General features: G+C 52.9%; 87 protein-coding genes, 7 tRNA genes and 2 pseudogenes (1 of these 96 cut by a window edge). 50 read left to right on the top strand and 46 right to left on the bottom strand.

Going from position 1 to position 115,343, the window contains the following annotated elements; genetic code table 11:
* The first annotated feature begins 113 nt into the window (after positions 1 to 113).
* A tRNA-Asp gene (locus HP572_RS14480) sits at positions 114 to 190 on the top strand.
* 123 nt (positions 191 to 313) lie between these two features.
* On the opposite strand, the gene nrdF is transcribed toward HP572_RS14480, so the two are convergent.
* The 7 genes from nrdF to HP572_RS14445 all read right to left on the bottom strand — a co-directional run bounded on the left by nrdF (position 314) and on the right by HP572_RS14445 (position 6,974).
* Positions 314 to 1,276 carry a class 1b ribonucleoside-diphosphate reductase subunit beta gene (nrdF, locus tag HP572_RS14475; protein ID WP_014916297.1) on the bottom strand — a complete coding sequence of 321 codons (963 nt, stop codon included), beginning with the start codon at positions 1,274 to 1,276 and terminating at the stop codon, positions 314 to 316.
* A 24-nt stretch (positions 1,277 to 1,300) separates the two neighbouring features.
* Entirely contained in the window at positions 1,301 to 3,382 is a 2,082-nt protein-coding gene (nrdE, locus tag HP572_RS14470; protein ID WP_230857195.1) for a class 1b ribonucleoside-diphosphate reductase subunit alpha, read from the bottom strand.
* 77 nt (positions 3,383 to 3,459) lie between these two features.
* Positions 3,460 to 3,867 carry a class Ib ribonucleoside-diphosphate reductase assembly flavoprotein NrdI gene (nrdI, locus tag HP572_RS14465; RefSeq protein ID WP_240583579.1) on the bottom strand — a complete coding sequence of 136 codons (408 nt, stop codon included), beginning with the start codon at positions 3,865 to 3,867 and terminating at the stop codon, positions 3,460 to 3,462.
* Positions 3,868 to 3,876: 9 nt separating this feature from the next.
* The gene (nrdH, locus tag HP572_RS14460) at positions 3,877 to 4,116 is read right to left on the bottom strand and encodes a glutaredoxin-like protein NrdH (protein ID WP_014916295.1); all 240 of its coding nucleotides are present in this window, start codon (positions 4,114 to 4,116) and stop codon (positions 3,877 to 3,879) included.
* 701 nt (positions 4,117 to 4,817) lie between these two features.
* Entirely contained in the window at positions 4,818 to 5,612 is a 795-nt protein-coding gene (gene speD, locus HP572_RS14455; protein WP_219681489.1) for an adenosylmethionine decarboxylase, read from the bottom strand.
* Between the two features lie 44 nt (positions 5,613 to 5,656).
* Positions 5,657 to 6,520 (bottom strand): polyamine aminopropyltransferase, encoded by an 864-nt coding sequence (gene speE / locus HP572_RS14450; RefSeq protein ID WP_240583578.1) that lies wholly within the window; start codon positions 6,518 to 6,520, stop codon positions 5,657 to 5,659.
* Positions 6,521 to 6,626: 106 nt separating this feature from the next.
* Positions 6,627 to 6,974, bottom strand: a complete 348-nt coding sequence (locus HP572_RS14445; RefSeq protein ID WP_011094845.1) for a YacC family pilotin-like protein — start codon at positions 6,972 to 6,974, stop codon at positions 6,627 to 6,629.
* A 418-nt stretch (positions 6,975 to 7,392) separates the two neighbouring features.
* Here HP572_RS14445 and HP572_RS14440 point away from each other — a divergent pair, with 418 nt between their 5' ends.
* On the top strand, positions 7,393 to 9,015 hold the full coding sequence (locus HP572_RS14440; RefSeq protein WP_240583577.1) for an iron ABC transporter permease: 1,623 nt from the start codon (positions 7,393 to 7,395) through the stop codon (positions 9,013 to 9,015).
* A 4-nt stretch (positions 9,016 to 9,019) separates the two neighbouring features.
* Positions 9,020 to 10,105, top strand: coding sequence for an ABC transporter ATP-binding protein (locus tag HP572_RS14435; RefSeq protein ID WP_240583576.1), 1,086 nt, complete (start codon positions 9,020 to 9,022; stop codon positions 10,103 to 10,105).
* Here the strand turns inward: HP572_RS14435 and HP572_RS14430 are convergent, their stop codons facing one another.
* The gene (locus HP572_RS14430) at positions 10,106 to 10,537 is read right to left on the bottom strand and encodes a GNAT family N-acetyltransferase (protein ID WP_240583575.1); all 432 of its coding nucleotides are present in this window, start codon (positions 10,535 to 10,537) and stop codon (positions 10,106 to 10,108) included.
* Between the two features lie 152 nt (positions 10,538 to 10,689).
* On the opposite strand from HP572_RS14430, the gene hpt reads away from it, so the two are divergent.
* Complete coding sequence (gene hpt / locus HP572_RS14425; RefSeq protein WP_172644812.1) at positions 10,690 to 11,223, top strand: hypoxanthine phosphoribosyltransferase; 534 nt, start codon at positions 10,690 to 10,692, stop codon at positions 11,221 to 11,223.
* A 59-nt stretch (positions 11,224 to 11,282) separates the two neighbouring features.
* Here hpt and can read toward each other — a convergent pair whose 3' ends face one another.
* Positions 11,283 to 11,924 carry a carbonate dehydratase gene (gene can, locus HP572_RS14420; RefSeq protein WP_010280785.1) on the bottom strand — a complete coding sequence of 214 codons (642 nt, stop codon included), beginning with the start codon at positions 11,922 to 11,924 and terminating at the stop codon, positions 11,283 to 11,285.
* Between the two features lie 137 nt (positions 11,925 to 12,061).
* Here can and HP572_RS14415 point away from each other — a divergent pair, with 137 nt between their 5' ends.
* Positions 12,062 to 13,000 carry an ABC transporter ATP-binding protein gene (locus HP572_RS14415; protein ID WP_010280781.1) on the top strand — a complete coding sequence of 313 codons (939 nt, stop codon included), beginning with the start codon at positions 12,062 to 12,064 and terminating at the stop codon, positions 12,998 to 13,000.
* Entirely contained in the window at positions 12,997 to 13,767 is a 771-nt protein-coding gene (locus HP572_RS14410; RefSeq protein ID WP_182814045.1) for an ABC transporter permease, read from the top strand. The genes HP572_RS14415 and HP572_RS14410 overlap by 4 nt, the downstream gene beginning before the upstream one ends.
* A gap of 206 nt (positions 13,768 to 13,973) precedes the next feature.
* On the opposite strand, the gene panD is transcribed toward HP572_RS14410, so the two are convergent.
* From panD to thpR, 9 genes are all read right to left on the bottom strand, one after another.
* The gene (gene panD / locus HP572_RS14405) at positions 13,974 to 14,354 is read right to left on the bottom strand and encodes an aspartate 1-decarboxylase (RefSeq protein WP_039551485.1); all 381 of its coding nucleotides are present in this window, start codon (positions 14,352 to 14,354) and stop codon (positions 13,974 to 13,976) included.
* A 17-nt stretch (positions 14,355 to 14,371) separates the two neighbouring features.
* Positions 14,372 to 15,226, bottom strand: a complete 855-nt coding sequence (gene panC / locus HP572_RS14400) for a pantoate--beta-alanine ligase (RefSeq protein WP_240583574.1) — start codon at positions 15,224 to 15,226, stop codon at positions 14,372 to 14,374.
* Positions 15,227 to 15,396: 170 nt separating this feature from the next.
* Complete coding sequence (gene panB, locus HP572_RS14395) at positions 15,397 to 16,194, bottom strand: 3-methyl-2-oxobutanoate hydroxymethyltransferase (protein ID WP_095995255.1); 798 nt, start codon at positions 16,192 to 16,194, stop codon at positions 15,397 to 15,399.
* A gap of 146 nt (positions 16,195 to 16,340) precedes the next feature.
* On the bottom strand, positions 16,341 to 16,832 hold the full coding sequence (gene folK, locus HP572_RS14390) for a 2-amino-4-hydroxy-6-hydroxymethyldihydropteridine diphosphokinase (protein WP_240583573.1): 492 nt from the start codon (positions 16,830 to 16,832) through the stop codon (positions 16,341 to 16,343).
* Positions 16,829 to 18,241, bottom strand: coding sequence for a polynucleotide adenylyltransferase PcnB (gene pcnB / locus HP572_RS14385; protein WP_240585761.1), 1,413 nt, complete (start codon positions 18,239 to 18,241; stop codon positions 16,829 to 16,831). Before pcnB ends, folK begins: the two co-directional genes overlap by 4 nt.
* A 139-nt stretch (positions 18,242 to 18,380) precedes the next feature.
* Positions 18,381 to 19,313: a tRNA glutamyl-Q(34) synthetase GluQRS gene (gluQRS, locus tag HP572_RS14380; protein ID WP_240583572.1), complete on the bottom strand. Its 933-nt coding sequence runs from the start codon at positions 19,311 to 19,313 to the stop codon at positions 18,381 to 18,383.
* A gap of 128 nt (positions 19,314 to 19,441) precedes the next feature.
* Entirely contained in the window at positions 19,442 to 19,897 is a 456-nt protein-coding gene (gene dksA / locus HP572_RS14375; protein WP_005969032.1) for an RNA polymerase-binding protein DksA, read from the bottom strand.
* Between the two features lie 268 nt (positions 19,898 to 20,165).
* On the bottom strand, positions 20,166 to 20,870 hold the full coding sequence (gene sfsA, locus HP572_RS14370; protein ID WP_240583571.1) for a DNA/RNA nuclease SfsA: 705 nt from the start codon (positions 20,868 to 20,870) through the stop codon (positions 20,166 to 20,168).
* A gap of 35 nt (positions 20,871 to 20,905) precedes the next feature.
* Complete coding sequence (thpR, locus tag HP572_RS14365; RefSeq protein ID WP_240583570.1) at positions 20,906 to 21,436, bottom strand: RNA 2',3'-cyclic phosphodiesterase; 531 nt, start codon at positions 21,434 to 21,436, stop codon at positions 20,906 to 20,908.
* Between the two features lie 92 nt (positions 21,437 to 21,528).
* On the opposite strand from thpR, the gene hrpB reads away from it, so the two are divergent.
* From hrpB to fhuB, 5 genes are all read left to right on the top strand, one after another.
* On the top strand, positions 21,529 to 23,991 hold the full coding sequence (gene hrpB / locus HP572_RS14360) for an ATP-dependent helicase HrpB (protein WP_240583569.1): 2,463 nt from the start codon (positions 21,529 to 21,531) through the stop codon (positions 23,989 to 23,991).
* A 102-nt stretch (positions 23,992 to 24,093) separates the two neighbouring features.
* Entirely contained in the window at positions 24,094 to 26,571 is a 2,478-nt protein-coding gene (gene mrcB / locus HP572_RS14355; protein WP_240583568.1) for a bifunctional glycosyl transferase/transpeptidase, read from the top strand.
* Positions 26,572 to 26,833: 262 nt separating this feature from the next.
* Positions 26,834 to 27,631 (top strand): Fe3+-hydroxamate ABC transporter ATP-binding protein FhuC, encoded by a 798-nt coding sequence (gene fhuC / locus HP572_RS14350; RefSeq protein WP_039486665.1) that lies wholly within the window; start codon positions 26,834 to 26,836, stop codon positions 27,629 to 27,631.
* A gap of 16 nt (positions 27,632 to 27,647) precedes the next feature.
* Positions 27,648 to 28,574 (top strand): Fe(3+)-hydroxamate ABC transporter substrate-binding protein FhuD, encoded by a 927-nt coding sequence (fhuD, locus tag HP572_RS14345; protein WP_240583567.1) that lies wholly within the window; start codon positions 27,648 to 27,650, stop codon positions 28,572 to 28,574.
* A complete protein-coding gene (gene fhuB, locus HP572_RS14340; protein ID WP_240583566.1) occupies positions 28,567 to 30,597 on the top strand; it encodes a Fe(3+)-hydroxamate ABC transporter permease FhuB in 2,031 nt (676 codons plus the stop codon). Before fhuD ends, fhuB begins: the two co-directional genes overlap by 8 nt.
* Positions 30,598 to 30,639: 42 nt before the next feature.
* Here fhuB and HP572_RS14335 read toward each other — a convergent pair whose 3' ends face one another.
* Positions 30,640 to 31,230: a LysE family translocator gene (locus HP572_RS14335; protein WP_240583565.1), complete on the bottom strand. Its 591-nt coding sequence runs from the start codon at positions 31,228 to 31,230 to the stop codon at positions 30,640 to 30,642.
* A 135-nt stretch (positions 31,231 to 31,365) separates the two neighbouring features.
* Here HP572_RS14335 and HP572_RS14330 point away from each other — a divergent pair, with 135 nt between their 5' ends.
* A complete protein-coding gene (locus HP572_RS14330) occupies positions 31,366 to 32,826 on the top strand; it encodes a PLP-dependent aminotransferase family protein (protein ID WP_240583564.1) in 1,461 nt (486 codons plus the stop codon).
* A gap of 27 nt (positions 32,827 to 32,853) precedes the next feature.
* On the opposite strand, the gene HP572_RS14325 is transcribed toward HP572_RS14330, so the two are convergent.
* Both HP572_RS14325 and hemL read right to left on the bottom strand, forming a co-directional pair.
* Positions 32,854 to 33,477: a glutathione S-transferase family protein gene (locus tag HP572_RS14325; RefSeq protein ID WP_240583563.1), complete on the bottom strand. Its 624-nt coding sequence runs from the start codon at positions 33,475 to 33,477 to the stop codon at positions 32,854 to 32,856.
* A gap of 159 nt (positions 33,478 to 33,636) precedes the next feature.
* Positions 33,637 to 34,917 (bottom strand): glutamate-1-semialdehyde 2,1-aminomutase, encoded by a 1,281-nt coding sequence (gene hemL / locus HP572_RS14320; RefSeq protein ID WP_193397716.1) that lies wholly within the window; start codon positions 34,915 to 34,917, stop codon positions 33,637 to 33,639.
* A gap of 392 nt (positions 34,918 to 35,309) precedes the next feature.
* Between hemL and erpA the strand changes: the two genes are divergently transcribed.
* Positions 35,310 to 35,657 carry an iron-sulfur cluster insertion protein ErpA gene (gene erpA / locus HP572_RS14315; protein ID WP_005969047.1) on the top strand — a complete coding sequence of 116 codons (348 nt, stop codon included), beginning with the start codon at positions 35,310 to 35,312 and terminating at the stop codon, positions 35,655 to 35,657.
* A gap of 331 nt (positions 35,658 to 35,988) precedes the next feature.
* Here erpA and HP572_RS14310 read toward each other — a convergent pair whose 3' ends face one another.
* From HP572_RS14310 to mtnN, 3 genes are all read right to left on the bottom strand, one after another.
* Positions 35,989 to 36,267 (bottom strand): hypothetical protein, encoded by a 279-nt coding sequence (locus tag HP572_RS14310; protein WP_205549354.1) that lies wholly within the window; start codon positions 36,265 to 36,267, stop codon positions 35,989 to 35,991.
* A gap of 238 nt (positions 36,268 to 36,505) precedes the next feature.
* Positions 36,506 to 37,336, bottom strand: coding sequence for a vitamin B12 ABC transporter substrate-binding protein BtuF (gene btuF / locus HP572_RS14305; RefSeq protein ID WP_240583562.1), 831 nt, complete (start codon positions 37,334 to 37,336; stop codon positions 36,506 to 36,508).
* A gap of 2 nt (positions 37,337 to 37,338) precedes the next feature.
* Positions 37,339 to 38,037 (bottom strand): 5'-methylthioadenosine/S-adenosylhomocysteine nucleosidase, encoded by a 699-nt coding sequence (mtnN, locus tag HP572_RS14300; protein WP_240583561.1) that lies wholly within the window; start codon positions 38,035 to 38,037, stop codon positions 37,339 to 37,341.
* A gap of 121 nt (positions 38,038 to 38,158) precedes the next feature.
* Here mtnN and dgt point away from each other — a divergent pair, with 121 nt between their 5' ends.
* The 8 genes and pseudogenes from dgt (at position 38,159) to HP572_RS23005 (ending at position 46,945) form a co-directional block, all read left to right on the top strand.
* Positions 38,159 to 39,670 (top strand): dGTPase, encoded by a 1,512-nt coding sequence (gene dgt, locus HP572_RS14295; RefSeq protein WP_240583560.1) that lies wholly within the window; start codon positions 38,159 to 38,161, stop codon positions 39,668 to 39,670.
* A 189-nt stretch (positions 39,671 to 39,859) separates the two neighbouring features.
* Entirely contained in the window at positions 39,860 to 41,308 is a 1,449-nt protein-coding gene (degP, locus tag HP572_RS14290; RefSeq protein WP_240583559.1) for a serine endoprotease DegP, read from the top strand.
* Between the two features lie 232 nt (positions 41,309 to 41,540).
* Positions 41,541 to 42,698, top strand: a complete 1,158-nt coding sequence (locus tag HP572_RS14285) for a CdaR family transcriptional regulator (RefSeq protein WP_039360836.1) — start codon at positions 41,541 to 41,543, stop codon at positions 42,696 to 42,698.
* Positions 42,699 to 43,095: 397 nt separating this feature from the next.
* Positions 43,096 to 44,100, top strand: coding sequence for a sulfate ABC transporter substrate-binding protein (locus tag HP572_RS14280; protein ID WP_370690984.1), 1,005 nt, complete (start codon positions 43,096 to 43,098; stop codon positions 44,098 to 44,100).
* Between the two features lie 156 nt (positions 44,101 to 44,256).
* Positions 44,257 to 45,069 carry a sulfate ABC transporter permease subunit CysT gene (gene cysT, locus HP572_RS14275; RefSeq protein ID WP_010280704.1) on the top strand — a complete coding sequence of 271 codons (813 nt, stop codon included), beginning with the start codon at positions 44,257 to 44,259 and terminating at the stop codon, positions 45,067 to 45,069.
* 12 nt (positions 45,070 to 45,081) lie between these two features.
* The gene (gene cysW, locus HP572_RS14270) at positions 45,082 to 45,963 is read left to right on the top strand and encodes a sulfate ABC transporter permease subunit CysW (protein ID WP_010280501.1); all 882 of its coding nucleotides are present in this window, start codon (positions 45,082 to 45,084) and stop codon (positions 45,961 to 45,963) included.
* A pseudogene (locus HP572_RS14265) lies at positions 45,953 to 46,819 on the top strand (sulfate/molybdate ABC transporter ATP-binding protein); the annotation flags it as partial. The gene cysW and the pseudogene HP572_RS14265, both read left to right, overlap by 11 nt.
* Positions 46,808 to 46,945, top strand: a complete 138-nt coding sequence (locus tag HP572_RS23005) for a hypothetical protein (protein ID WP_371745333.1) — start codon at positions 46,808 to 46,810, stop codon at positions 46,943 to 46,945. The pseudogene HP572_RS14265 and the gene HP572_RS23005, both read left to right, overlap by 12 nt.
* An 80-nt stretch (positions 46,946 to 47,025) precedes the next feature.
* On the opposite strand, the gene HP572_RS14260 is transcribed toward HP572_RS23005, so the two are convergent.
* The 4 genes from HP572_RS14260 to HP572_RS14245 all read right to left on the bottom strand — a co-directional run bounded on the left by HP572_RS14260 (position 47,026) and on the right by HP572_RS14245 (position 51,657).
* Complete coding sequence (locus HP572_RS14260) at positions 47,026 to 47,460, bottom strand: DoxX family protein (RefSeq protein ID WP_095700287.1); 435 nt, start codon at positions 47,458 to 47,460, stop codon at positions 47,026 to 47,028.
* Between the two features lie 286 nt (positions 47,461 to 47,746).
* Complete coding sequence (locus tag HP572_RS14255) at positions 47,747 to 50,020, bottom strand: TonB-dependent receptor (protein ID WP_240583558.1); 2,274 nt, start codon at positions 50,018 to 50,020, stop codon at positions 47,747 to 47,749.
* Positions 50,021 to 50,050: 30 nt separating this feature from the next.
* Positions 50,051 to 51,274, bottom strand: a complete 1,224-nt coding sequence (locus HP572_RS14250) for an MFS transporter (protein ID WP_240583557.1) — start codon at positions 51,272 to 51,274, stop codon at positions 50,051 to 50,053.
* Positions 51,274 to 51,657: a hypothetical protein gene (locus HP572_RS14245; protein WP_240583556.1), complete on the bottom strand. Its 384-nt coding sequence runs from the start codon at positions 51,655 to 51,657 to the stop codon at positions 51,274 to 51,276. The genes HP572_RS14250 and HP572_RS14245 overlap by 1 nt, the downstream gene beginning before the upstream one ends.
* A gap of 149 nt (positions 51,658 to 51,806) precedes the next feature.
* On the opposite strand from HP572_RS14245, the gene HP572_RS14240 reads away from it, so the two are divergent.
* Entirely contained in the window at positions 51,807 to 52,760 is a 954-nt protein-coding gene (locus tag HP572_RS14240) for an AraC family transcriptional regulator (protein ID WP_240583555.1), read from the top strand.
* 216 nt (positions 52,761 to 52,976) lie between these two features.
* Here the strand turns inward: HP572_RS14240 and HP572_RS14235 are convergent.
* The 4 genes from HP572_RS14235 to HP572_RS14220 all read right to left on the bottom strand — a co-directional run bounded on the left by HP572_RS14235 (position 52,977) and on the right by HP572_RS14220 (position 53,400).
* Positions 52,977 to 53,052, bottom strand: a tRNA-Lys gene (locus tag HP572_RS14235).
* A 7-nt stretch (positions 53,053 to 53,059) separates the two neighbouring features.
* Positions 53,060 to 53,135 (bottom strand) — tRNA-Val (locus HP572_RS14230).
* 54 nt (positions 53,136 to 53,189) lie between these two features.
* Positions 53,190 to 53,265 (bottom strand) — tRNA-Val (locus HP572_RS14225).
* Between the two features lie 59 nt (positions 53,266 to 53,324).
* A tRNA-Val gene (locus HP572_RS14220) sits at positions 53,325 to 53,400 on the bottom strand.
* 291 nt (positions 53,401 to 53,691) lie between these two features.
* On the opposite strand from HP572_RS14220, the gene gltX reads away from it, so the two are divergent.
* Entirely contained in the window at positions 53,692 to 55,107 is a 1,416-nt protein-coding gene (gene gltX, locus HP572_RS14215) for a glutamate--tRNA ligase (protein ID WP_240583554.1), read from the top strand.
* Between the two features lie 69 nt (positions 55,108 to 55,176).
* Here gltX and HP572_RS14210 read toward each other — a convergent pair whose 3' ends face one another.
* The gene (locus tag HP572_RS14210; protein ID WP_240583553.1) at positions 55,177 to 56,046 is read right to left on the bottom strand and encodes an alpha/beta hydrolase; all 870 of its coding nucleotides are present in this window, start codon (positions 56,044 to 56,046) and stop codon (positions 55,177 to 55,179) included.
* A gap of 265 nt (positions 56,047 to 56,311) precedes the next feature.
* On the opposite strand from HP572_RS14210, the gene HP572_RS14205 reads away from it, so the two are divergent.
* Together HP572_RS14205 and HP572_RS14200 are read left to right on the top strand one after the other, a co-directional pair.
* Positions 56,312 to 56,387 (top strand) — tRNA-Ala (locus HP572_RS14205).
* A 47-nt stretch (positions 56,388 to 56,434) separates the two neighbouring features.
* Positions 56,435 to 56,510 (top strand) — tRNA-Ala (locus HP572_RS14200).
* 187 nt (positions 56,511 to 56,697) lie between these two features.
* On the opposite strand, the gene ung is transcribed toward HP572_RS14200, so the two are convergent.
* Positions 56,698 to 57,384, bottom strand: coding sequence for a uracil-DNA glycosylase (ung, locus tag HP572_RS14195; RefSeq protein ID WP_240585760.1), 687 nt, complete (start codon positions 57,382 to 57,384; stop codon positions 56,698 to 56,700).
* 375 nt (positions 57,385 to 57,759) lie between these two features.
* On the opposite strand from ung, the gene grcA reads away from it, so the two are divergent.
* On the top strand, positions 57,760 to 58,143 hold the full coding sequence (gene grcA, locus HP572_RS14190; protein ID WP_048257768.1) for an autonomous glycyl radical cofactor GrcA: 384 nt from the start codon (positions 57,760 to 57,762) through the stop codon (positions 58,141 to 58,143).
* A gap of 208 nt (positions 58,144 to 58,351) precedes the next feature.
* On the opposite strand, the gene srmB is transcribed toward grcA, so the two are convergent.
* On the bottom strand, positions 58,352 to 59,677 hold the full coding sequence (srmB, locus tag HP572_RS14185) for an ATP-dependent RNA helicase SrmB (protein WP_240583552.1): 1,326 nt from the start codon (positions 59,675 to 59,677) through the stop codon (positions 58,352 to 58,354).
* A gap of 134 nt (positions 59,678 to 59,811) precedes the next feature.
* Here srmB and HP572_RS14180 point away from each other — a divergent pair, with 134 nt between their 5' ends.
* Positions 59,812 to 60,558, top strand: coding sequence for a tRNA1(Val) (adenine(37)-N6)-methyltransferase (locus HP572_RS14180; protein ID WP_240583551.1), 747 nt, complete (start codon positions 59,812 to 59,814; stop codon positions 60,556 to 60,558).
* Between the two features lie 57 nt (positions 60,559 to 60,615).
* Here HP572_RS14180 and nadB read toward each other — a convergent pair whose 3' ends face one another.
* A complete protein-coding gene (gene nadB / locus HP572_RS14175; protein WP_240583550.1) occupies positions 60,616 to 62,217 on the bottom strand; it encodes an L-aspartate oxidase in 1,602 nt (533 codons plus the stop codon).
* A 408-nt stretch (positions 62,218 to 62,625) separates the two neighbouring features.
* Here nadB and rpoE point away from each other — a divergent pair, with 408 nt between their 5' ends.
* From rpoE to rseC, 4 genes are read left to right on the top strand one after another with little or no spacing between them, the layout of a single operon-like run.
* The gene (rpoE, locus tag HP572_RS14170) at positions 62,626 to 63,201 is read left to right on the top strand and encodes an RNA polymerase sigma factor RpoE (protein ID WP_005973561.1); all 576 of its coding nucleotides are present in this window, start codon (positions 62,626 to 62,628) and stop codon (positions 63,199 to 63,201) included.
* Positions 63,202 to 63,260: 59 nt separating this feature from the next.
* The gene (gene rseA, locus HP572_RS14165; protein WP_205549324.1) at positions 63,261 to 63,908 is read left to right on the top strand and encodes an anti-sigma-E factor RseA; all 648 of its coding nucleotides are present in this window, start codon (positions 63,261 to 63,263) and stop codon (positions 63,906 to 63,908) included.
* Positions 63,908 to 64,870 carry a sigma-E factor regulatory protein RseB gene (gene rseB, locus HP572_RS14160; RefSeq protein ID WP_240583549.1) on the top strand — a complete coding sequence of 321 codons (963 nt, stop codon included), beginning with the start codon at positions 63,908 to 63,910 and terminating at the stop codon, positions 64,868 to 64,870. The genes rseA and rseB overlap by 1 nt, the downstream gene beginning before the upstream one ends.
* A complete protein-coding gene (rseC, locus tag HP572_RS14155; protein ID WP_010302503.1) occupies positions 64,867 to 65,319 on the top strand; it encodes a SoxR-reducing system protein RseC in 453 nt (150 codons plus the stop codon). The genes rseB and rseC overlap by 4 nt, the downstream gene beginning before the upstream one ends.
* A 93-nt stretch (positions 65,320 to 65,412) precedes the next feature.
* On the opposite strand, the gene HP572_RS14150 is transcribed toward rseC, so the two are convergent.
* Complete coding sequence (locus HP572_RS14150) at positions 65,413 to 65,625, bottom strand: hypothetical protein (RefSeq protein ID WP_039284410.1); 213 nt, start codon at positions 65,623 to 65,625, stop codon at positions 65,413 to 65,415.
* Between HP572_RS14150 and lepA the strand changes: the two genes are divergently transcribed.
* From lepA to acpS, 7 genes are all read left to right on the top strand, one after another.
* On the top strand, positions 65,617 to 67,416 hold the full coding sequence (gene lepA / locus HP572_RS14145) for a translation elongation factor 4 (protein ID WP_010280468.1): 1,800 nt from the start codon (positions 65,617 to 65,619) through the stop codon (positions 67,414 to 67,416). The genes HP572_RS14150 and lepA overlap by 9 nt on opposite strands.
* A gap of 16 nt (positions 67,417 to 67,432) precedes the next feature.
* Positions 67,433 to 68,398, top strand: coding sequence for a signal peptidase I (gene lepB / locus HP572_RS14140; protein ID WP_205549320.1), 966 nt, complete (start codon positions 67,433 to 67,435; stop codon positions 68,396 to 68,398).
* Between the two features lie 307 nt (positions 68,399 to 68,705).
* On the top strand, positions 68,706 to 69,386 hold the full coding sequence (gene rnc / locus HP572_RS14135) for a ribonuclease III (RefSeq protein WP_010280465.1): 681 nt from the start codon (positions 68,706 to 68,708) through the stop codon (positions 69,384 to 69,386).
* Positions 69,387 to 69,419: 33 nt separating this feature from the next.
* The gene (gene era, locus HP572_RS14130; protein WP_240585759.1) at positions 69,420 to 70,289 is read left to right on the top strand and encodes a GTPase Era; all 870 of its coding nucleotides are present in this window, start codon (positions 69,420 to 69,422) and stop codon (positions 70,287 to 70,289) included.
* Between the two features lie 11 nt (positions 70,290 to 70,300).
* Positions 70,301 to 71,038, top strand: a complete 738-nt coding sequence (recO, locus tag HP572_RS14125; protein ID WP_240583548.1) for a DNA repair protein RecO — start codon at positions 70,301 to 70,303, stop codon at positions 71,036 to 71,038.
* Between the two features lie 80 nt (positions 71,039 to 71,118).
* Positions 71,119 to 71,850, top strand: coding sequence for a pyridoxine 5'-phosphate synthase (pdxJ, locus tag HP572_RS14120; protein ID WP_205549316.1), 732 nt, complete (start codon positions 71,119 to 71,121; stop codon positions 71,848 to 71,850).
* Positions 71,850 to 72,230, top strand: a complete 381-nt coding sequence (gene acpS, locus HP572_RS14115) for a holo-ACP synthase (RefSeq protein WP_010280454.1) — start codon at positions 71,850 to 71,852, stop codon at positions 72,228 to 72,230. The genes pdxJ and acpS overlap by 1 nt, the downstream gene beginning before the upstream one ends.
* Before the next feature lie 18 nt (positions 72,231 to 72,248).
* Here acpS and HP572_RS14110 read toward each other — a convergent pair.
* Positions 72,249 to 72,510, bottom strand: a pseudogene (locus tag HP572_RS14110) (YfhL family 4Fe-4S dicluster ferredoxin).
* 470 nt (positions 72,511 to 72,980) lie between these two features.
* On the opposite strand from HP572_RS14110, the gene pdeH reads away from it, so the two are divergent.
* Entirely contained in the window at positions 72,981 to 73,772 is a 792-nt protein-coding gene (gene pdeH / locus HP572_RS14105) for a cyclic-guanylate-specific phosphodiesterase (RefSeq protein WP_139294560.1), read from the top strand.
* A gap of 787 nt (positions 73,773 to 74,559) precedes the next feature.
* The gene (locus HP572_RS14100) at positions 74,560 to 76,074 is read left to right on the top strand and encodes a bifunctional diguanylate cyclase/phosphodiesterase (RefSeq protein ID WP_119874238.1); all 1,515 of its coding nucleotides are present in this window, start codon (positions 74,560 to 74,562) and stop codon (positions 76,072 to 76,074) included.
* 41 nt (positions 76,075 to 76,115) lie between these two features.
* On the opposite strand, the gene HP572_RS14095 is transcribed toward HP572_RS14100, so the two are convergent.
* From HP572_RS14095 to HP572_RS14085, 3 genes are all read right to left on the bottom strand, one after another.
* On the bottom strand, positions 76,116 to 77,477 hold the full coding sequence (locus HP572_RS14095; RefSeq protein ID WP_240583547.1) for an HlyD family type I secretion periplasmic adaptor subunit: 1,362 nt from the start codon (positions 77,475 to 77,477) through the stop codon (positions 76,116 to 76,118).
* The gene (locus tag HP572_RS14090) at positions 77,464 to 79,716 is read right to left on the bottom strand and encodes a type I secretion system permease/ATPase (protein ID WP_205549312.1); all 2,253 of its coding nucleotides are present in this window, start codon (positions 79,714 to 79,716) and stop codon (positions 77,464 to 77,466) included. Before HP572_RS14090 ends, HP572_RS14095 begins: the two co-directional genes overlap by 14 nt.
* Positions 79,717 to 79,794: 78 nt before the next feature.
* Entirely contained in the window at positions 79,795 to 81,147 is a 1,353-nt protein-coding gene (locus tag HP572_RS14085; RefSeq protein ID WP_240583546.1) for a TolC family outer membrane protein, read from the bottom strand.
* A 382-nt stretch (positions 81,148 to 81,529) separates the two neighbouring features.
* Here HP572_RS14085 and HP572_RS14080 point away from each other — a divergent pair, with 382 nt between their 5' ends.
* Positions 81,530 to 96,505 (top strand): Ig-like domain-containing protein, encoded by a 14,976-nt coding sequence (locus HP572_RS14080; protein WP_371745275.1) that lies wholly within the window; start codon positions 81,530 to 81,532, stop codon positions 96,503 to 96,505.
* Between the two features lie 59 nt (positions 96,506 to 96,564).
* Positions 96,565 to 96,909, top strand: coding sequence for a hypothetical protein (locus HP572_RS14075; RefSeq protein ID WP_014916239.1), 345 nt, complete (start codon positions 96,565 to 96,567; stop codon positions 96,907 to 96,909).
* A gap of 116 nt (positions 96,910 to 97,025) precedes the next feature.
* Here HP572_RS14075 and lapD read toward each other — a convergent pair whose 3' ends face one another.
* Both lapD and lapG read right to left on the bottom strand, forming a co-directional pair.
* Positions 97,026 to 98,978: a cyclic di-GMP receptor LapD gene (gene lapD, locus HP572_RS14070; protein ID WP_240583545.1), complete on the bottom strand. Its 1,953-nt coding sequence runs from the start codon at positions 98,976 to 98,978 to the stop codon at positions 97,026 to 97,028.
* Between the two features lie 9 nt (positions 98,979 to 98,987).
* On the bottom strand, positions 98,988 to 99,677 hold the full coding sequence (gene lapG / locus HP572_RS14065; RefSeq protein ID WP_205550220.1) for a cysteine protease LapG: 690 nt from the start codon (positions 99,675 to 99,677) through the stop codon (positions 98,988 to 98,990).
* 278 nt (positions 99,678 to 99,955) lie between these two features.
* Between lapG and murQ the strand changes: the two genes are divergently transcribed.
* The 3 genes from murQ to tadA all read left to right on the top strand — a co-directional run bounded on the left by murQ (position 99,956) and on the right by tadA (position 102,152).
* Positions 99,956 to 100,882 carry an N-acetylmuramic acid 6-phosphate etherase gene (murQ, locus tag HP572_RS14060; protein ID WP_240583544.1) on the top strand — a complete coding sequence of 309 codons (927 nt, stop codon included), beginning with the start codon at positions 99,956 to 99,958 and terminating at the stop codon, positions 100,880 to 100,882.
* Between the two features lie 32 nt (positions 100,883 to 100,914).
* Entirely contained in the window at positions 100,915 to 101,553 is a 639-nt protein-coding gene (yfhb, locus tag HP572_RS14055; RefSeq protein WP_010301173.1) for a phosphatidylglycerophosphatase C, read from the top strand.
* 113 nt (positions 101,554 to 101,666) lie between these two features.
* Positions 101,667 to 102,152 carry a tRNA adenosine(34) deaminase TadA gene (gene tadA, locus HP572_RS14050; protein ID WP_240583543.1) on the top strand — a complete coding sequence of 162 codons (486 nt, stop codon included), beginning with the start codon at positions 101,667 to 101,669 and terminating at the stop codon, positions 102,150 to 102,152.
* Positions 102,153 to 102,191: 39 nt separating this feature from the next.
* Here the strand turns inward: tadA and mltF are convergent, their stop codons facing one another.
* Positions 102,192 to 103,700: a membrane-bound lytic murein transglycosylase MltF gene (gene mltF / locus HP572_RS14045; protein WP_240583542.1), complete on the bottom strand. Its 1,509-nt coding sequence runs from the start codon at positions 103,698 to 103,700 to the stop codon at positions 102,192 to 102,194.
* Between the two features lie 216 nt (positions 103,701 to 103,916).
* On the opposite strand from mltF, the gene purL reads away from it, so the two are divergent.
* The 5 genes from purL to glnB all read left to right on the top strand — a co-directional run bounded on the left by purL (position 103,917) and on the right by glnB (position 112,596).
* A complete protein-coding gene (gene purL, locus HP572_RS14040; protein ID WP_240583541.1) occupies positions 103,917 to 107,801 on the top strand; it encodes a phosphoribosylformylglycinamidine synthase in 3,885 nt (1,294 codons plus the stop codon).
* 708 nt (positions 107,802 to 108,509) lie between these two features.
* The gene (locus HP572_RS14035) at positions 108,510 to 109,946 is read left to right on the top strand and encodes a HAMP domain-containing sensor histidine kinase (RefSeq protein WP_039503231.1); all 1,437 of its coding nucleotides are present in this window, start codon (positions 108,510 to 108,512) and stop codon (positions 109,944 to 109,946) included.
* An 18-nt stretch (positions 109,947 to 109,964) separates the two neighbouring features.
* Entirely contained in the window at positions 109,965 to 110,816 is an 852-nt protein-coding gene (gene qseG, locus HP572_RS14030; RefSeq protein WP_240583540.1) for a two-component system QseEF-associated lipoprotein QseG, read from the top strand.
* The gene (gene glrR / locus HP572_RS14025) at positions 110,813 to 112,150 is read left to right on the top strand and encodes a two-component system response regulator GlrR (RefSeq protein WP_010280116.1); all 1,338 of its coding nucleotides are present in this window, start codon (positions 110,813 to 110,815) and stop codon (positions 112,148 to 112,150) included. The genes qseG and glrR overlap by 4 nt, the downstream gene beginning before the upstream one ends.
* 107 nt (positions 112,151 to 112,257) lie before the next feature.
* The gene (gene glnB, locus HP572_RS14020) at positions 112,258 to 112,596 is read left to right on the top strand and encodes a nitrogen regulatory protein P-II (RefSeq protein WP_005970202.1); all 339 of its coding nucleotides are present in this window, start codon (positions 112,258 to 112,260) and stop codon (positions 112,594 to 112,596) included.
* An 83-nt stretch (positions 112,597 to 112,679) separates the two neighbouring features.
* Here the strand turns inward: glnB and pemA are convergent, their stop codons facing one another.
* On the bottom strand, positions 112,680 to 113,786 hold the full coding sequence (pemA, locus tag HP572_RS14015) for a pectinesterase PemA (protein ID WP_371745274.1): 1,107 nt from the start codon (positions 113,784 to 113,786) through the stop codon (positions 112,680 to 112,682).
* A gap of 72 nt (positions 113,787 to 113,858) precedes the next feature.
* A protein-coding gene (gene paeY / locus HP572_RS14010) for a pectin acetylesterase PaeY (protein WP_240583539.1) crosses the window boundary here: on the bottom strand, positions 113,859 to 115,343 show its 3' portion. Its footprint extends 198 nt past the window's final position; only the last 1,485 of its 1,683 coding nucleotides appear in the window; the start codon falls outside the window, past its right edge; its stop codon occupies positions 113,859 to 113,861.

Raw genomic sequence — 115,343 nt, 5'->3', positions numbered from 1 at the left:
GAGAGAATAATCAGTAAGATGAAATTATAAGCAAACAGAAACGGTTAGTTATAAAAAGCATTGACGTAATAGTGCCGTCATCTTAGTATTCATCCCGCTCAGTGAGCACGAGTGGAGCGGTAGTTCAGTTGGTTAGAATACCTGCCTGTCACGCAGGGGGTCGCGGGTTCGAGCCCCGTCCGTTCCGCCACTTATATGAAAGCCCTGAATCAGAAATGGTTCAGGGTTTTTTCATTTCTGGATTTATCGAAAAAAGACTGTAGAGAAGCGTTTGGGGAAAAATGCGACCACCCGAAAAGCAGCGGCCGTTTTTTTAGAAGTCCCAGTCTTCGTCTTCAGTATTGACGGCTTTACCGATCACATAAGATGAACCCGAGCCAGAGAAGAAGTCGTGGTTCTCATCCGCGTTTGGCGATAGCGCTGAGAGAATCGCGGGATTCACATCCGTCATGCTGGCGGGGAACAGCGCTTCATAACCCAGATTCATCAGCGCTTTGTTCGCGTTGTAGTGGAGGAATTTCTTCACATCCTCCGTCCAGCCGACGCCGTCATAGAGTTCCTGCGTATATAACACCTCATTGTCATACAAATCCTGTAGCAGATCGTAGGCAAAATTTTTCACCTGTTGCTGACGAGCGGAATCGACCTTCGCTAACCCGCGCTGGAATTTGTAGCCAATATAGTAGCCGTGTACCGCTTCGTCGCGAATGATAAGCCGGATCAAATCCGCCGTGTTGGTCAGCTTGGCACGGCTTGACCAGTACATCGGCAGGTAGAACCCCGAGTAGAACAGGAACGACTCCAGAAACACGCTGGCGACTTTCTTCATCAGCGGATCGTCACTGCGATAGTGCGACAGAATAATGTCGGACTTTTTCTGTAGCGCCGTATTCTCTTCGCTCCAGCGATACGCATCATCGACTTCGCTGGTTAGACACAGCGTCGAGAAAATAGAGCTGTACGAACGAGCATGCACCGCTTCCATAAAGCTGATGTTAGACAGCACGGCTTCTTCATGCGGCGTCACTGCATCGGGCATGAGTGTTGGTGCGCCTAGCGTATTTTGGATGGTATCTAACAGCGTTAGTCCAGTGAAGACGCGGATCGTCAACTGACGCTCGCGGGCGTTCAGCGTACTCCACGACGGAATATCGTTAGAAAGTGGCACCTTTTCCGGCAGCCAGAAGTTAGACGTCAGCCGGTTCCAGACTTCCAAATCTTTGTCGTCTTCAATTTTGTTCCAGTTAATCGCCTGGACGCGAGTGAGTGCGGTCATGCTTCGATTTCCTTCCGCGATGGCTTAGAGCGCACAGGACACACAGCCCTGAACTTCGGTGCCTTCCAGCGCCATCTGCCGTATGCGAATGTAATAAATAGTCTTAATGCCTTTGGTCCAGGCGTAGATCTGCGCTTTATTGATGTCGCGCGTGGTAGCGGTATCGCGGAAAAACAGCGTCAGCGACAGCCCCTGATCGACGTGCTGCGTCGCGGCGGCATAGGTGTCTATAATCTTCTGCGGCCCAATCTCATAGGCATCCTGGTAATACTCCAGATTGTCATTGTTCATATAAGGGGCAGGGTAGTAGACGCGACCAATCTTGCCCTCTTTACGAATTTCGATACGTGACACAATCGGGTGGATGCTGGACGTCGAGTGGTTGATATATGAAATCGAACCGGTCGGCGGAACCGCCTGCAGGTTCTGGTTGTAAATACCGTGCGCCATCACGGATTCTCGCAGTGCCGCCCAGTCCTGCTGAGTAGGAATGTGGATGCCTGCCTGTTCAAACAGCTCACGTGCGCGTGTTGTTGTGGGTTCCCATATTTGCTCGATGTACTTATCAAAATACTCACCCGTAGCGTATTTTGAGAGTTCAAAGCCTGAGAAGCGCTGGTTCCGCTCTATCGCTAACGCATTCGATGCCCGAATTGCGTGGAAAGCGACGGTATAGAAATAAATGTTAGTGAAATCGACGGCTTCTTCTGTGCCGTAAAAAATACGTTCTTTCGCCAGATAGCCGTGCAGGTTCATCTGACCTAAACCAATCGCATGTGATTGGTCGTTGCCTTTTTCAATGGACGGCACTGAGCTGATGTGGCTCATATCGGAAACGGCGGTCAATGCACGGATTGCCATTTCAACTGTCTGGCCAAAATCGGGCGAGGCCATCGCGTTGGCAATATTCATCGATCCGAGGTTACAGGAGATGTCTTTACCGATGTGGCTGTAGCCAAGATCGTCGTCGTACAGGCTGGCCTCGTTGACCTGCAAAATCTCAGAGCACAGGTTACTCATATTGATACGGCCGTGAATCGGGTTCGCGCGATTCACCGTATCCTCAAACATCATGTAGGGATAACCGGACTCGAACTGGATCTCAGCGAGGATCTGGAAGAATTCGCGCGCCTTAATTTGGGATTTACGGATGCGCTTGTCGTTGACCATCTCATGGTATTTTTCGGTGACGCTAATTTCTGACAGCGGCACGCCATACACCTGCTCGACGTCATAAGGTGAGAACAGGTACATCACCTGATTATTCTTCGCCAACTGGAACGTGATATCGGGGATGACCACACCTAAAGACAGCGTCTTGATGCGGATTTTCTCATCGGCATTTTCCCGCTTGGTATCCAGAAAACGCAGAATATCTGGGTGGTGTGCATTGAGGTACACCGCTCCAGCACCCTGGCGTGCACCAAGTTGGTTGGCGTAGGAGAACGCATCTTCCAGCATTTTCATGATAGGGATAATGCCGGACGACTGGTTTTCAATACGTTTGATTGGCGCACCGGTTTCGCGGATGTTACTGAGCATGAAGGCCACGCCGCCGCCGCGTTTTGACAGCTGAAGCGCGGAGTTAATTGCTCGACCAATCGACTCCATATTGTCTTCAATGCGCAGCAGGAAGCAGGAAACAAGTTCGCCGCGCTGCTTTTTACCACAGTTGAGGAATGTGGGGGTGGCGGGCTGGAAGCGTCCGCTGATGATTTCATCGACCAGCGCGCTAGCGAGTGCCGTGTCCCCTTTAGCGAGAGTCAACGCCACAAGGCAGACGCGATCTTCGTAGCGCTCCAGATAGCGCTTGCCGTCAAAGGTTTTTAACGTATAGCCGGTGTAGTATTTGAACGCACCCAGAAAGGTTTGAAAGCGGAACTTGTGAGCGTAGGCCTGCTGGAAAAGACTCTTGATGAAATCGAACTGATATTGATCCAGCACTTCTGCTTCGTAGTAGCCTTCTTCCACCAGATAACGCAGCTTTTCTTCCAGATTGTGGAAGAACACGGTGTTCTGGTTTACATGCTGTAGGAAATAACGGCGCGCCGCGAGCTTATCCATCTCGAACTGGATATTCCCCTCTGCGTCGTAGAGGTTGAGCATTGCGTTCAGCGCATGGTAGTCGAGTGTATGGTAATCGAGTGAGTGGGCATCTGCGTCGGCCTTAGTTGCCTTTGCACTCACGTGGTCTGTTGTTGCCAAAATTCAGTTACTCCCTTACGCACGTTTGCAACGTCTTCTGCCGTGCCGAGCAATTCAAAGCGGTACAGGTAAGGCACCTGACATTTCTGCGCAATGATGTCGCCAGCGATGCAATACGCTGCACCAAAATTGGTATTGCCTGCGGCAATCACGCCGCGCAGGTAAGCGCGATTATGCGGATCGTTGAGAAAGATGATGACCTGACGCGGCACAGCCCCTTTCGTGCTGCCTCCGCCATAGCTGGGGACAACCAGAATATAGGGGCGATCAACTTTCAATGCAGGCTGTTCTGTCGCTATCGGAATTCTCAGGGCTGGCAAGTCAACCCTGGAAATGAAGCGATGCGTGTTTTCCGACTGGCTGGAGAAATAGACCAGCGGGTTCATATTGCCCCCTTACTGCAATTGCAGGGCGGCGTTCAGAGTACTGATCTTATCCGGGCGGAAGCCGCTCCAATGATCGTCGGCCGTCATCACGACGGGTACCTGTTGATAGCCCAACGCTCTTACCTGCTGCAACGCCTGTTCATCTTCAGTTAAGTCCACCAGTTGATAGTTAATTCCTTGCTTGTCCAGCGCACGGCATGTGGCGTTACATTGAACACAATCTGGCTTAGTGAAAATAGTAATACGCATGATTCGTATTTACCCTTTGGCGTGAAAGAAGTATGTCGGAGCGGCTATCTTCAGGGCATGTGTACCCGAACCGATCCACTGGGTAGCGACTCGTTACGCGAGTGCCACACAAAGAATACTAGATGTGGGTGTTTTAAATTTCAACCACACAAGATATATGATTTTTAGTTGGCCTTATACCAATTGACGCAAACCCAGATGCAGCAAGGCTGGGAGAGAATGCAAGTAAAAAATGCAGAAAGAAATAAATGTGACGCGCATCATTTTTGACGAAATAGTGTGCGACGAAATGAAGGGTAATGTGGGAAAGACAAAAGCCAACATGACTAATCCAGCTTTCCTTTGGTAAAAGGTGGCTTCTTAGTAACGCTTTTTTATGCTGGCTAAGAGACAATTTCGTGCGCAATGAAACCGGCATTTTCATGCTACTTCATAGCACGCGCCCGACGCAGGGCGCTCAGTCGCCGCCGCCCTGCGAACCCAGGCTTCCGGCTAAATTATGCCGCTACGCGGTTCCATCGGTGCCCATGCCCGCTTTTCGAGCCGCCAGCGACATGCTCCCGGCATGGCGCTGGCTTTCGCGACGTCCTGTCGCTCACTCGGCGGTCAAGCGTACCGCTGCATAATTTTCACGCCGGATAACGGCAAAATCCTTGATGCCCTTATATTTGTGACTAAGAGATACACCCTATATGTATTGATTACAGGACGGGCAGGTTTCTACCGTAATAGATTTCCTGCATTTCGTGATACAGCAGATCGGTGATTCTTTTCCGTTCGGTAGCGCTGAGTTCTTCAGGGCTGACGTTGAACAGATAGTGTTTCAGGTCGAAGTCTTTCAATAGCATCTTGGTATGGAAGATATTTTCCTGATACACGTTCACGTCCATCATGTGATAGAGCGCTTTCATATCCTCGGACATGAAGTTCTGAACCGAATTGATCTGGTGATCGATGAAATGCTTTATGCCGTTGACATCACGGGTAAATCCTCGCACGCGATAGTCGATGGTCACAATATCGGATTCAAGCTGGTGGATGAGGTAATTCAGCGCTTTCAGCGGCGAAATTACGCCACAGGTAGACACTTCGATATCTGCGCGGAAGGTACAAAGCCCGCCTTCTGGGTGACTTTCCGGATAGGTATGAACGCAGATATGGCTTTTATCCAAATGCGCAACAACGGAATGGGGCAGCGGCCCAGGATGTTCAGAGGTATCGACATCCCGTGGATCGATGGGTTCTTCGCTGACCAGAATGGTCACGCTAGCACCTTGTGGGTCGTAGTCCTGACGCGCGATGTTAAGGACGTTGGCACCGATAATTGAGCAGGTTTCAGTGAGGATTTCTGTTAAACGGTTAGCGTTATATTGTTCGTCGATATAGGCGATATAACCATCGCGATCGTCGGCCGTTTTGGTGTAACAGATATCGTAGATACAAAAACTCAGGCTTTTCGTTAGGTTGTTAAAGCCGTGTAGCTTCAGCTTGTGCAATTTACGTCACCCCCTTGTGGCTGTGTGATTCCCTAAGTGATGGATTATTGCGCATCTTGTAACGCGCTCAACAGATACTGTGGCAGGGCAAAGCTGCCGATGTGAACATCAGGCGTGTAATAGCGACAGGCGATAGCGGATTGCGCAAAACGCTGGCGCAGCGTGGTGGCGTCTATCTGGCGCAGCGCAGGGTTATTGCTGGCCCAGGCGAACGTCATAATGCCGCCGTAATAAGTCGGGATCGCTGCCTGATAAAAGCTGACATCCTTGAAATAGTGGCCGAGTTTTTTATGGCTGCCGACGGCTTCATCCTGTTGCAGGAAACACACGCCATTCTGCGCGACGAAAATCCCGCCTTCGTTCAGGCAACGAGCGCAGCCCTGATAGAAATCGGAGGTGAACAGGCTTTCACCGGGGCCGATAGGGTCGGTGCAATCGGAAATAATGACGTCAAATTTTTCGCTGCACTGTCTGACGAAGTTAACGCCGTCATCAATCACCAGATTAAAACGCGGGTCGTCATAGCTACCGGCGCTGTGATTGGGCAGGTACTGGCGACAAAACTCCACCACGCCTGCATCGATTTCTACCATCGTGATATGTTCGACGCCGCGGTGTCGGCTGACTTCCCGCAGCATACCGCCATCACCGCCACCGATAATCAGTACGCGTTTGGCGCTGCCGTGTGACAGAAGGGGAACATGGGTGAGCATTTCGTGATAGATGAATTCATCGCGCTCGGTGGTTTGTACTACGCCGTCAAGCGCCATCACGCGACCTAATGCGTCGTTTTCAAAGATGATGAGATCTTGATGATCGGTCTTCTCGTGATACAGCACGCGATCAACCGAAAAGTACTGGCCAAAGTTGGCATGCAGGGTTTCATACCAAATTTCTTTCTGGGACATGTTAGAGCTTCCTCCGCGATAACAGCCATGAAAATTGGCGCGCCATCATAGCCGACTCTTTTGCCGCTTGCACGGTCAAATTTCAGTCAGCGCGGAGGAGGGGGAACTACTGTGCGTAGGAGAGTAGACCCAGTGAGTTACGTGCCAGAGACTGGCATTTCTTCGGCGTTGGGATAGCGATTTTACTCAGATCGCGATAGCTGTCTTCACCCATCGCCGTCATATCGTAAGCGTTGTAATTGCTGAGATCCCAGCGATTTTGCTGAGCAAAGGCGACCAGTGTCCGACGAATCTGTTCATTCGGCAGATCTTGATAGCCACAGTGGTTTTTCAGATAAACAAAGATCGCGGTCAGATCGGCCAGATCTTCCGCTTCAAATTCATTCAGCGCCTTGCTGGCGGAAGAGAAGCTCATCAGGCTTAGCAGGAGCAGAGCCAGCGCAGAGTTTTTCATGGTTGAACCTGTTCCAAATGTTGTCAGATGACGTTATCACAGATATCCCATGCGGTTCCAAGTTTTCTTACGGGAAACATCTGATATCCCCGTCATTCTTCAAGCTGCATGTGCGTTGGCTTTCCTCGCTCCCCCCAGTCACTTACTTATGTAAGCTCCTGGGGATTCGCTGTGTCGCCGCCTGCCTGCAACTCGAATTATTTAGGGGCTGCGATAAAAAACGAATGGCGAAAAGGTGGAAAACCAATAATCGCAATCTATTGAAATGGTTGGTTTTTATTTTAGTGACGGTCGGCGATGGAAATCGCCTCGGGTTAATCGCAGGATTAAAGCCCATTTATCGCTGTTTGATACGATGACGCCACCGTCAGCCTCTGTTATTAATAACAGCGATCTCACCTAATACAGTTTTTATTCTATGATCTCCGGTGTCTGGCGCGTCAGTAGTTGGTTGTTGGCGGGACTGTTGCTGCTTCCTTTAGCAACGGTTTTTTATCAGGCTTTTTTTGCCGATGGGATGGGGTTTAGCCAACTGTGGCAAATCGGGTTACCTACCTACCTGATACATTCAGCGGTCATCGTGATTGGCACGCTTTTCTTCAGTTTGCTGTTTGGGTTGCCTTCCGCCTGGTTTATCGCCATGTACCGCTTTCCTGGTCATCGCGTACTGCAATGGGCGCTTTGCCTGCCGCTCGCGATGCCCGCATTTCTACTCGCCTACCTTTATACCGATGTGTTACGGCACCTATCCCGATTGTTGCAGGAAGGCGGGCTGCAGATAGCCTCGTCGTGGGGGGAATTCCACATAGCTGGGCTACCCGTTTCGCTGGGCTGCATAAGTCTGGTGCTGGCACTGGTGCTCTATCCCTATATTTACCTGTTAGTGCGTGAAGCGCTGGTGAAACAGCCCGCCAGCTTGATTCATTCGGCACGTTTACTGAATCAGACGCGCGCTCAGGTATTCCGTCGCTTATGTTTGCCTATTGCACTGCCTGCGATTGCCTGCGGTGGCGCGCTAGTGGTAGTCGAGACGCTGGGCGATTATGGCGCGGCGTCTTATCTTGATACCCCAACCATGACAACACAGGTGCTGGATATCTGGCAGAAACAGGGCGATCTCGGCGCTGCAGCACGCGTTGGCGTGTTGATTTTGCCCGCGATCTTCCTCTTGATGTTTCTGGTTAATTTCTGGCGTCGCAAGCAGAGAATTTATCAGGCTCAAGCGAATGCTTCTCGGGTGGTTCCGCCTGTGTTGAGCGGGTGGCGCAGCAAGGCGGTTCGCAGTTACTGCTGGGGAATCGTTTGTCTGTCGTTTCTGTTCCCGGTGCTATATCTACTCTTTCTGGCGCTTCGACACATGATGTCGGTGTGGGATATGGCGTTTCTCCACGCGGTAACGAATAGCCTGTTATCGTCCGCCATCGCGACCATCATCATTACGCTAATGGCGCTGTCGTTTATCTTCTACACGCGCACGGCGGGGATATTTGCCAATCAGACGCCGGTTCGGCTAGTCAGCCTGAGTTTTGCTTTGCCCGGCGCGGTACTGGCTGTCGGACTGTTTACCTTGCTGTCGCTGGTGGACAGCGGAATTAATCTATTTGCCAACGCGGCGGGGTTACCTCCCGCGGATGCTTTGCTGGCGGGATCGCTGTTTATTCTCATCCTCGCCTATAGCGTTAAATTTGGGCGCCTGATGCTGGATAGCCTTGAGCGCAGCATGGAAGGCATTCCGCGATCGCTGGACAGTGCGAGTCTTGTTCTGGGCGCTTCTCCCCTCAGCCGCTGGTCGCGCGTGCATATTCCGCTGTTGCGCCGCAGCCTGTTCATCGGGGCGCTGCTGATTTTTACGGAAAGTATGAAAGAGCTGAATGTTTCGCTACTGCTACGCCCTTTCGGGATAGATACGTTGGCAACGTATGTTTTCCGCTTTACGGCGGATGAGCAGATTGCGTCATTTGCCTTTCCTGCGCTGGTGCTGGTAGCGGTAGGGCTAATCCCGGTTTTCTGGCTGAATCGCGCACTGAATATAAAAGGATAATGACATGGCCGCGCCGATAGATATTCTGAGCGTTCAGGCGGTAAGTTGTACGTTGCAGCAGTCTCCCGTGCTGGAGAACATCTCATTTGCCGTGCGTGATGATGAGACGATCTGCCTGTTGGGGCGAAACGGCTGTGGTAAAACGGCACTATTACAGGTGATTGCTGGCCTGCTGCCGATTACTCAGGGCAAGATCTTTCTGGAAGGTGAACCTGTCAGCTCGCCGCAAGAGTACGTCCTGCCCGAACTGCGTCAGGTTGGCCTGATTTTTCAGGACTACGCGCTCTTTCCGCATCTGACAGTGGAAGGCAACATTGCGTTTGGTTTATATGGCCGCCCGGAAAGTGAGGTGAAGCCAATCTGTGCGGAGATGCTGACGCTCTTGCAGCTGGATGATGTCGCTGCGCGGTATCCACACGAGCTATCCAATGAACAGCAGCAGCGTTTGGCGATTGCCCGTGCGCTGGCCTGTGAACCTAAACTGCTGTTGTTGGATGAACCTTTCCCAGGTCTGGACAGCCAGACCCGCTACCGCCTGATCACCGAATTGCGACAGGTTCTCAAACAGCGTCATGTCGCGGCAGTTTTCGCTACGCATAGCCGAGAGGAAGCCTTTGCCTGCGCTGACCATCTGATTCTGTTGGATGAAGGGAAAATTATGCAACAGGGCTATCCATCCGAGCTGTACCATCGCCCGAATAGCCGCTTTGTCGCTGATTTTATGGGGAATACGAACTATTTGCCTGTGAAAATTATGAGCGACCATCAATGGCAAAGCCCATTGGGCGATCATCAGGCGACACATCCACTCAATCAGCCGATGGATTCACAATGCGACTGGATGGTGCGCCCGGCAGACGTAGCATTGGCGCTCGATCCCGATGGCCCGGCGTCGATCGAAGATCGGCTGTTTATGGGCACATCAAATTTGTATCGGGTGAAGATGGGAGAACTGCTGCTGCTGGTGCAGACCGGCAACTGGTTTGAACCGGGACAGCAGGTGCGTTTAAGCATTAAGACGGATCCGCCGGTCCTGTATCCTGCTTTACCCGCCGTCAGCAGTGCGGCTGACGGCTCTGAAAAGCAATGATTATGCCTCGTGCAGGTCTGCTGCTGGCATAAGCCAGGTGCTATTGTGTTTTTCAAACCCTAATTTCGGGTAGTAATCCACCGCCAGCGGCGCGGCCAGCAAAATAATTTTGCAGCCTTTTTCAAGCTGCTGAGCGGTTTGTTGAATCAGCTTCTTACCTATTCCTACATGCTGACAGTCTTCTGACACCGCCAGATCGGACAGATAACAGCAAAAATGAAAATCCGTCACGCTGCGTGCGATCCCAACCAGCGTCTCCCCTTGCCAGGCGGAAACCAGCAGGTTGGCGTGCTTAAGCATACCTGCAATCGCCACCTCATTATCCAGCGGGCGGCGCGGCCCCAATGAGGTTTTCGCCAACAGTTCAACGAACTGCTGGCTGGAAAGCGGGGCGTTCACTTTGTAGCAAACATCCACTGGTGGTGTGCTCATGGTGTCTCCTTCATGGTGTGGTTTCTGATATACTTCGCGCGCTTGGGCATCGCCCAGACTGATTTACACATCAGCATTGGCGCATCATCGATAATGAGTCTGTCATTCTGCCGATGGTGCTGAATACCTTACTTCAAAGAGTTATCAGTATGATGAAACATACCGTGGAAGTCATGATTTCTGAGCAGGAAGTGATGGCGCGGGTTACCGAACTGGGGCAACAGATCAGCGAACACTACCGTGATAGCGGCAGCGATATGGTGCTGGTGGGGCTATTGCGCGGATCGTTTATCTTTATGGCCGATTTATGTCGGGCGATTGATGTCCCTCACGAAGTGGATTTCATGACGGCATCCAGCTATGGCAGCGGTATGAACAGTACGCGCGATGTTAAGATCCTGAAAGATCTGGATGAAGATATTCGCGGCAAAGACGTGTTGATCGTTGAAGATATTATCGACTCGGGCAACACGCTGAGCAAAGTGCGGGAAATTCTGCAACTGCGTGAGCCAAAATCGCTGGCTATCTGTACGCTGCTGGACAAACCAGAGCGCCGTGAAGTGGCGGTGAAAGTCGAGTGGGTTGGGTTCTCGATCCCTGATGAGTTCGTTGTGGGTTACGGCATCGACTATGCCCAGCACTATCGCCATTTACCTTACGTCGGCAAGGTGGTTCCACAGGAATAGCGTATCAGATAAGGCCGATGCCGTGAGCGACGCCCAGCGAGTGGGCGTCAGACAGCGTATCAAGGCAGAGAGGAAATCGCGCGGCGATAACGCTGTTCCAGCGTCTCCCGGTTGGTTGCGGTCACTTCCAGATCGCGCAGACGGCCATCCTGAATACCGTAAACCCAACCGTGGATAGTGACTTTCTGCCCACGCTTCCAGGCGGACTGCATGATGGTTGAGTGGCCGAGGTTATAAACCTGCTCGACAACGTTGATTTCACAGAGCGTATTCAGCCGCTGTTCGGGAGGCAATTCCCCCAGCAGCGAACTATGCTTGTACCACAAATCACGGATATGCAGCAGCCAGTTGTTAATCAAACCCAATTCTGGGTTTTCCACCGCAGCCTGAACACCGCCGCAGCCGTAGTGGCCGCAGATAATGATATGTTCGACTTCGAGAACTTCGACGGCATATTGCACGACAGACAGGCAATTGAGGTCGGTGTGAATAACCAGATTGGCAACGTTGCGGTGAACAAACAGTTCACCAGGCTCAAGGCTGGTCAGACTTTCCGCAGGTACGCGACTGTCCGAGCATCCAATCCATAGAAAACGGGGACGTTGTGCCTGCGCCAGACGTTCAAAATAGCCAGGATCCTCTTCCACCATCGTTTTAGACCAAAGCTGGTTATTGGCGATGAGCGTTTCAATTTCTTTCATGAAAGTAAATGACCTGTAACAAACAAGGGGCAGTGAGGAGTAATATAAGGCAACATGCGTCGTTTGAAAAACGATAGTTTATCTCCGTCATACTTCAAATCTGTAGAATTCACTGATAATAAGGCAATCCATTTCTTATGACATATGCACTGGAACTGGCGCAACTAACCAAAACCTATTCGGGAGGCGTCCAGGCGCTACGGGGGATCGACCTGAACGTGGAAGCGGGGGATTTTTATGCGCTTCTGGGGCCAAATGGCGCGGGAAAATCGACCACGATTGGGATTATTAGCTCGCTGGTGAATAAAACGGCCGGTAAAGTTCGCGTCTTCGGCTATGACCTTGAGCTGGACAAAGTGAATGCGAAACGCCAACTGGGGTTGGTCCCACAGGAATTTAACTTCAATCCTTTCGAAACGGTATTACAGATCGTGGTGAATCAGGCCGGCTATTATGGCGTGAAACGCCAGGATGCATTGCAGCGTGCCGAAAAATACCTGAAACAGCTCGATCTGTGGGAGAAACGCAACGAAAAAGCGATGATGTTGTCCGGCGGGATGAAGCGTCGTCTGATGATTGCGCGTGCGTTAATGCACGAGCCTAAGCTGTTGATTCTTGATGAACCGACCGCAGGCGTGGATATCGAATTGCGTCGTTCTATGTGGGGCTTTTTGAAGGAGCTGAACGCGCAGGGCACCACGATTATCCTGACGACGCACTATCTGGAAGAAGCGGAAATGCTGTGCCGCAACATCGGGATCATCCAGCGGGGAGAGCTGGTGGAGAACACCTCGATGAAGCAGCTGCTTGCTCAGCTGAAGTCCGAAACGTTTATTTTCGATCTGGCGGCGAAAAGCCCGCTGCCACAGCTTGAAGGCTATGCGTTCCGCCTGATGGATACGTCAACGCTGGAAGTGGATGTGATGCGTGAGCAAGGCCTGAATGCATTATTCAGCCAGCTAAGCGCGCAGGGGATAACGATATTAAGTATGCGTAATAAAGCGAACCGGTTGGAAGAGCTGTTTGTCACATTGGTTAATGGGGACGGGGCGAACGGTAAGGGAGAAAAGGCATGATGCATTTGTATTGGGTAGCGCTACAGAGTATTTGGGTGAAAGAAGTCACTCGATTTGGGCGTATCTGGATTCAGACGCTGGTGCCGCCAGTGATCACCATGACGCTGTATTTCATTATTTTCGGCAACCTGATCGGCTCACGTATTGGTGATATGCACGGTTTCACCTACATGCAATTTATCGTGCCGGGCCTGATCATGATGGCGGTCATTACCAACGCCTATGCCAACGTCGCTTCTTCCTTTTTCAGCGCCAAGTTTCAGCGAAATATTGAAGAACTGTTGGTCGCGCCTGTGCCGACTCACGTGATCATTGCGGGTTATGTTGGTGGGGGGATTGCGCGTGGTCTGTGCGTAGGCGTTCTGGTGACGGCCGTATCACTGTTCTTCGTCCCGCTGCATGTTCATGCTTGGTGGATCATTGTTCTGACGCTCTTGCTGACGGCGACGCTGTTCTCGCTGGCGGGCTTATTGAATGCGGTCTTTGCAAAAACCTTTGATGATATCAGCCTGATTCCGACGTTTGTGTTAACGCCGCTGACCTATCTGGGTGGGGTGTTTTACTCGCTGACGCTGCTGCCCCCGTTCTGGCAGGCCGTTTCCAAGTTGAACCCGGTGGTGTACATGATTAGCGGCTTCCGCTACGGCTTCCTCGGGATTCAGGATGTACCGCTGCTGTTCACGATGTCGGTGCTGATTGCCTTTATCGTGGCGTTTTATCTGCTGGTCTGGTGGCTGATTGAACGCGGTCGCGGGCTGCGGACGTAGTGTGTCAATTCTGCAAATGAAAAGGCGGTGGTAACACCATGTCTGCCTTTTTGCAGACTGATCTAAGAAGTGAAAACGGTAGTAATGGAATAGAAGAGTAAAGCGTCCGCGCCAGGGATGGCGCGGCTCGAGCTTACAAGGACGTACTTGCAGCGTCTTTACGATCTATCCATTACTACCGCTCGATTCCGCCAGAAACTTGTCGATCAAGCAACCTGAACCGGAATCGCTTTTGCCTGACGTTGCAGCTCGTTATCGCCAGAGAAATAGGCAACCTTCGGGCTGTGGCTTCTGGCCTGTTCGTCGGACATCTGCACATAGGAGCAGATAATCAGTTTGTCGCCCACGCTGGCACGGCGAGCGGCAGCGCCGTTCACAGAGATAATGCGTGAGCCTCTTTCGCCCGCAATAGCGTAGGTAGAGAAACGCTGACCGTTATCAACGTTGTAGATATCAATCGCTTCGTATTCCAGAATGCCTGCGGCATCCATAAAATCCTGATCGATGGCGCAAGAGCCTTCATAATGCAAGTCAGCCTGAGTTACTTTGACCCGGTGCAGCTTGCCTTGCAGCATGGTACGTATCATCGCTTTGTTACCTCGGTTCATACAGTCAAATCGACCTGGTGGTTATCAATCAATCTGGCCTTGCCTAACCAGGCAGCCATCAAAATCACTGCACGCGTGCTGGCCGCGCTCAGCGGTTGCAGCGTATCTGCATCGCGGATAAACAGTTCATCAGGCGTAAAGCCCGCTTCACGCAGCGTGTCTGCCGCCTTTTCCAGCAAGGTGTCTATCTGGCGATCGCCGTTGTCCAACTGTGTCGCCATGTCCATCATCACCTGATGAACATACGGCGCCTGCTGGCGTTCTTCCGCACTGAGATAACCGTTGCGTGAACTCAATGCCAAACCGTCTTTGGCACGCACGGTAGGGACACCAATAATATCAATGTCATAGCCCATATCGCGGACAAGCTGCCGAATCAGCGCTAGCTGCTGGTAATCTTTCTCGCCGAAGCAGGCGACATCCGGCTGTACCATATTGAACAACTTACTGACGATGGTCGCAACGCCCCGAAAATGGCCGGGACGGCTGGCACCTTCCAACATGGAAGACAGGCCGGGCACATCGACAAACGTTTGCGACTCCAGTCCATTGGGGTATATCACATCCGGGCTCGGTGCGAAAACCAGATCGGCACCGCGGCGATTCAATTTCTCGCAGTCTTCCTGCAACGTCCGGGGGTAGCGGGCTAAATCATCTGGCCGCTCAAACTGCATAGGATTGACAAAAACGCTGACAATAACGATATCGGCACGCGCTCTGGCTTCATCGACCAGCGTCATGTGCCCGTCATGCAAATTACCCATGGTGGGAACTAAAGCAATGCGTTTCCCTTCCTGACGCCAGCGACGAACCTCGCGGCGCAGCAGCAGAGGGGTTTCGATAATTAACACACTCGTACTCCTAAAAAATATACCCGTCATACTTCAAGCTGCATGTGCGTTGGCTACGTTCACTCACCCGAATCACTTACTCAAGTAAGCTCATCGGGATTCTTTCTCTTGCCGCCTTCCTGCAACTCGAATTATCTAGGGTATAGCCCGATTAACGGAATGCTCGTTTTTTAATGAAATGAATGTTCTTCGGCCGGGTAAATACCCTGTTCGACTTCTTGTGCATACAAACGCACTGCCGCGCGGATATCACCACCGCTTGGCGCCAGAAAATTCTTGGCAAACTTAGGCGTGTTGTCACCGGTAATGCCGAAAGCATCATGCATGACGAGAATCTGCCCGTCGGTCACGTTGCCTGCGCCAATACCGATTACCGGAATCGATAGCGCGTCTGTTACGCGCTTGGCCAGCGCGACAGGCACGCATTCCAGCACGAGCAGCTGCGCACCCGCTTCTTCAAGCGCGAGGGCATCGGCCAACAGCTGATTGGCATCGCTTTCGCTCCGGCCCTGAATTTTATAGCCGCCGAAGATGTTAACGGACTGCGGCGTCAGACCCAGATGACCGCAAACCGGCACGGCGCGTTCGGTCAGCATTTTTACCGTCGGGGCAAGCCAACTTCCGCCTTCCAGTTTCACCATATTTGCGCCTGCGCGCATCAGTTCTGCGGCCTGGCTGAACGTTTGTTCCGGCGTGGCATAGGTCATAAAAGGCATATCGGAGAGAACCAGCGCCAGCGGTGCGCCGCGGCGGACACACTGCGTGTGGTAAACGATATCGTGTGTGGTCACGGGCAATGTGGAATCGTGACCCTGCACGGTCATTCCCAGTGAGTCACCTACCAGCATCACGCGGATGCCTTGCTCGAAAAATAAGCGAGAGAAACTGGCGTCGTAAGCGGTAATCGTAGCGAATTTTCGCTGATCTTGTTTCCATTGGCGCAAGTGGGAGATAGTCGTCGGTTTCATGACGGTCTTCCTATGTCAATAGGGCGAAGAATTGAGGGGGACATTCTAATGTAAGCCGACGTGTAGCGATATATCCGTCGCGCTTCAAGTTACAGATGGGGGGATTATTAGTGGCCGAATGTTCCGGTCGGCTTCTCGTCATCCCACTACGTATTATCCCATAGGGCCAGACCGTTGCGGTCGACATGGGTTAACCGCTGGGCGAGTGTTTCGCCGTCGGGGAATGCCAGTTCAGGAGCGATTTCTGCGAGCGGGTAGAGCATGAATTCACGATTCTTCATGTCGTAATGCGGCACGGTCAGACGTTCAGTCTGGATGATGACATCGCCAAACAGCAGAATGTCCAGATCCAACGTGCGCGGGCCCCAGCGATGTTCCTTGCGTTCGCGACCTTGTTCCAGTTCGATAGCCTGTGTGTAATCCAGCAGCGATTCGGCCGCTAATGCGGTTTCCAGTTCAACGACGGCGTTGAGGTAGTCTGGTTGATCTTGCGGGCCAAGCGGACGGCTACGATAAAATGAGGAGCAGCAAACGACGCGAGTGTGTGGAATCGCGTCCAGCGCAGACAAGGCCGCGCGCACCTGTTGCAAAGGCTGGGCAAGATTGCTGCCCAGCGCCAGATACACACGGATCGTCATGCTTGATCTCTGCGTGCCGTTGTCGGTTTACGCGGTCGACGAGGGCGGGAACGACGGTGTGGTGTCGGGCCGTCATCCAGCGATTTCAGCATGTTTTGCTGACGCGGCGGTGCGGCAACCTGGAATTCTCCCCACCACTGAGCCAGACGCAGCAGCTCCTGATGATTTTCGATTTCGGCACGCAGGCAAAGCAGGTCATACGCGGCGCGGAATTTAGGGTGTTCCATCAGCTTATAAGCGCGTTTACCCTGACGACGAGACAGACGCGTTTGCAACTGCCAAATATCACGAACTAAAGACGTAATGCGCTTAGGAATTGCCAGAGAACGGCACTGTTCATCCAGTACATCGTTCATCGCCAGCGAGAAGGCATCGAAGTAAGCCAGACCGCTTTCCTGAGCCAGCTTTTGTGCATGCTCAACCAGCGGATACCACAGCATGGCGGAAAACAAAAACGCCGGATTGACTCGCATGTCATTTTGCAGACGCTGATCGGTATTTTTCAGCACCTGTGCAACCATGCGCTCCAATGCGGAATCGCCGTTTGGTGTGAAGTAGCGACTCAGCAGCGGGAAAAGCGGCTGGAATAGCTGGTATTCACACAGCATTTTATAGGTTGGATAGCCATAGCCTGACTGAAGCAGTTTCAGTGACTCTTCAAACATACGCGCCGCAGGAATATCGTGCAGCAATGAGGCCAGACGAGGAATCGGCTCTGCGGTTTCCGGGCTTACCGTCATGTTCAACTTGGCGGCGAAACGGACGGCGCGCAGCATACGTACCGGGTCTTCACGGTAGCGTGTTTCGGGATCGCCAATCATACGGATGATGCCCTGACGCAGATCGTTCAGGCCATCGGTATAGTCACGTACGCTGAAATCAGAAATGCTGTAGTAGAGGCTGTTGATCGAGAAATCGCGGCGTTGGGCGTCTTCTTCAACGGAACCAAAAATATTGTCGCGTAACAGCATGCCGCTTTGGGCCTGCTGAGAGGAATTTTTGACTTCTTGCTGTTCCTGATGCTGTTCGTGGTGACCACGGAACGTGGCAACTTCAATCACCTCGGGCCCGAACATGATGTGGGCGAGACGGAAACGACGCCCGACCAAACGACAGTTGCGGAATAACTTGCGCACCTGATCGGGTGTGGCGTTAGTGGTGATATCAAAATCTTTCGGCTTTTTGCCCAGCAGCAGGTCGCGTACGCCGCCGCCAACCAGATAAGCCTCGTAGCCCGCTTTGTTCAGGCGATAAAGTACTTTCAGCGCGTTATCGCTGATATCGCTGCGTGAAATAGTATGTTGGTCACGCGGGATCACCGTCAGATGCTGGCGCGGTTCCTCTGATTCGACCATTTCGTTCTCACGATTCAGTACCTTACGACAAAAATTAGCAACTCGGGAAAAGATAATACACCTCGATAGTGATGGATAAATCAACGGCACAGCAAAAAATTCCTGGGAAACGTTTTTGACGTCGACCCAGCGACGGCCTGCAAATGTGACGGCCAAAGAGAGTGCGTCACTAAAAATAGCGGCTAATCATAGCTCACCAATGCCCCTTTGAGAATGCCGATGTGATCGCGGACGGGTTTATTGCCGCCTGTAACGGAACAACATCAAGGGACCAGTGCGCGACAGACCAGGCCAGAAGTGCGGAAAGCGTCATCTCCTGACCGTTCTCCGGTAGCGGTTGATTCAAAAATTGCAGTGCAGCCAGCAGCACGGGACGCGGATCGCTATTCGGTAGTGCTGGTGCATGATTCTGCTTGGAAAGCTTATTTCCTTCGGTGTTCAGCACCAGCGGCAGATGAACGTAGGTAGGGATCGCGTAGCCCAACTGCTGATAGAGCGAAATTTGCCGCACTGTCGGCTCGATCAGATCGGCACCGCGCACGATCTCCGTAATCCCCTGATCGTTATCGTCGATCACGACGGCCAGATTATAGGCAAACAGCCCATCGCGGCGGTGGATAATAAAATCTTCCTGCGCGAGTGCCGTGTCGGCATACAGCTCGCCACGCAATTTATCGTGAAAGTGAAATACCGGCGTTGTCTGGCGCAGGCGTAGCGCGGCGTTATCGGAGGGCAGGTTACGCGTCCGGCAAAAACCGTCATAGTGCCCGCCTAGCTGCTGAATACGGCTACGCGTACAGGTGCAGTAGTAGCTCATGCCCTGCTGGTGAAGCTGCTGAAGGGTCTCGCGGTAACGCGCATGCCGCTGTGACTGGTACATCACCTCGCCGTCCCAATACAGACCGTAATGTTCTAATTGTGCAAGGATGCGGGAGGCTGCGCCGGGAATTTCCCGTGGCGGGTCGATGTCTTCAATGCGTACCAGCCAGCGCCCTTGTTGGGAACGGGCTTGCAGATAACTACCGAGTGCGGCGATCAGTGAGCCAAAATGCAGGTCACCAGAAGGAGAGGGGGCAAAACGCCCGACATAACGATGCGTTTCGGTGAAGCCAGTTGTTCCAGACATAAGAGGTTGATGCTATCTCGTCAGCGTTTTATCCAGACAGAAGATAGAGTGATGAACATCATTCATCAGCGATAGCGTTCCTGGAGTCGGCCCCCGCGACGGGCAGGAGCCGATTCTGGACAGGAAAATTAGCCTGCCATTTGCTTTTCGCGTATCTCTGCCAACGTTTTGCAGTCGATACACAGATCGGCGGTCGGGCGTGCTTCCAGACGGCGGATGCCAATCTCTACGCCACAGGATTCACAGAATCCGAAATCCTCATCTTCGATTTTCACCAGCGTTTTGGCGATTTTCTTGATCAGCTTGCGCTCACGGTCACGGTTACGCAGTTCGAGACTGAACTCTTCTTCCTGCGCTGCGCGATCCACGGGATCGGGGAAATTAGCGGCTTCATCGCGCATGTGCGATACCGTACGATCCACTTCATCCATGAGTTGGTTGCGCCATGCTTCAAGAATACGCTTGAAATGAGCCAGCTGAGCGTCGTTCATATACTCTTCGCCCGGCTTCTCCTGGTACGGCTCTACTCCGGCAATTGCGAGAATGCTCAGAGAAGATGTCTTACGGTTTTGCCCTTCTTGCATGTTGCTTCTCCTACATAACACGACACGCATAATACCCTTTTATGCAGTGAAATTGCGGCGTTGTTGGCCGTAACTTCAGCTATCTGGGTATATCGGCCCCCAAAGGGGGGAAAAAACAGGCCGCTATAAATAGCAGATGAAGATGGGGTTGGCAATGCTTCCTGACACCGGCCTGATAAAGTGTGAGGAACAACCTGCTTACATTAAATAATAAACAACGTGTTACGCCTTTAGTAGTACGTTCGGCGTGTTATGCAATGCTTGTACGTCATCCCAACAACGGTAGCTTATGCGTCAATGTAATACCGTCAGGGCATAATGTGGAGCCGTAACATAAAATTTCAACCCCAGCCTGTTGTGCTTCGATAAATAATTCCGCATAGCGTGAATCAATATGCTGGGCGGGAGAAACCTGCTGGATCCCTGAATGGAGCACGGCGAAAAAAAGGACTGCGCGTTTTCCATTGGAAACCATTTGTTGCAGTTCACGCAGATGCTTTTGCCCTCTGAGTGTAACCGCATCGGGAAAGTAACCACATTCATGTTGCAATAATGTGACGGATTTCACCTCAATATAGCAGTCAATCCTGTCCGGCGCCTGTAAAAGCAGGTCGACTCGGCTATTTTCCGTACCGTATTTTACTTCCGTTTTTACGTCCGGGTAGCCTGCCAGCTCTTCTATGCGATTCTCCAATAAGGCTTCGTACAATAATGTGTTGGCACGCAGAGTATTGACACAAATCCAGTGATTTTGTTGCGTTTCAGTCAGTTCCCAGCTCTGGGCATACTTGCGCTTCGGGTTATTCGATGTGGAGTACCAGACGGTATCGCCGGGCGTTGCACAGCCCGTCATCGCACCGGTATTGGCACAGTGCAGCGTAAGCGTTTCGCCTTCCGGGGTCACGACATCGGCCAAAAAGCGTTTGTAACGTTTAATCAACCGGGCAGGTTGTAAACGTGGGGTATAGTTCATGCGTATCCTGTTTTATCGTTCATCTGCTTGGTCATTCATTTAATAAATGACCAGCTTTCTAACTGCTGATAGCGGGTTTTACCATTGTCGAAAAGTGACTCGTAAAGCGAAAAATGCGTCATGTCGACCTGCCAGCTAAAGGTGGCGGGGGGAATTGCGACGGGGCGAGTCGCGCCACGCAATAACGTAATGTGTGGGTGAAACGGTAATGCCGTTTGATAGCAGCCGTTGCGCGCGGCCTGAGATCGCAGCAGTTCCGCCAACTGTAACAGCCCGCGTGGCGCACGACGGCAGCCCAGCCAGACCACGCCGGGGCGCGGCCAGTGCCCGGCGTCATCCAGCGTAAGGGAAAAAGTGGGCTGACGGATGCGGCTCGCCAATGTCTGTAAAGCCTGCGCTTTTTGCTCGCTGACATCGCCTAAAAACGCCAGCGTCAGATGAAAATTAGCCGCCGCGACCGGACGCCCGGCTTCCGGAGGGAAGTGCTCGGCACGCCAGCGGAGAATCTCTTGCTGTGTGGTTTCCGGCAGTGATAAGGCAAAAAACAGGCGGCGTGTGGCTGACATGGCGATCTCTCTGTTCTGATTCCATCAGATGCTACATTCATCCAGATGCTACAATGCTCGCCGCTGAAAGTTAACTTTATACGGAGATGTCTGTGATTTTACCGCCCGTCAGCGCCGTGCTGGATGATGTGATAACGGCGCTACATACCGCGCCTCAGGTGCTGATTAATGCGCCAACAGGGGCGGGGAAATCGACCTGGCTGCCGTTGCAATTGCTGCAACAGGGCAATGTGAACGGGCGCATCATCATGCTGGAGCCGCGTCGTCTGGCGGCGAAGAGCGTGGCCTGGCGGCTGGCGCAGCAACTCGGCGAGGAACCGGGGCAGACGATAGGTTATCGCATGCGGTCGGAAAGCCGTGTGAGTGATGCAACGAAGCTGGAAGTCGTCACCGAAGGGATGCTGACTCGTCTGCTGCAACAGGATGCGGAACTGCAAGGCGTGGCGCTGATTATCCTTGATGAATTTCACGAGCGAAGCGTGCAGGCTGATTTGGCATTGGCGCTGCTGCTTGATGTCCAACAAGGGCTGCGTGATGATTTAAAGCTGCTGATTATGTCCGCGACGCTCGACAATGCGCGGCTGGCGGCGCTGCTGCCGGAAGCCGTCTGCGTAGTGTCCGAAGGTCGCAGCTATCCGGTTGAGCGGTGCTATGCGCCGTTGAACAGTCAGGAGCGTTTAGAAGAAGGCGTCGCGCGACAGGTGCGGCGTTTGCTCAGTGAAGAAGACGGTTCGCTGCTGCTGTTTTTGCCCGGTGTTGCGGAGATTCGCCGCGTGCAGGCGCTGCTGGAAAATAGCGTATCGAGCGAGACGGATCTCTGCCCTTTATATGGTGCGTTGACGCTGGCGGAGCAGCAAAAGGCGATTCTGCCAGCGGAGCCGGGTCGTCGTAAGGTGGTGTTAGCCACCAATATTGCTGAAACCAGCCTGACGATTGAAGGGATCCGGCTGGTGATGGATAGCGGCCTTGAGCGCGTAGCCAGCTTTGATGTGAAAAACGGCATCACCCGACTGGTGACACAACGAATCAGCCAGGCGTCGATGGTACAGCGCGCCGGACGTGCCGGACGTTTGAGCCCCGGTATTTGCTGGCATCTGTGCTCGCGTGAACAGGCAGAACGCGCGGCGGCGCAAAGTGAAGCCGAGATATTGAACAGTGATTTAAGCAGCGTCTGGCTGGATTTATTACAGTGGGGCTGTACCGATGTGGCGCAGTTAACCTGGCTGGATACGCCACCCGCTCCTGCACTTTATGCCGCGCGTCAACTGCTGCGCCAGCTTGGTATTACTGATGAACAGGATCGGTTGACCGCCGAGGGGCGGAAGATCGCCGCGTTAGGCTGCGATGCCCGACTGGCGACGATGCTGTATGCCGCGTCAGAGCAAGGTTCAGATGCATTGGCGACCGCCGGATGTCTGGCGGCGATCCTCGAAGAGCCGCCGCGTAGCGGGTCGATTAATCTGGCTGATTGGCTGCATCGCCCATTGCCACACTGGCTGCGGCGGGCAAAACAGCTGACACGCCGTTTATCGACGGCTTCGGGACGTATTGACGGCGGGGAAACCGACTGGCTGCTGGCACAGGCTTTCCCTGACCGCATCGCCCGGCGGCGCAGTCAGGATGGACGCTACCAGCTTGCTAACGGCAGCGGTGCGATGATGTCGGCTGATGAGGCATTATCAGGCACTGAGTGGCTGCTGGCTCCGGCACTGCTGCAAAACGATCGATCAGCGCAAAACAATCATAACGCAGAGGCACGGATCTTGCTGGCGTTGCCGCTGGATATTGAGCGGCTGGAACGGCGGCTACCCGGACTAATAAATGAACATAACGTGGTGCACTGGGACGAAGAAAAGGGTACTCTGCGCGCCAGCCAACGTGACCAGATAGGCAGTCTGACCCTGCGAACGCGCCCGCTGAACAAGCCTTCCGATGAAGCACTGCAGCAGGCGCTGTTATCCTGGATTCGGGAACAGGGGATTGATGCATTAAACTGGGATGCTACGGCGTTGCAGCTACGCGCCCGGCTACAGTGTGCTCATCAGTGGTTGCCTGAGCTTGACTGGCCGCGAGTGGATGAGGAAGCGCTGCTGGCAACGCTGGAAATCTGGCTACAGCCGTCACTTGCCGGCGTGCGTGATTTACGGGCGCTGCACCAGATCAATTTGAGCGATGCGCTGCTGCGGCTGCTGGACTGGTCGCTGCGCCAGCGGCTGGATAGCGCACTGCCTACACACTACACGGCACCCGGCGGCAGTCGCTTGCCTATCGCCTATTATGACGATAAGCCTCCGGTGCTGTCGGTGCGGATGCAGGAAATGTTCGGTGAGCAGCAGAGCCCGCTGCTGGCGGAAGGCCGGGTGGCGCTGGTATTGGAACTTTTATCACCCGCACAGCGTCCACTGCAAATTACGCGGGATTTAGCCGCATTCTGGCAAGGCACGTACCGCGAGGTGCAAAAAGAGATGAAGGGGCGTTACCCCAAACATGTCTGGCCGGACGATCCGGCGAATACGGCTCCGACGAGACGTACTAAGAAATATCAGAATCACTAATTTCAGACGTTTCCGCTTTCCGAAAAAAGGGGCTGGAAACAGAGTAGGCGGCTTGAGCGCAGAGCAGATAGCCGTGAACAACCTGATGGAGAAGTTATTGTAATGTCTCGGGATGACCGCGAACCTATCGGACGCAAAGGGAAAGCGCCAAAACGAAAGCCTGAGCGCAAGCAGGCCATACGACGTCGCAGGGATGACGACTATGATGATGAAGATTATGACGATTACCAGGACGACTATGACGACGATGATGATTACGACGGCGATGACACCATGACGCGTAAATCGCAGAGAAGACGGTGCTGGCTGGGGCTGGCGATCAAGCTGTTCCTGATCTTTGCCGTAGCGATGGCGATCTATGGTGTGTACCTCGACAGCCAGATCCGCAGCCGTATTGAAGGCAAAGTCTGGCAGTTGCCGGCCGCTGTCTATGGCCGCATGGTCAACCTTGAGCCGGGCATGGCCTACAGCCAGAAAGAGATGATCAGCCTGCTGGAAGGCATGCAATACCGCCAGGTGAGCCGCATTACCCGCCCGGGTGAATTCAGCGTGCGTGGCAACAGCATCGATATGCTGCGCCGTCCGTTTGATTTCCCCGATGGGAAAGAAGGACAGATTCAGGCGCGCTTAACGTTTGCCAACGATCGCCTGTCGCAGATCCAGAATCTGGACAACCAGCGTAACTTCGGTTTTTTCCGTCTCGATCCGAAACTGATCACCATGATGCAGTCGCCGAATGGCGAACAGCGTTTGTTCGTACCGCGTGCTGGTTTCCCCGATCTGCTGGTGGATACGCTGGTCGCGACCGAAGATCGTCACTTTTATGAACACGATGGCATCAGCCTGTACTCCATTGGTCGTGCGTTCTTAGCGAACATCACGGCGGGACGCGCGGTTCAGGGCGGCAGTACGCTGACGCAGCAGCTGGTTAAGAACCTGTTCCTGACTAACGAGCGTTCGCTGTGGCGTAAAGCTAACGAAGCTTATATGGCGCTGATCATGGATTATCGCTACAGCAAGGATCGTATCCTTGAGCTGTATCTGAACGAAGTGTATCTCGGTCAGAGCGGTAACGATCAGATCCGCGGCTTCCCGCTTGCCAGCCTGTATTACTTTGGCCGTCCGGTGAATGAACTGAGCCTCGATCAGCAGGCGCTGCTGGTGGGGATGGTGAAAGGGGCGTCGCTGTATAACCCGTGGCGTAACCCGCAGATTACGTTAGAACGACGCAATCTGGTGCTGCGTCTGTTGCAGAATCAGCAGGTTATTGATGCCGATCTGTACAACATGCTGAGTGCGCGTCCGCTGGGCGTACAGCCGAAAGGTGGCGTCATCAGCCCGCAGCCGGCATTTATGCAACTGGTGCGTCAGGAACTGCAACAGCGGCTTGGCGACAAGGTTAACGATCTCTCCGGCGTGAAGATCTTTACCACGCTCGATCCGGTCTCGCAGGATGCGGCAGAAAAAGCGGTAGAAGTCGGGGTTCCGGCACTGCGCGCAGGCCGTAACGTCAGCGATCTGGAAGCGGCGATGGTAATTGTCGATCGCTTCAGCGGCGAAGTCCGCGCGATGGTTGGCGGCGCTCAAACGCAGTACGCCGGGTTTAACCGTGCGCTACAGGCGCGTCGTCCTGTCGGATCGCTGGCGAAGCCGCCGACCTACCTGACTGCGCTAAGCCAACCGGACACCTATCGTCTGAATACCCTGCTGGCGGATGAGCCGCTGTCAATTAAACAGCCTAACGGGCAACTGTGGCAGCCGAAGAACTACGATCGCCAGTTCCGTGGGCGCGTCATGCTGGTCGATGCGCTGGCGAACTCGCTGAACGTGCCGACCGTCAATCTGGGTATGGCCGTGGGGCTGAATCAGATTACGGAAACGTTGAAGCGTTTAGGGATCCCGGAAAACGTGATTGAGCCTGTACCGGCGATGCTGCTGGGTGCGATCAGTCTGACACCGATGGAAGTGGCGCAGGAATATCAGACGATCGCCAGCGGCGGCAACCGTGCACCGCTTTCCTCGCTGCGTTCGGTGATTGCGGAAGACGGTACGGTGCTGTATCAGAGCTTCCCTCAGGCGGAACGCGCGGTTCCGGCGCAGGCGGCTTATCTGACGCTGTATGGCATGCAACAGGTTGTCGAACGTGGTACGTCGCGCTCGCTGGCAGTGAAATTCCCGAATTATCATCTGGCGGCGAAAACCGGTACCACCAATGACCTGCGTGACAGCTGGTTTGCTGGGATCGACGGTAAAGAAGTGGCGATTAGCTGGGTAGGACGCGATAACAACGGCCCGGCCAAGTTGACTGGGGCGAACGGTGCGCTGACGATTTATCGTCGCTATCTGGAAAACCAGACGCCGCTGCCGTTAATGCTGACGCCGCCGGAAGGCATCACGACCATGGCGGTGGATGCCAGCGGTAACTTTATCTGCAATGGCAGCGCCGGACGCGTACTGCCGGTCTGGACGGATAATCCGCAGGCGTTGTGTCAGGCCAGCCAGCCACAGCCTTCAGCACAGCAGGACCAGCAAAACGGAGAAGGCGTCGCTGACTGGATCAAAGAAATGTTTGGTCAATAAGCGCTTCTCACTGCCCCCGGTTAATCCGGGGGTATTTTTTTGTGCCTGCCGTTTTTCGAGAATGGTCATGCCCTACCTGATACCACTTTTCCGGCCACGCCGCTCTGGTGCTGACGGGTAAAAGTCTTGCGATTGGTATTCCGTTGCGCCTATCATGCTGCCTTTATCGTAATCATTATCGTTCTCTTTTAGATCGACGATTACGGGAATAGTGAATTCTGCTCACCCCTTTCCTTCGGTGACATTACAAACCAAAAACGCTATGCAAAATCAAACTGTACTGCCTGATACTACTTTCAGACTGGACGATGTCAGTTTTTCCGTTGCTGGACGCACGTTGTTACACCCTTTATCTATTACGTTCCCTGTGGGGAAAGTATGCGGCCTGATTGGTCACAACGGCTCGGGCAAATCGACCTTGCTGAAAATTCTGGGTCGCCATCAGCCCGCCAGCGGCGGTACTGCACTGCTGGGCGAACAGGCGACTGGAAGCTGGGACAGCAAATTATTCGCCCGCCAGGTCGCCTATTTACCGCAGCAGCTGCCTGCCGCCGAAGGGATGACCGTGCGTGAGCTGGTTGCCGTAGGGCGCTACCCGTGGCATGGCGCATTAGGCCGTTTCGGCAGCGCCGATCGGGAAAAGGTCGAAGAAGCCATCACGCTGGTGGGGTTGAAACCGTTCGCTAACCGTCTGGTGGATAGCCTGTCCGGCGGTGAACGGCAGCGAGCCTGGCTGGCGATGACGGTGGCGCAAGATAGCCGCTGCCTGTTACTGGATGAACCGACCTCGGCACTGGATATTGCGCATCAGGTTGAGGTGTTGGCGCTGATTCAGCGTATGAGCCGCGAGCGCGGCATCACCGTCATTGCGGTGTTGCATGATATCAACATGGCGGCGCGCTACTGCGATCATCTGGTGGCGTTGCGCGGCGGCAAAATGATTGCACAGGGTGAGCCTGTCGCGCTGATGCAAGGGGACGTGCTGGAAAATATCTACGGCATTCCCATGGGCATTCTGCCTCATCCGGCCGGTGGTGCGCCGGTCAGCTTTGTGTGTTAACTCGGTTTTCCTGCTCATGATGCCTGAACGTTTTTCTTCTCCATCTTCTCCCGATCCGCTACGCCGTCGTTTGCTGACGGCGCTGCTGCTGTCACCGCTGGTTTATTCGGCGGCGAGCAGGGGAGCACCTGCTATATTTCCCGATTTAAACCGCATTGTGGCGCTGGAGTGGTTGCCTGTTGAACTGCTTCTGGCGTTGGGCATCACGCCCTTCGCAATTGCAGATAAGCATAACTACAACCTGTGGGTGAAAGAGCCTGCACTGCCTGAATCGGTGATTGATGTGGGGCTGCGTACCGAGCCTAATCTGGAGTTGCTGACGCAGATTCGCCCATCGCTGATTCTTTACTCTGAAGGCTACGGCCCTTCGGTCGCAAAAATGTCCCGTATTTCTCCGCTGCTGGGCTTTGGCTTTAGCAACGAACAGGGAAAACCGCTGACGTCGGCACAGGCTTCGGTCATGAAGCTGGCCGATGCGCTCAATATGAAAGCGACTGGTGAACGGCATCTGACGGAGTTGGCGCAGTTTCTCCAGCAGGAAAAAATCACACTCCAGCCTTATACCCAGCGGCCTCTGTTGCTCATCACGCTGGTCGACAGCCGCCATGTGCTGGTGATTGGCAAGAACAGCCTTTTTCAGGAAGTGATGGATCATGTCGGGATAGAAAATGCCTGGCGTGGTGAAACCAGCTTCTGGGGCAGTACGATTGTGGGCATTGAAAGTCTGGCAGACGTCGGTGATGCTAACGTGCTTTGCTTCGAGCATGGCGATAGTGCCATCAGCGCACAGCTTGATAAGAACCCGCTCTGGCAGGCCATGCCGTTTGTGCGTAACCAGCGTTTGCAACGTGTGCCTGCCGTTTGGTTATACGGCGGAACGCTCTCGGCGATGCGCTTCTGCCGCGTATTAAATCAGGCTCTGGAGGCGAGAAAACATGCCTAATCCTCTGTCTGTCGGTTCCTCGCACGCGCACAAGCACGTTGCTCATCCGCTGGTGCTGCCAGTGGTACTGATTGGTTTTCTGCTGATCGTGATTCTGGGGATGGGCAGCTACAATTTGCAGCAGCAATTACTGGTATCACAGTGGCTTGAAGGGCTGACTCAGCCTGCCTTGAATAATATGCAGCAGTTGCTGTTTCACTACAGCCTGTTGCCGCGCATGGTGCTGGCGCTGCTGATTGGCGCGGGGCTGGGGCTGTGCGGCGTACTGTTCCAGCAGGTCTTGCGTAATCCGCTGGCCGAGCCGTCAACGCTGGGGATCGCCACGGGCGCACAGCTCGGGATCACAGTGGTCACGCTGTGGGCGCTGCCCGGTGGCGCATGGCTCCAACAGGTCGCGGCTATGGCTGGAGCGCTTGTGGTTGGCGCGTTGGTCTTTGGCATCTCCTGGGGCAAGCGTTTATCACCCGTGACGCTGATACTGGCGGGGCTGGTGCTGAGTTTCTACTGTAGCGCGGTCAACCAACTGCTGGTGCTCTTCCATCATGAGCAATTGCAGGGCTTGTTCCTGTGGAGCAGCGGCGTGCTGAACCAGCAGGACTGGAGCAATGTGCAGTTTGTTTTTCCGCGTCTTCTGGTGTGTTTCTGTCTGGCGCTGCTGTTGATTCGTCCGCTAACGCTGCTGGGGCTGGATGACGGCGTCGCGCGTAACCTGGGGCTTGGGCTATCGCTGGCACGCCTGAGCGCGCTTGGGCTGGGGATTTTCCTGTGTGCTCAACTGGTGAATGCGGCAGGCATTATCGGTTTCATCGGCCTGTTTGCACCGCTGCTGGCGAAAATGCTGGGCGCGCGGCGGTTACTTCACCGCCTTTTATTAGCGCCGCTGCTGGGGGCGCTGCTGCTCGGTGTTACCGATCAGGGCGTTATCTGGCTGAGCCACGTGTGGCTTGACGTCCCAACGGGCGCGGCGACGGCGCTGATTGGCGCGCCGCTGCTACTGTGGCTGCTGCCGCGCCTGCGTAATAGCGGTCAACCTGCGATGGTCGACAGCAGCAGTACGCCGACGGCTGAACGTCGCCTGTGGGGAACGTGGCTGGTACTCGGCATCATGCTGCTGGGAATGGTGGTGATGACTGCGCTGATGTTAGGGAAAGATGCCGACGGCTGGCAGTGGGGCGGCGGCGATGTGTTAACGCAGTTGCTTTCATGGCGCTGGCCTCGGGTGCTGGCGGCGCTAACCGCTGGGGTGATGCTGGCGGTGGCGGGGACGCTAATACAGAAACTGACGGGTAACCCGATGGGGAGCCCGGAAGTGCTGGGGATTAGCTCCGGCGCATCGTTTGGCGTCATTATTTTGCTGTTCTTCATCCCCGGCAATGCGTTCGTGTGGCTGCTTCCGGCTGGCAGCGCGGGCGCGGCGCTGACGCTGTTGGTCATGGTGGTAATTGCCGGACGCGGTGGGTTCTCCACGCAGCGTATGCTGCTGGCGGGGATCGCACTGAGTATGGCGTTCACCACCGTCATTGCGCTGCTGCTGGCCAGTGGCGATCCGCGTATGGGCACCGTGTTGACCTGGCTGTCGGGATCAACCTATGCGGTCGAACCGACTGACGCGATACGTACGGCGGTGATTGCCGTTCTGCTGCTGTTGATTGTCCCGCTATGCCAGCGCTGGCTGCGTATTCTGCCGCTTGGCACCACCACGGCCAGAGCGCTTGGCGTGGCCGTTACGCCGGTTCGTCTGCTAGTGTTGCTGTTGGCATCGGTACTGACCGCGATGGCAACCCTGATGGTTGGGCCGATGAGTTTTGTGGGGTTAATGGCACCCCACATGGCGCGGATGCTGGGCTTTAGCCGGGTGTTGCCGCAAATCGCCTGCTCGGCATTGATTGGCGGCGCGCTGATGGTCATTGCAGACTGGTTTGGCCGGATGATTCTCTTTCCGGCGCAGATTCCGGCGGGGCTGCTCGCGACGTTTATCGGTGCGCCTTACTTTGTTTATCTATTGCGTAAACAGGTGAAATAGCGTGAGCCTCGGCGGGGAGGGAAGCCCGCCGAGATCGTGTGATTAGCTAGGGACGTTAATAGCTTCGACCAGCATCCAGAACGTGGTGAGCACCAGAGAAAGCGCCATGATGCCGTTGAAGGCTTTCAGTTTCCACGGTTCCTGAAGATGTTTGCCGATGCGATCGCCGAGCACGGCCCAAACTAAAATGCAGGGCAGATTGAGTGCCATGAAAGCGATCATTGTGGTGAAAATACCATTGCTGGCGGTATAAAGCAGCGCGATGTTGCTGGACATCAGCCAGGCTTTCGGGTTCACCGCCTGAAATAACGTCCCTTGTAGTACGGTCATCGGCTGTACTCGCCCGTGTAATTCCGGTGCCGATGAGCGCACGATTTTCCACGATAGCCACAGCAGATAGACACACCCCAGCACGGTAAGGGGAAGGCGGATCGCGCTCAGCCAGCTCAGCAAAAGCTCCAATGCCACCCCCATCAGCGCCGTTTGTAGCGCACAGCCAATTAAAATGCCCATCAGCATCGGTAACGTACGGCGCAGGCCAAAATTGACACCTGACGTTGCCAGCAGCAGATTATTGGGCCCCGGCGTGATAGACATGACGGTGACGTAGCTGAAAAAAGAAGGGTCGAGCATGGTGTGATCCTGATGATGGGGGAGAACACTATGGTAGGCAGAAAAAAAAAATGGTTACAGATACACAAAATGATTATTGTTATGGGTACAAAATGCATTAATCGTTAACTGTACTCATCGCCTGGCGGGGGAACTGTGTCCATCATCGACTCACAAGAAAGTACGCTCTATCAACAGCTCGCGGAAACCTTCGCCACGGCGATTCATCAAGGAACGTTAGTGCCGGGAAGCCGCCTGCCTTCTATTCGTCGCGTTGCTGGGTCGCATCAGGTTAGTGTGAATACGGTGCTGAATGCCTGGCGTATTCTCGAAGATCGCGGGTTGATCGAAGCACGACCGCAATCTGGCTACTTTGTGCGAGGACGTCTGCCGTCGCTGACGGAGAGCAAGCCCCACCGTGCGCAGGTGATTGTGCCGGGCAGTGAGCAACTGGATCTGATCGATACCGTATTCGCTGCCCAGACGCATCCGGATTACACCAACATTTCTCTGGCGTGCCCGCAGCATGCCGATTTCTATCCGACCGAAAAAATCAGCCGTATTGCCGCTTCCTTGCTGCGGCGACAGCCCGACCTGATTGGCCGCTATGCACTGCCGCCGGGCAGTGAACGGCTGCGGCGCGAAGTGGCGCGGCGGGCGATGGATTTGGGTATGACATTGACCCGTGAAGACATCACGATCACCCACGGCTGTATGGAGGCGCTACAGCTGGCGCTACGCACGGTCACGCAGCCGGGCGATTGTGTGGGGCTTGAAACGCCAACCTATTTTTATCTCTTTCCTCTGCTTGCCAGTCTGGGATTGAAAACGGTGGAAATTCCCACCGATCCGCAACGTGGTCTTGCGCTGGATGCGTTGGAACTTCTGCTGTCAGAGGGGCGGCTACAGGCGATTATTGCCATGCCGAACGCGCAGAATCCGCTCGGATGTAGCATGACGCTGGCGGATAAAAAACGGCTGGCAAAGCTGGTGAACGATTATCAGGTTCCGCTGATCGAGGATGGGTTATACAGCGAACTTCAGTTTACCTGGCCGCTGTCGCCGACGGTGAAAGCCTTCGATCGTGACGGCTGGGTGATTTACTGCTCCAGCTTCACGAAAACGCTGGCGCCTGATTTCCGCATCGGCTGGATGGCGTCAGGCCGTTTCCGTGCCAAAGTGGCGCGGCTGAAAGCGGTATCGTCAATGGCGGAATCGGCGCTGCTATCGGAAACGCTGGCGCAGTTTCTGGAGTCCGGCGGTTACGATCACCATCTGCGCACGCTGCGCCGCCGTTATGCCGCGCAGATGGATGAGGCGCGTGGGCTGATTGCCCGGCATTTTCCGCAGGGGACACGCGCGACGCAGCCGCAGGGCGGTTTTGTCTTCTGGCTGGAGTTACCGGGCGGCGTGGATGGTGTTGAGCTATTTCATCGTCTGCTGCAAGAGAAAATTTGCGTCACGCCCGGTGAGCTTTACACGCTGAGCGGCCGCTGTAAGCACGCGCTTCGCCTATCGTGCTGCTACCCGTTTGATGAACGCTACACGTATGCGCTTAAGCGCGCGGGGGCGTTGGCGTGTGAGATGAGCGGTATCGATCCGGGTAGCGCAGAGTAGTTTTATGAGTCGCTATTATGAATAGTTTTATGGCGTGCCGTTGCGTCCCCAGGTCAGGTAGCCCGCGCGTTCGCTTAAGCGCTCATAGTAGGCGCGGACGGCGGGATAGTCTGTGTGTTCCAGTGGCGTTTCATACCAGCGGTTCACCGATAGCCCGATGGGAATATCTGCCAGCGTAAACGTCGGCCCCGCAACGTAGTGGCCGGTTCGTTCCAACTGCTGATTCAAAATGCCCATCGTGCGCGACCAAAGATTGCAGGATGCTGCCAGGAGCGCCGGGTCCTGATGCGCGGGAGACTGACGCACCAGCGACATAAAGGCGTAACGCCATGAGGGATTGAGCTCGTTGGCCTGCCAGTCGATCCATTGATCGATCGAAGCACGGCTACGCGGATCTTGCGGGTAGAGCCAGGCTCCGTCCTTCGCGTTGGCGAGGTAACGTATAATGGCGTTCGATTCCCACATGACAAAATCGTCGTCCTGAATAACCGGTATCATGGCATTGGGATTGAGCGTCAGAAACGCCGGTGATTGCGGTGACTGATAACCTTCGCCCCAGTCTTCGCGGTCGAAGGGAATCGCCAACTCATCACACAGCCATAGCACTTTCCGAACGTTGATCGACGACGTGCGTCCCAGAACCTTTAACATGACCTCTCCGCTATTTTCAGGAAAATAGACTTACTCATAACCAATTTAAGAGGGCTTGTCATTCTCGAATGACAGTCGCTGTGAAAAAAGTAGGGAGCGGGGAAGAAGGGAGAATGCGACGGCGTCAGTGTTAGTGAATGACGCCGTCGAGATACGCTTTTACAGACGTGAGAAGCAGAGCTGTGCGGCTTCGATGGTGCGATCGATGTCCTGTGGCGTATGCGCCAGCGACATAAAGCCCGCTTCAAACGCGGACGGCGCGAGGTAAATTCCTTCTTCCAGCATCATGTGGAAGAACAGCTTAAAGCGCTCGACGTCGCACTTCATCACATCCTGATAGCAGGTGACGCTCTCGGCATCCGTGAAGAACAGGCCGAACATGCCGCCCGCCTGATTCACCACCAGCGGAATGTTTTCGGCTTTCGCGGCAGCCAGCAGGCCATCAGCCAACTGATTGGTCAACGCGGTGAGTTTTTCATGTACGCCGGGTTTCGCCACTTCGGTTAAACAGGCAAAGCCTGCGGCCATGGCAATCGGGTTACCGGACAGCGTTCCCGCCTGATAAACCGGGCCGGTTGGTGCCAGCGCCTGCATGACTTCACGCTTGCCGCCGAATGCGCCGACTGGCATGCCGCCGCCGATGATTTTCCCCAGACAGGTCAGATCCGGCACCACGCCGTAGTGCGACTGCGCACCCGCCAGTGCGACACGGAAGCCGGTCATCACTTCATCGATAATGAACAGGGCACCGAACTCGTCACACAGGGCACGCAGGCCAGGAAGGAAATCTGGCAGCGGTGGAACGCAGTTCATGTTGCCCGCAACCGGTTCAACAATAATTGCGGCGATCTCGTCTGGATATTGTTCAAATGCGGCGCGAACAGATGACAGATCGTTATAGACGCAGGTCAGCGTGTGGCGAGCAAAGTCGGCTGGAACGCCGGGGGAATTAGGTTGGCCCAGCGTCAGCGCGCCGGAACCGGCTTTCACCAGCAGGCAGTCGGCGTGGCCGTGGTAGCAGCCTTCAAATTTGATGATTTTATCGCGGCCGGTGTAACCACGCGCCAGACGGATCGCGCTCATGGTGGCCTCCGTACCGGAGTTGACCATCCGCACCATATCCATACTCGGCACCAGCGAGGTGACCAGACGCGCCATCTGCACTTCCATTTCTGTCGGTGCGCCAAAGCTCAGGCCGCGTTCTGCTGCCGCGATCACTGCATCACGGATAGCCGGATGGTTGTGACCCAGCACCATCGGACCCCACGATCCCACGTAATCAATGTACGCTTGCTCGTCAGCGTCATAGAGATAAGCGCCATCAGCCCGTTCGATGAACAGCGGAGTACCGCCGACGCCGTTAAAAGCACGAACGGGTGAGTTCACACCGCCGGGAATAAGTTGCTGTGCCGCAGCATACAGGCTTTCAGATTTGTTCATTACGCGGTCCTGACTGGTCTTGATCGTAAAATGTAGGGGTATTCTAATGAACTGACCGCCGTTATGAAATCGCTGTGCGGGTTTTCACTTGAAAACACACCGTACCATACCCACAGAGAGTACTGGCTGTGTGGTGGATGAGGCGGCATAATGCGGCGATTATTTCAACAATTTACCCGTCATACTTCAAGTTGCATGTGCGTTGGCTTCCCTTACTCACCCCAGTCACTTACTTGAGTAAGCTCCTGGGGATTCCTGCGGTTGCCGCCTTCCTGAAACTCGAATTATTTAGGGTAGGGCTGTCAAATCTTGAACGTTTTCGCATACTGCCGGATAATAAGCGTATGAATATGGGTCTATCACCTGATAAGCCCTGAGTTGGGAGTAAAAATATGAGCGATGATATAGCAGCACTGCCTCTGCAATTTACCGATGCGGCGGCAAGCAAGGTGAAAAACCTGATTGCTGATGAAGAAAACCCAGAGCTGAAACTGCGTGTGTACATCACGGGCGGCGGCTGTAGCGGTTTCCAGTATGGTTTTACCTTTGATGATCAAATCAACGACGGCGATATGACCATTGAGAAACAAGGTGTGGCGCTGGTGGTTGATCCGATGAGCCTGCAATATCTGGTTGGCGGTGCGGTGGATTATACCGAAGGTCTGGAAGGTTCTCGCTTTATCGTGACGAATCCGAATGCGAAATCCACCTGCGGCTGTGGTTCCTCTTTCAGCGTCTGATCCTGCATTGCGGTTATTCACCGACTGAAAAATAAAAACCGTGTCTTGTTGCCGAGACACGGTTTTTTTATATGCCCGTCATACTTCAAGCTGCTTGTGCGTTGGCTGCTCTTACTCACCCCAGTCACTTGCCTGAGTAAGCTCCTGGGGATTCGCTCGGTTGCCGCTTTACGAGGCGCATAAATGAGCCTCGCCCTGAAGGGCCAACGCTTTGCGTTGTTCAAAACGCTAACGTTTTGTCATGCAACTCGAATTATTTAGGGCATAGTAAACAAGCAACCTGCCACAAGAAGCGTTAATTAAAAGAATACGCTTCGTGTTTTTACTGTGATTACCATTCGACCGTAATCAGACGCATTTCCGTACCCTGTGCGGTTTTTGCCGCAGAAGTCGAAAATTTTGCCTGATCGACCTGAATGCGTGACTCAGTAATTTTAGGTTGTGGTACAGAGGCTACGTTACAATTCATTTGATATTGACCGGATTGAGGCGTTACGCCGCACGCCGGTTGTATAGTCAGTTGAGCGTTAATTTGCCCGCCCTGACTCCCTGCATATGCCGTGCTACAGGCCGCCATAAGTAAGCCCGCGTAAAGCAACGCATTTTTCATAGTTAAAGCTACCTGGTGTCAAAGGAACCGATATCGGTTCAAAGTTTTCTCATTTCGTCTTGCTTTGGCTTTATCGCCATCGCCGGGCGGTAATCAACACCTTTTATTGATGTCTATGATTCCACCGTTACGTTCAGATTATCGGCAACTATTGGCGAAATAAAAGTCTGTTAGTGTTACAACTTGTATACTAATGAATCTATTGTTATCGGAATGATTTCACAGTGTTAATTAACAATCACTTCGCTGACGAAAGCGTGGGTCTTAACTCTGCTAATTGAGAACAAATTTGCCGGGCTGCCAATAATAAACGTGGGCCGCTGCGGCTAAACCAGTCCTCATTGACGGTAATCACCGGAACCGCTAATTGCGGCTGCCAAAACGTTTGCACGCTGGAAGCCCTATCTGGCGTACCGACGACAATAATGGCCTGCGGCTGGCGTCTTAACACCTGTTCACGACTGACCTGCGGCCAAGGCACCGGGCTGTCGCTAAAGACATTTTCAGCACCGCACAGTGAAACGATCTGGCTTTGCAGCGTCGCTTTCGACGAGGTAAACAGCGGCTGAGTGCCAAATTGAAGGAATACCCGCAATGGCACGGCGTTCGGTTTCTCGCCAGCGTGCTGGAGTTCACCTATTCCCTGCTGAAAATCTTTTGCTGCGCGTTCAGCTTGCTCAGGATGGCGGCTATAGGTCGCCAACTGTCGTAGTGACGCCGGGATATCGTCTAACGTCTTCGCATCCAGATAAACGATAGGAATCGAGAAATTGGCGAGCTGTTCCAGCGGACGCTGTGGGTTACCCTCGCGCCACGCCAGAATCAGATCGGGTTTGAGGGCGAGGATCCGCTCCAGGTTGATTCCCTGCCAGGAAGCCACCTGTTCCAGCTTTTCCGCTTCTGGCGGATAATCTGACCAGGCGCTGACCGCAATCAGCTGTTCGCCCATGCCAGCCGCATAGGCCATTTCCGTCGCGTGTGGTGCGAGACTGATCACGCGTTGCGGAATGGCATAAGCGGCGGTGCAGAGCAGTAGCCCGGTCAGCCAGCAGAGGAACCTGAAAGTCACTATTAGCGTGCGGCCAGCTTGGCCAGAATCGCTTCTACCATCCGCGTTGACTGCTGTGCCGCAACGCTCAGGAACTCATCGAAACTCAGGTGTGAGGCTTTATCGGCCACATCAGAAATCGCGCGCACCACTACAAACGGGACGGCGAACTGGTGGCAGACATGGGCGATCGCTGTCGCTTCCATTTCTACGGCAATTGCTTTCGGGAAGGTGGTGCGGATACGGGCTAACGGCTCTGCGCCGTTAATGAAGGCATCACCGCTGACAACCAGACCGCGCACGGCGTTCAGCTGTAACTCGGCAATGACTTCCTGTGCCAGTGTGATGAGTTTTTCATCGGCAAGGAAAGCGGCAGGGCAGCCTGCCATCTGGCCGGGCTCATAGCCAAAAGCGGTGACGTCAGCATCGTGGTAGCGCACTTCATCGGAAACGACGATATCGCCGACGTTCAATGTAGGTGCGAGTCCGCCAGCGGAACCGGTGTTAATGACCACGTCTGGCTTGCTGTGCTCCAGCAGCAGCGTGGTGCCCAACGCGGCGGAGACTTTGCCGATACCGGATTTCAGCAGGGCGACATCCACACCGTTGATTTGTCCGGTGTAGATTTCGCAACTCGCACGTTGGAAGGTCTGACGGTTTTCAATCCGATCGCGCAGCAGCGTTACTTCTTGTTCCATCGCGCCGATAATACCGACTTTCATAAGGTTCCCCGCAAATTCTGTTATAAATGGAAGGCGTGTAGCTGGGGTTAGTCTATCATGGCTAGCGGGATGAGATGGAGTGTCCATCATTGTGCTGTAGCGGGATGACATGGAGAACCGTATGTCTGGTATCGATTTCGCCAAAAAAATGAGCTTTCAGCGCCATTTCAGCCGGCCTAAAACGGCTGAGGATGAATATACGATTGTGCGCCAGTTTGAGAGCGATCGGGGTCGTATTATTAACTCCGCTGCCATCCGCCGCTTACAGCAAAAAACCCAGGTCTTTCCGCTAGAACGTAATGCGGCCGTCCGGTCCCGCCTGACCCACTCGATGGAAGTTCAGCAGGTGGGACGCTATATCGCCAAAGAGATTTTGCACCGCCTGAAAGTCGACGGGCGGCTGGCGTCACTGGGTCTGGACGACAGAGAAACACCGTTTGAAAGTCTGGTCGAAATGGCGTGCCTGATGCATGACATCGGCAATCCGCCGTTTGGACATTTTGGCGAATCTGCAATTAATCAATGGTTCAGAAAATTACTGGATAGCCACTATCTGGACAGTGCATCCACAGAACGCGTCGATGACTGCAAAGTGCTTACGCTGCGGATGCAGCAGGATGGACTGGACGATCTGCGCGGGCAAATCCGGCAGGATCTAAGCCATTTTGAAGGCAACGCACAGGCGATCCGTCTGGTGCATACGTTGCTGAAGCTCAACCTGACCTACGGGCAGGTGGCCTGCATTTTGAAATACACCCGTCCCGCGTATTGGCACGGCGAGCTTCCGGCGGATTACCATTATTTGATGAAGAAACCGGGCTACTATCTGTCAGAGGAAGCGTTTGTCGCGACACTGCGTGAAGAGCTGGATATGGGCGAATTTCATCGTCATCCGCTGAGCTACATTATGGAAGCGGCTGACGATGTGTCCTACTGCATCGCGGATCTTGAGGATGCCGTCGAGAAAGATATCCTCACGATCGACGAACTTTACGATCGTCTGCGCGAAAATTGGGGCGCAGGAGCAGAAAAAGACATTTTCGCTAAAACGATTGAACGTGCATACAAAGATCGCGAACGCTTTCAATGGCGTAGCCACGACGATCAGTTCTTCATGAATCTCCGTGTTCATACCGTGGGGCAGATGGTGCCGCATGCCGCGCAGCGTTTTATCGACAACCTGCCGGAAGTGTATGCCGGATCGTTCAATCAGGCGTTGCTTGAGGACGACAGCCCGCAGAATCGGCTGTTAGGCATTTTCAAACGCGTCGCCTTAAAGCACGTTTTTAACCATCATGAAGTTGAACAGTTGGAGCTACAGGGGGATCGCGTGATTCGCGGCCTGCTGGATATTTATAGCCCGCTGCTCGAGATGCCCTATCAGGATTTCAGGCAGCTTGTGAGCGACGATACGCACAAGCGCTATCCGATTGAAACGCGGCTTTATCACAAGCTGTCCAGTAAGCACTGTCTGGCCTATTGTGAAGCGGTTGCTGAGTTGGAAGGGTTAGCCGAAACTGAGCGTGCAATCCGTGAATATTATTATCGGGCGCGCCTGATTCAGGATTACATCAGCGGTATGACCGATCTGTACGCCTACGACGAATACCGCAAGCTGATGGCCGCGGATTAGCGGTGAACAGGCCGCAACGGAAATCGCGACTTTTGTAAAGCCGTTCAATATTTCCTTACGCTTCACGATCTTCCCCTTGGGAACCTTGTTGGTCCATATTTATCTCATACAGCACGACCACTGAGTGTACCCGGTGTCGGGTACACGGGCCGTAAGACTTGCGTGTTGATTACTATGAGATAACCTCCTATGAAAAGAAAATCACTGGTTCTGAGTGCGCTGGCGTTAAGTCTGGCGATGGCGATGGGCTCAACCACGGCGACTGCCGCTGAGTCAGCGGCGTCTGCCGCGTCATCGGGTCAATTACCCAGCCTGGCCCCTATGCTGGAAAACGTCATGCCTTCCGTGGTGAGCATCTATGTGGAAGGGCATACCACCCATGCGGGCAATGCGGGAAAAGAAGATATCCCGCCGCAACTTCAGCCGTTTTTTGGTGAAAACTCGCCTTTCTGTCAGGAGGGATCGCCGTTCCAGTCATCGCCAATGTGTCAGGGAGAAGGTGACGACGACGGTCAGCCGCCACAGCAGGAAAATTTCCAGGCGCTGGGCGCGGGCGTCGTGATTAATGCAGAAAAAGGCTATGTGGTGACCAACAGCCATGTGGTGGATAACGCCGATAAGATTCAGGTTCGACTCAGCGATGGCCGCAAGTATGACGGCAAAGTGTTAGGCAAAGACCCGCGTTCAGATATCGCGCTGGTGCAGTTGAAAGATTTTAAAAATCTGACGGCGATTAAGGTCGCGGATTCCGACCAACTGCGGGTCGGTGATTACACGGTAGCGATTGGTAACCCGTATGGCCTAGGCGAAACGGCGACATCAGGTATTGTGTCCGCACTGGGGCGTAGCGGGTTGAATATTGAAAACTACGAGAACTTTATTCAGACCGATGCGGCGATCAACCGGGGGAATTCCGGTGGTGCGCTGGTTAATCTGAACGGGGAACTGGTTGGGCTGAATACCGCGATTCTCGCTCCAGATGGTGGCAATATCGGGATTGGTTTCGCTATCCCCAGCAATATGGTGAAAAGCGTCGTGGCACAGATTGTCGAATTTGGCGAAGTGAAGCGCGGCGAGCTGGGTATCACCGGGATGGAGCTGAACTCCGAACTGGCGCAGGCGATGAAAGTTGATGCACAGCGCGGTGCGTTTGTGAGTCAAGTGCGACCTAAATCAGCAGCAGATGAAGCGGGCATCAAGGCGGGCGATGTGATCGTCACGCTGAATGGTAAGGCGGTCAGCAGCTTCTCTGCGCTGCGTGCGCAGGTTGGATCGCTGCCGGTGGGCAGCAAAGTGGCGCTGGGACTGCTGCGTGAGGGTAAACCGCTGACGGTTGAGGTGACGCTGCAACAGAGCAATCAGGCTCAGGTGGCTTCCGGTAATCTCTACTCTGGCATTGAAGGTGCCGAGCTGAGCAATACTCAGGTGGACGATAAAAAAGGCGTCAAGGTGGATAACGTTAAACCCGGTTCCGCGGCGGCTAAAATTGGCCTGAAGAAAGACGACATTATTCTGGGCGTTAATCAACAGACGGTACAGAATATTGGCGAGTTGCGTAAAATTCTGGACAGCAAACCGGCCGTTCTGGCGTTGAACGTTCGTCGCGGTGAGAACACGATTTATCTGCTGGCTCCGTAATTGAACTGTTCAGCGTCTACGTTAATAATTACCTTTTAAGACAATTTGTTACGTTACTTATCTGGCCGGGTACTCTGGTACTCGGCCACTTCTCGCTTCTCTATGAAAGTGCTTTTGTGAGTTCTTCCACAGATTTAATCTAATTCCCGTTTCTTTGTTAATTTGCACAATGTGTGGCGCACCGTGTGGCGGTATGCTGGTGCAATTGTCAATGTTCCTCTCAGAGGTAAAAATGGCGTCGTATCATCTCAATGCCAAGATGGCACAGGATATTGTCGCGCGGACCATGCAGATCATTGATAGCAATATCAACGTGATGGATGCTCGCGGTAAGATTATCGGCAGTGGCGATCAGGAACGATTGGGGGAACTGCATGAAGGAGCGCTGCTGGCGCTTTCGCAGGGGCGAGTCGTCGATATTGATGATGCCGTGGCGCGTCACCTGCACGGCGTGCGTCCGGGCATCAATTTACCCCTGCGCATCGACGGTGAAATCGTTGGCGTCATCGGCCTGACGGGGAATCCCAGCCAGCTACGGCAATACGGTGAGCTTGTCTGCATGACGGCGGAAATGATGCTGGAGCAGGCGAGGCTGCTGCATATGCTGGCGCAGGATAGCCGCCTGCGTGAAGAGCTGGTGCTGAACCTGATTCGCACCGACGACCTGTCTCCCGCCCTCATGGAATGGGCGCAGCGTTTAGGCATCGATCTGAATAAACCCCGCGTCGCCGCGGTGATCGAAGTGGACAGCGGGCAGCTCGGTGTTGACTCCGCCATGGCAGAGCTACAGCAGTTGCAGACGCTGTTGACCACGCCGGAACGCGACAACCTGATCGCTATTGTTTCTCTGACGGAAATGGTGGTGCTAAAACCGGCGCTGAACAGCCACGGGCGCTGGGATGCAGAGGAACACCGGCGTCGCGTAGATACGCTGATGTCGCGTATGGCGGAAAGTAGTCGGCTGCGAGTGCGGCTGGCACTGGGGAACTATTTTGCTGGCCCCGGCAGTATCGCGCGCTCCTACCGAACGGCACGCACGACCATGAGCGTAGGCAAACAGCGTATGCCCGCCCAGCGCTGTTATTACTATCAGGATTTGATGTTGCCCGTGCTGCTGGATAGCCTGCGTGGTGGCTGGCAGGCAAATGAGCTGGTGCGTCCGCTTTCGAAGCTTAAAGCAATGGACGGCAATGGTCTGCTGCGTCGGACGTTGGGGGCCTGGTTCCGTAACAACGTCCAGCCCGGTGCGACGGCGAAAGCGCTCTTTATCCACCGCAATACGTTGGAATATCGCCTTAACCGCATCTCTGAACTGACGGGGTTAGATCTGGGGAATTTCGACGACCGTCTGCTGCTGTACGTGGCTTTGCAACTGGATGAAGAAGAGTAGGGCAGAAAGACACGCCGTTTTACGTCCACTGTGATTCAAGCTTAGCTTGCACCGTATTGACCTGATGCCGCACGGCATCAGGGTTACCTCATATTCCCGTCGTAAAATATTACTGCTGCAACAAAATTGCTTAGACTGAAAACTATTACATAATCATTAACAATATAACGCGATAGCATAAATTATCGCGAAACAATATTTTTGCCCCTTCCTTATATCCACTATTGTCACTTCCATGTTGTCAGCCTGATATACCCGTCCTATTTCAAGCGGCATGTACGCGGTTCAAAACGATAACGTTTTTTCCTGCAAATTGAATTGTTTAAGTTATTAATCAGTCACATCCGTCATGATTTTATCTGATACTTTCGAGCATTAGGGAGTGATAAGAATGTCAATACGTCGTCTGGGGTTATCTGTTGCTACGGCAGCACTGTTGTTTTCCGGTGTGGCCTCGGCGGCTACCGAATTATTAAACGTGTCTTACGATCCGACGCGTGAGTTATATCAGCAATACAATGCGGCGTTTATTAAGCATTGGAAAGCGACCACGGGTGAAGATATCTCCATCAAAAACTCGCACGGTGGTTCTGGCAAGCAGGCGCGTTCCGTGATTGACGGCTTGCAGGCTGACGTGGTGACGCTGGCGCTGGCTGGTGACATTGATGCATTAAACCTGAATCAACAGCTGATCGACCCTAAATGGCAGGCACGTCTGCCTGACAACAGCACTCCTTACACCTCCACCATCGTTTTTCTGGTACGCAAAGGTAATCCGAAGCAAATCAAAGACTGGAACGATCTGGTGAAACCGGGCGTTGAAGTGATCACGCCAAACCCGAAAACCTCTGGCGGTGCGCGTTGGAACTTCCTGGCAGCGTGGGCTTATGCCAAAGCGCAACCGGGCGGCAATGATGAAACCGCACTGAAATTTGTCACTGAACTGTATCGCCATGCGCCAGTTCTGGACACCGGTGCACGTGGGGCAACCATCAGCTTTGTACAGCGTCAGCTAGGCGATGTGCTGCTGGCATGGGAAAACGAAGCCTACCTGTCTCTGCAAGAGCAGGGCGGCGATCAGCTTGAGATCGTGACGCCGTCTCTGTCGATTCTGGCTGAACCGCCGGTTGCCGTTGTCGACAAAGTCGTTGAGCGTAAGGGAACGCAGAAACAGGCTGAAGCCTATCTGCAATACCTCTACAGCGATGAAGCGCAGCGTATCATCGGTAAAAATTTCTACCGTCCACGTAATGCCAAGATCGCTGAAGAGTTTAAAGATCAGTTTGCCCCGGTGAATCTGGTGACGATTGATAAGGATTTCGGCGGCTGGAAAGCGGCACAGGACAAATTCTTTAATGACGGCGGTGTGTTCGACGCCATCTTTAAAGAGATTAATAAGTAAGTTTTTAATGTCTGATGGATTAAGGCCGCTATCACCCTAGCGGCTTTTTTCAGGTTAAGAAGGCAGAGGACCTGCCGCCTTAACCTTTCTGTCAGGTAGCGCGCGTCGGCAAGCAGTTGTTGGCTGGGTAGTGAGTATGAAAATTAAAGGCACGGTATGTCACAACGTTCTTCCTCAGTGATTCCCGGTTTCGGGCTAACGTTAGGGTTTAGCCTGAGCTATTTAGGATTAATTGTCCTCATTCCGTTGGCGGGGATGTTTTTGTATGCCAGCCAACTAACGTTTGGTCAGTTTTGGGATCTGATCACCAGCCGTCAGGTGCTTTTCTCCTTGCGGCTTTCGTTTGGTACGGCGCTGGCTGCGGCGTTTATTAACGGCATTCTCGGGACGCTGCTGGCCTGGGTACTTGTGCGGTATACCTTTCCCGGCCGTAAAGTGATCGATGCCATGATCGATATGCCTTTTGCGCTGCCAACCGCCGTGGCGGGGATTGCGCTGACGGCGTTGTATGCGCCGAATGGCCTGATTGGCTCGCTGTTTCCGTTCAAAATTGCCTACACCGGTATTGGCATCACGCTGGCGCTTATTTTCGTCACGCTGCCTTTCGTGGTCAGAACGCTGCAACCGGTGCTCGCTGATATTCCGAAAGAAGTGGAAGAAGCCGCTGCCTGCCTTGGTGCGCGTCCGCTTCAGGTTTTCCGCCATGTCTTACTTCCTGCGCTGTTACCGGCGTGGCTGACGGGCTTTGCGCTGGCCTTTGCCCGTGGCGTTGGGGAATACGGTTCCGTGGTATTTATCGCGGGGAATATTCCGTTTAAAACCGAAATTCTGCCGCTGCTGATCGTCTCCAAGCTGGATCAGTATGACTACAAGGGAGCAACCGGGATCGGTGTATTCATGCTGCTGGTTTCTTTCATTATGCTGCTGCTGATTAACGTTTTGCAGCGCCGCATTCAACCGAAACTGTAAGGGCCGGTCTTCATGGAACAGGTTATTTCCACTCAGGCCAACGCGGCTAAAAGAAAAAAACAGCCCGCCGCCTATTACATTCTGGTTTCACTCGCGTGGGTCGTCTTTTTCCTGATTCTGGTGTTGCCGCTGATGATGGTGGTGACTCAGGGGCTGGATAAAGGCGTCGGCGCATTTTGGGACGCGATCACCGAGCCGGATGCGATTTCTGCGCTTAAGCTGACGCTGCTTGCGACCGTCATTTCTGTACCGCTAAACGTGGTATTCGGGTTGGCGACGGCGTGGTGCGTGACGAAATTCGAATTTCGTGGCAAGAGCTTTCTACTGGCGCTGATCGACTTGCCATTTTCCGTTTCCCCTGTGGTTGCGGGGCTGGTGTATGTGCTGCTGTTTGGGGCGCAAAGCAAGATCTATCCCTTCCTGCTCGAACACGATCTGCAAATTGTTTACGCCGTTCCGGGCATCGTGCTGGCGACAATTTTCGTCACGCTGCCTTATGTTGCCCGTGAGCTGATTCCGCTGATGGAAGAGCAGGGCTCGCAGGAAGAAGAAGCGGCGCGGCTGCTGGGGGCGAATGGCTGGCAAATGTTCTGGCACATCACGCTGCCGAATGTGAAGTGGGCGCTGATCTACGGCGTGGTGCTGTGTACTGCGCGTGCGATGGGGGAATTTGGTGCCGTTTCCGTCATTTCCGGCCATATCCGCGGCCTGACGAACACGCTGCCGTTGCACATCGAAATTCTTTATAACGAGTACAACATCGTTGCGGCTTTCAGCGTGGCGATCCTGCTGCTAATTATGTCACTGGTCGTGCTGCTGCTGCGCCAGTGGAGTGAGAGCCGATTGACGAAGCAAATAGAGAAACAACAGGAGTTGGCCAAAAATGAGCATTGAGATTCGCAATATTAATAAACAATTTGGCCAGTTCCGGGCGCTGAACGAGATTAATTTGTCGATCCACAGCGGTGAGCTGGTGGCGCTGCTGGGGCCATCGGGCTGTGGTAAGACGACGCTGCTGCGTATTATCGCCGGGCTGGAACAGCCGGATAGCGGCAGCATTATTTTCCACGGCCAGGATGTGTCCGTTCACGATGTGCGTAAACGCAACGTGGGGTTTGTATTCCAGCACTACGCGCTGTTCCGCCACATGACGGTGTTCGATAACGTGGCGTTTGGGCTGCGAATGAAGCCGAAAAATATCCGCCCGTCGAAGAGTGACATCGAAAAGAAAGTACATGAATTGCTGAATCTGGTGCAGTTGGACTGGCTGGGAGATCGCTACCCTGAACAACTTTCCGGCGGCCAGCGCCAGCGTATTGCTTTGGCGCGAGCGCTGATTGTCGAGCCAAGCATTCTGTTGCTGGATGAGCCCTTTGGCGCGCTGGATGCCAAGGTACGTAAAGAGCTGCGCCGCTGGCTGTCTCAGTTGCATGAAGATATCGATCTGACATCGGTATTTGTGACGCACGATCAGGAAGAAGCGATGGAAGTCGCCGATCGCATCGTGCTGATGAACAAAGGCGTGATTGAACAAATCGGCACGCCAGCGGAAGTGTACAACAACCCAGCTAGCGAGTTTGTTTACCATTTCCTTGGCGACAGTAACCGGTTGAAAGTAGCGCAGACGGAAGAGACGATTCTGTTCCGTCCTCACGAAGTGTCGTTATCCGTTCAGGCGCAGGAAGGTTATCAGGCGGTGACAGTTCGAGATATTCGCCCACTCGGCGCTTTAACGCGCCTGTCGTTGAAGCTGGGTGAGCAGTCGGAGCTGATTGAAGCGGAAGTCGCAAAGGATGATGTAAGTCTGCACGGGCTACAGAAAGGCGATGTGATTCAGTTCAAACCCAAGCGTTATAGCCACGATTGGGAAATCTGATCGGCAGATTGTTGAAATAAAAAACCCGCGAATCCGCGGGTTTTTTGCTTTTGCCGTCAATACTAGCCGTGTGGCAAGGATTAGCGATAAGCGGGGTTAGAGGCAACAGAATAGCGACCGCTACCGACCAGCATGATGATAATGCCCGCGAAGAAATAGAGTGCTTCTAATTCCAGCGCCCAGGCACCCACGTTAGTCAGCGTGAAGAATTTACCTGTGCCAACCATCAATGTAGCAACAACCAGCGTCAGCGCGGCAATCAGGCCGGAAATACGGGTAAATACGCCCAGAATAATCAGAATCGGGGCAACAACCTCGCCGATATAAACGCCATAAGCGATAAAACCTGGCAGACCTGCGCCTTGCAGCATCTGTACGATCCAACCTACACCGTGCTCAATTTTTGCTACGCCATGAAACAGCAGCAGAATACCTACAGTTAAACGCAGTAAAAGTTTACCTGCATCAGGATGATCGGTTAAACGCGTGAACCACTGATTCAACTGAGCAATCATAATAGACAACCTCATAAGTGAGCAAAAAATGCTTATTGGTAATGTTTGTTGGCAATGCTTTGTATAGGGCGGCAGTGTCGTCGATTTAGGGGTTGAATAGAAAACCAATAAATTTGATATTTTATGTCAAAAAATTACGTGAACATCGTAAACGCAGATAAGCATAGCACCGCAATTGCGGCGGTCTAATGATGGATGGGCGTTTTAACCCCATCATGTCGTTGATGTTTGAGAGGAGGGAATGGCAGCGCAGAACATCACGCTGCCGTATCGGCTACCTTGTGCTTCAGTAGTCAATCGAATAAGTCAGAGCGAACGAGCGGCCTTGCGCTGGCAGACTGGAGAGCTTGCCATAGGTGGCTTCGGCCTGTTGGCTGTAGACGGTTTTATAGTCACGATTAGCCAGATTGTAGATGCCAAAGCCGACTTGGCCGCCCAGTAACGGAGCGTGAGCGATGAGGTCGAACACGGTATAGCCTGAAATCTTTGCTGCTGGCGTGGAGCGAATGCTTGAGCTGACAGTAGCGTATTTAGCATCATTATAAGCGCGGTCGGTTCCGCCGACGGTCAGGGATTGCAGACGTACTCCGTATCCATTGGCGAATGTCCAGTCGCTGTATAATGTGGCTTTCAGCGGTGAGACACGGAACGCATTCAGTTCGCGCCATTCGCCAGCGGCGTCTTTATATTCGCCTCGGGTATAGGCAAGCGTGCCGCCAATGTTCCAGCTTTCGGACAGTGGGTATTGCAGGTTGCCTTCCATGCCCCAAATACGTTCGTCGGTATCGGCTACTGACACGCTATAGTCACGGTTGAACTGCACCACCTTATCGGACGTGTTGTAGAACGCGGTAACGCCAGCATTCAGGCCGCGGTTATCCCTCATGCGCCAACCAAGTTCATAGTTGTTGACCTTGATGGAGTCGATACTGTCGCCGTTAATGGTGAAGGTCGCCGGTACGTCGCGCAACATGCGCTGTGTGTCGGGCAGGCTGAAGCCTTGGGAAAAGTTGGTGAATAACTGATGGGTATCGGTCAACTGGAACACTAGCCCCAGGTTATACAACGTTTCCCCATGCTTCACTTGACCACCTTCGAGCTGCCTGGCCTGATAGCCGGCTACCCTGTCCGCAGTGATGGCCTCGCTGTAGGGCGTTGAGGTGGAAACCTTGTTGCGGATGGTCTCGTGGCGCAGACCTGCCTGCAGGTTAAGGCGTTTAGTCAGCGCATAGTCCGATTGCAGGAATAGACCGGTTTTGTCCACCTTAACATCTGGCCCCATGGCGTAACGGTTTTCGGCTTGATAACGCAAGCCGTTACTGGCGATGAAGGTGTTGAGACCGTAGGATTGCCCACTCTGGCTGTCTTTTTCCTGTTCGTAGTCAAGACCATAGGTTAACTGTAGATCGCGTCCTGCCAGGCTCATGTTTTTTTGCAATGCGGTACGCACTCCCCAGACATCAATATCCGTATTGGATTGCATTGCCACATATGTGCTGCCGCCAGGCAGCGCTGAGTGCGTTACTGCGGAGACAGAAGGGAACCAGCGTGATTGTTCTTTGCGATAATAGGCTTCAGCCGTCAACTGCTGGCCGCCCAGTATGTCTCGATTCTGGTATTGGGTATTGAAGCCGTAATGCCGGGTGCGGGGCTGGTCGTCAAGCTGTAACCCTTTGATGCCCTTGAGGCTGGGCTGAAAAGTCGCCGGAGTGAACAGCGCGGCCAGTCCGGGGCCATAATCGGGGCCGTAGTCGCTGTCTTGCTCATCATTGTAATACCTGAATGCGCCGCTCAACTGCTGGTTGTCACCCAGATTCCAGGTCAGCCGGCTATTAAAATCGAGACTGGTTGTGTCCTGCCGATCGGTTTGGGCGATTTCCGGCCCGATCCGATTCCCGTGGGCATCGCGCATGTCCCCTTGCTCGGTATAGTTCAGCCCGGCAAAGCCGCTGATGTCATCGTTATGGAAAGAGGCGGTTTGCGTACCGCTGTAGGCCATACCTGATTTAGACGGCTTATCTGCGCTTTTCAAGCCAAATTGGCTGCTGAAAGCATAAGGTTCATCATCGGCATTACGGGTGATGATATTGATAATACCGCCCGTAGCGCCTGCGCCGTAGAGGCTTGTGGCGCCAGATACGACTTCGACACGTTCGATCATTGTCGGTGAAATGCTGTTGAGCTGCCGCGAACCGTCACGCGAGCCAGTCAGTGGTACGCCGTCGATCATGACCTGTACCGTGCGCCCGCGCATGGTCATACCGTAGTTACTGGTGGTGCCGGAGGCGGTAGCCAGGCCAGGCACCAACTGACCGAGAATATCAGCGGTAGACCTGCCTGCTGAGGATTGTCTGGCGATATCTTCGCGTTCGATGCTGTAAACCGTTCCGGCGATGTCGGCAATGTTTTTCACCGAGCGGGCCGCCGTTACCGTCATGATATCGGTGTCCTGCGTCTGGCTGCGAGTTTGCTGCACGGGGGGCTCGGTCTGTGCATACACCTGAGCGCTGATGGCCAGACTCAAGAAGGTTACCCGCGCGGGGGGCGCAAGATATCGCATAATGTCTCCTGAATAACTGAATGATAAGGGTTAAATGGTTTTGGTCAGATGTTGTCTGATGAGCGGTCGGCACAGCAGAACGCTAAGCAGCGACAGCACGCCGAGCAGCAGATAATAAGCGCCATAGCCGAGCCCTGCGGCGAGAAAGCCGGAAAGCGAACCGCCAAGGAAAAACACCAGAAGTTCAAAGCACACCAGCACAGTGAAGTCGGTGCCTGCCTGTCGACGGGAGCACAGGCGCATGAACAGCGTATAAAGACTGGTCATCGCCATGTAGCGGATCGCTAGCATGACGATGACTAGCGTGCCGAGCCAAAATCCTGAAGTCATGGCTGAGCCGCTGTAGATCAGCGCAGCGAGCAGTAGGTAGACGCCACTGCGCAACCAGCCAGCACGAACCAGCAGCATGTCGGATGAGTAACGTTTGAGCGCCCACGCGGTGATGATGGCGCTCAGCAACCCGACCCCCGCCCCAGCCACTGACATCAAAAGGCCGATTTCCACCAGTGTCCATTGCTGATCGACCAGCAGCGGATTAAGCATTGCCATGGCGGGGGCTTCAACCAGCCGGTAAAGCAGAATGAGCAGTAAAGCCCAACGTATTTCACGACGCTTGAACGTATTAGCGAAACTCGGGCGTTCGGATGCTGGGGATACTTGAGGACGTTCATTAATCCAGGTGACGGCGATCATGGTCAGCGCTGTCAATACCGCCAGAGACAGCAAGGCGCTGCGCCAGCCGTACAACTGATACAGCAACAGGATGCCTGCTCCGCCGATCATGCTGCCCAGCGCCACGCCGATGCTTTGCGCCATGCTGCCAAGGCGATGATCTGACTCTGCCAGTGACTCCACCGTATAGCCGTCGATGGCGATATCCTGCGTTGCAGCCCAAGTCGAGATCCATAACCCAATCAGTACGAATGGGAGCAAGCCGTAATCCCATTTGGTGAACGCCAGAACCAATACACCGCTTGCCAGTGCGATTTGCGTCAGCCATAGCCAGGTGCGACGACGCCCCAGCACGGGCAGATAATAACGGTCAATTAACGGTGCCCAGATAAATTTGCAGGCCCAAGGCAGATAAAGCAGTGAAAGCATGCCTATCCAGCGCAGATCCACCCCCTGGCTACGCAGAATGCTCGGCAGAGCGACGTTGTAGAAATACAACGGCAGGGCATGCGCTAAATAGAGAATCACGATCGCCGTCAGTCCTAATCGGCTGATCGGTGCGAACTCACTCGCTCGTTTCATTATTCACCCATGCCCATCATGCGTTCAGCAATCCAGTGATAGCCACTGGACTTCTCAAGTGTGACGAAGTACGGCACGCCCCAGGTTCGGTGCAGTGCGGGGGCATCCAGACGAGCTTGTTCGGATGTGTCACGGGCAATGCGCACCAGACCACGGCAGTAGCGCTGAAACGCGGGTTTGTGCTGGCGATACCAGAATGCCTGAATGGATCGGTAATCGGGGGCGAACTCGGTGTGCGCGAGTGTTCTGGCGATGAAGAAAAAGGGTTGTTTCGATTCGAGAAGATGCTCGATGCACGCCAGCCATTCGCGTATTTCCTCAGTGCTGACGTTTTCCTGAAACACCGCGTCGACCAGCGCGGTTTGCGTGACACGTAAAACCATGTGTTGTTACCCTTGAAATGAAAAACGTCACAGACCTTAGACAGTCGATTGCCGTCATGTTACAAATGAGAATACTTCTAATTCAAATCGTTCGCTTAGGCTAAAAAAAGAAAAAGTTAGGCGCGACGATATTTATTCAGGTACGTTTCATGCGTGTATTCACCTGCGATCAATTAAGTCAGGCAGCCAGTGAACAGGGAGGAAAACTGCATTTCGGCCAGGAGTTGCCGAGCGACCAGCCGGTGTTGGCTGGCTGGCAGCGGATTCAGTCCTTGGGTAATGGTCTGGTGCTGTATCTGAGTCAGAGTGAAGACCTGATCGACGCTTTTAGTCAGAATTTGCTGTCACCGGGTATTACTGCCGCGTTTCTGCTTCAGGGACAAGCGGATGTGAGTCTGGCAGGTCAGCGTCTGCGTTTCGACGCCCATTCCGCCCGCCAGCGCGCAATGCTGGTTAATCTGACGGATAGCGATCAGTTTCAGCGTCATTGGCAGGCAGGCCGACGGGAAACCAAGATCTGCCTGAGTTTCAGCCCAATTTGGTTCGAACGGTTTGCCAACGATAGTGGTCTGTGCAGCAGTAGCTTGCTGCAGTTCAGGCGTGCGCACTGGCAAAGCCTGTCCTGGCAACCCGCTCCAGATGTCCTGCAACGTGCTTGCCGATTGGCTTTCGACGATCGGTCTCCGGTTTCGCTTATCCAGCGTTTGCAATGCGAGAGTTTCGCACTGGATCTGGCGACGGACATTTTACGAAGTATTGATGCATCGCCCCAGCAAAAGCGTTTTGGTGCTCATCTTGAATGCTGTTTGGTACGCTTGAAGGACTGGTTGGATAGCGGCGAAGCCGATCGCCTGAGTATCGGCCAGATGGCTAAGGCGTTGGGGACTAATCCGGTTGATTTGCAGAATGGTTTTCGCACCCGTAACGGTATCACTATTGCTGCCTACCTGCGTAAGAATCGGCTGGAACGTGCCTATCAGGCGCTCCACCGACATGCCGTGTCTGTGGATGAAGCTGCTGTGTTGGCGTGCTATGAACATGTCAGTAGTTTCAGCGCCGCGTTTAAGAAGCAGTATGGATTCCCGCCTTCACAGGTCAGATAGGGTAGGGGGCAACCATCATCAGGTTGGGCAGCTCTCTATCTTCAATTTTTTTCATTTTTATTTCGATAATAAATAAAAACAGGCGAGCCTTGCAGACTGACGTTACGTGCGTCTTGCATTTTCGCGTTAACGCAGACGATATAGTCTCATTTGCAAAACAGATGCAACAGATAATATTTGGTGGATTTACTTCAGAGGGGAATCACTTTGCGGAAGTGGTGGGTCGTGCAGGATTCGAACCTGCGACCAATTGATTAAAAGTCAACTGCTCTACCGACTGAGCTAACGACCCGCAGAAGTGGTGGGTGATGACGGGATCGAACCGCCGACCCCCTCCTTGTAAGGGAGGTGCTCTCCCAGCTGAGCTAATCACCCACTTCTGAACTACATTTACTTCAACTTCTAATAAGAAGACCAGCTGGTAGAGATTGGTGGGTGATGACGGGATCGAACCGCCGACCCCCTCCTTGTAAGGGAGGTGCTCTCCCAGCTGAGCTAATCACCCAATCTCAAATCTTCTTACTCTACACAGCGAGACACTTTTCACTAAAACATCGTAAAGAGTGGTGGGTGATGACGGGATCGAACCGCCGACCCCCTCCTTGTAAGGGAGGTGCTCTCCCAGCTGAGCTAATCACCCCCGCTGTGTGGAGTCGCATTATAGGGATCCTTGAATGTGAGTCAACGCTTTTTAAAACTAAAATGATTGTTCGTTGCAAAATTAGTCAAGACGTCGTATTTATCGCCGTTGGTGCTGCATCCTTGCGCAATTCAGCCTGTTATCTTGCTATCGCTAGCAGAATAAAAGCATGTGCGGCATGTTACGGCGTTGAGGAATCGAAGCAGAGTGATAGAATGTTGCCCACTTTTGTTCTCTGAGCTTATGTCGGTCTATGCCGACAGCCGTTGCGTAATAAGGCTGTAATCCCAAATGAAAATCAAAACCCGTTTCGCCCCTAGCCCTACTGGCTATCTCCACGTCGGCGGCGCTCGTACCGCACTGTATTCTTGGCTGTTTGCCCGTCATCATGACGGCGAGTTCGTGCTGCGTATTGAAGATACCGATCTGGAGCGTTCAACTCAGGACGCGATTGATGCCATTATGGATGGTATGAACTGGCTGAGCCTGAACTGGGATGAAGGCCCTTACTACCAGACTAAACGTTTTGACCGCTACAACGCCGTAATCGATCAGATGCTGGAAAACGGCACAGCCTATAAGTGCTACTGTTCAAAAGAGCGTCTGGAAGCGCTGCGCGAGCAGCAGATGGAAAATGGTGATAAGCCACGTTACGACGGCTGTTGCCGTGGTTCTCACGAACATCATGCTGATAATGAGCCGCACGTCGTGCGTTTCCTCAACCCGCAGGAAGGCTCAGTCATCTTCAATGACCGTATTCGCGGGCCGATCGAATTCAGCAATCAGGAGCTCGATGACCTGATTATTCGTCGTACTGACGGTTCACCGACCTACAATTTCTGTGTCGTTATCGATGACTGGGATATGGAAATCACGCACGTTATTCGTGGTGAAGACCATATCAACAACACGCCGCGCCAGATCAATATCCTGAAAGCGCTGGGCGCACCGGTGCCGGAATATGCGCACGTGTCGATGATCTTGGGCGACGACGGTAAGAAATTGTCCAAGCGTCACGGCGCTGTGGGTGTAATGCAATACCGCGATGACGGCTATCTGCCGGAAGCACTGCTGAACTATCTGGTGCGTTTAGGCTGGTCGTCTGGCGATCAGGAAATCTTCTCTATAGATGAGATGAAATCGCTGTTCTCGCTGGATGCCGTCAACAAATCGGCGAGCGCTTTCAATACTGAGAAGCTGCAATGGTTGAACCATCACTATATTAACCATTTACCCGCAGAATATGTGGCGACGCATCTGTCATGGCATATCGAGCAGGCTGGAATTGATACCCGCACCGGGCCGCAGCTGAGCGAACTGGTTGGCTTGCTGGGCGAGCGTTGCAAGACGCTGAAAGAAATGGCGGATTCTTGCCGCTATTTCTATGAAGATTTTGCTGAGTTTGATGCCGATGCTGCCAAGAAACACCTGCGTCCGGTTGCCCGTCAGCCGCTTGAGCTGGTACGTGATAAGCTGGCAGCGATTACAAGCTGGACGCCGGAGAATATTCATCATGCCATTCAGGGCACGGCGGATGAACTGGGTCAGGGCATGGGTAAAGTCGGTATGCCGCTGCGCGTTGCGGTAACCGGCGCGGGTCAGTCTCCGGGCGTTGATGTGACTGTGCATGCGATTGGTCAACAGCGTTCGCTAGCGCGCATTGATAAAGCATTGGCGTTCATTGCTGAGCGTGAAGCGCAGCAGTGATCCCTACTGCATGAGTACACAAGAAGCCCTGGCTAAATGCTGGGGCTTCTTATTTTATGACTTAGGGGATTATTGACCGGCGATAGCAACCGCTTTACCGATGGCATCGGGGATCACGTCGCCGTGCCCTTTACCAGGGAACAGAATAAAGTCGGCTTTTGTGCCTTGTTCGTTGAGCTGTGCGACCAGTGCTGTTGCTCTTTCCACCATTTTTCTTTGGCTGAGACGCTCTGCCCGTTTTTCATCAACGGGTTTACCCGCCTGCGTTTTGGCTGGCTCATCTTCATTTGCCCCTGCCGTGACGGTAATTGATGGTGGCGGTGTAGCGAGCAGCGGCGTTCTTGCCGGAATCACAACGCCATTTCCCCACCAGATAGACGGGCTTGCAGCAACATAGCGCTGGAAAGATTCAGTGTGGTTAAAAAGCGTATAGAGCGTAAACAGACCGCCGAAAGAGTGACCAGCCAGCGTTTGTTTTTGCTTATTCACGGCGTAGTTCGCTTCAACCCAGGGTTTTACCTTGGACTGTAGGAATTGATAAAACGCTTCGGCTTCGCCGCCTGCGGCAAAATCTGGGTCGGTGAGCGTTGTCGGCGGCGTGTAGTCACGTGTTCTGGCAGGGACATCGTAAGGCTTATCGATCGGATAACCGACGGCGACAATCAACGGTGCCGCACCATTTTTGGCGTTATAGCGGTTTACGGCAACGGGAAACTGAGCGTTGCCATCCAGCATGTACAGAACTGGGTAACCACCTTCAGGTGCCGGTTGGCGGGGAAGTGCGATGAAAAGCCGATAGGCATGCTGTGCATCGCTTTTCATCTCAACTTGCCTGATCTCAAATTGAGCTTTTGCTTGTTCGGTCATATCAGGAATAGTGGGTTGTGCTCGAACAGGCAACAGGCCAGAAGCAGATACCATCAGAGAAAATACAATCATAGGAACATAGCGCATGTGATGGGGCTTATATAGGAGGCAGAAGCGTAACGTGAATCGATGATAATAAATCGCGTTATCGTTAGCAGCTTTTTATTGTGCGAATAATGATATGACATCGAAATTGCCGCCTGTTTTTTCTTACCTTTGGCGTCTTTTTCAGCGGTTAATCGGATAACCGGATTTAGCCGTTGACACTGCGAATCGGGTTTCATATTATGCGACGCGTTCGCACAGTACTTACTTTCACGGTGATGCTGTAAGATACGGGGCTATAGCTCAGCTGGGAGAGCGCTTGCATGGCATGCAAGAGGTCAGCGGTTCGATCCCGCTTAGCTCCACCAAACACTCCCTCTGTTTGGTTGATTATCATGAACATTCCACACGTTGTGGGGCTATAGCTCAGCTGGGAGAGCGCTTGCATGGCATGCAAGAGGTCAGCGGTTCGATCCCGCTTAGCTCCACCAAATCATCGCATTACTTCTTATTTCATTCCGTTTTTTTCGATTCATCCGTATTCAATCAACGTCTTTCGTTTGCTTAATACTTTTCGATTCCTTGTAACTCATTATTTGTAAGGGATTCTTTGTAAACCATTCTTTGTAAACGACAGTTGGCTGCCTTCGTTTTTGAAGACAACCAAACCGTTATCGATTAAGCCTCTTCTGGGAGCCTTGGCGTCCAGTCTATGGGCGACAGCCCCTGCTGTTCCAAAAGCTGATTAGCCTGCGAAAAATGCTTACAGCCCAAGAAACCGCGGTGTGCGGACAGTGGGGAAGGGTGCGGCGATTTCAGAACATGGTGGCGCTGCTGATCAATGATGTTGCCTTTTTTCTGTGCATGCGAGCCCCACAGGAGAAAGACCAGACCTTCCCGCTGTTCATTCAATGCCGTGATGACGCGGTCAGTAAACGTTTCCCAGCCTAAATTAGCATGCGAGTGCGCCTGTCCGGCTTCAACGGTTAATACTGTGTTGAGCAGCAAAACGCCTTGCTCCGCCCAGCTTTGTAGAAAACCATGCCGTGGAATTTCAAACCCAGGGATGTCGCTCGCCAATTCTTTATAAATATTACCCAGAGAAGGCGGAGCGGGTACGCCCGGACGTACCGAGAATGACAGTCCGTGCGCCTGATTTGGGCCGTGATAGGGATCTTGTCCCAGAATGACGACTTTGACCTGATGCAGTTCGGTAAAGCGGAACGCGTTGAAAACATCCTTCTGCGGAGGATAGATAGTCTTACCCGCTGCACGCTCTTTCCCAACGAATTCAAGGGTATTAATGAAGTAAGGCTGCTGCTTTTCTTGGGCCAGCACGTCATGCCAGGTGAGAGAGGTCGCCATCATGCACTCTTTTTTTACAGGTTGAATGGTGTTGCGGGTAGCTTACCGATCTATCGTGCAGAGGTAAAACCGTAACCGTTGTTGTCGTAATGAAAACGCCTTTTTTTGAAAAAAAATTGAAAATTTACAAAAATATTTGCAATTTAGTGTCTTGGTAAAATTGATATAAAACAATAAATTGCCTTCATGCAGTTAAGTGATGAGGTTTTAAAATTGATTTAAGTCAAGGATGTCCAGCTATCAGGCTGGTATATAAGAGGGCAGATACAAACGGTTTTATACGATCGTTACGAAATTCGTCAATTTTTACCGATAACGATGTTAACTAAATCAGTTTTAACTAAGACAATAACACGCCGTTTTACGGAGGCAATTATGGTTACTGGTATTCAAATCACCAAGGCTAACGACAGCGCGCTGATCAATTCTTTCTGGTTGCTGGATGAAGAAAAATCACAGGCGCGTTGCGTGTGTGCTAAATCGGGTTATAGCGAAGATCAAATCGTTCCAGTGAGCGAACTGGGTCAGATCGAGTATCGTGAAATTCCGCTGGAAATCAAACCTGAAGTGCGTGTGGAAGGCGGTCAACACCTGAACGTAAACGTTCTGCGCCGTGAGACGCTGGAAGATGCCGTTAAACATCCGGAAAACTATCCGCAGCTGACTATCCGTGTATCTGGCTACGCTGTGCGTTTCAACTCACTGACGCCAGAACAGCAGCGCGACGTTATCGCTCGTACTTTTACCGCAAGCCTGTAATTTGTTACTCAAGTCTTAACAAAAAAGGGAGCCGAGGCTCCCTTTTTTACATCTCTATTTTATACCCGTCATACTTCAAGTTGCATGTGCGTTGGCTGCGTTCACTCACCCGAATCACTTACTTGAGTAAGCTCATCGGGATTCACTCGCTTGCCGCCTTCCTGAAACTCGAATTATTTAGTGTATATAACGTCTTATATCGACACTGTTATTCGGCAGAGGGTTCGTCGGTTTTCTGCGTTGGTTGACGACGCTTACCAATATTTTTAGCATCGCGATGACGAACTTTTACCTTAACTTTTTCTTTTTCCTTCTCTTTTTTCTCTTGTCGCTTAGCCAGCACTTTTTTCGACGGTTTTCCCGTCGTTTTGGCGCTTGGTGCTTTAGTCACTGGGCGGAGTTCTTCAATGACGCGCGGTTTTAGCGGTTCATTCAAGTAGCGACTGATTTTTCCCAGAAGCAGATGGTCGTGCGCTTCGACGAAAGAGATAGCACAGCCTTTACGACCGGCGCGACCAGTACGGCCGATACGGTGTAGATAGGTGTCCGATGTGCGCGGCAAATCGAAGTTAAATACGTGGCTGACATCGTTAATATCAATACCGCGTGCCGCGATATCAGTTGCCACTAGCACGTTGACGCGCCCGTCGCTCAGACGTTTGATCGCCTCATTACGTTTGGCCTGCACCATTTCGCCTTCGAGATAGCAGGAGTTAATGCCCGCTTCACGCAGCCAGGCAACCAGCTCATGCACACGCTCACGCTTGCGTACAAAGACGATAGAACGCGTCACGTCCGGCTGTTTTAACTGGTGGCAGAGCAGCGCCGTTTTGTGTTTGAGATCGTCAGCGCGGTAATACCATTGCAGAATTTTTTTACGTTCCCGACGCGATGGATCGGATTCGATTTCAACGGGATCGTTGAGCAGGCGCTCGGCGAAATCTTTGATCGCGTCCCCTTCCAGCGTCGCAGAAAACAGCAGCGTTTGCTTGCGCCAGCGGGTTTCTCCGGCGATGTGTTCAATATCCTGAGCGAAGCCCATGTCCAGCATTCTGTCTGCTTCATCCAGAATCAGCGTTTCTACCGCGCGGCAGTCGAAGTTTTCTTCTTTAATGTATTGCAGCAGACGGCCCGTCGTCGCGACGACGATATCCTGATTTTCACTGAAGACTTCTGCGTGGTTCATGTAGGCCACGCCGCCGGTGATCGTGGCGATATCCAGGTGCGTATGCGCTGCAAACGCGCGCGCCTGATCGGCCACCTGCATGGCGAGTTCACGGGTTGGCGTGAGGATCAGAATACGAGGTGGACCCGATTTTTTACGAGGGAAATCGATAAGATGCTGCAAAACCGGCAGCAGATAGGCGGCGGTTTTACCTGTTCCTGTTGGCGCGGAGCCCAGTACGTCGCGGCCTTCCATCGCCGGAGGGATCGCCTCAGCCTGAATCACGGTCGGGCGCTCGTAGCCCATGTCGCGCAGGGCGTCTAACAGGCTTTCATCAAGATCAAGCTCGGAAAAATTGGTTACAGTCATGGTCTACCTCTATTTGGGGCGCCGATTATAGACGGATTGGCCGGTTTCTTCACCTGTTTAAGCAGACATCGGCACTTTTCCTGTACTGATGTTTCACCTATGCTACTGCGGTTTGCGTTTGGAATCTTATTTTCATGAGTCATCAGGCTGATAATAAACTGACACTGCGTCGGGATGGATTTACCTTCAAGCAATGCTTTGTGGCGCACGATCGCTGTGCCATGAAGGTGGGGACCGATGGCATTTTGCTGGGTGCCTGGACGCCGGTGTCTTCAGCCACGCGGATTCTAGATATCGGCAGCGGCTCCGGTCTTCTCGCGCTAATGCTGGCGCAACGTTCTGAACCGCATGTTCAGATTGATGCCGTCGAACTGGATAGCGCCGCCAGCGATCAGGCGAAAGAAAACGTTGCCGCCTCGCCATGGGCTGACAGAATCACGGTGTATGCTGAGGATATTGTCAGTTTTGCTGATACGCGAGCCGCCGACTATTCGTTGATTATCAGTAATCCGCCTTATTTCCAGCCGGGGATCGCGTGCGGATCGGTTCAGCGCGATCAGGCTCGCTATACCACGCTGTTAACTCATGAAGCGCTGTTGCGTTGTGCCCATCAACTGCTGATGCCTGAAGGGCTTTTCTGCGTGGTGCTGCCGGTTCAGGTTGCGGAGAGCTTTATTCCACTGGCGCAGCAGCACCATTGGCACGTTCACCAGCAACTGCACGTATCGGAGCAGGAAGAGAAACCTGCGCATCGCGTTTTGCTGGCGCTGTCTCGTCAGGAAAGGGAATGTCTGAGTTCCTCATTGGCCATTCGTGATGCAGAAAGGCGCTATTCGACGGATTTCCAGCGGCTGACAAAAGATTTTTATCTCTTTATGTAGAAGGCAGACGCCTTGTAGCGGCGTCTGCCTTTTCTAAGCGAACGACTTTTCTATGCGTTACGGCACCAGAATGGTGGGGGTCGGGGTCTCGAACTGCTCTGGGTAGTCCAGTGTGTAATGTAGTCCGCGGCTTTCTTTTCTTTCCAGCGCACAGCGGACGATGAGTTCGGCGACCTGCACCAGATTACGCAGCTCCAGCAAATTGTTGGAAATACGGAAGTGGGCGTAGTACTCATTGATTTCCTGCTGAAGCAGTTGGATGCGGCGTTGTGCCCGCTCCAGTCGCTTAGTCGTTCGCACGATCCCAACGTAGTCCCACATAAACAGGCGCAACTCGTGCCAGTTATGCTGGATCACCACCTGTTCGTCGGAGTTGTCGACCTGGCTTTCATCCCAATCCGGTAATTTTTTCACTGCTTTGATTTGCGGTAAGCGCTGCAAAATGTCCTCAGCGGCTGACCAGCCGTAAACCAGACATTCAAGTAATGAGTTGGAGGCCATGCGGTTTGCGCCATGCAATCCGGTGTAACTGACTTCGCCAATCGCATACAGGCCGTCAAGATCGGTGCGACCATGCTGATCGACCAGCACGCCGCCGCACGTGTAGTGTGCCGCGGGTACGATCGGTATCGGCTCACGCGTCAGATCGATACCGAGAGACTGGAGCTTTTCATCGATGGTGGGGAAGTGCTGTTTGATGAATGCTTCGGGCTTGTGGCTGATATCGAGATACATACAGTCTGCGCCAAGCCGTTTCATCTCATGGTCAATCGCCCGGGCGACGACGTCGCGCGGAGCCAGTTCGCCTCTTTCGTCGAAATCGGGCATAAAACGTGTGCCGTCAGGACGTTTAAGGTACGCGCCTTCACCGCGCAGCGCTTCCGTTAGCAGGAAGTTTCGTGCCTGTGGGTGGAACAGGCAGGTCGGGTGAAACTGGTTGAACTCCAGATTTGCCACGCGGCAACCCGCACGCCAGGCCATAGCGATGCCATCACCAGAGGAAATATCGGGATTCGTGGTGTATTGATACACTTTGGATGCGCCGCCAGTCGCCAGAACCACCGTTTTCGCCCGGCAGGATTCTACGCGTTCCCGTTCACGGTTCCATATATAGGCACCGATAATGCGGCGTGTGCCGGGCAGACCCAGCTTATTCGAGGTAATCAAATCGACGGCGTTGCAGCGTTCCATAATCCGAATATTCGGATGAGATAGCGCTTTCTGCACCAAAGTGTTTTCCACTTCTTTGCCCGTTGCATCCGCCGCGTGCAGAATTCGACGATGGCTGTGCCCGCCTTCCCGCGTGAGATGATAACGTTCTTCGCCGCTGGTGCTGGTTTCGGTATCGAACAGCACGCCTTGTTCGATCAGCCATTGCACGCAGTGTTTGGCATTGCTGGCGATAAACTCAACGGCTTCCCGTTCGCACAGGCCATCGCCAGCGATCAGGGTATCTTCGATATGGGAGTCAATCGTGTCCGTTTCATCGAAAACGGCGGCGATGCCGCCCTGAGCATAAAACGTTGCGCCTTCGTTGAGTGGGCCTTTGCTTAATACCGTCACGTTGGCTTGTGAAGCCAGACGCAGCGCCAGTGAAAGCCCGGCGGCACCGCTGCCAATGATTAAAACATCACAGACGTATTCAGTGGTCGTTTGCATGGTCGTGTCGTGGGTGCAAAAAGAAGAGGAAATCCGATGGTAGCACCCAATGGTTGATTGCTGTATTGGTTTTTAGCCCCATTTCTACGCTATAAATAAGCGAAGAGTAGGGCATGCTGAATCGTGCGCATACCCCAGATTTATCGTATCATCCTCGGAGAAGCGCAGAGCCTCAGATGAAGACCATTTTTGATGAAGACAATGTTTGATAAAGACAATGTGTGATGAAGAGAATGCGTCATGATACGCATCGTAAAGACGAGTAACGGCGCTAAGCAAAAGAAAAATGATGACTCGGAACTTTATTGGATGTCTTGGTTCTAATGAGGAGCTTGCTCTAAATATGACTTATATAGCTGGCAGTACTATTTTACGCGTGGAGAACGGTTTGAGTAGAGATTACCTCGGATGAGCGAGCAACTGGCAGATCAGGTTCTGGTCGAGCGAGTCCAAAAAGGCGATCAAAAATCGTTTAACTTGTTGGTCGTTCGTTATCAGCATAAGGTAGCGAGCCTGGTATCGCGGTATGTTCCCCAAGGGGACGTGCCGGACGTGGTTCAGGAATCGTTTATTAAAGCCTATCGCGCGTTAGAATCATTCCGCGGCGATAGCGCGTTTTATACGTGGCTGTATCGTATCGCTGTGAATACGGCCAAGAATTATCTGGTAGCTCAGGGACGCCGCCCGCCCTCCAGCGACATTGATGCCAATGACGCGGAAAACTATGAAAATGCGGGTGCACTGAAAGAAATATCGAACCCTGAGAATTTAATGTTGTCAGAGGAATTACGAAGCATTGTTTTCCGCACTATTGAGTCTTTACCGGAAGATTTGCGTTTAGCGATTACGCTGCGTGAGTTGGACGGTTTAAGCTACGAAGAGATCGCCGTGATTATGGATTGTCCCGTCGGCACTGTTCGTTCTCGTATTTTCCGGGCGCGGGAAGCGATTGATAATAAAGTACAACCGCTTATTCAGCGCTAGCGAGCGTTTTCAGCTATCCGCATGACTAATGATGGATTTGACAAGGTAAGGGTGTCGGTATGCAGAAAGAGAAACTTTCCGCTTTAATGGATGGCGAAGCAGTAGATTCCGAACTGTTAGGTTCACTGTCTCGGGATGACGCGTTGCAGCAAAGTTGGCAAAGTTATCATCTGATTCGTGATGTGATGCGTGGTGATGTGAGTGAAAACGTGATTCACCTGGACATCGCTTCTCGTGTTGCCGCTGCAATCGAAAAAGAACCTGTTCGTCTGGTTCCACAAGCGCAGCCTGAATCTCAGCCACAACCTGTCGAGTGGACGAAGATGCCTTTCTGGCACAAAATCCGCCCGTGGGGCAGCCAGCTGACGCAAGTCGGTGTGGCCGCCTGCGTCTCTTTAGCGGTGATTGTCGGCGTACAAAATTACCAGCAGGGTAATGCTTCTGAACATGTTGTGGAATCCGGCGTGTTCAGCACCTTACCCGCAATGGGCACCGCCTCTCCAGTGAGTCTGGGCGTGCCGTCAGAAAATGTTGCCCCTAACAGCGGTCAACAGAAATCCGATATGCAGCGCAATCGCCTTAACGCCATTTTGCAGGACTACGAATTACAGCGCCGGCTGCATGCCGAGCACGCTCTGCCGCAGGACGATCAGCAAGCGGCAATTCAAGTTCCCGGTACTCAATCATTAGGAACACAGCCCCGGTAATGAAGCGTGTTTGGTCCGCCGCCTGTTTTCTGATTGGCAGTCTGTTTTATTCTACTTTCGCCCCGGCTCAGAATGTTGAGCCGGGAGCGTTGCTGCAACAGATGAATGCCGCTATTCGTTCTCAGAATTACGAAATTTCCTTTATTAACATTACCCTGCAAGGGTTCGAGTCGGTACGGTATCGCCATGCTGTGGTGAACAACCGTGCCTTGGCGCAGTTGCTGTTTATGGACGGGCCGCGACGCGAGATCGTGCAGCGTGGTAATGAAGTCAGCTATTTCGATCCTGGTTTTGAGCCATTTACGCTCACCAGCGACCATATCGTTGACTCTCTCCCTTCTCTGGTGTTCGCTGATTTCCAGAAACTCTCGCCCTATTATGATTTTGTTCCCGCTGATGGGCGGGTGCGTATTGCCGATCGCCTGGCATCGGGCATTCGGGTTATCTCACGCGATGGTACACGCTACAGCTATACGGTGTGGATTGATGCGGACTCGAAACTTCCACTGCGCATTGATTTACAGGATCGCAATGGCGATAAACGGCTCGAGCAATTCTTAACGACATCACTGATTGTTGACGATGATGTGGTGAACGTGATGCGTCCGCTGGAAGGGATCAAACTTCCTCCTGCACTACCCGCGCCTGCTGCGGAAAAAGGTGATTTTACCTGGGTGCCGGAATGGCTGCCTGCCGGGATGAAAGAGCTGTCGCACAACAAAAAGGTATTGCCAGGTTCGTCCATTCCGATTGAAACACGTCTGTATAGCGATGGCTTATTCAGCTTTTCGATTAACATTAGCCCGTCTTCTGACGTGAGCGAGGAACAATCTGTGCTCACGGGGCGGCGCTCTATTCACACTGTCATGAAAAGCAACCGAGAGATTACCGTCGTTGGCGATATTCCGCCTTCTACGGCGAAACGCGTGGCTGACAGCATTATTTTGAAGGCGCAACCGTGATTAAAGAGTGGGCAACAGTCGTGTCATGGCAGGATGGCATCGCAGAGCTGCGGTGTGAGCCAAGTTCGGGCTGCGGCACCTGTAAATCCCGCTCGTCGTGTGGAACCGGTTTATTAAGTCAGCTTGGGCTCTCTGCTGAAAATACGCTGTACGTTCCTTACGATCGGCCTTTAGAAGTGGGACAAAAGGTTGAATTGGGCATTTCTGAGGGGCGACTGCTGTTCTCCGCTGCTCTGGTTTATTTCGTTCCGCTGGTTGGGCTACTGCTCGGTGCGGCGATCTGCCAAACGTTATTCGGCACCGATCTGGCCGCTGTTATTGGCGCGCTGCTAGGCGGTGGCGTGGCGTTTATCGGCGTGAAGCGCTGGGCGAAGCAGTTGGGTAAAAATAAGCGTTATGAGCCCGTTATCCTGCAAATCGCACTGCCGGGCACTCTCTTACAAAATTGATCTGTTTACCTGAGCGTAAACGGCGCGCGGTGCGGAAACATTGCTTACTGGTTTGTTATCTTTCGACATCGATGTTTGCCACGTAATGACACTTTACTTCCTGCTTTCCTCTTGTTGTTCTGCTATTCCAAATAAAACCGTCATAATCAAGGGGAATGCACCGGACATGACTAGGTTTTCACGCCTCTCGCATGTAGAATGCTGCGATTCAGGTGGAATAACATCGCTGCTGTTTTCACCTATGCGCATGCCCATCGGCAAGAATTTCAGGAATATCAAGGTAGAAAAATTTTTATAATGAAGCATATACGAAATTTCTCCATTATTGCCCATATCGACCACGGTAAATCAACGTTATCTGACCGTATTATCCAGATTTGCGGCGGTTTAACCGAGCGTGAAATGGCTGCGCAGGTTCTGGATTCCATGGATCTGGAACGTGAACGCGGAATAACGATTAAAGCGCAAAGCGTCACGCTGGATTATAAAGCGCAGGACGGCCAAACCTACCAGTTAAACTTCATCGATACGCCTGGGCACGTTGACTTCTCTTATGAAGTTTCCCGTTCGCTCGCCGCCTGTGAAGGCGCGCTGCTTGTCGTTGACGCTGGGCAGGGTGTTGAAGCTCAAACGCTGGCTAACTGCTATACCGCGCTGGATATGAATCTGGAAGTGGTGCCGGTTCTGAATAAGATCGACCTGCCTGCTGCCGATCCGGATCGTGTTGCTCAGGAAATTGAAGACATCGTCGGCATTGATGCCACCGATGCTGTGCGCTGCTCTGCAAAAACGGGGATTGGTGTGCCGGATGTTTTGGAGCGTCTGGTACGTGATATTCCGCCGCCGGAAGGCAGCCCTGATGAACCGCTGCAGGCGCTGATTATCGATTCCTGGTTTGATAACTACCTTGGCGTTGTGTCGCTGGTACGTATCAAAAACGGCACGATGCGTAAAGGCGATAAAATTAAGGTGATGAGCACGGGGCAGGTTTATAACGCCGACCGTCTCGGTATTTTTACGCCGAAGCAGATCGACCGCGACGTATTGAACTGCGGCGAAGTAGGCTGGTTGGTGTGCGCCATCAAAGATATTTTGGGTGCCCCAGTAGGGGATACGCTGACTCTGGCGCGTCATCCGGCTGAAAAAGCGTTACCGGGCTTCAAGAAAGTCAAACCTCAGGTCTACGCTGGCCTGTTCCCGATTAGCTCCGACGACTATGAAGCATTCCGTGATGCGTTAGGCAAACTGAGCCTCAATGATGCCTCGCTGTTCTATGAACCAGAAAGTTCTACCGCGTTGGGCTTTGGTTTCCGCTGTGGCTTCCTGGGTCTGCTGCACATGGAGATCATTCAGGAGCGTCTGGAGCGTGAGTACGATCTGGAGCTGATCACTACGGCTCCGACGGTAGTGTATGAAGTAGAAACTACGGCTAAAGAAACCATTTATGTTGATAGCCCGTCTAAACTGCCGCCGCTGAACAATATTCAGGAACTGCGCGAACCGATTGCCGAGTGTCACATGCTGATGCCTCAGGAATATTTGGGTAACGTTATTACACTGTGTATTGAGAAACGTGGCGTGCAGACGAACATGGTGTACCACGGTAATCAGGTTGCGTTGACGTATGAGATCCCGATGGCCGAAGTGGTACTCGATTTCTTCGATCGCCTGAAATCAACGTCTCGTGGTTATGCCTCGCTGGATTATGGCTTCAAGCGTTTCCAGGCATCAGACATGGTGCGCGTTGATGTATTAATCAACAACGAACGTGTTGATGCATTGGCTCTGATTACTCACCGTGATAATTCACAATATCGTGGCCGTGAATTCGTCGAAAAGATGAAAGAACTGATTCCACGTCAGCAGTTTGATATCGCGATTCAGGCCGCAATTGGTAACCACATTATTGCGCGCTCTACGGTTAAGCAATTGCGTAAAAACGTACTGGCCAAGTGTTATGGTGGCGACGTCAGCCGTAAGAAGAAACTGTTGCAGAAACAGAAAGATGGTAAGAAACGTATGAAGCAGGTCGGTAACGTCGAACTGCCGCAAGAGGCGTTTCTGGCAATTCTGCACGTCGGCAAAGACAGTAAATAAATTCTGAGGAGTTGGCATGGCCAATATGTTTGCCGTAATTCTGGCATTGGTGACGCTGGTCACGGGGATTGTCTGGTGTTTAGAGCGTTTCGTCTGGGCACCCGCTCGCCGGAAGAAATTTGCTGCGATGAGCGGCGCCGATCTGGCTGACGGCGCGGTTTCATCGAAAGCGATTCAACAACCAGGTTGGATTGAGACGATAGCGTCCGTTTTCCCGGTCGTGGCCTTGGTATTGGTTGTGCGCTCCTTCATTTATGAGCCGTTTCAAATTCCATCGGGTTCGATGATGCCGACGCTGTTGATCGGTGATTTTATTCTGGTAGAGAAATTTGCTTACGGTATTAAAGAACCCTTCACGCAAAAAACGCTGATCGAAACCGGTCATCCGAAGCGTGGCGACGTGGTGGTATTTAAATATCCATCCGATCCTAAGGTAGACTTCATCAAACGCGTGGTTGGCGTACCGGGCGATCGCGTGAGCTATAATCCGATCACCAAGCAGGTGACGATTCGTCCATCCTGTCAGGGGCAGCAGGCGTGTAATACCGCACTGGCGGTCACATACAGTAACGTGCAGCCTAGCGATTTTGTTCAGACCTTCAACCAGCCAGGACTGGAGTCGCGTAGCGGTTTTTATGAGGTACCTGTCAATGACAACAGCGTGGAAGGCACCCGTATGGGCGCGCGCAAAGAGTCATTAGGCAATGTAACGCATAATATTCTCTTGGTACCGGGCCAGCAGGATCAGCTTGGTGGTTATTACCAGCAATCGCAGCAGCAGCTTGCGACATGGGTTGTCCCTGCAGGGCACTACTTCATGATGGGCGATAACCGCGACAACAGTCTCGATAGCCGCTATTGGGGCTTTGTACCAGAGAGAAATCTGGTCGGTAAAGCCACCGCTATCTGGATGAGCTTTGAGAAGCAGGAAGGTGAATGGCCTACCGGTGTACGTTTGAGTCGCATCGGTGCTATCCACTAATCAAGGTAAGCATTAATCCAGGTAAGCATTAACCGAAATAAGATACAGGCAGCATTCTGATGCTGTCCGTTGTAGAATATTTTCTGTAACGCTCTTTTTGAAAGAACATGCCCTAAGTAGTACGAGTTGCAGGACAACACGTTAGCGTTTTAATCACGCTAACGCACAGGCAACGCGAAGTATGACGGGCAGAAAGGCAGGCTCCCTTATGGGAGCCAATGCAAACGAAACAGTTTTGACCGAATTGGTAAGCAGGGCTGTTCCGTATGCTGCTGTTTTTGACGCATCGTTGATCTATTGGTAACACATGAATCCCATCCTGATAAATCGTTTACAAAGAAAGCTGGGCTATACTTTTCAGCAGTACGAGCTTTTGTTACAGGCGTTGACGCACCGTAGCGCCAGCAGCAAACATAATGAAAGACTCGAATTCCTGGGTGACTCCATCCTGAGTTTTGTGATCGCTAATGCACTGTATCATCGTTTTCCCAAGGTTGATGAAGGGGACATGAGTCGGATGCGAGCGACGCTGGTGCGAGGAAATACGCTGGCGGAAATCGCGCGTGAATTCGAACTGGGGGAGTGCTTACGCCTCGGTCCCGGTGAATTAAAGAGCGGTGGTTTCCGTCGAGAATCGATCCTGGCTGATACGGTCGAAGCGCTGATTGGCGGTATTTTCCTCGACAGCGATATTCAGACCATCGAACGTTTGATCCTGAACTGGTATCAGACGCGTCTGGATGAAATCAGTCCCGGCGATAAGCAAAAAGATCCGAAAACGCGGTTGCAGGAATTTCTGCAAGGGCGTCACTTACCTCTACCGACCTATCTGGTGGTGCAGGTTCGTGGGGAAGCACACGATCAGGAATTTACTATCCACTGTCAGGTGAGCGGCTTTAGCGAGTCGGTCATTGGTACAGGATCGAGCCGTCGTAAAGCCGAACAGGCTGCGGCTGAACAAGCGTTGAAAAAACTGGAGCTTGAATGAGCCGAAGTACAGACACACTGCGGTTTTGTCGCGATTGTTGGTCGACCAAACGTCGGTAAATCGACGTTACTGAATCAATTACTGGGGCAGAAGATTTCTATTACGTCACGTAAGCCCCAGACGACGCGGCACCGCATCATGGGTATTCACACTGAAGGGCCTTATCAGGCTATTTATGTGGATACGCCGGGATTGCACATTGAAGAAAAACGGGCGATTAACCGCCTGATGAACCGTGCTGCCAGCAGTTCAATCGGTGACGTTGAGCTGATCATTTTCGTTGTTGAAGGTACACACTGGAACGACGACGATGAGATGGTATTGAACAAGCTGCGCGATCAGAAACTCCCTGTGCTATTGGCGATCAATAAAGTCGATAACGTCACGGATAAAACCAAGCTGCTGCCGCATATCCAGTTCCTTAGCCAACAGATGGACTTCCTTGATGTTGTTCCAATCTCGGCTGAGAAGGGCACGAATGTCGATACGATTGCCAGCATTGTGCGCAAACACTTACCGCAGGCAACGCACCACTTCCCGGAAGATTACATCACCGATCGCTCACAGCGCTTTATGGCGTCGGAAATTATCCGTGAAAAACTGATGCGCTTCCTGGGTGAAGAATTGCCGTATTCCGTGACGGTTGAAATCGAGCGTTTCGTGACGAACGAGCGCGGCGGTTATGACATCAACGGCCTGATTCTGGTTGAGCGTGAAGGCCAGAAGAAGATGGTCATTGGCAACAAAGGTGCCAAAATTAAAACCATTGGTATTGAATCTCGTCAAGATATGGAAGAGATGTTCGAAGCCAAGGTGCACCTTGAGCTGTGGGTCAAAGTGAAATCCGGTTGGGCAGATGACGAACGTGCCCTGCGCAGCCTGGGTTATAGCGAAGACCTGTAAGGTTCACGCCGATGGAAGGCTGGCAGCGCTCATTTGTCTTGCATGGGCGACCTTATAGCGAAACCAGCTTATTGCTGGATCTGTTTAGCGAAAGCGATGGTCGAGTTCGCGTGCTTGCCAAAGGCGCGCGAGCCCGACGCTCTAGCCTGAAAGGCTGTTTACAGCCTTTCACTCCGCTGCTGGTGCGCTGGAGTGGGCGGGGAGAAGTGAAAACATTACGCAGCGCTGAGCCTGTCTCGCTCGCGCTACCACTGACTGGCTCGATGCTTTATAGCGGTTTATACGTTAACGAACTGCTGTCTCGCGTGCTGGAACATGAAACCAATTACTCCGCTCTTTTCTTCGATTATCTCCACTGTTTACAGCATCTTGCTGCACAGGATGCCTCTCCCGAGCCAGCATTAAGACGCTTTGAATTAGCGCTATTGGGCTATCTGGGATACGGCGTTGATTTCCTGCATTGTGCCGGTAGCGGTGAGCCCGTGGCCGATACCATGACTTATCAGTATCGAGAGGAAAGGGGATTTATTGCCAGCCTGGTTGTCGATAATAAAAGTTTTACCGGGCATGAATTACGTTCGCTGGCGTCGCGTGAATTTCCTGATGTCGGCACATTGAAGGCGGCAAAGCGTTTCACCCGTATCGCGTTAAAGCCGTATCTGGGCGGAAAACCGCTGAAAAGTCGTGAACTGTTCCGCCAGTTTGTTCCTGCTGCTAATTTGTCCAAACCCGCATCTTCTGATAAATAATCCCGCCTCCTCAGTACCCTGACGCTGTGACATCGGTGTAAACTGCCACGTATCGTGCATGACTTTACCGAGGATTTATCATGGCTGAACTGCTGCTTGGCGTTAACATCGATCACATTGCAACGCTGCGTAATGCGCGTGGAACGGCGTATCCCGATCCCGTTCAGGCGGCTTTTGTCGCTGAGCAGGCGGGGGCGGATGGCATCACCGTGCATTTGCGTGAAGATCGTCGCCATATCACGGATCGTGATGTGCGGATCCTGAGAGAAACGCTCCAAACCCGTATGAATCTGGAAATGGCTGTCACGGAAGAAATGCTGAACATCGCCTGCGAAGTGAAGCCGCATTTTTGCTGTCTGGTACCGGAAAAACGCCAGGAAGTGACAACTGAGGGCGGGCTGGATGTCGCAGGGCAGCAGGAAAAGATCGATAACGCAGTAGCCAGACTTAGCCAGGCTAACATCCTGGTTTCACTCTTCATTGATGCGGATAAGCGGCAAATTGATGCTGCCGTAGCTAGCGGTGCACCTTATATCGAAATCCATACCGGGGCGTATGCCGATGCGCCAGATGACGATGCACGCCAACATGAGTTCGAGCGCATTCGTGATGCAGCGACTTACGCTGCGGCGAAGGGGCTTAAAGTCAATGCCGGACATGGTCTGACGTACCACAACGTTCTGCCGATTGCCGCCTTGCCAGAAATGCACGAATTGAATATTGGGCATGCGATTATCGGGCGTGCGGTGATGAGCGGCCTGAAGGATGCCGTTGCCGAAATGAAGAATCTGATGCGAGAAGCGCGCCGCTGATGGCGATTCTTGGGCTCGGAACGGATATTGTCGAAATCGCCCGTATTGACGCGGTGATTGAACGTTCAGGCGAGCGATTGGCTCGCCGCATTCTGACGGATGCCGAATGGATGCATTATCAGCAGCATCAGCAGCCTGTTCGTTTCCTCGCCAAGCGCTTTGCCGTGAAAGAAGCCGCAGCAAAAGCCTTTGGTACCGGAATCCGTAACGGGCTCGCGTTCAACCAGTTTGAGGTTTTTAATGACGAACTGGGTAAACCTTGCCTGCGGTTTTTTGCTAAAGCGGCAGAGCTGGCTGAACAGATGGGCGTCAGACACGTCCATGTGACGCTGGCTGACGAAAGACGCTATGCCTGTGCGACGGTGATTATTGAAAGCTGATCGTCCGTAAACGGATGCTTAAATCCTGTCGGCATGGTGCATGAGCACGTATTTTTCCCACAACTGCTCATTGCCTTCAACATGGTTTGGATCTTTGATGATCGTGTTGTCGATCGGACAGACTTTCTGACACGTAGGGGTGTCGTAGTGGCCTACGCATCTCGGTACAGAGGGTGGTGTCAATTTCATAAATGTCCATGCCCATGGAAATAGCCTGATTAGGACACTCGGGCTCACACATGTCACAGTTGATGCATTTATGGGTGATGAGTAACGCCATGATGTTCTTCTACCTTACAAACAGGGCGCAGATTATACCCGTTGATGCTCGTTTAAACACGCGTAACTGTCATTCATGAAGAATATACTGGCAAATCGGTTTCTCCTGTCCTCAATGTGTCTTTCTTCCGAGGCTGTTTACTGAGACTTTCGCGTGTTTTCTGAGGTCTTCAGCATGCAACCCATTGGCAGCATAAATAGTGAGGTTACAGGGTAAAATTACCACCTGTTCGTTAAATTGGTTTTATACCCATCCTTTAAACTGTATGAATCAGCCAGTGCGACTGTGTTTCTTGGGTTTTAATTTATTGATTTACAATTTAAATAAATTTAGTTGTGATATTGAACCACTTATTTTTGTAATATCATGGACATTGATTTAATCGGTATTGCCGATGAAGTTTGCATCTGGAGAGTCGATGACGGTGCATGTCCGTATGATATAATTTTATAACTAATAGTGTCAGTTTAATGGCGGAACTCATAGTGCAGCAGGAAGGTCATCTTAATCAGGTTGGGGCAGGATTTTTCCAACAGGGGGACGCAGAGCCATTAGGCGCTGATTACTGGCACCAATGCCAACGGCGGTATACTTTTCAGCCCATTTACCGAACATCAGGTAAATTAATGGCTATTGAGCTACTGACTTCCGTTTTTTCTCCTACCCTGCCACAAAAGTTCATCTCTCCTGAAAAATACTTCGCGAATATCGATGTTGAAACCCGTCTGTTAATTATTGTAGAACAACTGCAACTTTTATCTCAGTGGAGTTTTCGATTTACTCGCGACGATCTTTTTGCCTCTGTCAATATTGATGGTATGACGCTACTCGCGTTGCAAAATAGTCTGGAAGCCAAACGTCTGATCGCGGCAATGCCCTGGATTCGTTTTGAAATGGTCGAAAATCAGGGAGGGCTGCCAAAAGAAATCTTAACCAAGCTCCCTGAAGCGCAAACACTGTGGCTGGATGATTTCGGCTGCGGTATGGCGAATTTTTCATCACTCATGCTGGCTCAGTATGATTGCATCAAAGTGGCACGTGAGCTCTTCATTCTTCTGCAACAAAGTGGTGAAGGGAAAACCGTTTTCCCTGCGCTGATCGCTTTGCTATCGCGTTTTTGCAATTATGTGGTCATTGAGGGGATCGAAACAAAGGAAGAGTGGGCAATTGTTCAGGCATCGCATGCTTATGCTGCCCAAGGATACTACCTCTCGCGCCCTCAGCCGTTTGAGAATTTTGAGACGTTGAAGCTTGAACTTTAGGTGATAACCTGTTGTTTAGGCTATCACTTTACACAGTAGAGTACCGCTGTATGCCCATCCACGTTTTTCCTTCATATTAATTCATTATATTTCCTAATATTTCATCCCTGTGCAAAATATCGCCTATCTGACGAGCTGCCTTTCCCTTCTGATTCGCAAGGCATAATGCTGTATTTTGTTTTATTTTTGTTATTTAATTCTTGTTTTATTTGTTATGGCAGTGTTTAATTTCAATAAAATAAGAGGGAGGAGGACTACGGATTTTGCATCAAATTATGACATATATAATCAGACGTTTGCGTTAATGATTTTATTTTTTTCTTTTAATTATTTGATTTTTAATGGTAAAAAAATATAATGTTTACTGTTAACGATCAAAAATCACTTTGTGATAGATTTTGTTGATTAAAACAATGATACTTATTGGTATAATTGATTTGCTTACAAAAATTTGATGTTCAGAATATATCGCCATGTACCCTTAGGAATATTCTTTTATTCCATTAGAGAAGCTTATAACCCGAACAATTACTACTATTAAATTAAGATACTCTTTTGAATTTGTTGTTTTTATCTGCGCACAGTCATATGCGAGGGCTTTATGCTTACGTTGCTATGTTTCTAAACACTCCTGCTTCATGGAGCGTTTTTTCTTTCATCCTTTCTGCTCTCCGGAAATGCACCCATCCTGAAAATCTACGGGGTAGGGGCTTGTTACCGGGATTTTTCGTCATCAGCGTTGTGATTTGTACGATCAGGACCACTCGGGCCTGAGGAGAGTGTTATTGTGTATGAAATTATAATAACCCTACTGTTGCTATTGTTATTGTTTTCTTCTGTGAAAAATAGAAAAATTAAACAAAAGTTTAAAACTGAGCAGAAAAAACAAGACTTCCTCAACATGACTTTTTTTGCGATGGAATATAGCCCTGCCTCAATTATGATCGCAGATGAGAATTGTGAAATTATTTACGTCAATCGCCAGTTTATTACCATGTCTGGCTATATGCCGGATGAAGTTATTGGCAAAAAAACGAATATATTAAACTCCGGCATGACCAACGCCAGCGTCTATGAAGATCTGTGGGCTACCATAAATAAAGGTAATGTTTGGAGCGGTGAGTTTGTTAACCGGCGTAAAGATGGGCAGTTGTATTGGGAAAAGGCCAATATCGTTAAAATATATAATAAGGCGAGTAACACGACCCAGTACGTCGGCATTAAGTTAGATATTACCGAGCGGAAATCGCAGGAACATCATGATAATTCATACAATCGTGCGTTGGAGCTGTTATCAAGCGGCGCGCCGCTGAAAGACATCCTGGATGCGATCATTTTCAGCGTTGAGGAAAAAAATCCTGGACGTATCGTTTGTTCTGTATTGCTCGTTGATAAAGAAAAGAAATGTTTGACGCTGGGCTCGGCGCCGAGCTTGCCAGGTTTTTATAAAAATGCCATTCACAACGTGAAAATTGCCGATGGTGTGGCTTCTTTTGGTACCGCGGCCCACACCGGAAAACGCGTAATCGCGGATGATATTTCCGTGCATCCGCATTGGTCTTTATATAAAGGGCTCGCATTATATGCCGGGCTGCGTTCCTGCTGGTCTGAACCTATCATTGGTCAGAACAAAGAAATACTAGGGGTTTTAAGCGTTTATCATCGTAAAGTGTATGTCCCGACTGAAGAGGAAATTTTCTCTATCGAGAAGTCGGCGCAGCTGATTGCGATCGCCATAGAACGATATCATGCCATTGATATGCTGCGGCGCAGCGAGGAACACTATCGGCAACTGGCGCACTATGATTCATTAACCTCACTGGCTAATGGCCTGACGTTTGCCGAACAAATGGAACAGGCAATTCTGCTATCCAAACAAACGGGTAGAAAAATCGCGCTGATGTTCCTGGATCTCGATAAATTTAAACAGATAAACGACTCGTTTGGGCATGCTGTTGGCGATTTGCTATTAAAAGAAGCGGCTGCGCGTATGCGTGGTGCGGTTCGGGATTCTGATACGGTCTATCGCCGTAGTGGTGATGAATTTATTATTCTGCTTCAGGGTATTAAGGAAATTGATAATACACTCTATGTTGCAGATAAAATCCATAATGCCTTGAATAAACCTTTTGAGATCAACGGGAAAAAGCTGGATATATCGTGCAGTATCGGTATTGCGCTGTATCCAGAACACGGCTCCGATTCTCTGACGCTGGCAATTAATGCTGATTCCGCCATGTATCAAGCTAAAGCCATGGGGCGCAGTCAAACTCAGATTTATCACAACATGAACGATCATTGATAAATGAAATAAAAAAGGCGCTCTGTTGGGCGCCTTTTTTATTATCTTTCTCGTAGTGCTTCTGCTTTTGCCCGAATAATCGGCTTTAACAAATAGCTGAGGATCGTTTTCTTGCCCGTGATGATATCCACAGAGGCCACCATGCCAGGAATGATAAGAAGTGGTTTATCGGCTGAACCTAAATAATTTTTATCAGTCCGTAAGCGAATAATATAAAAGCTATTCCCTTCTTTATCAGTGACGGTGTCCGGGCTGATTTGTTCCAACTGACCTTTTAGACCACCATAGATGGTGTAGTCGTAGGCCGTTAATTTTATGATGGCGTCCTGGTCGGGGTGTAAAAACGCAATATCCTGAGGGCGAATTTTAGCTTCTACCAACAGCTTGTCATCTAGCGGAACAATTTCCACCAGATCGCTACCCGGTTGAATCACTCCCCCGATGGTATTTACCAGAACCTGCTGCACGATACCGCGAACCGGGGAGACGACCAGCGTTCGGTTTACCCGATCTTCGAGCGCTTTACCTGTGGCTTCAATTTTATTCAGGCTGGTTTGTGCTTCACTAAGCTGAGATAACGCCTCGCTTTTATAGCGGCTGCGCGTTTCCTCTATTTTATTCTCACTCTCTTTAATCGCAGACTCCGCCCGCGGAATAGAGAGCTTAATGGAATCAAGCTGGCCACGGGTTTCAACTTCAGCGCGGCGCAGGCGTAGAACTTCTACTTTAGAAATCGCGCCTTCTGCGATCAGCGGTTCTGACATTTTAATTTCTTGCTGGAGTAGGCCAAGGCTGTTGCGGAACTGAATCTCCTTGGCTGAGAAATCCCGCAGTTCCTGCTGGCGCTGGATTAACTGTTCTTCCAGACCGGATATCTCATTATGCAGTTGCTGGCGGCGGCTGTTATAAAGCTCTTTTTCTCCTGCCGCGATTTTAGGCGCTTGCGTCGTGATTTCTTCGGAAAGCACGAGCTCTTGACCGTTTATTTCGGCGTTCAGGCGTTCAATTCGCGACAGCAGCGCAAGCCGGTCAGCTTCGGTTTCACCGACGTTGGAGGCAAAGCGGGTATCATCAAGGCGCAGCAAAGGATCGCCTGCATTGACGACTTGTCCCTCACGAATGAACACTTCCGTGATAATGCCGCCTTCCAGGTTTTGGATTTTTTGCAGCCGGGAAGAGGGGATGGCTTTACCATCACCGCGAGTGACTTCATCGATATTTGCGAGCCCGGCCCACAGGATGAAAAACAGGAAAAAAGCACCGATGGCCCACAGTGTAAAGCGAATAGAACGTGGCGAATCCTCGGCCATTGCTCGGCTCACTTCTGGCATTGTTTGCAGGCTCTCTTCATCTCCGCCGACAAAATACCGTTTGATTCGTTTGATATATTTACCGAGACGCATTGATCTGCCCCTTCTTCAACGCATCCATCACGATGGCTTTCGGCCCATCAGCAATAATTTTACCTCTGTCGACAATCACTAAACGATCGACTAGTGCCAGCATGGAAACCCGATGCGTGACCAGTAAGAGCGTTTTCTCTGCAATCACGGGTGCCAGGGCTTGTTTTAACCGATCCTCGCTGGTGTTATCCATCGAACTGGTGGGTTCATCCAGCACCAGAATCGGCGGGTCGAGCAGCAGCGCTCTGGCTATTGCGACAGCCTGACGCTGCCCGCCGGAGAGTTGTTGGCCGCGTTCACCCACCTGAAGGTTGTAGCCATCGGGGTGCAGGCGTGCAAATTCGTTGACCCCTGAAATTTCTGCGGCTCGCAACATGGCTTCGTCTTCTACATAGCGTGCGCCGCTAATCAGGTTATTGCGCAGCGAGCCACTAAATAGCTGAATATCCTGAGGAACATAGCCGATATTGTGGCGTAAATCACTGACATCCAACTGACGGGCATCGACGCCGTCGATCAGAATATTACCGGTATTAGGCTGATAGAGGTTTACGATCAGTTTTTGCAGCGAACTTTTGCCTGAGCCGCTGCGGCCGATGACGCCCACTTTCTCGCCGGGTGCGATAGTCAGGCTAATGCCTTGCAGCGAACTGGTTTTTTGTTCCGGGTAATTAAACGTCACATCACGAAATTCGATACCGCCCCGGATGCTCTCGCGCTTCAGCGGGCGTTCGTTATCGCTACGCTCTTGCGGCAACTGCATCATCTGTTCGGTGGTTTGCATCGTCAAACGCGCCTGCTGGTAACGGCTGACCAGTCCAGAAAGCTGGCCCAACGGCATGAGCGCTCTGCCGTTCAGCATGTAACAGGCAATCAGCCCCCCCATACTGAGTTTGCCGTTAATCAGCATATAGACGCCGACGACAATCATGGCAACGCCGGCAAATTGCTGGAACCACTGCGTCAGGTTTACCGCCAGTGAAGACAGTGCCTTGGCTCGCATTTCCAGCTTGCTCAGGCTGCCAATCGTCTGTTCCCACTGGTGCTGACGTTCACTTTCCGCATTATTGACCTTGATTGCGTCCAGACAGCTCAAGGTTTCGATCAGCGTAGCCTGCCGTTCACTGGCAAGATGCATCGTTTTTTCAATGGTGGCGGACAGCGGCTTTTGCATCGCCCAGCTCGCCAGCAGGGCGATAGGGTAGGCCAGTATGGAAACCCAGACCAGCGGGCCGCCGATGATGCCGATAACCAGCAGCAGAAGCAGCGTAAAAGGAAAATCGATCAGCGTCGTCAGCGTTAGTGACGACAGGAAATCTCTGAGTGATTGAAATTCATGAATATTCTGCGCAAAGCTACCGACCCGTGGAGGTCGAGCCTTCATCGACATACCGGTAATGCGCTCAAATAACGTGGCGGAAATAATCAGGTCGGTTTTTTTGCCCGCCATATCGAGGCAAATGCCGCGCAGCGTTTTGAGTATCAAATCGAAAACAAACGCGCCGGTAACGCCGATAGCCAGCACCCATAATGTCGCCGTTGCCTGATTGGGCACAACGCGGTCATAGACATTCATCACGAACAGCGGCGTGGCAAGCGCAATAATGTTCACCAGCAAACTGGCGAGGACGGCATCGAGATAGAGTGAGCGTGAAAGTTTAAGCGTATCTTTGAACCAGGATTTGGTTCGGGGGATCAGCGACGGGTTTTGCAGATCGAACTGATGACGAGGCTGGGCAAACATCACCAGACCGAGGTAATTCTGTTGCAGCGTATTGTGCTCAACGGAAATTTCTCCGCCTTCTGTTTCACTGGGCATCAGACGCGCGCTGCCGTCAGCGTTCCAGCCTAACAGAATCGCCGCACGTCCTTCCCGTAACAGCAACATCGCGGGGAGCGACATTTCGGAAATTTTATTCAGAGAACGTTTGAGAACGCGTCCTTGCAACCCCGCGCGTGCAGCGGCTCTTGGGAGCAATTTTACCGATAACCGCTGGTTGGCTAAGGGGAGCCCCGCGGTGAGTGTGGTACGACTGACGGATTTCCCCTGCAAGGTGCAGAGGATTAGCAAGCTATCCAATAAGGGATCGTCATGACGGCTGCGAGGGTCACTATTTTCATGACCCCCTTGTTTTTCATGAACGTTATGCGGTTCATGGCCCACAGGCTCTTGGACGATAGACTCCTGGGCAACTGATTTATCAGAACCATCCGTCTCTTGTACTGATTGCAACTTCATTTAACTGAACGTTCCCTTACGCAACGTAATTCCCCGCATATAAACCACAATTTATCGCCGTCTGACCAATGAAATATATTAATTAAGGCTCGGCAACTCTGCTTGGGTGGTGACGTTGGTCAAGCTGGTACCGGCGTCAGGCGCTGGGATTGCCAAACGGTTTAATAGCTCTCCCATGCGGGATGCGATCCGGTATTCGGTATAGAGGGAGGTGAAACGAACCTCGACCAGACGGCGCTGTGCGGTAAACAGCTCGTTCTCGCTATCCAGCAGGTCCAGCAACGTCCTTTCTCCCAGGCCAAATTGCTTCTGATAGGCGGTGCGCACTTTCATACTGCGGTCGGCATATTCGGCGGCAATCGGCAGCTGTTGACGCGAGTTATTTAACGCTGACCACGCTAGTTTAAGTTCTTCGCTCAGCAGGCGCAGGGCATTATTTCGGACATCCTGTGCTTCTTTTACCTGATAGGCTTTTGATTCCATGTTGGCTTTGCTACTACCGCCTTCATACAGGTTGTAGCGCATCCGCAACATCGCCTGCCACTCATTATTTTGACCACGCGTTCCGTCAACGTTGTTATCCATCGTGCGAGAAAGTTCAACGTTGAGGCGCGGGTAAAATGTTGATTTCGACGTCTCATACTGCTGCTGAGTGGCTTCAATATCTGACTCTGCGGATTTCAGCGCCGGGCTGTTAGCCAGCATGATACGCAGCGCGTCTTCCAGCGAGGCGGGGAGTTTGATCACAGAAGCATCGGGCATCACCAAATTCTCTGGTACCTTACCCACAATGCTCATGTAGTTGATTTTGGCATCGTCCAGATTGGTTTTTTCTGTCAGCACGTTGTTACGGGCCTGTGCAAGACGTGCTTCGGCCTGATCCAAATCGGCCAATCGCCCAACGCCTTGTTCGCTGCGCAGCCTGATTTGATCGTAAATGCGCTCATGGCTTGCAAGGTTGGCTTCTGCCAGACGGACAAACTCCTGACGTTGCAGCACACTGAGATAGACCTGAACGGTATCTAACGCCGTCGCCTCACTGGTATTTAAGACTTTATAGGCGCGTGAATTGACTGTGGCGCGTTGCCTGCCCACTTCGCTGGAGGTGGCGAAACCATCAAATACCGTTTGGCTTAAATTGATACTCGATTCCTGACGACTGAGCTCAACGCGCTTATTGGTGCTGGCACGTGTTGAGGGGCTATCGGTCTCTTCGCGTCCGACACCTGCACTTAGCGTGATGGAAGGGAGATATCCGCCTTTTGCCGCACGTAAATCATGTTCGGCAGAAAAACGGCTATTAATAGCGGCGCTGACCTCAGGATGTGTATAGAGCGTGCTTTTTATGGCTTCCTGAATCGTCTCGGCATGCGTTTCTGTGGAAAAAATGGTAATAAAAGATAATAAAGCAAAATGGTATCTACGCATCATCAGCAGTTTTCCTTCACAAAAACTTTATTTGTGATTATTCCTATTAAAGTGTTTGAGTGTTATATAAACGCTTAACGAATTGATTTGCTTTTATTCCATTTATATCAATATGTTAATTACTTTCCTTGAAGCGCCCTGCACAAGAAAAAATAAGGCTTACTCTAAATGAGTAAAGTTCTGGAAAGAATATTCCGAATTTTTTATTATATTGGTCATTGAGTCAAGCGTCTGACGCATAACGACAACACTATCGTAACGCTTTTTTTCATAAAATGTCAGGACGACACACAGCAAATCAACCTTATCAGGATGATAGCAAAAATCTATAGCCGCAATATCCCCACATTATAAAAATAATTATAGATATCAAGGAGAAAGTATTTTGAACGGTGTGATTGGCGTCATTAAATTCGTTATTGGACAAGTTTTTATCGTCGCGCTTGATGGAAGCCAGAGATTGCTGGTGGCTGGCGATCGCGTTTACAGCGGTGAAGAAGTGGTAACTGGCGCTAACGGCGCGGTTTCAATCACATTACCGGATGGCAAAACATTGGATTTGGGGCGTGATAGCCGCTGGAGCGATGTTAGCAATGCGTCCTCTCAGTCCAACGCGGATGTCGCCGATGATGTCGCGGCTATACAAGATGCTATCGCTCAGGGCGCCGACCCAACGCAAGTATTAGAAGCGACTGCCGCTGGTAATGACGACACCGGAGAAGCCGGTGACGGCGGCGGTGGGCATTTCAATCCAGCGGTCGTTCTGAATTTGACGGCCGAGGTCGTGACTACTCCTATTGGCTATGATACCGCGGGTTCATCGTTTACTGACCGAGCCTCGTCCGTTCTGGATGGCGTAGATTCATCCACGGCGTTGCTGGCTGCGGCAACAGATACCACCGATACCACTCCGCCTTCTGTCACCATTGTCATAAACAGTGATGGCACAGTAAGTTTTGTCTTCACAACACCGCCCGTTGGTTTTGACCTCAGTGATATCACCGTTACAAACGGCTCAGTAACGAATCTGGTGCAGGATCCTAACGATCCGACGCGCTGGACGGCGACATTGACGCCAGCCACCAATTTTGAGGGAGAAGTCCGCCTCAGTATTCCTGACGGCAGCTACACCAATGCTGCGGGCATTCCTGGCACGGGCGGAAGTGAAGCGATCACTGTCGATACTCTGCCTCCAGTTGCTTCGATCTCTATCGATAATGTTACGTCGGATAACGTGATTAATGCTACCGAATCCGGTCAGACGATTGCCGTCACCGGTCAGGTGGGCAATGAAGTCAACGCGGGCGATGCGATCACCGTTACCGTCGGCACGGAAACCTACCAGACCACGGTGAATGCCGATGGTAAAACCTGGAACGTGAATGTTCCCGGTTCTGTACTTGCTGCTAACGGTGATATTTCTGCTTCGGTCACCACGCGCGATGCAGCGGGTAACGTCACGACGGCCAATACCTCTCATGCTTATGGCGTCGATACGGTTGTGCCGGTTGCTTCAATTTCAATTGATAATGTCACGTCCGATAACGTGATTAACGCCAGCGAATCCGGTCAGACGATTTCGGTCACCGGTCAGGTCGGCAACGAAGTGAAAGCCGGTGATGCGGTTACCGTTACCGTCGGCTCCGAGACTTACCAAACGACCGTCAATACCGATGGCAAAACCTGGAGCGTCAACGTGCCGGGTTCTGTACTGGCCGCGAATGGCGATGTCAGTGCGACCGTCACCACACGCGATGCCGCTGGCAATGTCACCACCGCCAATACCTCCCATACTTATGGTGTCGATACCGTTGCGCCAACCGCATCGATTACTATTGATAACATCACGTCAGATAACGTAATTAACGCGACCGAATCCGGCCAGACGATTGCGGTCACGGGTCAGGTCGGCAATGAAGTCAACGCGGGCGATGCGATCACCGTTACCGTCGGCACGGAAACCTACCAGACGACGGTGAACACCGATGGTAAAACCTGGAGCGTCAACGTTCCGGGATCCGTGCTGGCAGCCAATAGTGATGTGAGTGCAACGGTCACTACCCGTGATCCCGCAGGCAACGTCACGACAGCCAATACCAGCCACGCTTATGGTGTCGATACCGTCGCACCGGTGGCGTCGATTGCTATTGATAATGTCACATCGGATAACGTGATCAATGTGACTGAGTCCGGTCAGACGATTGCGGTCACCGGCAAGGTGGGCAATGAAGTCAAAGCGGGCGACGCCATCACCGTCAAAGTCGGTACCGAAACGTACCAGACCACGGTGAATACTGATGGAAAAACCTGGAGCGTGAATGTTCCCGGTTCTGTACTGGCAGCGAACGGTGATGTGAGTGCGACCGTCACGACACGCGATACGGCGGGCAATGTCACGACTGCGAATACCAGTCACACTTACGGTGTGGATACGGTTGCGCCGGTGGCGTCGATTACCATCGATAACGTCACGTCCGATAACGTGATTAATGCCAGCGAATCCGGTCAGACCATTGCGGTGACCGGTCAGGTCGGCAACGAAGTTAAAGCAGGCGATGCGGTCACCGTTACCGTCGGCACCGAGACTTACCAAACGACAGTCAATACCGATGGCAAGACCTGGAGCGTCAACGTTCCGGGGTCGGTGCTGGCAGCGAATGGCGATGTGAGTGCCACGGTCACGACACGTGATACGGCAGGTAACGTCACTACTGCGAACACCAGTCACACTTACGGTGTGGACACCGTTGCGCCAACCGCATCGATTACTATCGATAACGTCACCGCTGACAATGTCATCAATGCTACCGAATCGGGTCAGACGATTGCGGTCACCGGTCAGGTCGGCAACGAAGTCAAAGCGGGTGATGCGGTTACCGTTACCGTCGGTACCGAGACCTACCAGACCACCGTCAATACCGATGGCAAAACCTGGAGCGTCAACGTTCCCGGTTCTGTATTAGCGGCCAATGGTGATATCTCTGCTTCGGTCACTACCCGTGATACGGCGGGCAATGTCACGACTGCCAATACCTCTCACACTTACGGTGTCGATACCGTTGCGCCAGTAGCGTCTATCGCTATCGACAATGTCACGTCCGATAACGTGATCAACGCCAGCGAATCGGGCCAGACGATTTCCGTCACCGGTCAGGTCGGTAATGAAGTCAAAGCGGGCGACGCGGTTACGGTTAAAGTCGGCACGGAAACGTACCAGACCACGGTCAATACCGACGGCAAAACCTGGAGCGTGAATGTTCCCGGTTCAGTACTTGCTGCTAACGGTGATGTCTCTGCTACCGTCACCACACGCGATCCAGCAGGCAATGTCACCACAGCTAACACCAGCCACGCCTACGGTGTGGATACGGTTGCGCCAACAGCTTCCATTACTATCGATAACGTCACCGCCGACAACGTGATTAACGCTGCCGAATCCGGCCAGACCATTGCCGTCACCGGTAAAGTCGATAACGATGTCAAAGCGGGCGATGCGGTTACCGTTACCGTCGGCACGGAAACCTATCAGACGACGGTGAATACGGACGGTAAAACCTGGAGCGTGAATGTTCCGGGATCGATTCTGGCATCGAATGGTGATGTGAGTGCGGCCGTCACCACGCGCGATACGGCAGGCAATGTCACCACCGCGAACACCAGTCACACTTACGGTGTGGACACTGTCGCGCCAACGGCTTCCATCTCTATCGATAATGTCACGTCCGATAACGTGATTAATGCGACCGAATCGGGTCAGACGATTGCGGTCACCGGTCAGGTCGGCAATGAAGTGAAAGCCGGTGACGCCATCACCGTTAAAGTCGGCACGGAAACGTACCAGACCACCGTCAATACCGACGGTAAAACCTGGAGCGTCAACGTTCCCGGTTCTGTATTAGCGGCCAATGGTGATATCTCTGCTTCGGTCACTACCCGTGATGCGGCAGGCAACGTCACGACTGCGAATGCCAACCACGCTTACGGTGTCGATACGGTTGCACCAACCGCCTCGATTACTATCGACGATGTGACGTCGGATAACGTCATCAACGCCACTGAATCAGGTCAAACCATCGCAGTGACGGGGCAGGTCGGTAATGAAGTGAAAGCGGGCGACGCGATCACTGTCAAAGTCGGTACGGAAACCTACCAGACGACGGTGAATAGCGACGGAAAAACCTGGAGCGTCAACGTTCCGGGGTCGGTGCTGGCAGCGAATGGCGATATCTCTGCTTCGGTCACCACCCGCGATACCGCAGGTAATGTCACCACCGCGAATACCAGTCATGCTTACGGTGTGGATACGGTTGCGCCAACAGCTTCCATTACTATCGATAATGTCACATCCGATAACGTGATTAACGCGGCCGAGTCCGGCCAGACGATAGCCGTGACGGGTAAAGTCGATAACGACGTTAAAGCGGGCGATAGCGTTACCGTAAAAGTCGGCACCGAAACGTACCAGACCACCGTGAATACCGACGGCAAAACCTGGAGCGTCAACGTTCCGGGGGCGGTACTGGCCGCCAATGGCGATGTGAGCGCCAGCGTCACCACACGCGATACGGCAGGCAACGTCACCACCACCAATACCAACCACGCTTACGGTGTCGATACGGTTGCACCAACCGCCTCGATTACTATCAATGATGTGACGTCCGATAATGTCATCAATGCAACCGAATCCGGCCAGACCATTGTGGTGACCGGTAAAGTCGATAACGATGTGAAAGCCGGTGATGCGGTTAGCGTTAAAGTCGGTACCGAGACCTACCAGACGACCGTCAATGCGGACGGCAAGACCTGGAGTGTGAATGTTCCAGGATCCGTGCTGGCCGCCAATGGTGATGTGAGTGCGACCGTGACTACCCGTGATACTGCGGGCAATGTCACCACGGCCAACACCAGCCACGCCTACGGCGTGGATACCGTTGCACCGGTGGCGTCTATCTCTATCGACAATGTCACGTCCGATAACGTCATCAACGCCAGCGAGTCTGGCCAGACAATAGCCGTGACGGGTAAAGTCGATAACGACGTGAAAGCGGGCGATGCAGTTACCGTTAAAGTTGGCACCGAGACGTACCAGACCACCGTCAATACCGACGGTAAAACCTGGAGCGTGAATGTTCCGGGATCGGTGCTGGCTGCTAACGGTGATGTGAGTGCGACGGTTACCACGCGTGATACCGCGGGCAATGCTACCACCGCGAACACCAGCCATGCTTATGGTGTCGATACCGTTGCGCCAGTGGCCTCAATTTCTATCGATAACGTCACGTCGGATAACGTTATCAATGCCGCCGAATCCGGCCAGACGATTGCGGTCACTGGCAAGGTGGGCAATGAAGTCAAAGCGGGCGACGCGGTTATCGTAAAAGTCAGCACCGAGACCTACCAGACGACGGTCAATACCGATGGTAAAACCTGGAGCGTGAATGTTCCCGGTTCAGTACTGGCGGCTAACGGTGATATCTCTGCTTCGGTTACCACACGCGATACGGCAGGCAATGTCACCACCGCCAATACCAACCACGCTTACGGTGTCGATACGGTTGCGCCGGTTGCTTCAATTTCAATTGATAATGTCACGTCTGATAACGTGATTAACGTGACCGAATCCGGCCAGACGATTGCCGTGACGGGGCAGGTGGGCAATGAAGTGAAAGCGGGTGACGCGATCACTGTTACCGTCGGCACGGAAACGTACCAGACGACCGTCAATACCGATGGCAAAACCTGGAGCGTGAATGTTCCGGGCGCTGTGCTGGCTGCGAACGGTGATGTGAGTGCGACCGTCACCACGCGTGACACCGCAGGTAATGTCACGACTGCGAACACGAATCACACTTACGGTGTGGATACGGTTGCGCCAACAGCTTCCATTACTATCGATAACGTCACGTCAGATAACGTGATTAACGCAACCGAGTCCGGCCAGACCATTGCGGTGACCGGTAAAGTCGATAACGACGTGAAAGCCGGTGATGTGGTCACCGTAAAAGTCGGCACCGAAACTTACCAGACCACAGTGAATACTGATGGTAAAACCTGGAACGTGAATGTTCCCGGTTCCGTACTGGCAGCGAATGGTGATATCTCTGCTTCGGTGACCACGCGTGATACCGCCGGCAATGTTACTAACGCGAATACCAGTCATGCTTACGGCGTGGATACGGTTGCGCCAGTCGCGTCGATTGCTATCGATAATGTCACGTCCGATAACGTGATTAATGCCAGCGAGTCAGGCCAGACGATCGCGGTCACGGGGCAGGTCGGCAATGAAGTGAAAGCGGGCGACGCCGTTACGGTTACCGTCGGCACGGAAACCTACCAGACGACAGTGAATACCGATGGTAAAACCTGGAGCGTGAATGTTCCGGGATCGATTCTGGCATCGAATGGCGATGTGAGTGCGACCGTCACCACGCGCGATACGGCAGGCAATGTCACCACCGCGAACACCAGTCACACTTACGGTGTGGACACTGTCGCGCCAACGGCTTCCATCTCTATCGATAATGTCACGTCCGATAACGTGATTAACGCCACTGAATCAGGTCAAACCATCGCAGTGACGGGTCAGGTTGGCAACGAAGTGAAAGCGGGCGACGCCGTTACGGTTACCGTCGGCACGGAAACCTACCAGACGACAGTGAATACCGATGGTAAAACCTGGAGCGTCAACGTTCCGGGATCGGTGCTGGCCGCCAATGGTGATATCTCTGCTTCGGTCACCACCCGCGATACCGCGGGCAATGTCACCACTGCGAACACCAGTCACACTTACGGTGTGGATACCGTCGCGCCGGTTGCTTCTATTACTATCGATGATGTGACGTCAGATAATGTCATCAATGCCAGCGAGTCCGGCCAGACGATCGCCGTCACCGGTCAGGTGGGCAATGAAGTCAAAGCGGGCGATGCGATCACCGTTACTGTCGGCACTGAAACGTACCAGACCACGGTGAATACCGACGGCAAAACCTGGAGCGTGAATGTTCCGGGTTCGGTGCTGGCAGCGAACGGTGATGTGAGTGCGACCGTCACCACGCGGGATACCGCAGGCAATGCCACCACCGCTAACACCAGTCACACTTACGGCGTGGATACCGTCGCGCCTGTGGCCTCAATTTCTATTGATAATGTCACGTCGGATAACGTGATTAATGCTACCGAATCCGGTCAGACGATTACCGTGACCGGTCAGGTGGGCAACGAAGTGAAAGCGGGCGATGCAATCACCGTTACAGTTGGCTCTGAAACCTATCAGACCACGGTGAACACCGATGGTAAAACCTGGAGCGTGAATGTTCCTGGCTCTGTTTTAGCGGCGAACGGTGATGTGAGTGCGACCGTCACCACACGCGATACGGCAGGCAACGCCACCACCGCCAATACCAACCACGCTTACGGTGTCGATACGGTTGCACCAACGGCCTCGATCGCTATCGACGATGTGACGTCGGATAACGTCATCAATGCGGCCGAATCCGGCCAGACCATTGCGGTGACCGGTAAAGTTGATAACGACGTCAAAGCGGGCGATGCGGTTACGGTTAAAGTCGGCACCGAGACCTACCAGACGACGGTGAATGCAGACGGCAAGACCTGGAGCGTGAATGTTCCAGGCTCGGTACTTGCTGCGAATAGCGATGTCAGTGCAACCGTGACCACGCGCGATGCGGCAGGCAACGTCACGACTGCGAATGCCAACCACGCTTACGGTGTCGATACGGTTGCACCAACCGCCTCGATTACTATCGATAACGTCACCGCCGACAACGTGATTAACGCCGCCGAATCCGGCCAGACCATTGCCGTCACCGGTAAAGTCGATAACGATGTCAAAGCTGGCGATGCGGTTACCGTTAAAGTCGGCACCGAAACCTACCAGACGACGGTGAATGCGGACGGCAAAACCTGGAGCGTGAACGTTCCGGGCACTGTATTGGCGGGCAATGGTGATATCTCTGCTACCGTCACCACACGTGACACGGCAGGTAACGTCACTACTGCGAACACCAGTCACACTTACGGCGTGGACACCGTTGCGCCAGTCGCGTCGATTGCTATCGATAATGTCACCAGCGATAACGTCATCAATGCGGCTGAATCCGGTCAGACCATAGCCGTCACCGGTCAGGTGGGCAACGAAGTGACAGCGGGCGATGCAATCACCGTTACCGTTGGCACTGAGACCTACCAGACGACGGTGAATACCGACGGCAAGACCTGGAGTGTGAACGTTCCGGGCACTGTATTGGCGGGCAATGGTGATATCTCTGCTACCGTCACCACACGCGATACCGCTGGCAATGTCACCACCGCCAATACCTCGCACACTTACGGTGTCGATACCGTCGCGCCACTGGCGTCAATCTCTATCGACAATGTCACGTCGGATAACGTGATTAATGCGGCCGAATCGGGTCAGACGATTGCGGTCACTGGTCAGGTCGGTAATGAAGTCAAAGTCGGCGATGCGGTTACGGTTACCGTCGGTACCGAAACGTACCAGACCACAGTGAATACCGATGGCAAAACCTGGAGTGTGAATGTTCCCGGTTCCGTGCTGGCCGCGAATGGCGATGTGAGTGCCACGGTTACCACCCGCGATACGGCAGGCAATATCACCACCGCCAACACCAGCCACGCTTACGGCGTGGATACGGTTGCACCGATCGCGTCGATCTCTATTGATAACGTCACCGCTGACAATGTCATCAATGCTACCGAATCGGGTCAGACCATTGCCATGACCGGTCAGGTCGGCAACGAAGTCAAAGCGGGCGATAGCGTTACGGTTACCGTTGGCACCGAAACGTACCAGACCACGGTGAATACCGACGGTAAAACCTGGAGCGTGAACGTTCCCGGTTCTGTACTTGCTGCTAACGGTGATGTCAGTGCAACCGTGACCACGCGTGACACCGCGGGCAATGTCACGACAGCCAATACCTCGCACACTTATGGTGTCGATACCGTTGCACCAACGGCGTCGATCGCTATCGACAATGTCACGTCTGATAACGTGATTAATGCGACCGAGTCCGGTCAGACGATTGCGGTCACTGGCAAGGTGGGCAATGAAGTCAAAGCGGGCGATGCGGTTACGGTCAAAGTCGGTACCGAGACCTACCAGACGACGGTGAATACCGACGGCAAAACCTGGAGCGTCAACGTTCCGGGATCCGTGCTGGCAGCAAACGGCGATTTAAGCGCTACGGTCACCACACGCGATACGGCAGGCAACGTGACTACCGCCAATACCAGTCACACTTACGGTGTCGATACCGTCGCACCGGTGGCGTCTATCACTATCGATAACATCACGTCAGATAACGTCATCAACGCCACTGAATCAGGTCAAACCATCGCAGTGACGGGTCAGGTGGGCAACGAAGTCAAAGCGGGCGACGCGGTTACGGTTAAAGTCGGCACGGAAACCTACCAGACGACGGTGAATACCGATGGCAAAACCTGGAGCGTCAACGTTCCGGGATCCATGCTGGCAGCAAACGGCGATGTGGGTGCGACAGTCACCACACGTGACCCCGCAGGCAACGTCACTACCGCGAACACCAGCCATGCTTACGGTGTCGATACCGTTGCACCAACGGCGTCGATCGCTATCGATGATGTCACCAGCGATAACGTGATTAATGCCAGCGAATCGGGTCAGACGATTGCTGTGACGGGGCAGGTCGGCAATGAAGTGAAAGCCGGTGATGCGGTTACCGTCAAAGTCGGTACCGAAACGTACCAGACGACCGTCAATACCGATGGCAAAACCTGGAGCGTCAACGTTCCGGGGGCGGTACTGGCCGCCAATGGCGATGTGAGCGCCAGCGTCACCACGCGTGATACCGCCGGCAATGTCACTAACGCGAATACCAGTCATGCTTACGGCGTGGATACGGTTGCGCCGGTGGCCTCAATTTCTATTGATAATGTCACGTCCGATAACGTCATCAATGCCAGCGAGTCCGGTCAGACGATTGCGGTCACCGGTCAGGTCGGTAATGAAGTGAAAGCCGGTGATGCGGTTACCGTGAAAGTTGGTACCGAGACCTACCAGACCACGGTGAATACCGACGGCAAAACCTGGAGCGTGAATGTTCCGGGGGCGGTGCTGGCTGCGAATGGTGATGTGAGTGCGACGGTCACTACACGCGATACCGCGGGCAATGTCACGACTGCGAACACGAATCACACTTACGGCGTCGATACGGTTGCGCCAATCGCTTCTATCGCTATCGACAATGTCACATCGGATAACGTGATTAATGCGACTGAGTCCGGCCAGACCATTGCCGTCACCGGTCAGGTCGGTAATGAAGTCAAAGCGGGCGACGCGGTTACCGTTAAAGTCGGTACGGAAACCTACCAGACGACGGTGAATACCGATGGTAAAACCTGGAGCGTCAACGTTCCGGGATCCGTGCTGGCAGCAAACGGCGATGTGAGTGCGACCGTCACCACCCGTGATACCGCGGGTAACACTACTACGGCGAATGCCAGTCACACTTACGGTGTCGATACCGTTACACCTGTCGCGTCAATTTCAATTGATAACGTCACGTCAGATAACGTGATTAACGCGACCGAGTCCGGCCAGACGATTGCCGTGACGGGTAAAGTAGGCAACGAAGTCAAGGCGGGTGACGCCGTTACGGTGAAAGTCGGTACCGAGACCTACCAGACGACGGTGAATACCGACGGCAAGACTTGGAGCGTCAATGTACCAGGCTCTGTATTGGCGGCCAATGGTGATGTCAGTGCGGCTGTTACCACGCGCGATACCGCTGGCAATGTCACCGCCGCCAATACCAGCCACACTTATGGTGTGGACACCGTTGCGCCAGTGGCGTCGATCGCTATCGACAATGTCACGTCGGATAACGTGATTAATGCGACCGAATCGGGTCAGACGATTGCGGTCACCGGTCAGGTCGGCAATGAAGTGAAAGCCGGTGACGCCATCACCGTTAAAGTCGGCACGGAAACGTACCAGACCACCGTCAATACCGACGGTAAAACCTGGAGTGTGAATGTTCCGGGTTCTGTACTTGCTGCTAACGGTGATGTCTCTGCTTCGGTTACCACGCGTGATGCGGCTGGCAACGTCACGACGGCCAATACCTCTCATGCTTATGGTGTCGATACTGTCGCGCCCGTGGCGTCGATTACCATCGATAACGTCACGTCCGATAACGTGATTAACGCGACCGAATCCGGCCAGACGATTGCGGTGACGGGGCAGGTTGGCAATGAAGTCAAAGCGGGCGACGCGGTTACGGTTAAAGTCGGCACGGAAACGTACCAGACGACCGTCAATACTGATGGCAAAACCTGGAGCGTGAATGTTCCAGGCTCGGTACTTGCTGCGAATAGCGATGTCAGTGCAACCGTGACCACGCGTGATACGGCGGGTAACGTCACCACCGCCAATACCTCTCATGCTTATGGCGTGGATACGGTTGCACCTGTGGCCTCAATTTCTATCGATAACATCACGTCAGATAACGTCATCAACGCCACTGAATCCGGGCAGACCATTGTGGTGACCGGTAAGGTGGGCAATGAAGTTAAAGCCGGTGATGCGGTTACGGTGAAAGTCGGCACGGAAACCTACCAGACGACGGTGAATACCGACGGCAAGACCTGGAGCGTCAATGTTCCCGGATCTGTTTTAGCCGCGAACGTCGATGTGAGTGCGACGGTCACCACACGCGATACGGCGGGCAATGCCACCACCGCGAACACCAGCCATGCTTATGGTGTCGATACCGTCGCGCCAGTGGCGTCGATCTCTATCGACAATGTCACGTCAGATAACGTGATTAACGCCAGCGAATCCGGCCAGACGATTGCGGTCACTGGTAAGGTGGGCAATGAAGTCAAAGCGGGCGACGCGGTTATCGTAAAAGTCGGCACCGAGACTTACCAGACGACGGTGAATACCGACGGCAAGACCTGGAGTGTCAATGTTCCCGGTTCGGTACTGGCGGCTAACAGTGACATTAGCGCGAGCGTGACCACGCGTGATGCGGCGGGGAACGCCACCACGGCGAATACCCATCATGCATACAGCGTAGATACGACCGCACCCGAAATTGATATTACGAATTTCGCGGGTAACGATGGCTATGTCAGCCAGAGTGAGTCGAAAAATACCCTGGTCAGCGGCACCAGCAACGAGAAGAAGGTCGATCTGGTCTTTACCGATGTGAATGGTAAGTCGGTTACGCTGCATGACGTGCCCGTGACGAACGGAAAATGGCAGACGAATGTCGATCTGAGTACGTTAGCGGAAGGCAAGATTACCGCCGGGGCGACGGCAACCGATGCGGCAGGTAATCAGGCGCATGATAACAGTCAGGCCATCATGGATGTCACGCCGCCAGCCGCACACAACAACACGGTGTCTGGTACGGAAGACACGCCGCTGCACATTGGCTGGAGCGATTTGGGCGTATCGACCGATACCACAAGCATCGTGATTTCGTCTCTGCCGCCTGCTGCCGCTGGCACGCTCTATTTTAACGATAACGGGAGTTGGAAAGCGGTCACCGCTGGACAAACCTTTACGGCTGGCAACACCGATCTACGCTTTACGCCAGCGAGTAATGTCTCTGGCACCGCGCTGGGTGATATTGGTTATCGGCCAGTTGATGTTGCGGGTAACACCGGCGATAAAGCCGCGCTGCACATTGGCATAACGCCAGTAGCCGATGCGCCAGTAGTGAGCCTGAGCATCACCAGTGGCGCGACAACGCCGACCTCTTCGGAAATTATTAAGGTCAATGGCGGTAGCGCCAACGGTGGCTTCGACGTACAAAATGGGAAAATTGTTGCCGTGGGCAACGGTGTCCGTGTTTGGCTAACCGAAGGGGATCCGGTACCCACGGTGGTCGGCAATGGCAAGGTGGCGTACTACAGTCAGGGTAATACCAGCGGGGATGGCAGTTACAGCGATATCTTCGTTGTGCATTCCAACAGTGGGTATTTCTATCGACAGAGTGACTGGCCGGCCGATCGTAAGGATCATCGCGATCTGGATTCGTTTAACGGTAACCGGACGAATAACGGCAGCAGCGCGCATTCTGACTACGTGTTCGTTATGAAAGAGACGGGTTACACCTATAACGCAACTTATAGTACGAACAACAATCAGGATACGTCGGTTAACACGCTGGACGGACTGAAAGTTAACTATACCGATGGCAGCGGCAAGTCAGGCTCGTTTACCTCGCAGGTTAGCAACAATATTGAAGGTGTGATCTATAGCGACGGTACGACATACACCCCGGGCACCAATAGTGCGACGGTGGAAAAAGTGCCCGGCCAGGCAGGCACACAGACGCATACGCTTGATGTCTCGGCAGCCCTGACCGATCGCGACGGCAGTGAAACCCTGTCAGGGATTACGCTTACGGGAATCCCGAAAGGAACGGTGCTGACCGACCACATTAACAACGTGAAGTATACCGTTGGTGACGATGGATCGTATCTCATCAAGAACGCCAATAATGCCCAGACGCTGGCTGGTAAGATTACGCTCGAAGTGCCAGTCGATGCGGGTAAATTCAATGTGGTGGCGCAGGCGACATCGACAGAAATTGCCAACCATGATACGGCGACCGGCTACTCTGCCGGAGGCGTTGAGCAGTATGGGATGAGCATCGGTACGATAGGCGATGACAACATGTCCGGCACGCATAGCCACGATGTGATGGTCGCGGATGTCTCCGGTTTGCAGATCATAGAAGGCAAGAATTACAACATTGCATTTATGGTCGATTCATCTGGCAGTATGTCGTCAACGGATATCGAGAATACGCGTACATCGTTGAGCAACGTATTCAAAAGCCTGATCAATAGTGCTAGCGGTGTGAATTCCGGTACGGTAAACGTTTTTCTGGCTGACTTTGATACGCAGGTGGGGAAAACCATTTCTGTGAATCTGAACGACGCCAGCGCCCTGAATAAGCTGACTGCCGTATTGAATTCAATGGTTGGCGGATCGGAGAAAGGCGGTGGAACCAACTATGAAGACGTGTTCAAGACGACGGCTAACTGGTTCCAAAGCGATGTGGTGAAAAAGAATGTGGGTAATAACCTGACGTATTTCATTACCGACGGTGAGCCAACGTTCTATCAGAAGAATGAAGCTGATGTCGTGAAAGTGAGTGACTGGAACCAAACGCTGAATATCGATAGCTTCGCCTACAAGCCAGGGCAGTCCTACTCTATGGATGTCCGCGGTGCCGTGCGTGAAGTGATTGATAGCAAAGGGAACGTCTATCAATATGCCTGGAGCGATAACAGTAATAAAGTGGTCGGGACGGTCATTGGACAAGTACACGCGCAGGGGGACGGAACGTATGAAATCTCCTCTTTGGGCGGCGTGGGTAATAACAGCAGCTACTGGGCGCAGGACTACCGCGGCAACTGGTACTGGGTTGATAATTCAGGCAACCGCGATGTCAGCAACACAAACGCGACTCAGGCTTTCAGTTTGCTGAAGAAGCAGTCAGCGATTGAAGCGATCGGTATTGGTGCTGATTTAAATGGCGATACGCTGAAGCGCTATGACACCGACGGTGTGGTTCAGGATCATATTGACCCTGCTAACCTTAATAAAGCGATTTTGGGCAGCAGTGAGTCAATACATGCAGGTAATGACCAACTGAATGGCGGGTTGGGGAATGACATTCTGTTCGGCGATGTGGTGTCGTTTCCTAATATCGACGGCAACGGTATCACCGCCTTGCAGAACTACATCGGCAAGCAGTTAGGTATGCAAACTGGCGTTCCGACGGCGAAAGAGATGCATGGCTATATTGCAACGCACAGCGCGGAGTTTGATCTGTCGTCGTCGAAAGATGGCAACGACATACTCAACGGTGGAGCGGGGAATGACATTCTCTTCGGCCAGGGAGGAAATGACACCCTCTACGGTGGGGCGGGGAATGACCTTCTGTACGGCGGCAGCGGAGACGACATCCTGATTGGCGGCGCGGGGGGCGATACGCTCATCGGCGGCGCAGGTGCGGATGTCTTTAAGTGGCAGGCTGGTGATATCGGCAACGATGTGATCAAAGACTTCAATGCCAAAGAAGGTGACCGGATTGATTTAAGCGATCTGGTGGGTGAACTGGAGGAAGGCACTGATATCAGCCGCTATATTCGCATCACCGATAATCATGGTTCACCGACGATTGAAGTGAGCACCGCGGGGAACTTTACGGCGGATAAAGGCGGAACGGTTGCAGTGTCGATTACGTTGGAACACTATAACGGTGCATTGCCGTCGCTTGAAAGTCTGGTCAGCAAGCCAGAACCGTCTAGCTGACGAAAAGGGGGAGACTGCCCGGCTCCCTTTTTTATCAAAAATTTAAAAGGTCTCCGAACATGTTTTATATCCAGCGCGACAGTGATGGCCACCTGATGAAGGTAGAAAAGAGTCCTTTTCCTGAAATGAACGGCGAACTGTCCGATGATTCGCGTGAGGCGCAGGCTTGGTTCCGCAGTCATCAGGCAGCGATGTCCAGTCTCCAGCAACTGCGGCAAAGCGATCTGGAAATGGTGCGCGTGCTGGAGGATTTAATTCAGGTTTTGATTCAGAAAGGCGTGGTCAGCATTACCGATTTCCCTCAGGCGGCACAGCTGAAGTTGATCAACCGTGCGCAGGCGCGTGAAGCCCTGAATGGCGGGTTGAACAAGCTGATTGGCGACGATGAAGAGACTATGTTTTAAGGAAAGGATGTTTTGAAAAAATCATCCCTTACCGTACTGTTCAGCCGTTTCCGGCTTCTCAATGTCGTAGTGAGAAGCCGGGGTCGTTAAACGCCGTTAGCCAAAATGCTGTGGTATCAGACTCTGACCGCTGGCACCGGTTCACCCAGCAACCGTCCCATCGCGCCTTGTAATCCCATATCCTGAAGCACTTTCAGCTCACCTGCGGTTTCAACACGTTCGGCGATAAGCGGCAGGGCAATACTGTTGGTGGCGCGATACAGCGCTTCGATAAACATTTGTTTATCGTCTTCCTGATCGATATTGCGGATGTAGCTGCCATCGACTTTCAGGTAAGCCAGTCCCCATTGCGACAGGTTGCCGATCATATTAAAGCGCCCGCCAAAATGCTGGAGCCCCAGCGCACAGCCATGTTCATTCAGCAGCTTGATTAAGGCTTCCAGTTGGGCACTGTCTGGCAATTGGTTCTCATCCAGCTCCAGAATCAATCGTCTGGCGACATCAGGCTGATGCTTCAACGGGGCAAGCAGATCGGCAAGCAGATGAAGATTCAGGACTGTGGTGCCGGACAGGCTCAGTGCCAGATTGCCGTCGTGCTGACGAAGATAGTCCAGCACTTCACGCAGCATAGTCTGATCCAGACGGGTATCCCAACCAAAGCGTTGGATCCACGGTAGGAAGCGGCCTGCCGCGATGCTGTTTCCTTGCTCATCCTGAATACGGGCTAGCACCTTGTGATGCAGCACCTGGCTGGGATCGTCACAGGCGACGACCGGTTGCAGGAAAAGCTGCAAGCGTTCCTGTTCCAGAATGGGATCGAGCAGGTTAAACCATCTATGGCGATCGGTTTCGACCTGTTCGGCACTGACGGACGGAATGTCGTGAGGCGCGGTGCTATCGGTATTGCTTTCGGCTCGCGTGAGCGCCTGATCGCCCTGAATAAACAGGGATTGCGCGGTGTCGCCGGGGCGGAAAGGCACCATGCCGAATTGGGCAACAGGGGAGACGTCGGTTTCGCCTGTCAGATGCAACGTTTCGATGTTGCGCGTCAGTTCGCCAATCAGCGCATAGGCTTCTTTATCGACCAATCCCGGACAGAACAGCGCAAATTCCCCGCCGCGGATGCGTGCCAGAAGGCTCTCCGCATTGGTATGCTGTTTTTGCATTTTGCGCAGGATATGACCGACGGAGGCTAAGAGCGCATCGGTGCGCTGGCCACCCAGTCGCTGGTTCATCCCCGCCAGATCCTGAACGCGAATCATAATAAGGAAGCCGGGGGAGGTTTCTTCGTCGGCCAGTTTGTCGCTGAACTGCATGTCAAACGCGCGACGGTTATTCAATCCGGTTTGAGGATCCTGATAGGCGTCCTGACGTAAGCGCTCGCTCCGCTCTGCTTCCTCTTCAAACAGCGTTTTGAGCTTGCTAACCATCAAGTTCATCGCCTGCGCGACGCGGCGGAATTCTGGCGTATTGGGTAAATCTGGCTGGCTAAGGAACTCACGACGGGTAATTGCCAGCGACTGATCGACAATATAATCAAGCGGACGTAGCTGACGGCGCAGGAACAGCGCACCGAGGAGCACGCCCAGCGTGCCACAGCCTAGCAGCCATAGGAAAGAGGCCGTACTGCTGCGCCACAGCCGCGTCACCGCGAACATCGGATGGCTGACGACTTCGACTTTTGCCGCCTGTTCCCAACCGCGCATCACGATGGCTTCGCCCGCGCCGGGTTGCAGGTTCACTAACTGAACAAACCAGCGTGGTACGTCAGGGATATCCGGTGAGGCGGTGCGTTCCAGCGTAACGTTGCTGGTTTTTAAATCCCGCACGCGGATACTGGAAAAGTAGCCGCTGTCGAAAATCGAGCTGACCATCAGCTCTACCATTGCCGGGTCATCGATATTTGGCGTCAGGGAAAGCCCAAGCGCGGTAGCGGCATCCTGTGCGTGAGAGTGAAGCTGGTTATTGTACTGTTCACGCGAATTTTCCAGGCTGACGAAAAAACTCCCGCTGAAAATAATTAGCACAAACAGGCAGATGGCTATCAGTAATTGTTTGTATAGAGACATAGCCTACCCTTACTCCTCAATTGAAAACCCTTCGGCACGCATTTTGGTTAATACATCCTGCCAGCGTGAAAGTCGTTTACTGTCGCCTACGCGTTTGTTGCTGCCGCTGGCACCTGGCAGCCAGAGACCACCACCATTAAAGGCGTACACCGGAACTAAATCATTGCGCTCTGTCGCCGGTTGGATTTTGTCGGTCAGATTGTCCAACACCAGTGGAATCGAGGTTGGCGTGGGATAATAGGTCACTACCATGTGCGCTTTATTCAGGCGCAGGGCTTTAACATAGGTAATACGTAATTTGTCCGCCGGGACGCCTAAATGGCGCAGCGTAAAATACTTGGCGAGCGCATAATCTTCGCAATCCCCGGCACCTTTACGCAGCGCTTCAATCGGGGTTGCCCAGTAATCTTCCTGATTCCAGACGACAATATCATCGCGAAACAGCATACGGTCATTGAAAAATTGGTTCACGCTGCTCAGCAGCGCCTTTTCCTCTTTATTGCGGGAATTGACCAACAGCGTCTGCCATTCATCTATTCGGCGGCGAGCATCGGGCGTTGCCGGGCCATAAAGCTGCTCGGTTCGCTGATTAATGGTAATAAAATCCCAGTCCGCACGTAGGGAACCCGCCAGCAGAAACAGCAGACAGCTAATAAAGAAAAGCGTGTAACTGGAGAGTCTGAACCCGGAGAGTCGCACTGAGGTTTCTCTGTTTACCTTGCGAGATGCATGTGGAGGGTGAATTCGATGCAGAATAGCGTACTTTCACAGCTCCCAAAAGCATATATACCCTAAATAATTCGAGTTTCAGGAAGGCGGCAAAAGAAGGAATCCCGATGAGCTTACTGAGGTAAGTGATTCGGGTGAGTGAATGCAGCCAACGCACATGCAACTTGAAGTATGACGGGTATAGTGGTGAAAATGGTTGTTTGTCATGAGCGTGTAGAAAGCGCTGACACAAAGCATGAGGTAGCAGAATGCGTTCAGATGTGATGGATGGAGAGAACCTTAATTTAGGGAAGCTGGTTTCTGAAACGAGAAATCCGGCGACGATGGCCTTGGATCAGCTCTCTACGCTGGAGATGATGCACGCGTTTAATCAGGAAGATCGGAAAGTGCCTGAAGCCATTGCGCAGGTTTTACCCGCGATTGCCGAGGCTGTCGATCTGGCGACGGCGTCGTTGCAAGAGGGCGGGCGGTTGATCTATCTGGGCGCGGGGACCAGCGGCCGTTTGGGCGTACTGGATGCCTCCGAGTGTCCGCCGACGTTTGGCGTGCCACACGGGCTGGTTATTGGCCTGATTGCCGGCGGGCCGGGCGCATTGCTTAAGGCGGTTGAAGGCGCGGAAGACGATCCTGCACTCGGTGAGGCGGATTTAAAAGCGCTGAATTTAACCGCAGCGGATATGGTTGTCGGTCTTGCGGCATCAGGCCGAACGCCGTATGTGATTGGCGCATTGCGCTATGCGCGTGACGTTGGCTGCCGGACAGCGGCGATCTCCTGTAATCCGCATTCACCCATCGCACAGGAAGCGCAGGTGGCGATTTCTCCGGTCGTTGGCCCGGAAGCGTTAACGGGGTCGACGCGACTGAAGTCGGGAACGGCGCAAAAACTCGTCCTGAATATGATTTCTACCGGCGCAATGGTTAAGTTGGGAAAGGTGTACCAGAATTTGATGGTCGATGTGAAGGCAACCAACGTGAAGCTGTTGGACCGGGCTTGCCGCATTGTGGTTGAAGCAACGGGTGCCGAGCGGGAAAAGGCGCGGCAGGCGCTGGTGCAGGCGGATAATGAGGTTAAGCCTGCAATTCTGATGCTGCTGGCTAATATTGATGTGGCAGCGGCGCGTGAGCGCCTGAAACAGCACAACGGTTATCTGCGTGAGGCGCTGATTGGCGGATAAAATTTATCTTGGTGTAAGTCGGGAGAAATGTTTTGAGTGATAAGCGAGAGCAACGCATTGTTTTTTTTGATCTGGATGGCACGTTGCATCAACAGGACATGTTTGGCAGCTTTTTGCGTTTTTTACTTCGTCGGCTGCCGTTAAATCTCGTTCTGGTTATCCCGCTATTACCGATTATCGGGCTGGGGCTACTGATTCGCGGTCGCGCGGCCCGGTGGCCGATGAGCTGGCTGCTGTGGGCGATTACGTTTGGGCGTGATGAAGACGAGCTGGTTCAACTGGAAAAGCAGTTTGTCGGTGCGTTTCGTCATGATGTCATTCCATTTCCGCAGGTTCAGCAGAGGCTGAAAACCTATCTTGAAGACAGTGAGGCACAGGTCTGGCTGGTGACCGGATCGCCGCAGCGGCTGGTGGAACAGGTCTATCATGATTCGCCTTTTCTGCCCGGTGTTCGCCTGATGGGAAGCCAGATTACACGCCGCTACGGCGGTTGGGTATTAACACTGCGCTGTCTGGGGCATGAAAAAGTGACGCAGATGGAGCAGCGTCTCGGCGCACCGCTCAAGCTCTACAGCGGTTACAGCGACAGCAAACAGGACAACCCGCTGCTCTATTTTTGCGAACACCGCTGGCGAGTCACCCCCGAAGGTAGCCTGCAACAGCTGGAATGATTTTTTCATTCTTTCATCTGATTTTTCATCTCTTCATGTGGGTATAATGCGCCGCCAAAATATGAATGACTGAGTGAGGAAACGTGGGCAACCTGCGTAACGATGAATACTGGATGCGTCACGCATTAATGCTGGCTCAGCGTGCTCAGGATGAAGGCGAAGTGCCGGTTGGTGCGGTGCTGGTGCTGGGTAACGAAGCCATCGGCGAAGGGTGGAACCGGCCGATTGGACATCACGATCCTACCGCGCACGCTGAGATTATGGCGTTGCGGCAGGGAGGTCAGGTGTTGCAGAACTACCGTCTGCTAGAGACGACGCTGTATGTCACGCTGGAGCCGTGCATCATGTGTGCAGGCGCGATGATACATAGCCGTATTGGCCGTCTGGTTTACGGCGCGTCAGATGAGAAAACAGGGGCGGCGGGATCGCTGGTGGATATTCTGCGCCATCCCGGCATGAATCATCAGATCGTGATTGAATCCGGCATTCTGGCTGATGAATGTTCTGCCACGCTCAGCACGTTCTTTCGCCTGCGTCGTGAACAGCATAAAGCCCGTCGTGCCGCAGAAAAAAGCGAGAAAAACGCCGCGCAGGAGTAGCGGGGCGTTTGTTCTTTCATACGGATCTACTCCGGTTCTTTATTCCGGTACCTTGCTGAGAGGCACGGCCGGATAGCCTTGTGCGATCTGGGTTTGCTGCTGCAATTTGGCTTCTTTTTCTATCAGATAGCCTTCCAGACTCACCATATAACGCCGAATGTTTTCCACGTAGTTATAGGCTTCGTGTCCGCGCGCGTAGCCGTAGGTGGTTTGAGTGTAATAGCGCTTCTGGCTCAGCATCGGCAGGCGCATCTTCACATCGACCCAGCTGTCGGGGTTACCCTTCTGTTTTTCGGTCAATTTACGCGCATCAAGCAGATGAGCGTATCCCATGTTGTAAGACGCCAGCGCAAACCAGATTTTTTCATCTTCCGGAATGGTGTCCGGCATTTTCTGCATCATGTGCGACATATATTGCGCACCGCCGCGAATACTTTGCTCAGGGTCGACCCGATCGGTGACGTTCAGGCTTTCTGCCGTGTTGCGCGTGAGCATCATCAGCCCGCGCACGCCGGTAGGAGAAGTCGCCAGCGGGTTCCAGTGTGACTCCTGATAGGAGATGGCGGCCAGCAGTTTCCAGTCGATATCGGTGGCGTATTTTTCAAATAATGGGCGCAGATCCGGCAGCGTTTCATCAATCGCGCTCAGGAACGTGGTGGTATCGACATAGTCAAATTCGCCAACGTGACCGAGATACTTCTCCTCCAGACGCGCGAGCGTGCCGTCTTCGACAATCTGGCTGAAGAAATCCAGCAGCGCGGCGGACAGGCTGTCATCGTGTGAACGGCGCATATACCAGGTAACCGGCTCTTCGTCGCTGAGATCGAAAGCGACGGCAAGCTGCGGATGAATTCGCTGCATCAGGCCGATGGTGACCGAATCACCCAGCGTATAGTCCAGTTTGCCGTCGGCAACCTGCTTCAGTAATTCCTGCGTGCTCTGATCGGAAGCCGATTCCCAGCTTAGCTGCGGGTATTTCTCTGCTTTTAGATCGCGCAGGGTCGCGGCGTGGGCGGAGCCCGACGTCACGACAAGGCGGCCTTGCAGTTTATCCAGCGTTTTTGGGCGGGGTGAACCGAGGCGGTACACCATCTGTTGTGAAATGGAATAGTAGGTTGGGCCGGCGCGGAAACGTTCCAGACGCTCATGGTTGTAGATCAGCCCGGCAGCCAGTAGGTCGGCATCGTCGCCGTCCAGATCGTCGAACAGCTCGTCAAGATTCTTGCGTGACGAGACCACCAGCTTGACGCCGAGGTAATCGGCGAACCGTTTTGCCAGTTCATAGTCCAGACCTGTCGGGGATCCGTTGCTCATTGCATAAGTCAGCGGTGAGTTGACCGTGCTGATACGCAACTCACCGCGTGAGAGGATCTGCCTGAGCTGTACATCCTGACTACTGCGCCAGGGAATACTAGGCCATAGCGCTAACGCCAGCAGTAACGTGATAATCCCGATGAAAAAATAATTTAATTTTAACGGCTTCAAATAGTTATCTCTCGGCGGCCGTGTGGCCAGGCTGTCTGTAACGGCAGTTTTTTTATACGTCATTTCCCAGAGTGGGGGCATTTTGCTTAACAAAGCGCCAGTGTGCAACTTTTATTGATTTGGTCACCAATTAATCATTCGTCGGGCGTGAAGTGAAATTATCGCCACGCAAACGGTTTCGTCCGAGGGAAGGATTCTCTATAATATGCGCGTTTCCCCCCTGTTGTGCCCCATGGCTGTATCGCAGCCAGTGCATCGAAGACGAGAGAACTTTAGATTATGGAAATACTGCGTGGTTCACCTGCTTTATCGGCTTTTCGTATTAATAAATTGCTGGTCCGCTGCAAAGAGCACGTTTTGCCGGTCAGTGATATCTATGCTGAATACGTACATTTCGCCGATGTCAGCGCCCCGTTGAACAACGATGAACAGGCCAAACTGACACGTTTGCTGAAGTATGGTCCTTCTCTCGCGGAGCACGAGCCTCAAGGCCATCTGTTACTGGTCACGCCGCGTCCCGGCACGATTTCGCCGTGGTCTTCCAAAGCAACGGATATCGCCCATAACTGTGGGTTAAGCAAAGTACTGCGTCTGGAGCGTGGTCTGGCATTCTATATTCATGCGCCTACGCTGAGCGATGAACAGTGGCAGCAACTGGGGGCACTGCTGCATGACCGCATGATGGAAAGCGTATTTAGCGACCTGAAACAGGCCGAAGCGCTGTTCTCTCACCACCAACCTGCACCTTTCAAGCGTGTCGAAATTCTGCTGCAAGGCCGTCAGGCACTGGAAGAGGCGAACGTCCGTCTGGGACTGGCATTGGCAGAAGATGAAATTGACTATCTGATGGAAGCCTTCACCAAACTGGGCCGCAATCCTAACGATATCGAACTGTATATGTTCGCCCAGGCGAACTCTGAGCACTGCCGCCACAAGATTTTCAACGCGGATTGGGTGATCGACGGCGTTACTCAGCCGAAGTCACTGTTCAAAATGATCAAAAACACCTTTGAACACACCCCCGATCACGTTCTCTCTGCCTATAAAGATAACGCCGCCGTCATGGAAGGTTCCGCCGTCGGCCGTTTCTACACCGATCCCAACGGGCAATATACTTACCATCAGGAAGACGCCCATATCCTGATGAAGGTTGAAACGCATAACCACCCAACCGCCATTTCACCGTGGCCGGGCGCGGCAACGGGATCCGGTGGTGAAATCCGTGACGAAGGCGCGACAGGCCGTGGCTCCAAGCCGAAAGCGGGTCTGGTGGGCTTCTCTGTATCGAACTTGCGCATTCCTGGCTTTGTTCAGCCGTGGGAAGAAGAATTCGGCAAGCCAGAGCGTATTGTCAGCGCGCTGGATATCATGATCGAAGGCCCATTGGGCGGCGCGGCATTCAACAACGAATTCGGCCGTCCTGCACTGACGGGCTATTTCCGTACTTATGAAGAGCGTGTTGATAGCCACAATGGCACCGAACTGCGTGGCTACCATAAACCGATCATGCTGGCGGGCGGCATTGGTAACATCCGTGCCGATCACGTCAAAAAAGGCGAAATTATCGTCGGTGCCAAACTGATTGTACTGGGCGGACCGTCCATGAATATCGGACTGGGCGGCGGTGCAGCCTCTTCTATGGCATCGGGTCAGTCTGATGCGGATCTGGATTTTGCTTCTGTACAGCGCGATAACCCAGAAATGGAGCGCCGTTGTCAGGAAGTAATCGACCGCTGCTGGCAATTGGGTGAAGCCAACCCGATCCTGTTCATTCACGATGTCGGAGCGGGCGGTCTGTCCAATGCCATGCCGGAACTGGTGAGTGACGGTGGCCGCGGCGGGCGCTTTGAACTGCGCGATATTCTGAACGACGAGCCGGGCATGAGCCCGCTGGAAGTCTGGTGTAACGAATCGCAGGAGCGCTACGTTCTGGCCGTTGCGCCAGAGCAGCTGGCACTGTTTGATGAAATTTGCCGCCGTGAACGTGCGCCTTATGCGGTGATTGGTGAGGCGACGGAAGAATTGCATCTGACGATGAACGATCGTCACTTCAACAACCAGCCTATCGATCTCCCGCTGGATGTGCTGCTGGGCAAAACGCCGAAGATGCTGCGTGACGTTGAGCGCAAGCAGGTAGAAGGCACGCCGCTACAGCGTGATGAAATCTATCTGGCAGAAGCGGTCGAGCGCGTGCTGCACTTGCCTGTTGTCGCCGAAAAAACCTTCCTGATCACCATCGGTGACCGCTCTGTTACCGGTATGGTAGCCCGCGATCAGATGGTCGGTCCGTGGCAGGTGCCGGTGGCTGACTGCGCGGTGACCACCGCCAGCCTCGATAGCTATTACGGTGAGGCAATGTCTATCGGTGAACGTGCGCCAGTCGCGCTGCGTAACTTCGCAGCTTCCGCGCGTTTGGCGGTGGGTGAGGCGCTGACGAACATTGCTGCCACGCATATCGGCCCGCTGACTCGCGTGAAGCTGTCTGCGAACTGGATGGCAGCAGCAGGGCACCCGGGCGAAGATGCCGGACTGTATGATGCGGTGAAAGCTGTGGGTGAGGAGCTGTGCCCAGCATTGGGTCTGACGATTCCGGTGGGTAAAGACTCTATGTCGATGAAAACCCGCTGGCAGGAAGAGGGCGAAGATCGCGCGGTAACCTCGCCGATGTCGCTGGTGATCTCTGCGTTTTCCCGCGTGGAAGACGTGCGTAACACGGTCACGCCACAGCTGCGTATCGGACAGGATAATGCGCTGCTGCTCATCGATTTGGGTGCAGGCAATAAAGCGCTGGGTGCGACAGCGCTGGCACAGGTTTATCGCCAGTTGGGTCGTAAGACGGCAGATGTGCATAGCCCTGAGCAGTTGGCTGGCTTCTTTAATGCCATGCAGCAACTGGTCGCTGATAAAGCGCTTCTGGCCTACCACGACCGTTCAGACGGCGGCCTGCTGGTTACGCTGGCAGAGATGGCGTTTGCTGGCCATTGCGGCGTGACTGTCGATATCGCGTCTCAGGGTGAGGATACGCTGGCGACGCTGTTTAACGAAGAGCTTGGTGCAGTCATCCAGATCCCTGCGGCACGTCGTGCGGAAGTGGAAGCGGTTCTGGCACTGCATGGCCTGGCAGATTGCGTGCATTACCTCGGTCATGCTGAAGAAGGCACGCGTTTCACCATCAATCAGGGTGCAGAAGCGGTCTATCAGGAAAGCCGTTCAACGCTGCGTCGCTGGTGGGCTGAAACCAGCTGGCAGATGCAGCGACTGCGTGATAACCCGCAGTGTGCCGATCAGGAACACATCGCCAGACAGGATGATAACGATCCTGGCCTGAATGTGTCGCTGACCTTCAATCCGCAGGAAGATATCGCCGCGCCTTATATTGCTAAAAATGTCCGTCCTAAAGTGGCAGTCCTGCGTGAGCAGGGTGTGAATTCTCACGTAGAAATGGCGGCGGCGTTCCACCGTGCGGGCTTTGATGCCATCGACATCCATATGAGTGACCTGCTGGCGAATCGCCGTAACTTGCAGGATTTCCAGGCGCTGGTTGCGTGTGGCGGATTCTCTTATGGTGACGTGTTGGGCGCGGGTGAAGGCTGGGCTAAATCCATTCTGTTCAACTCTCGCGTACGCGATGAATTCGCTGAATTCTTCCTGCGTCCACATACGCTGGCGCTAGGCGTATGTAACGGCTGCCAGATGATGTCCAACCTGCGTGAGCTGATTCCGGGCGCCGATCTCTGGCCGCGTTTTGTCCGCAATAAATCCGATCGCTTTGAAGCGCGCTTCAGCCTGGTCGAAGTGGAGAAAAGCCCGTCGTTGTTCATGAATGACATGGCCGGATCGCGCATGCCGATTGCCGTTTCACACGGTGAAGGTCAAGTTGAAGTCCGCGACGGCGCGCATCTGGCAGCGATTGAAGAGCACGGCCTGGTGGCGCTGCGTTATATCAACCACTACGGTCAGGTAACCGAGAACTATCCGGCTAACCCGAATGGCTCACCAAACGGTATTACGGCGGTTACCAGCACCAGCGGTCGGGCAACCGTCATGATGCCGCACCCTGAGCGTGTGTTCCGTACCGTCAGTAACTCCTGGCACCCGGAAGAGTGGGGCGAGGATGGCCCGTGGATGCGTATGTTCCGCAATGCGCGTAGACAGCTGGGCTAAGTTTAGGTCAGTCAGAGAAAGGGGCTTCGGCCCCTTTTTTACGTCTGTTTTCTCCGTTTGTCGTTTTTTTGCGACGGACAGGTTTTTTACTGTCTCTAATTGGTGACATTTAACTGTTTGATTTATATAAGCGGTGTGATGGCATCATAAAGCTGTCTGTTTTTAGCGACATAAATCGTCTCTTTTGCGCGTATTTTCGTTATTTGTATTCTGGGTTATGTGTTTTTTTGCGATTTTTTAAATAAAAATTATTAAAAATCATGTGCTTGATTTTTATTTCTTGAACTTGGCATGTTAAGTGCATTTTAACTGTAGTTGCTCATTCAACTGGTTATGATTGCGTTGCTAACTGGCAAACATTTTCGCTCATAACATCTGGAATGATGCCAAAAGAAAGGGTGCCTATCGTCCACCAGACCGATAATCGGGCGTGAAAACGAACGTTATCAAGCATCGGGCGACACGTTGAGTGAGGCACCGCCTATTCAGTTACGCGGCCAGAGGGAGTGATTCTTCTGGCCGCGTGACGTTTTCACCCTGCCACGTCTCCCCAGTGAATCCCCCCTGATTGTGTTTTTACGGCGTGATTTTTGCCGTCCTTACATTGGTATTCATGCCACATTGCGAAGCGTTGCGCATGTCGTAAGGGAAAACGTTGAACTTTTATAAGACTCAGTTAGCATCAGAGCGGATTCGATAGGTAACGAGATGATTTCTTTGAAACGATGGCGTTTATTCCCGCGTTCTCTGCGGCAATTAGTAATTATGGCGTTCTTGCTGGTGTTGCTGCCGCTCTTGGTGCTGGCCTATCAGGCTTATCAAAGCCTGAACATGCTGAGCGAACAGGCTGCGGATATTAACCGGACAACGCTGACGGATGCCCGCCGCAGCGAGGCAATGACCAGCGTCGCGCTGGCGATGGAGCGTAGCTACCGGCAATACTGCGTATTGGACGATCAGACGCTGGCGACGCTTTATCAAAACCAGCGTAAACAGTATTTGCAAATGCTGGATTCGCACGCGCAGGTCCTGCCCGATCCCCGTTATTACCAGACGCTACGTCAACTCCTTACTCAACTCGGTGAAATACGCTGCCATAACAGCGGCCCGGAACAAACGGCATCTAGCCTGCTGGAAGGGTTCTCCCGCGCGAACGGACAGATGGTGCAGGTGACGCGTGACGTCGTTTTCTCCCGTGGGCAGCAGCTCCAGCAGGCTATTTCCGAACGCGGTCAGTTCTTTGGCTGGCAGGCGCTGCTCTTGTTTCTGGTCAGCGTGCTGCTGGTGGTTCTCTTTACTCGGATGATTATCGGCCCCGTTAATGGCGTTGAACGAATGATCAACCGCCTTGGAGAAGGGCGATCGTTGGGCAACACCAGCACCTTTAAAGGGCCGCGTGAAATTCGGACGCTGGCGCAGCGCATTATCTGGTTGAGCGAGCGTCTGTCCTGGCTCGAATCACAGCGGCATGAGTTTTTACGACACATCTCTCACGAACTGAAAACACCGCTGGCTAGCCTGCGGGAAGGCACCGAATTGCTGGCCGATGAGGTGGTTGGTCCACTGACTGCCGATCAGAAAGAGGTGGTTGCTATTCTTGATAGCAGCAGTCGCCACCTGCTACAGCTGATCGATCAACTGCTGGACTACAATCGCAAGCTTGCGGATACGCCGACCGAGTTGGAACGGGTGGAAATCGAAGAAATCGTCGATATTGTCGTGGCCTCTCACAGCTTGCCTGCCCGTGCCAAAATGATTCATACCGATGTGACGCTAGCCGTTGATCACTGTTGGGCGGAGACGACGCTATTGATGCGAGTGATCGATAATCTCTATTCCAATGCGGTGCACTACGGTAAGGAATCCGGTAACATTTGGATTTATAGCCGTCAGATTGGCAATCGCGTTCAGATTGATGTCGCCAACAATGGTACGCCCATTCCCGATGCAGAGCGGAGCATGATTTTTGAGCCCTTTTATCAGGGCAGCCATCAGCGCCGTGGTGCAGTCAAAGGAAGCGGACTGGGGTTGAGCATCGCGCGTGATTGCATTCGTCGTATGCGTGGTGAGCTTAGCCTAATTACCGTGGACTATGCTGATGTGTGTTTCCGCATCGAGCTGCCCTTATTGTCCGATAACGAATAGTCCGAGAATGAATAGAGAATGAATGTAGGATTTATGAAGGGATGGCTAGCGAGTAGAAGATTTTCCCGTCTGTTGAAAGCGGTGGTCATGTCGTCACCGCTCGTTTTGGCTGCGTGTAATAGCCATGTAATCAGCGGCACGGCGTTGTTGGAGACGGAGGCGACACCGCCGAAAGAGCAGGTTGCCGATTTCCGTATCGCGCAATGCGAGCATCTGTGGCAGATAGACGATCGTGAATCCATGAACAACGCGCTTTACTGGTTGCGGGCGATGGACTGTGCCGGGCGTTTAACACAGTTCCAGGCCCGTGAGGAAGCCGGGCAAGTTGCGGGTGATAGTTGGGATAGCATATTTAAGCAGGGCATCCTGCTGGATAATGCTGGTATTACTCAGGCTGAACGCCGTCAGGTGCTGGAACAGATCAATTTATATCGTCTGGCTTTCCCTGCGGCGCTGCGCCCGCTGATGCAAACCTGGCGTGACAGACAAACGTTGTTCTTGGCGCTGTCGGATGAGCGTCTGCGCTATAAGCGCTTGCAGGAATCCAGCGACAAGCAGCTAGACGCTCTGCGTGTACAGCAAAGTCACCTGCAATATCAGTTAGAAACAACCACGCAGAAACTGGAAAATCTGACGGATATTGAGCGTCAACTGTCGTCTCGTAAGCAGCTGTCGGGGGACATGCCGGATAACGACGGCGATCGTCGCGGGAATTCTGGTACAAATAGCAGTAGTGCAAATAAAGACAGTTCGCGCAATTCGGCAACGAAATCCAGAAATGAGCCAGTTGACGCGGATGACACCTATACGCCGCCGATGGAATCACATACGGACAACGCGACGACGAAAAAGGAGTCAACAAGACAATGACAGCCCGAAAAACGGCGAGTTTGTTGCTCGTGGATGATGACCCCAGCCTGCTGAAACTGTTGGGCATGCGGCTGACCAGCGAAGGATTTAGCGTGATGACGGCGGAGAGTGGCCAGGAGGCGCTGCGGCTGTTAACGCGTGAGACGTTCGATCTGGTTATCAGCGATCTTCGTATGGATGAAATGGATGGCATGGCGCTGTTTGCCGAAATTCAGCGCTATCAGCCGGGGATGCCGGTGATCATTTTAACTGCTCACGGTTCCATTCCCGATGCGGTTGCGGCTACACAGCAGGGCGTATTCAGCTTCCTGACGAAGCCCGTTGACCGCGATGCGCTCTACAAAGCGATAGACGAAGCGCTGGCATTGTCCGCCCCGGCGGGTGATGAAAGCTGGCGTGAAACCATCGTGACGCGCAGCCCGATTATGCTGCGTCTGCTGGAGCAGGCCAGAATGGTCGCGCAGTCGGACGTCAGCGTGCTGATTAACGGCCAGAGCGGAACAGGGAAAGAGGTGCTGGCTCAGGCGATTCATGCGGCAAGCCCGCGTGCAAAGAAAGCCTTTATCGCTATTAACTGCGGTGCGCTGCCGGAGCCATTGCTGGAATCGGAGTTGTTCGGCCATGCGAAAGGAGCCTTTACCGGTGCGGTGAGCAGCCGTGAAGGGCTTTTTCAGGCGGCGGAAGGCGGCACGCTGTTTTTAGATGAAATCGGCGATATGCCGCTGTCCTTACAGGTTAAGCTGCTGCGCGTTCTGCAGGAGCGAAAAGTCCGCCCGCTGGGTAGCAACCGCGATTTGGACATTGACGTGCGGATTATCTCCGCCACGCACCGTGATTTGCCGAAGGCGATGGAGAAAAACGAATTTCGCGAAGATCTCTATTATCGGCTCAACGTGGTGAATATGAAGCTGCCCGCGCTGCATGAACGTGCTGAAGATATCCCGATGCTGGCAAACCATCTGCTGCGCGAATCTGCTAATCGCCACAAGCCTTTTGTGCGCACCTTTTCAACCGATGCGATGAAGCGCTTGATGACGGCAAGCTGGCCGGGTAACGTGCGTCAACTGGTGAATGTCATCGAACAGTGTGTGGCGCTGACCAGCGCACCGGTGATCAGCGATGCGCTGGTTGAACAAGCGCTGGAAGGTGAAAATACCGCCCTGCCAACGTTTGTTGAAGCGCGTCATCAGTTTGAGCTTAACTATTTGCGAAAACTATTACAGATCGCAAAAGGTAACGTGACGCAGGCTGCGCGAATGGCCGGGCGTAACCGAACGGAATTTTATAAACTGTTGGGCCGCCACGAGCTGGATGCCAACGATTTTAAAGACTAGCGCTGAGAGAGCCGTTCGGGTGTAGATTGTCCGCCTGAGTTCTGACATGCTGTTCACTTGCTGATGCTCGGCTTTGGCCGCAACATAGATAACACAAAGGTTCCTCCATGAAGAAAATTGATGCGATTATTAAGCCGTTCAAACTGGACGATGTGCGTGAAGCGTTAGCTGAAGTGGGCATCACAGGGATGACGGTAACAGAAGTTAAAGGCTTTGGTCGTCAGAAGGGCCACACCGAGCTGTATCGTGGTGCAGAATACATGGTCGATTTTCTGCCAAAAGTAAAAATCGAAATTGTCGTGTCAGATGACATCGTCGATACCTGTGTGGAAACCATCACGCAGACCGCGCAGACGGGTAAAATCGGCGACGGTAAAATCTTCGTCTTTGATGTGGCGCGCGTTGTCCGTATTCGCACCGGTGAAGAAGACGAAGAAGCGATTTAATCGCCTCGTCTCGCGTTGTTCCGTTTTAGAAGCCAGCCTGAGAGGGCTGGCTTCGTCACATTTCTTCTACTCTACTTCTACTTCTACTTCCCTTTAGGCGCAGTAGGAACCCAACCTGCCAGCACCTTGTCTGCGGTGTATTCTGCCGCTTCCGCATCGCTTAACTGACGGCGCTGATCGTTTTTCTCAGCCCCTTTACCGCTGGATTTATACTCGAAAAAGCGTGAGTCCTGCGGATGGAACCAGATTTTCTCGCCTTGTTTATCTTTGCCTGACATTTTGTCCCAGCCATAAATGTGGTCATCCATGCTGGTGTTCAGGAACACGGTCTGGCCGATCGCGTTAGGATCGGCATAGCGCCCATCGTCAAAGGTAGTCGTAGGGTGCCAAGGGCGGCCCAGGCCATAGCTGTTCGCTGGGACGTCTTGTTCTTTCGTCACCCGGCTATTGATAATGACCAAGCCATATTTTTGTTTAATATCGGTGCTGGGCGCGGTGAGATAGCCAATCGGCTGATCTTTCACGTCGGTACGGTTACGCGCGACAATGTCGCAGTCGTCAAACAGCGCAGTCCCGTTACCAAAGATGAAATCAACGGTGCCGCTGATTCGGCATTGTGAGAAGAAGCTGCGTCCCCCTTTCACATAGAGCGTGTCCTGATAGCCCGTCAGGCTGACATCATGGAACCACGCCCGATCGCTATTTTCGGCAACCAGCAGCGCAACGGCCTGCGAGTCTTTTAATTTGGTCGGGTCATCGTTAGCTTTAGCCTGATTGGCCGGATAATCAAAACCATTGTTGATGGTCAGTGAACGAGCGCTGAAATCGGGCGCATCGACTTTCACTGTGTTACTGCCATAGGTTCCCCACTTGCTGCCATCGGGTTTGAGCATCCCAGCGGCGGTGGTCGCGGTGATCACGGTGCCGTCACGGCTTTCACCCTGTAGGTGAATGTTGGGGCGCGTAATGGTCAGGCGCTCGTGGTACACGCCATTTTTCACATAGATCACAAACGGCGAACTGTCTGCCGGGGCGCTGGCGATGGCTTCAGAGATGGTTTTGTAGGCTTTGGCGTCCCCTGCGTTGCTGGAAACCAGCGCATTGTAGTCGGCAGCCTGCGCTAGCGCCCAGGGCGAGGAAATCAACATGGCTAAGGTCAGCGTTTTGCGGAGGTGTGAGGCGTTTATCATGTCCAGAGTCCTGTAATCGGTAAGGGAAGGGTATATAACGCGCGACGATGTAACGCCGCGCGCGGTTCGGTCTTATCGTTTTGCCTGACTAATGACTACTTTGTGTTTGCTGGCCGTTTTTTCCGCCAGCGACGCTAAAGCGGGTTCCTGCCGAATGGCGTCGGCGACAATCCCTGCCACGGCGATAGCGCCTTTTTTCTGAAAATGGGTGGTATCCGGTTTGCTCAGGCTACCGGCTTGATCGCGATAGTAAGGGTATTGTTTAGGATCGATCACCAGCCAGTATTGTTTCCAATGGTCGCTGTTGCCCTGGTTCGCCAGCGCGATAGTGGCGGGTTCAACGTCCAGCAAAATCACCTTGTTATCTGCAGCCGTATTCCTGATGGTCTGGCTGTAATCGCCGACGAAAGCATAGCCATTTTCCGCGTTTTGCTTGGTGAAATGACTGTGTACCGCTGGCGTGCCGTTTTTCCCGTCAGCCGTTTTTACTCGGGTGGTCGGGGTAAGCAGAACCGGTGTGAGTTTGTGCTGGCGGGCGAAAGTGATGTAGCGCTCCAGCGATGTCTGGAATGACATATCGGCTTTCCCCTGCGGTGCCTGCTTTTTCCCTGCGGCATCGTTCGGGTAAGTACACAGGTTAGCGACATCCGCCGGGCCACGTACCGCTTTTGCACTGTTGCAGTTTTGATCGTTGTGCCCCATTTGGATAAACAGGAAATCACCCTCTTTCATCAGCGGCTGCATCTGGCGGAACCAGCCTTCGTAGAAATAGTCGCGTGAGCTACGGCCTGCACGTGCGCCATTGACGACTTTTACACCGCTGTTTTTACTGAACTGCTGTTCAAAAACCTGACCCCATCCCATGCGTGGGAAGCGCATTTTTTCATAGGTTGCCGCGGTTGAGTCGCCAACGATGAAAATGCGGGTTTGCGCTTTCTGGATCGCGTCCAGACTCTGGCGGGCAGAACGGTAATCCAGAGGTTCATAATCGCCTTTATTATTCAGGCCGACGATGGGATGGAACGCGCTGTCGGTCAGTACCGTATGGCCAGAATGGCCGGTGTCGTTGTGATAATTGCGGGTATGGTTAATGACGCTGACGATTTTGGTGACCGCATCCTGCTGGGCCGCGGGGTAGGTCAGAGGGTCGAAACTCTTGGGCGCGCTGACGCCTACCTGTTTTAACGCGTCATTAAAGCCTGCATGAAAATCGGCGTAGGCTTTTTTCCATGCGGCGGTGTCCAGTTTCGGTGATGCCGTGTCGTCCGTTAGCTGCTGTGGACCAATGTAGCCTGCTGCCACCGCAATATCTGAGGTAATGCGGTCAGTCAGCGGGTTGATATTGGCAATATTCTCTTTACCGTCATGTAATGACGGGGCGACAGCGGACAGGCAGATTGCACGGGAAATATTATTCAGCAGGCAGTTATTGCCGCCGGATTCGATGGCTAACAGACGTAGCGGCGGTGTGAGGCCAGAGACATCGAGGTGATATTTTCCCTGCTCATCGGTCTGTGTCTGCCGCTTCTGACCTTGCTGGTCTCTGATAATGATGGT

Origin of the sequence: Pectobacterium sp. PL64, assembly GCF_022477975.1 — a bacterium.
Taxonomy (GTDB): Bacteria; Pseudomonadota; Gammaproteobacteria; order Enterobacterales; family Enterobacteriaceae; genus Pectobacterium; species Pectobacterium jejuense.
This window is presented reverse-complemented; position numbering and strand designations above follow the sequence as displayed.

What these genes read in the sequence shown, in the direction of transcription:
- nrdF (WP_014916297.1), bottom strand. Translation starts at nt 1,276, where the DNA reads ATGACCGCACTCACTCGCGTCCAGGCGATTAACTGGAACAAAATTGAA.
- nrdE (WP_230857195.1), bottom strand. Translation starts at nt 3,382, where the DNA reads ATGCTCAACCTCTACGACGCAGAGGGGAATATCCAGTTCGAGATGGAT.
- nrdI (WP_240583579.1), bottom strand. Translation starts at nt 3,867, where the DNA reads ATGAACCCGCTGGTCTATTTCTCCAGCCAGTCGGAAAACACGCATCGC.
- nrdH (WP_014916295.1), bottom strand. Translation starts at nt 4,116, where the DNA reads ATGCGTATTACTATTTTCACTAAGCCAGATTGTGTTCAATGTAACGCC.
- speE (WP_240583578.1), bottom strand. Translation starts at nt 6,520, where the DNA reads ATGTCCCAGAAAGAAATTTGGTATGAAACCCTGCATGCCAACTTTGGC.
- HP572_RS14445 (WP_011094845.1), bottom strand. Translation starts at nt 6,974, where the DNA reads ATGAAAAACTCTGCGCTGGCTCTGCTCCTGCTAAGCCTGATGAGCTTC.
- HP572_RS14440 (WP_240583577.1), top strand. Translation starts at nt 7,393, where the DNA reads ATGATCTCCGGTGTCTGGCGCGTCAGTAGTTGGTTGTTGGCGGGACTG.
- HP572_RS14435 (WP_240583576.1), top strand. Translation starts at nt 9,020, where the DNA reads ATGGCCGCGCCGATAGATATTCTGAGCGTTCAGGCGGTAAGTTGTACG.
- HP572_RS14430 (WP_240583575.1), bottom strand. Translation starts at nt 10,537, where the DNA reads ATGAGCACACCACCAGTGGATGTTTGCTACAAAGTGAACGCCCCGCTT.
- hpt (WP_172644812.1), top strand. Translation starts at nt 10,690, where the DNA reads ATGAAACATACCGTGGAAGTCATGATTTCTGAGCAGGAAGTGATGGCG.
- can (WP_010280785.1), bottom strand. Translation starts at nt 11,924, where the DNA reads ATGAAAGAAATTGAAACGCTCATCGCCAATAACCAGCTTTGGTCTAAA.
- HP572_RS14415 (WP_010280781.1), top strand. Translation starts at nt 12,062, where the DNA reads ATGACATATGCACTGGAACTGGCGCAACTAACCAAAACCTATTCGGGA.
- HP572_RS14410 (WP_182814045.1), top strand. Translation starts at nt 12,997, where the DNA reads ATGATGCATTTGTATTGGGTAGCGCTACAGAGTATTTGGGTGAAAGAA.
- panD (WP_039551485.1), bottom strand. Translation starts at nt 14,354, where the DNA reads ATGATACGTACCATGCTGCAAGGCAAGCTGCACCGGGTCAAAGTAACT.
- panB (WP_095995255.1), bottom strand. Translation starts at nt 16,194, where the DNA reads ATGAAACCGACGACTATCTCCCACTTGCGCCAATGGAAACAAGATCAG.
- folK (WP_240583573.1), bottom strand. Translation starts at nt 16,832, where the DNA reads ATGACGATCCGTGTGTATCTGGCGCTGGGCAGCAATCTTGCCCAGCCT.
- gluQRS (WP_240583572.1), bottom strand. Translation starts at nt 19,313, where the DNA reads ATGTCTGGAACAACTGGCTTCACCGAAACGCATCGTTATGTCGGGCGT.
- dksA (WP_005969032.1), bottom strand. Translation starts at nt 19,897, where the DNA reads ATGCAAGAAGGGCAAAACCGTAAGACATCTTCTCTGAGCATTCTCGCA.
- sfsA (WP_240583571.1), bottom strand. Translation starts at nt 20,870, where the DNA reads ATGAACTATACCCCACGTTTACAACCTGCCCGGTTGATTAAACGTTAC.
- thpR (WP_240583570.1), bottom strand. Translation starts at nt 21,436, where the DNA reads ATGTCAGCCACACGCCGCCTGTTTTTTGCCTTATCACTGCCGGAAACC.
- mrcB (WP_240583568.1), top strand. Translation starts at nt 24,094, where the DNA reads ATGTCTCGGGATGACCGCGAACCTATCGGACGCAAAGGGAAAGCGCCA.
- fhuC (WP_039486665.1), top strand. Translation starts at nt 26,834, where the DNA reads ATGCAAAATCAAACTGTACTGCCTGATACTACTTTCAGACTGGACGAT.
- fhuD (WP_240583567.1), top strand. Translation starts at nt 27,648, where the DNA reads ATGATGCCTGAACGTTTTTCTTCTCCATCTTCTCCCGATCCGCTACGC.
- fhuB (WP_240583566.1), top strand. Translation starts at nt 28,567, where the DNA reads ATGCCTAATCCTCTGTCTGTCGGTTCCTCGCACGCGCACAAGCACGTT.
- HP572_RS14335 (WP_240583565.1), bottom strand. Translation starts at nt 31,230, where the DNA reads ATGCTCGACCCTTCTTTTTTCAGCTACGTCACCGTCATGTCTATCACG.
- HP572_RS14325 (WP_240583563.1), bottom strand. Translation starts at nt 33,477, where the DNA reads ATGTTAAAGGTTCTGGGACGCACGTCGTCGATCAACGTTCGGAAAGTG.
- hemL (WP_193397716.1), bottom strand. Translation starts at nt 34,917, where the DNA reads ATGAACAAATCTGAAAGCCTGTATGCTGCGGCACAGCAACTTATTCCC.
- erpA (WP_005969047.1), top strand. Translation starts at nt 35,310, where the DNA reads ATGAGCGATGATATAGCAGCACTGCCTCTGCAATTTACCGATGCGGCG.
- HP572_RS14310 (WP_205549354.1), bottom strand. Translation starts at nt 36,267, where the DNA reads ATGAAAAATGCGTTGCTTTACGCGGGCTTACTTATGGCGGCCTGTAGC.
- mtnN (WP_240583561.1), bottom strand. Translation starts at nt 38,037, where the DNA reads ATGAAAGTCGGTATTATCGGCGCGATGGAACAAGAAGTAACGCTGCTG.
- dgt (WP_240583560.1), top strand. Translation starts at nt 38,159, where the DNA reads ATGTCTGGTATCGATTTCGCCAAAAAAATGAGCTTTCAGCGCCATTTC.
- degP (WP_240583559.1), top strand. Translation starts at nt 39,860, where the DNA reads ATGAAAAGAAAATCACTGGTTCTGAGTGCGCTGGCGTTAAGTCTGGCG.
- HP572_RS14285 (WP_039360836.1), top strand. Translation starts at nt 41,541, where the DNA reads ATGGCGTCGTATCATCTCAATGCCAAGATGGCACAGGATATTGTCGCG.
- cysT (WP_010280704.1), top strand. Translation starts at nt 44,257, where the DNA reads ATGTCACAACGTTCTTCCTCAGTGATTCCCGGTTTCGGGCTAACGTTA.
- cysW (WP_010280501.1), top strand. Translation starts at nt 45,082, where the DNA reads ATGGAACAGGTTATTTCCACTCAGGCCAACGCGGCTAAAAGAAAAAAA.
- HP572_RS14260 (WP_095700287.1), bottom strand. Translation starts at nt 47,460, where the DNA reads ATGATTGCTCAGTTGAATCAGTGGTTCACGCGTTTAACCGATCATCCT.
- HP572_RS14255 (WP_240583558.1), bottom strand. Translation starts at nt 50,020, where the DNA reads ATGCGATATCTTGCGCCCCCCGCGCGGGTAACCTTCTTGAGTCTGGCC.
- HP572_RS14250 (WP_240583557.1), bottom strand. Translation starts at nt 51,274, where the DNA reads ATGAAACGAGCGAGTGAGTTCGCACCGATCAGCCGATTAGGACTGACG.
- HP572_RS14245 (WP_240583556.1), bottom strand. Translation starts at nt 51,657, where the DNA reads ATGGTTTTACGTGTCACGCAAACCGCGCTGGTCGACGCGGTGTTTCAG.
- HP572_RS14240 (WP_240583555.1), top strand. Translation starts at nt 51,807, where the DNA reads ATGCGTGTATTCACCTGCGATCAATTAAGTCAGGCAGCCAGTGAACAG.
- gltX (WP_240583554.1), top strand. Translation starts at nt 53,692, where the DNA reads ATGAAAATCAAAACCCGTTTCGCCCCTAGCCCTACTGGCTATCTCCAC.
- HP572_RS14210 (WP_240583553.1), bottom strand. Translation starts at nt 56,046, where the DNA reads ATGATTGTATTTTCTCTGATGGTATCTGCTTCTGGCCTGTTGCCTGTT.
- ung (WP_240585760.1), bottom strand. Translation starts at nt 57,384, where the DNA reads ATGGCGACCTCTCTCACCTGGCATGACGTGCTGGCCCAAGAAAAGCAG.
- grcA (WP_048257768.1), top strand. Translation starts at nt 57,760, where the DNA reads ATGGTTACTGGTATTCAAATCACCAAGGCTAACGACAGCGCGCTGATC.
- srmB (WP_240583552.1), bottom strand. Translation starts at nt 59,677, where the DNA reads ATGACTGTAACCAATTTTTCCGAGCTTGATCTTGATGAAAGCCTGTTA.
- HP572_RS14180 (WP_240583551.1), top strand. Translation starts at nt 59,812, where the DNA reads ATGAGTCATCAGGCTGATAATAAACTGACACTGCGTCGGGATGGATTT.
- nadB (WP_240583550.1), bottom strand. Translation starts at nt 62,217, where the DNA reads ATGCAAACGACCACTGAATACGTCTGTGATGTTTTAATCATTGGCAGC.
- rpoE (WP_005973561.1), top strand. Translation starts at nt 62,626, where the DNA reads ATGAGCGAGCAACTGGCAGATCAGGTTCTGGTCGAGCGAGTCCAAAAA.
- rseA (WP_205549324.1), top strand. Translation starts at nt 63,261, where the DNA reads ATGCAGAAAGAGAAACTTTCCGCTTTAATGGATGGCGAAGCAGTAGAT.
- rseB (WP_240583549.1), top strand. Translation starts at nt 63,908, where the DNA reads ATGAAGCGTGTTTGGTCCGCCGCCTGTTTTCTGATTGGCAGTCTGTTT.
- lepA (WP_010280468.1), top strand. Translation starts at nt 65,617, where the DNA reads ATGAAGCATATACGAAATTTCTCCATTATTGCCCATATCGACCACGGT.
- HP572_RS14150 (WP_039284410.1), bottom strand. Translation starts at nt 65,625, where the DNA reads ATGCTTCATTATAAAAATTTTTCTACCTTGATATTCCTGAAATTCTTG.
- lepB (WP_205549320.1), top strand. Translation starts at nt 67,433, where the DNA reads ATGGCCAATATGTTTGCCGTAATTCTGGCATTGGTGACGCTGGTCACG.
- rnc (WP_010280465.1), top strand. Translation starts at nt 68,706, where the DNA reads ATGAATCCCATCCTGATAAATCGTTTACAAAGAAAGCTGGGCTATACT.
- recO (WP_240583548.1), top strand. Translation starts at nt 70,301, where the DNA reads ATGGAAGGCTGGCAGCGCTCATTTGTCTTGCATGGGCGACCTTATAGC.
- pdxJ (WP_205549316.1), top strand. Translation starts at nt 71,119, where the DNA reads ATGGCTGAACTGCTGCTTGGCGTTAACATCGATCACATTGCAACGCTG.
- acpS (WP_010280454.1), top strand. Translation starts at nt 71,850, where the DNA reads ATGGCGATTCTTGGGCTCGGAACGGATATTGTCGAAATCGCCCGTATT.
- pdeH (WP_139294560.1), top strand. Translation starts at nt 72,981, where the DNA reads ATGGCGGAACTCATAGTGCAGCAGGAAGGTCATCTTAATCAGGTTGGG.
- HP572_RS14095 (WP_240583547.1), bottom strand. Translation starts at nt 77,477, where the DNA reads ATGCGTCTCGGTAAATATATCAAACGAATCAAACGGTATTTTGTCGGC.
- HP572_RS14090 (WP_205549312.1), bottom strand. Translation starts at nt 79,716, where the DNA reads ATGAAGTTGCAATCAGTACAAGAGACGGATGGTTCTGATAAATCAGTT.
- HP572_RS14085 (WP_240583546.1), bottom strand. Translation starts at nt 81,147, where the DNA reads ATGATGCGTAGATACCATTTTGCTTTATTATCTTTTATTACCATTTTT.
- HP572_RS14075 (WP_014916239.1), top strand. Translation starts at nt 96,565, where the DNA reads ATGTTTTATATCCAGCGCGACAGTGATGGCCACCTGATGAAGGTAGAA.
- lapD (WP_240583545.1), bottom strand. Translation starts at nt 98,978, where the DNA reads ATGTCTCTATACAAACAATTACTGATAGCCATCTGCCTGTTTGTGCTA.
- murQ (WP_240583544.1), top strand. Translation starts at nt 99,956, where the DNA reads ATGCGTTCAGATGTGATGGATGGAGAGAACCTTAATTTAGGGAAGCTG.
- tadA (WP_240583543.1), top strand. Translation starts at nt 101,667, where the DNA reads ATGCGTCACGCATTAATGCTGGCTCAGCGTGCTCAGGATGAAGGCGAA.
- mltF (WP_240583542.1), bottom strand. Translation starts at nt 103,700, where the DNA reads ATGACGTATAAAAAAACTGCCGTTACAGACAGCCTGGCCACACGGCCG.
- purL (WP_240583541.1), top strand. Translation starts at nt 103,917, where the DNA reads ATGGAAATACTGCGTGGTTCACCTGCTTTATCGGCTTTTCGTATTAAT.
- HP572_RS14035 (WP_039503231.1), top strand. Translation starts at nt 108,510, where the DNA reads ATGATTTCTTTGAAACGATGGCGTTTATTCCCGCGTTCTCTGCGGCAA.
- qseG (WP_240583540.1), top strand. Translation starts at nt 109,965, where the DNA reads ATGAATGTAGGATTTATGAAGGGATGGCTAGCGAGTAGAAGATTTTCC.
- glrR (WP_010280116.1), top strand. Translation starts at nt 110,813, where the DNA reads ATGACAGCCCGAAAAACGGCGAGTTTGTTGCTCGTGGATGATGACCCC.
- glnB (WP_005970202.1), top strand. Translation starts at nt 112,258, where the DNA reads ATGAAGAAAATTGATGCGATTATTAAGCCGTTCAAACTGGACGATGTG.
- pemA (WP_371745274.1), bottom strand. Translation starts at nt 113,786, where the DNA reads ATGATAAACGCCTCACACCTCCGCAAAACGCTGACCTTAGCCATGTTG.